A 115,343-nucleotide genomic window follows, 5' to 3' on the forward strand; every position below is an offset into this window, starting at 1 on the left:
CGGGCTACAACGTTTGGTTCGATCATGACGAATTCCAGTTCATGTGGAAGCGCATAAAAGGCGATTTTATCCTTTACACGCGCGCTGCGCTGGTCGGCAAAGGCGTTGATCCCCACCGAAAAGTGGGCTGGATGGTTCGAACGAGTCTCGACAGTAAATCGCCCCATATCAATGCTGTTGAACATGGCGATGGCCTGACCTCGCTGCAATTCAGACGGACGGAAGGAGGGAATACCGAAGAAGTTCGGTCCAGCCTAACCGGGGCCGATGTTATTCAACTGGAACGAAAAGGGAATACCTACACCATGCGTGTTGCCAAGTTTGGACAACCGTTCGTTACCGAGCAGGTCACTGATTTGCCGCTTGGCGATGAGGTGTACGTTGGGCTCTTCATTGGTTCCCATAACAAAGACGTGCTTGAACGGGGCGTTTTCCGGGACGTACGGATCAGTGTACCGGCCTCCGACGGGCTGGTGGCTTACAAAGAATACCTGGGGAGCAACCTCGAAATTCTGGATATCGCTACCGGTGATCGGCAGGTCGTTTTCAACTCGCCCAAGTCGTTGCAGGCACCCAACTGGACGCCCGACGGGAAAAGGTTACTGTACAACAGTGATGGGCTGATGTATACGTTTAACCTGGCCAGCCGCAAACCGGCGGTTCTGAATACCGGGGATGTGAAAAACAATAATAACGACCATGTACTGTCATTCGATGGAAAAATGCTTGGCCTGAGCAGTGGGGTAAAAGAACTGGGCGGTTCCATCATTTACACCGTTCCGGCAACGGGTGGCACGCCCAAACAGATCACGCCCAAAGGGCCATCCTACCTGCACGGTTGGTCGCCCGACAGGAAAACGCTGATCTTTACGGGATCCCGGAACGATGAGTTCGATATCTATAGTGTACCTGCTGCGGGTGGCCCCGAAGTGCGGCTAACCGAAACGAAAGGGCTCGATGATGGCCCGGAGTACACCCCCGACGGAAAGTACATCTATTTTAACTCCGCCCGTAGCGGGACCATGCAGATCTACCGGATGAAGGCCGATGGTACTGATCAGCAGGTGGTTACGAATGGCGAATTCAACGACTGGTTTCCGCATATCTCACCGGACGGTAAATGGCTGCTGTTCATCTCGTTCCTGAAGGAAGAAGTGAAAGCCGACGACCATCCGTTTTACAAACACGTGTATCTGCGCATGCTGCCGATATCGGGGACGGGGCAACCCAAAGTGCTGGCGTACATTTACGGAGGGCAAGGAACAATCAATACGCCATCCTGGTCGCCGGACAGCAAACGAGTCGCCTTCATCAGCAACTCAGCCGAAACAGCGCTCAGCCCGGTTGAGAAGTAAACGGTGTCTGGTTTTCGGTTTAGGGTTTACGGTTGGCTGGCGCGAAAGCAACTGACGCGTCAGCCAACCGTAAACCACAAACCCTAAACCGTCTACCAATTTCTTTCTTACTTTTGCGGGATGGAATTACCGGGTATGGAAATACTGAAAAGCGACAGGCTTACGCACCTTAAATATGACATTCGGGGACCGATCTACGAGAAATCCCTTGAACTGGAGAGCCAGGGATACAAAATTATCAGTCTGAATATTGGCAATCCGGCCACCTTCGGCTTTGATGCGCCCGACGAAATTGTTCACGATATCATTCTGAACATCCGTAACGCGCAGGGCTACTCGGATTCCCGTGGGTTATTTGCGGCCCGCAAAGCGGTAATGCACCACACGCAGAACATCGGTCTGCCAGGAATTGCCATCAATGACATTTACATAGGCAACGGGGTGAGCGAGCTGATCATGCTTTCCATGCAGGCGTTGCTCAATGAAGGCGATGAAGTACTGGTTCCCTCGCCCGATTATCCGCTCTGGACGGCTTCAGTGGCTTTTTGTGGGGGTAAGCCGGTGCATTACGTTTGCGACGAAGCGGCTGACTGGAACCCCGATCTGGCTGACCTGGAGCGCAAAATAACGCCCCGAACCCGGGCCATTGTCGTTATCAATCCAAACAACCCGACCGGTGCGGTGTACGATAAAGCGGTGCTGGAAGGCCTCTCCCGAATCGCCGAACGGCATAAACTCATTGTGTTTGCTGACGAGATTTACGACCGGATTTTATACGACGAACATGTTCATTACCCGATCGCCAAAATGATCAATGACACTCTCTGCATCACGATGGGAGGCTTGTCGAAAAACTACCGGGCGGCTGGTTTCCGGGGTGGGTGGATGATCCTGAGCGGTGCCCGTCAACGCGCCAAATCCTACATAGAAGGGCTGACACTGCTGGCCAGCATGCGGCTTTGTGCCAACGTGCCTACCCAGTACGCCATCCAAACGGCGCTGGGCGGTTACCAGAGTATCAACGATCTGGTAATGCCCATGGGCCGACTCTATAAGCAGATGATGCTGGCGTACGAACGCATGGTCTCTATTCCGGGCATCACCTGCGTGAAGCCAAAAGGGGCGCTGTACATCTTCCCGAAAATTGATCTGACCCAGTTTCGGCTGGCTAATGATGATGACTTTGTTCTGAATCTGCTTATCGAGCAGAAGGTGCTGGTTGTGGCAGGCAATGGGTTCAACTACATCCACAATGACCATTTTCGGATCGTTTGCCTACCGACGATTGATGAATTGACGGTAGCCCTGGACCGGATCGAAAACTTTTTGGAAAGCCGACGGTTATAAAAGGCTGGAAACCAGATTAGCGACTAATGGCCCGGATATTTCGGGCCATTTTTTTTTGACCAATTTCCCGGTGAGTCTAGGTTTTGAGTATATACAGCGTTTCGTAATCGCAAAGCACGTATTCAATAAAATGAAACGTTTCACCTGAACCAGATGTTACTGTATTCCCCCATCCGTAATAAATTCTGTCGGTGTGGCTGTCGACATAGTTTTAATTCAATTAATGACGTTTTATTTACCTGTAAAGTGAGTACGTTTCGCGCCCACTGCCTTTTTTAATACGTAAATGGAAGAAACAAAAGAAAATGTTCATCGCTCTGAAACGCAGAGTACCGAACGGATTACCAATGATTTACCCAAGCGCGACGAGTTACTGCTGACGCCCGACGAACAACGAATCAAAGACGCGTTTCAGGACCATGACTGGAACGAAATAAAAACCGCCGATTCCTGGGTCATCTTCAAGGTAATGGCTGAGTTCGTGGAAGGCTTTGATAAACTGGCGAAGATCGGTCCCTGTGTGTCCATTTTCGGTTCAGCCCGTACCAAGCCGGATAGTCCCTATTATAAAATGACCGAAGAAATAGCCGCCAAATTGGTCCGGCACGGCTACGGTGTCATCACGGGCGGAGGACCGGGTATTATGGAGGCCGGTAACAAAGGGGCTTTCGAACAGGGTGGGAAGTCCGTTGGGCTGAACATCAAATTACCGTTTGAGCAGCACAGTAATATTTACATTGACCCCGATAAGAGCATCAACTTTGATTTCTTCTTCGTCCGGAAAGTAATGTTCGTTAAGTATGCGCAGGGGTTTGTTGTCATGCCCGGTGGTATGGGCACGCTCGATGAGCTGTTCGAAGCCATAACCCTGATCCAAACCCGCAAAATTGCGCGCTTTCCGATTGTGCTGGTGGGAAAGACTTACTGGCAGGGACTAATCGACTGGATAACCGACGTGATGCTGGGCGAACAGCAAAACATCAACCCGGAAGATATGAAGCTCATCAGCATTGTCGATACGCCTACCGAGGCCGTCAGAGTAATCGATGAGTTTTATAATAAGTATCTATTGAAGCCTAACTTCTAGTAGCACTCGGTCGCACGCTGGTTGGATTGTAGGTGTATACGATACGTATAAACGATCAAGCCGTCTGGCCTGGTTCCGATAGATTCGGGGGTGGGAACAGACGGCTTGATCGTTTGTGGCTATGCGGGCAGAATTGGCCCTGCCCGTGCGGTCTGTGTTACTAAAACGGGGTTTCCTGACTCGGATCCGCATTGCCGAAGTTCGACATGGTATTCGCCTTACTTTTAAAGACGCTGCCCGCCGACGGCGGTGTTTCGAAACTGCTTAAGCCGTTAACGTCCGGTGCAAAGCCCTGCGCCTGCACTGGTTCGAAATACGAGTCGAGGTCGCAGAATTTAGTGAATTTGTTAATGAACCGGAGTTGAATCGTGTCGAGCGCACCACTCCGGTTTTTGGCTATAATAACTTCCCCGATACCGGCTGTTGAGTTGCCGTTTTCATCGGCCGTAATGTTATAGTATTCAGGACGATACAGAAAGCAAACCATGTCGGCATCCTGCTCAATAGATCCCGATTCCCGAAGGTCAGACAGTTGTGGTTTCTTGTCGCCACCCCGTGTTTCTACCGCCCGGCTTAGCTGCGAAAGGGCAATGACGGGTACGTACAGTTCTTTCGCCAGGTTTTTCAGCGCCCGCGAGATCGACGCAATTTCCTGTTCGCGGTTACCACCCCGGCCGCCGGACGTATCACCCGACATCAGCTGGAGGTAGTCAATCACGACCATCTGAATATCGTGCTGGGCTTTTAATCGTCGGCACTTCGCCCGGAGTTCGAGAATCGACAGGGCAGGGGTATCGTCGATGAAAATGGGCGCTTCGGTCAGTCGCTGAATTTTGTGGTGCAATTGCGTCCATTCGTGCGGAGCCAGCGTTCCCTTTCTGATTTTCTCGGAATCAATTTCCGCTTCGGCCGAGATAAGACGATTCACCAGCTGTACGGACGACATCTCCAGCGAGAAAATCGCTACGGGTTTACCATGATCGACAGCTGCGTTCCGCAGGGCACTAACAACGAACGCCGTATTGTGCGTGACGGTCATGTCTTCAAGCAAAAACAACCGATTTCCGTCAATTGAAAAGCCGTAATAATCATCGACTTTATCGTACTCGACAGCTATACCGGTAACCCGCCAGTCAGCACGCGCTTTCAATGCTCTTGCTTTCTTTCCGGTCCGCCGGTGCGGTTCGATACGAACCGGAATCGAATCAAGATTACCAAAAATACGAAGTCGGTAAACGGTTGAAACAAACCCTATGCTGGCAATCGTAGCTTTTTTCTCCTTAAGCGAACAACGAAAACCAAGCGTATCGCACAGATATTTTAGTTGCTCGGCCAGTTCTTTATTCTTCTGAGTAATCTCGTAGCAATTAAACTCTTCCTGATAATGCCCGTCACTATCAATCAACCCGGCCAATAGCTTAAGCCGGTTTTCTGTTGAATTGATCAGGTACGTACGAGGAATGTGTTTGCTTTCAATAACGGAGAGTTTTCTCAGTTCAGACTGAATGCTGAATACCGAATTTTGTCCTGACTGATCACCACCACGCCGTCCGGATGTGATTGCATAATTATTGATCCAGCCTGTTTGCTGGTACGTGGTCATGCTGAGCCCAAGATCATCGGCGTAAGATTGCAGATAGTCTATGACCTCGGTATCGGTATTCGTGATTCGGGAACTGTAAGAATGACCGTCGCCAAGCCATAACCCCACAAAATAGGGATCAAGCGAAACGGCTTGCTCAGGGAAATCAACGGCAACTTTATAGCCTTTGTAATTTGTCTTGAACTTCGTTGATTTGGTCAGGTAATCCCGAACGGTAATATTAAGCACATCACCTTTTACATGGCCACCTTCGTTGCGGCTTCGCTTGAGCGAAAGAATATGGCTCTCATTGACCCGGTAGTCAATGCCTTTGTTCTGTCTAATCCAGTACATGCGCTCCTGGCCACGAGCAATGCTCAATACCCGCCGGGGAGTCGAGTCGTCACCCATTAACAAATCGCCTTTGCGTACATCTTCTACTTTGCGGAGCGACCCATCAAACATAACCACTTTGGTGCCTTTGCCAAGGCACTTTCCCATCGCTGGCCTGGCCGCCAGAATGATTAATTCGGTTGGCTGCCAACCTGATGTAACGCGGTCCAGATTGGTGAAGCCCGATGGAACGCCGGTCAAGCCCTCCTGATTTTTTTTGGTTTCCAGCTCATTCAGCGCCATCCTGACAATGGTGCTCATGTCAGCGTAATTCTTCTTGATGTTCGATTCCGAAATCTTGAAGAGCGATTGTTCGGTTCGGTCCAGCAGTTCGAAGACGTCTGTTGTGTCCTCGTAGGCGTCGCGCAAGATCGTTGACGACATGGCAATGAGCGCCCGTTTGAGCGCCTGCTCCGACACAATCCGGGCGTGGTATTCGATGTTGGCAGCCGAGTTGACCCGGAAGGTAAGTTCCGAAACAAACCCACCGCCCCCTACCAGTTCGATTTCACCGGTTTTACGCAGTTGCTGGGTAACGGTGAGAAGGTCAATGGGATCTGAGTTGCCGAATAGGGTCAGAATGGCTTGGTAAATCCGCTGATGGGCCTCTTTGTAAAAGGTTTCTGGCTTCAGAATATCGACAACCGACGACAGCGCGTCTTTTTCGATCATCAGAGCGCCCAGTACGGCTTCTTCGAGGTCAAGTGCCTGGGGGGGAAGTTTGCCAAGGCCCGTATCGAGCCAGTGGTTTCCGGCTTGCTGACGACCCCCGGCAAAGGCCGAAGGCTTACGAAGGTGCTGGTTGGGGCGTGCGTTATTCTCCATCTGTTAATGCAAGTTTACGCAATTCATCGCCCACAAGCCAAGTCCAGCCCGGCCTGCGTATAGGCATGATGAGCGCAAAAACGGCCGTAACATTCTGGTAATGTTGATGCTACCAGGCTGAAAAAAAAATCGATTTTTTAAGCAACGGTCACCGGATGGCTTGGCGTACATAATACTGGAGTAGAGTAGTGATCTGTACCTCAGCAAGATAAAGATTATCCGATATAAAATATCCGTTTTGTGCAAAAAAATATCGGCGGATAAGAAACGGGAGCAGGTGAATAAATTTTCGATAAAACGTGTTGTACACCTAAAGAAATCGCTTACTTTTCGGAATCACACTTTAACACAATTCATCGTTTGGTCGAAAAAGTCATCACCCTCGACAATGTATCGCTCATCGACTTTCTGGGCGTGGAGAACCACAATATTAAAGAAGTGGCTGCTGCGTTCCCCATGAGCAAAATTATCTCGCGTGGCAACGAGATTCGTATTAAGGGCACGACGCCCGAAATTAGCCGTATTAGTGATATTCTGGACTCGCTGATGGAACATTACCAGCGATACGGGAAAATTACCCACGAGAATGTTCAGAGCTATCTTAGCCATAGTGGGTTACCTGTGAGCGGTACCGGAGCCATTCCACCAGTGCCGCCCGATGATGATGAGGTGCTGGTTTACGGAACACGCGGGGTGGTCGTCCGGGCAAAGACAGACAACCAGAAACGGTTGGTCGAAGCGGCCGAGAAATTCGATCTGGTGTTCGCCATCGGGCCGGCCGGAACCGGTAAAACCTACACGGCCGTGGCTATTGCCGTGAGGGCGCTGAAGAATAAAGAAGTTAAGAAAATCATTATAACCCGACCGGCGGTAGAAGCCGGCGAAAATCTGGGATTTCTGCCGGGCGATTTAAAGGAAAAAATTGACCCGTATCTGCGCCCGATCTACGATGCGCTCGATGACATGATTCCGGCCGAAAAGCTGAAGTTTTATACCGAGAATCGAATTATCGAGATTGCGCCCCTGGCTTACATGCGGGGCCGGACGCTGAACAATGCGTTTATTTTGCTCGACGAAGCGCAGAATACGACCCCGATGCAGATGAAAATGTTTCTGACCCGGATGGGGCCAACGTCGAAGGCCATTATTACTGGTGACCGTTCGCAGATTGACCTGCCCAACCGGCAAAAATCCGGGTTAATCGAATCCGTCGATATTTTGAAAAACATCAAGGGAATATCGTTCGTTGAGCTGGATGGCCGGGATGTGGTTCGGCATCGGCTCGTTCGCGAAATTATTACAGCGTATGAAACAGCAGGTCAATAGTAACCTGACCAGAGAAAAACAAACCGGCTGGCGTTGGCTGGCCGGTTTGTTTTTATTGATAGCTACCTCGGCTGGCTGGGCGCAGACAAGCCCGGAAGAACTGACCAACCGCTGCGGGGTGGTTGACCATGAGCGCATTCTTCAGCAACGTGACCCAAATCGACTGGGTCAGCTCAATCAATTAAATCGCCTGATTCAACAGGCTCAGGCAAACAACCAATCGCTGAGGCAGGCCGTCGACGAAACCGTCTATCGCATACCGGTCGTGGTTCACGTCGTGCACAGCAACGCGTCGAATACGGTTGGTGGCGCCAACAATGTTAATATTTCCGACGAGCAGATTCTGTCTCAGATTCAGGTTCTGAATGAGGATTATCGGCGAAAAGAAGGCACAAACGGGTTCAATACCAGTTCGATTGGCGCCGATGCCCGGTTTGAGTTTTACCTGGCTACTACAGATCCCGATGGCAATGCAACGAGTGGTATTACCCGACATTATTACGCGCAGAAATCTTCGTTCAACGTGTTCGATGACGATGTATTACTGTCTCAAATTGCGTATTGGCCCAGCAATCGGTACCTGAATATCTGGGTGACCAAAGTGGATACGTACATTGGCTACACGCAGTTTCCGACGGCCGCCGATACCTTGAAAGGGCTACCGGCTTCGTCAAACGAATTTACCGATGGCACCATTATTGACTACCGTTATTTCGGTAAACGAATCGGTACGGTTAGCACGTCATCGCTTTATGCGCTGGGGCGCACGGCGACGCATGAAATCGGTCATTGGCTGGGTCTGATTCATACCTGGGGGGATGGAAATGGCTGTGCCGAAGATTATGTAGCAGATACGCCACCAACCGAAGATCGCTCGGATGTTTCCAGATTGCTCAATTGTAACCAGACGTATTCGACCTGTTTCAATGGCCAGCAAACCCGTGATTTGATCGAAGATTACATGAATTACTGGCCCGATGCTTGCATGAATCTGTTTACGGCCGGGCAGGTTGCCCGTATGCGGCTGGTCATGACCTTGAGCCCCCGGCGGGCGCAGCTGCTCAAGTCGGTCGCGTCGCCCCTGACAGAAACTGAGTCGCTTACGGTGAGCTTATACCCTAATCCAACCACAACAGACCCCTCTGTTGATGTGCAGGTGAAGGGTTTTCAGACGTTTAGTGTCGATTTATTCGATGCAACCGGGCGTCAGATGCGAACCTATTCGTACACTAATTCGCCCAGCACCCGGGTCAACCTTTCCGTGCAGGGATTAGCGTCGGGCGTATACATTGTTCGGGTCAAAACGGGCAGCGAAATGGCCAGTAAGCGCTTACTGATACACTGATCTCGGTTTGCAGATCGCGGTATTTCGCGGTTTCTGGTAAATGATTGGATGACGCGTGCGTATTGCTGGCGGTCGTCTACGTTGTGCCGTAAACCCTAAACGGATAACCAATCTATTTTATGATTAACGTTTTACCCATCTCCAATTCGGCTGATCTGGAGTCAGCTTTTGCTATTCGCCGTGAGGTATTTGTTGAGGAACAACACGTTGATGCGCGCGAGGAGTACGATGAATTTGAAGAAAGCAGCACCCATTTTCTGGCCCGTGCCGATGGTACACCCTGCGGTACGGCCCGCTGGCGCCGGACATCGAACGGCGTAAAACTGGAACGATTTGCCGTCCTCGCCGATTTTCGGGGGATGGGCGTTGGCAAGGCCCTAGTAAAAACCGTGCTGGACGATGTATTCGGCCAGCAGCCCGAGCCTATTGAGCGGATTTACCTTCACGCCCAGGTAACGGCCATGCCTCTCTATGCTGGTTTTGGTTTTATTCCGGTCGGTCCTCTATTTGAAGAGGCTGGTATACAGCATTATAAAATGGTGTTGCCCGGATCTGCCTACGCCAAAGAATGAAAGGTAACCCCTTTGTTCGGTATGCGCTGGCGCTGATTGCGGGCATACTCCTGTATACCCAGCTACCGGATTACCCGCAACTGGCAGTAGCCGCCCTGTTTCTGGGTAGTTACCTGCTCGGGTGGGGTATGTATCGGCAAGCGGGCAACCAGATCAAACCCATTCAAATTGCCTCCGGCATTGGTGGATTATGGATTCTTCTGGCACTCGGCTGGACCATTACCTATCAGCACACGGCGAGTAATCAGTCGACCAGTATCGTTCACCTCACCGATACGCTCAGGGCGTACGAGGGCGTCATTACGGCGCAGCCCGAAGAGCGGGCCAAAACCTTTCGGGTCGAGGTAGCCATTCGCCGGGGAAACTGGGGAACTGGCTGGCAACCTCTCAGCGGCCGCGTCATTGTGTACGTAGACAAGGCGAATGATGCATTCGTACCGCAACCCATGCCCCGCTATGGCGAAGTGTGGCTGGTATCGGGTGCCCCCCGACCCATTGACCCACCGCTGAACCCCGGCGAGTTTGATTACAAACGGTACCTCAGCTATCGGAACATCTATCACCAGCAATACCTGCGACCGTTCGAACGAACGGTTTTGGGTATGGAGCCACCCAGCCGGATCACGAATCTGGCCACCGTTGTTAACCGCTGGGCCGATAGCGTTTTTACCCACCAGGTGGGCAGCCGGGCCGAATACGGTCTTGTGAACGCTATGATTCTGGGCGTGCGCGACGATCTGGATACGGAGTTGTACCGGGCCTACTCGGCAGCCGGGGCCGTGCACATTTTATCGGTGTCGGGCCTGCACGTCGGGATACTGTTTGCGGTGCTGACCTACCTGCTCAGTTTCCTGATCAAGCGGCCACGGGGAAAACTGCTGATGGCCGCTATTCAACTGGTCATTTTATGGTTTTATGCCCTGGTTACCGGGTTTTCGCCACCCGTGCTTCGATCGGCGGCCATGTTCTCCTTGCTGATTGTTGCCAATGCAACGGGGCGCCAGCAGCAGTTAATGAACACGTTGGGGGCATCCGCTTTTTTTATTCTATGCTTCGACCCATACGCCCTGTTCTCCGCGGGGTTTCAGTTGTCCTACTTGGCCGTGGGTGGCATCAGTGCCTGGCAGTCGTCCCTGTATCAGTCCATTACGTTTCGGTACACGTGGATGAACCGGCTGTGGGAATTAACGGCCGTGGCGCTGGTGGCCCAGCTGATCACGTTTCCGCTGGGTGTTTTCTATTTTCACCAGTTTCCCACGTATTTTCTGCTGGCCAATCCAATTGTGATTGTCATGTCTGAGATTCTGTTGCCCTTGGCCATGGCGGTGCTGGCGTTTGGCTGGGTACCTTACCTGAATGACGGATTAGGATGGTTGCTGCACAAGGTTGCCTGGTTACTCAATTACGCCGTTACGCAAACGGGCCAGCTTCCTGGTGCCGCCTGGGAGGGCCTGTGGCTTTCCCAAACCGCTATGATACTAACGTATGCGGTTATTTTTAGCGGGGTGGCCTTGCTGCTCTCCCGCAACCGGACGTATCTATGGATTACCTGTGTTTGCGCTTTACTTCTGGCGGGGGTAACCACGTGGGGCGATTATCAGCAAGCCCATCAGCAGCGGCTGGCCGTTCATTTTCTGCCTCATCGAACGGCGGTAAGCCTTACGGCCGGGTACCGGAGTCAGTTGCTAACGGATCTTGATCGATCCGATACGCGCTCATTCGACTTTTACCTCAAGAATACTTTTGGCCAGTGGGGTATTTCGGATCTTGCTATTGTTCATACGGGGCGAAAGGGCAATACTCCGGAGGGTGATACGCCGGATACGCTCAACCGCATCCCCGGCTATTATCAGGCCCGCGAATACGGTCTGTGGGTTTGGCGAGGCAAAACGCTGCTGCTGGTTAATAAACTAGATGGCAGAAATCGGTGGCGATTACCAGCCGCTGTAGATTACCTCATCATTCGTCGGAATGCCCTGCACGACTGGAGCCAGCTCGCCGGACGAGTCGTAGCAAAACACATTATTTTCGATGATTCGAACAAAACACCGTTGACGGATAGGCTTTTAGCGGAAGCCAGCACCCGTAATATCACCTGTCATTCCGTGCGGCAGATGGGTGCGTACGTCGCGGAGTTGCGATGAAGACCGAAAACAGATTGAGGAAATAGCCGGTTTAACGAATAAGGCCATCAGTCAACGATATCGTCAACTGACGGCCTCATTTGTTACTACAATCCTTCCTCTCTACCGGGTATACAGGGCTCCTTTGGCAATCGTTGACTCGTATTCAAAATTGATTGTCTCTAAAAATTTACCGGTTACCCAGCCTACATCGGCATTCCGGACAAAAACAAACCGCTTGGGTTCGCCAGTCATAGCCGAGTACGTTTTCATAATGGCATCCAGCCACAGGGCACCGGCAATGATCTGTTTTTCATTGAGCTCATTCTGAATCGTAGCGATGTCGCTCTCAGCCTGCGCTTTAATCTCCGGATTGGCAATCTCGCTCAGGTTAGGTTTCGTCAATTCGCGGTAGTCGTTCAGGGCCAGTCGTTTGAAACGGTCCACATCATCCATCGTGATGGCTACAGCTGTTACGCCCGCTTTCTCCGGATGCAGATACGTGATGAGCGCCCATACGATGTCGCCACCCACGCCTACTGTTTTGCGATTTTGCAACCCCCGATTGCTGGCGTTCAGACGTGGAGTCAGTTCACGATCCATAATGGTTTTGACAACCCGTTGTGCCTCCTTTTTGTAGGCGTCCAGGTTCATGGACCGCTTGCTGTCAATCTGGCCAACGAGCGAGTTGATCCCGATCGGAACGTGGATGCCGTGGAATGTTTTGTTAGCGGGTCCGGCCGCCTGGTCGAAGTAGCCACCCAGTGTGCTGTTGCTACCTATGTCCAGCGCCGATGTTGTCGGCCACACTTTGCGGGGAATGGCACCGGTTGTAAACAGTTCAGCCTCCCGATCGGCGGTGAGCGACGTATCTATTTTCAGGTTGCTGTTAGGCAGCACACGCGCTAGCTGATCATAAATTTTCTTCCTGTTCTGTGGGTTTCTAGCGAGTTCTTCCCGAACATCGTTGCTAAGCACGATAAACACCCGTTCGTTGGGGATATTATAACGTTGAATAGAGTCCAGACACACTTTCAGCGCATCCTGAGTAGGGCGGTAGCTACCGGAAGCATCGGCAAAAAACGTAGCCGACGGGTTGGCTATATCGACCGTCGATTTAATTTCCTTTTCGTAGAAATCGGTCTCGTACTTCGTTTTGAGAATCGCCAGCTTAATGGTCGACGTGCCAATCTGTATGCCCGCGTACAGGTTCTTGTTGGTCAGATTCCGGACAATCTCATTGACGCCCCAGGCGCTGGCTACGTACTTGAGTTTCAGGTACTGCGCGCGGGCTTTTTCCAGATAGCTGATCGCGGTTGTGCTATCCCGCAAATCCATGTACGACAACCCCAGCAGTTCGTTGGCGACGGCTTCCCAGTAAAAATTGTTTTTCTGAACGGCGGGTAGGGCTCGTTTGATCAGGCTGATGGCCTCGTCCGATTTTTCGACCGCCCGAAGGGTATTGGCTAACTTGATGTACCGGATGGCCTGGGTGGTGTTTTGGGCCGGTTGGGCCATCCCGTCCGAACACCAAAAACAGATTAAAAAGAGTAACGTGGATGCGCGTTTCATAAGCTGGATAAATTGATACAAGGTATATCCACACACCTACGAAATAACTTGGTCCTTAGACTTACTATCTGGTTAGGAAATTAAGCTATTTGTCGAAAAACAATTAACTGGTCCAGGAAGTGGGCCGGGCGTTCAGTTGGCAGCCCGGCTTGTAGAGTCTTTTTTCGGGGCCGCGGGCCGCCAGCCACCAATATCCTTCTGCATGGCTTCTTTTTTGGATTGATAGAGTGTCCACTGTTCCGGCGTCAGAATCGGCTTTAGCTTCTCTTCCTTTTCTTCGTTGAACATCAGCATCATATCTTTCACCTGCTTGACGGCTTCCGGCGAAGGTCGTCCGCCACCAGTGCCAAGAATATCTTTGATGGCATCCTGTTGCTGACTGGCGTACTCGTTGTTGAGCTGCTTAACAGATTTAGCCTGCTCTTTTGTCAACTCCAGATTTTCTTTCAGCCATTTGGTTTCCTTCTGGGCCATATCGCCGGCAATGTTCGGCACTGACGCTTTTGGCGGGCTACTGGGCATACTCTGACCCATACCACGACCCCCCATGCCCCCGCCGTAGCCACCCCCATAGCCACCATACTGGCCAAAGCTATACACGCTGATCAGCATCCCCAGACACCAAAACCACATTGTTCGTTTATTCATGACAGTTCCCGAGAATTAGTTAGTTATCACCAGCTTGCCGGGTCGGTTTTTCCGGTAAAGCAGGGCAAAAATACACGAAGTTATTGGGCTTTCGGATGCAGAAAACGACTAAACTTTTTTCGTGAACGGGCCGTTGTCCTTTTGTATGGACATGCTAGAAAAAATCCGCAAAGCGTACACGGAATACGTACTTGAACATGGTAAACAACCTACTTCCGTTTTTCAGTTTGCCAAGAAATTAAAAATAGCCGAGGCTGATTTCTACACGCAGTATACTTCATTCGACGCGATTGAAGCGGACATTTGGCTGGCTTTCTTCAAAGATGCCAAAACAACCGTAGAATCCGACGAAACCTATCAGGGATATTCCGTTCGGGAGAAACTGCTGGCGTTCTATTATACCTGGATTGAGCTGCTCAAAGCGCAACGTAGTTTTGTTGTGTATAGCTTCGGTCGACTTAAAGAGCAGAGCAAGGGAAAAGGCTTTCGCAGCATGACGCCTAAAACGCCTATCCTGACCCCCTTCAAAGACGAGTTTTTCGATTACGCCCGCGATTTGCTGGCCGAAGGGCGGGAGAGTAAGGAAGTGGAGCCGCGCCCGTTTGTGACCGACCGATATCCGGACGCACTTTGGGGACAAACGCTTTATCTCCTCGACTTCTGGATACGCGATGTGAGTAGGAACTTTGAAAAAACCGACTCCGCGATTGAGAAGTCTGTTAACACCGCTTTTGATCTCATCGGCCGTTCGCCGTTAGATACCCTGTTCGATTTTGCCAAGTTCATGTACCAAAACAAATAAGTGAAAGAATGGATGAGCGAAAGAGTGAAAAAACGAGCGCGAGTTAGCATCGGTAATTTTCACTCTATCGCTCATTCATTCTTTCGCTCTTTCCTGAATATGAAAATCCAGACATCCGTTCCGACGAGTAAGGTTGCGCGTGCCAGTCAGTTCATGAAGGCTGGCGTTAAGGTTGGTGGTAACTACATAAAGCATTATAGCAAGAAGCTGCTCGATCCTGGCCTGTCGAAAGAGGAGTTGCACAAGGACAATGCCGCCGACATTTACGACGCGCTGAGTGAATTGAAAGGGTCGGCTCTGAAGATGGCCCAGATGTTGAGCATGGATCGGGGCCTGCTGCCGGTGGCCTACTCTGACAAATTCACGATGGCGCAGTATTCGGCCCCACCGTTGTCGGGGCCGCTGGTTGTCAAAACATTCAAGACGTATTTCGGGAAAACGCCCACGCAGCTGTTCGATAAGTTTAGCACCGAAGCCGTTAATGCTGCCAGCATTGGGCAGGTGCATCAGGCCTGGAAGGATGGAAAAAAGCTGGCTGTCAAAGTTCAGTATCCGGGGGTAGCCGATGCGGTTAGTTCAGACCTGAAAATTGCCAAACCGCTCGCTGTTCGCTTGTTGAACCTGAACGAACGGGATATTGACCGGTACATGGGCGAAGTGGAGTCGAAACTGCTGGAAGAAACCGACTACGAACTTGAGCTGAGACGATCCATCGAGATTTCGGAAGCCTGCGCCCATATTCCGGGTCTGGTATTTCCGACATACTACCCCGAATTCTCGTCGAAGCGTATCCTGACCATGGACTGGCTGGATGGCATGCACCTGAAAGAATTCATGAAAACGAATCCGTCGCAGGAGGTTCGGGACAGGATAGGGCAGGCCCTGTGGGATTTCTATGATTTCCAGATTCACACCCTGCGCCAGGTCCACGCCGATCCCCATCCGGGTAACTTCCTGATGCGGGCGGATGGGCGGATGGGCGTCATCGACTTCGGTTGTGTGAAGGTCATACCTGAGTTTTATTACGACAACTATTTTCTGCTCGTTAATCCGGATACCATTGATAATGAGCAGCTAACGGAAGAGATCTTCGAGAATCTGGAGTTCCTCACTGACGAGGACTCGCCCAAAGACCGGGCTTTCTTCTCTGACTTATTCAAGCAGATGACCCGGATGTTGGCGGAGCCCTTCGCGGTTGACTCGTTCGACTTTGGGGATGATGCCTACTTCAATCGCGTGTATGCTTTTGCTGAAGGGTTAGCCAATGTTGACGAGCTGAAAAACTCGAAAGTTGCCCGTGGCTCGCAGGATGGGTTGTATGTGAACCGGACCTATTACGGCCTCTACGCCATGCTGAATGAGCTGAAAGCCCGCGTCACAACGACCAAACCCGAGTGGCTGCGCTCGACCAAGGTGTTGGCTTAATTGCCAGACGTTGAGTTCGTTAATGACGGATCGAAGCACAAAGAACGGAGCAGTTTTCTCTAATCTTTGTGCTTTTATTGTACTACCGTTGCTCGGCGGACTGGTAAATACGTTCCACAATTTCCTGTAAAATGGCTCCCTGTTCAGCCGTGCACACCGTAGAGGCTTTGCCATCGCAGGCATCCAGAAACGCCATTGTATTGTTGAGTTGTATGTCCGTTTCTTCCAGATACGGAAACTGAATATCCGCCAACTCCCCGGCTATTTCGGTGTGGAGCGAAAAGGGAAACAACTTTACGCCACCCTGGCTGCCGAAAATTTCCAGGTTTCGGTCCTTGTCGGCCTGCGTATTCAGGGCAAACGACGCCGACAACATAATGGATGCGCCGTCTGGAAAGGAGAGGTAAGCCGTGGCGGCATCTTCTACCTCAAACACTTCTGGATTCCACTTGCCCATTAATCCTTTGCCACCCGTTTTCCCGATCAGGTCATACGTGTTGCCCAGTACCTGATCGGGCGTTGGGTAACCCAGCGCATACAAGGCTAAATCAAGAACGTGAACGCCCAGGTCCATCAGCGCACCTCCGCCCTGCACGGCTTTATTGGTAAACGAACCCCAGCCGGGAATACCCCGTCGACGCAGAAAATGGGCTTTGATGTGGTAAATGTCACCGAGAAGGCCATTGGCCCGGCAACGCATCAATAATTCCCATTCACTTGTTTGCCGGAGCTGAAAGTTATAGGCCAGCGTCAGGCCTTTTTGAGCCGCCATATTGGCCATATCGCGGGCCTGCTGAGCCGAAATAGCGGGTGGTTTCTCACAGAAAACGTGGCAGTTATGCGCCAGCGCTTCCATCGCCTGAGGATGGTGCAGGTTATTGGGTGTGCAAATGACGACGAGGTCAGGCGCACACTGAGCGTAGAGCGCAGGGGTGTTATCGAACGCGTGGGGAATGCTGTGTTTATCGGCCAGCGCGCGGGCTTTTCCGAGGTCGCGCCCGCAGAGGGCGACCACCTCTACCCGGTCAGCTACTTGTTGAAGGGCTGGAATATGATTGCTATCGGCGATGTTGCCGCCACCGATGATGGCTGCTTTGAGTAAGGGCATAGAAAAGACATTAAATTGACCGGGCCGAAATTGACCAAAATGACGGACTATTCAGCGGCCGATCCGTATAGAATGAATGATTCACGACCAGTTGGTGAATTATTTCGTAATTTCGATGTTTTTCAGGTAGATAATTACACGAGCTCATGATTGAAAGACCCATTACAGACTGGTTACCTCTCACAATGAAAGAGGTCGAAAAAAGAGGTTGGGACGAAGTGGACATTGTGCTGGTTTCAGGCGATGCCTACGTCGATCACCCTGCTTTCGGAACCGCTGTGATCGGCCGTATCATGGAAAGCGAAGGCTTTCGTGTGGCGGTTGTCGCACAGCCCAACTGGAAAGACGACCTGCGGGACTTCAAGAAATTCGGCAAGCCCAAATACTTCTTTGGCGTTACGGCGGGCTGTATGGACTCCATGGTTAACCACTATACCGCCAACAAACGGTTACGCTCGAATGATTCGTACACCCCCGGCGGTGAAGCGGGTTTCCGGCCCGACTATGCCACGATTGTGTACACCAAAATTCTGAAAGAACTGTACCCCGATGTGCCGGTGCTCCTCGGTGGTATCGAGGCTTCGCTGCGCCGGGTAACGCATTATGATTACTGGCAGGATAAGTTAATGCCGTCCATTCTGGTCGATGCCGGAGCCGACATGCTGGTGTATGGCATGGGCGAGCAACCCCTGCGCGACATCCTGAAACTGGCGCGGCAGGGTGTGCCTTTTTCGTCTATGCGGAACATCAACCAGGTAGCGTTCATGCACGACGGCAGTACCCAGTTGGGCGATTACAACAACTGGAGTACGGTTGAACTGGCGAGTCATGAGACCTGCTTGAAGGATAAGATCAAGTACGCAGCCAACTTCAAAATCGTTGAAGTGGAGTCGAATAAATGGCAGGCCAACCGGATTACCCAGCAGGTGGGCGATCAGGTACTGGTCATCAATCCGCCCTTCAAAACGATGGAGGAGGTTGAGATCGACAAGTCATTCGATTTGCCTTATACGCGGTTGCCCCACCCGAAATACAAAAAACGGGGTCCGATTCCGGCCTACGACATGATCAAGTTTTCGGTGAACATGCACCGGGGCTGTTTCGGCGGTTGTAGCTTCTGTACCATTTCGGCGCACCAGGGCAAGTTTATTGCCTCGCGGAGCGAGAAGTCCGTACTGAAAGAGGTCGAAGAGATCACGAAGCATCCGGAGTTTAAAGGATATATTTCAGACCTGGGTGGCCCGTCGGCGAACATGTACAAAATGAAAGGCAAAGACGAGGCTATCTGTGCCCGTTGCCAAAGCCCGAGCTGTATTCACCCGGTTATCTGTTCCAATCTGGATACGTCGCATAAGCCGATGACCGAGTTATACCGCAAGGTCGACGCGAACCCCGCGATCAAAAAAGCGTTTGTTGGCTCCGGGGTACGTTACGATTTGCTGGTCGATGATTTTAATAAAAATAACAGCGACGGCAACCACGACGAATACATGGAGCAACTGGTTACGCGCCACGTGTCGGGTCGCCTGAAAGTGGCTCCTGAGCACACCGCTGATGACACGTTGCGGATCATGCGGAAGCCATCGTTCAAGTATTTCAAGTTGTTCAAGAAGAAATACGACCAGATTCAGGAAAAGCATAACTTGAAGCAGCCCCTGATTCCCTACTTCATCTCGTCGCACCCCGGTTGCGAAGAACAGGACATGGCCAATCTGGCGGCTGAGACCAAAGACCTTGGTTTTCAGCTGGAGCAGGTGCAGGACTTTACGCCGACTCCCATGACCGTGGCCGAGGTAATCTACTATTCGGGCGTTCACCCGTACACGCTGAAGCCCGTTAAGACGGCTAAAACGCGCGACGAAAAGCAGGCCCAGAATCGGTATTTCTTCTGGTACAAACCGGAGTATAAAGACTGGATTCGGAATCGGCTGAACAAACTCAATCGACCGGATCTGGTGGAACGACTGCTGGGCAGCGCCAAAGGAAACGCGGGCAAAACCACATCCTCGGGCAACTATTCGGGGAGACGAAAGCGGTAGGAGAGTCGCCTTGCCGCACACCAATACCAACTCGTTCATCGTAAAGTTTGACGCTTACTCACGCAAATTTTATGGTGAACGAATTTTTTTAGCCTGATCTTTACCGCATGGTACCTACCACCGACACATCCGATTTTCAGATTCATCCGGATGCCCATCAATCAAGGGCATCTACACCAGGCCGGGAGGGCGGGCCAGCCGCCAAGCCCCGGTTTGATGATATTTTTATGGACCTGGCCGTTAATCTGGCCAAGCGGTCGCACTGCATCAAAGCCCAGGTTGGGGCCGTCCTGACCCGCGACACCCGCATTATTTCGATCGGGTACAATGGCCCCCCCGCCGGGACGCACAACTGCGATGAGGAGTTTCCCGACGTGGGTTGTCCCCGCGATTCGAAAGGATCGTGCTCGCTGGCGCTCCATGCCGAACAAAATGCTATTCTGTATGCGGCAAAAAACGGTTCCGAAATTGAGGGCTCAACGATCTACGTAACCTTATCGCCCTGCATCGCCTGCGCCCGGATTATCTACAGCATGAAAATTGCGCGGGTCGTCTTTCTGCATTCGTACGCGGAATACAAAGGAATCGGGTCCGACGAAGGCGTGGATTTTCTGCGTCGGTTCGGGGTCGCTGTCGAGCGGTATGTGCCGGGCGAGGGCGTTACACTCATGTCGGAGCCGCCCATAGCCAGAAAGACGGTATGAATATACTGGCGCATGGCTATCTGTCGGACCGGAACACGGGCTTGCTTATCGGAAATTTCATCGGCGATTTTATAAAGGGTGACCCCGCCAGTCCTCGCCATCGCCTGTTGCCTGAAGAGGTTATGGGGGTACGGGTACACCGCGCCATCGATTCCTTTACGGATACCCATCCCGACGTGGCGGCTGTGCGCGATCTACTATATCCCCGCTGCCATAAGTATGCCGGGGCGGCTGTCGATATTTTCTTTGATCATTACCTGGCGCTCCACTTCGAGCAGCTGACGGGCGAAGCCCTGCCTGATTTTGTTCGTTATTTTTATCAGACCCTGCTGAATAACCAGGCCCGGTTGTCGTCGGAGGCTTCGCGAATGGCCGACTATATGATTCGGCAGGATTGGCTAACCAGCTACCAGTTTATCGACGGGGTTGATCGGTCGCTCAAAGGTGTTTCCCGACGAACGGCGTTTCCGTCCGGACTGGATACGGCCATTCTTGATCTGGAACGATATTACGATCTGATTGGCCAGCATTTTACGTACTTTTGGCCTACCTTAGTTGACCACGTACAACAGACGCGCACTGCGTTGGCACACTCATGATAACATCGAAAAAAAGTATCTTTCCGCTTGCTCTGGTAGCCATCTTGCTATTCATCCTGTTCGGTCAGACCGGTTGGAAAAAAACCGAGCCCTGGAGCCCCGAACAACTACTGGAACCCGCCGATCTGGCCCAGACGATCAACGACCCATCGGCCAAAAAGCCCCTTATTATCAGCATTGGCCCTGCGGCTACCATTAAAGGTTCCTTGGGCGTTGGACCCGGTAGTGAAGCCGACAACCTGGCCAAACTGGAGAAGCTACTCAGCAAAGAACCAAAAGATCGGGCCATTGTCATTTACTGCGGCTGTTGCCCATTCAAAAACTGCCCGAACGTACGACCCGCGTTCACGAAACTGAATGAGCTAGGTTTCAAGAACCATAAATTGTTGAATCTGGCCAAAAATCTCAAAACAGACTGGCTCGATAAAGGCTATCCGGTTGCCGAGTAGACCGATGATGGTGCCGAATCAACATCTTGTTAACTAGCCCGTCAATGAAGTCCAAATACCGTCTTATTGCCTTTGTCCTGGCGCTTATCATTGTCAACGGACTCGCGTTCAGCATCGCTCTGGTCGATAAGACCAATTACAAAAATGCGTTGTATTATCGGTTTACGCGGCAACGATTTGCGTGGATCGTGTCGAGTCCGCCCCCGCAGCACGCTATTCGCGCGGGATGGGCGAAGGTGAGCATTGACGCTGCCTTTTCTGCGACGAAAGCGGCTCCGGAAGAATCAGATGCTCCCGATTCGAGTTTTGCACGGGCTATCGTATTCGACAATGGAACGACCCGAGCCGTTGTTCTTAGCATCGACCTGCTGATGATGCCGCCATTGGTAGCTGCTGAACTGCAAAAGCGCTTACCCAAACTTGGCTTTGACTGGAAAAACGTGTATTTGGGAGCTACAAACGCGTACCCAAACCGGGGCGGATGGGCTAATGACTACGCGAGTAAGAAGAGCCTGGGCGACTATGATGAAAAGCTGGTCGACAACCTCACACGGGCTACTCTGCAAGCCATTTCGACCGCTCAGAAAAACGGAGCTCCTGTTCAAATTGGCTATGGCAAGCTGGAGGATGCTCACTTTCTGAAAGTACAAAAACAGACCGGTGAATCGGCGATAGTCTGCTCTGCCAATACGCCCCAACCGGTTGCCGATCCGGTAAATCTGCCTTCAGGGCGTATTATGGCCGATGTCATGACAGCCCAACTAGAGAAAGGTACGGGGAGTTTTTCTGTATACATGGCTGGCGGAATAGATCGCCCCGCTGAGAAAACGAATGGGCGCTCAGGCTCCGATACGGCTTCGGATCGAAATGGCCTGCTGGCCCGCGCGGTGCCAATGCTCAAACGTCTGCCGCTTCGTACAGACAGTGTACTGGTAGCCCAAACGGTTCCGTTAATCCAAAGTGATCCACAGGTGCGGATTAGCCAGAACTGGCGAATTAAGCCCTGGCTGGTGAAAGCGATTTACGGGGACTACAGCGCGGACCTGAAGGCGCTACGTATTGGTAAAACCGTTTTTATTGGCAATCCGGGGGCTTTTTCTTCAGAACTGGTGTCGGCACTACAGGCGACGCCTACCGGGGAGCGGAACAACCTTGTGATAACCAGTTACAATGGCGGTACCATTGGTCAGATTGTTCCCGACCGTTATTACTATGACCCGAAAAGTCCGTACGACATTCACGAGATGAATCGTTTCGGGCCGTATACGGGCGCTTTCATAACCGAGATGGTTCAGAACCTCGTCAGCAGTCTCAAGTAATCCATTCGGTGAGCAATGCCGGCTTCGTTAGCCCTCGACCGTCGGGTGCGTCGTTGTCAATAACTGCTGGAACCAACGCCCTGATGCTTTGACAATTCGCTGCTGCGTCCGAAAATCTACGTAGACCAGCCCGAAGCGTGGCCGATACCCCTCGGCCCATTCGAAATTGTCCAGAAACGTCCAAGCAAAATAGCCTTCCACCGGAATGCCATCCTGTTTAGCCCGCAACACTTCCCGTATGTACGTCTGATGGTACGCTACCCGTGCCGTATCATCCACCTGGCCTTTCTCCACGGAGTCGTAGAAAGCAGCTCCGCTTTCGGTAATGTAAATTTTTCTGACGCCCTCGTACTGGCTGAACTGTCTGATAATCCGATACATGCTTTCCGGATACACTTCCCAGCCCATCTCGGTAATGGTCTGGACATTGCGCCGTAAGGGCGACACATCCTTGGCCCACAAGTAGGGCATAAAATACGACTGCTCCACAACGGCCCGGAAATAATGCTGTAAGCCGATGAAGTCAAAATCAAACGCCAGCCGGTCCATATCACCGGGTTTGGCGACTTTCTTGGCAATGCCACCCAGAAAGGGAAGCTCATTGACGGGGTAACCCAGGCCGAGAGCGGGTTCGATGTAAAGCCGGTTCAGGAGGGCGTCTACTCGATTCGCGGCAGCCTGGTCGCGGGGGGTAAAGGGATCAATAGGGGAGCAGGAAAACGTAGTGCCTACCTGAGCATCGGGTACGTTCTGCCGGACAATGCGCCCCCCTTCGGCCTGCGCCAGGGCGGTGTGGTGAATAGCGGGCAGGAGGTTCCGAAAACTCCGCCGTCCGGGGGCATGCTGCCCCGTGAAATAGCCCAGAATGGACGAAGCCAGTGGCTCATTCAAAATAATCCAGTGCTTTACTTTATGCCCGAATGCTTTCGTAACGACATCCACAAAATCGCCGAACCAGTCCACGATCTGGCGGTTGGGCCAGCCGCCCTTATTCTCAAGTGCCTGAGGTAAGTCCCAATGATACAGCGTAATCCAGGGGGTAATGCCCAGCGCGAGGCAATGGTCAATCAGTTGATCGTAGAACGCGATGCCGGCCTGATTGATGCGACCGCCGTGGCGTGGGCCCGTGCCTTCGGGCAGAATCCGCGACCAGGAGAGTGAAAACCGAAAGGCATCGAACCCCAGCTCTTTATGGAGTTTGAGGTCGGAAGCATATCGGTCGTAAAACTCGCAGGCTACATCGCCATGTTCGCCGGTTTTAATTTTACCTTTCTGATGGCTAAATGTATCCCAGATGGATGGCCCTCGCCCGTCACGGTCAACAGCGCCTTCAATCTGATAAGCTGCCGTCGCCGTTCCCCAGATAAAATCGGGGCCAAAATCGTGTTTCATGTACGTTCAAAAGCAAGTGCCTGGGCAAGATCAACCCGTAAACTGGTCTGCGTTGGTTATGTTCCGGACAAAACGCTGTACTGAACTTTAGTGTCAGCCTATCCGGAATGAGCCATTGCCCAGAAATCAGGTCAAGGCAGACCAGTCGGGAAATATACAGCCGTTTTGGGCGCCAGTGTGCAGGAAGGACATTCCTGGGGAGACCCGGCGTCTGGATCTCAGGCGTGCGACGTAGTAAGTCGTTGATTTACAGCGTTATCATGAAGTCTGATTAGCGCTGTAAAGAATTTGTTAAGTTTGGAGAAAAGCTATCCGTTTTTATCGGTAAACCTGTAAATAAGTAAAAATGGCTCCCCGATTGGTTTGCACCAACTCGGGGAGCCACCTGCGTATACTGAATGGACGGGCTATATTTAGCCTCTGCGGCCGTAGGGAGTAGGGCGGTTATACGTACGATTCGGTTGCTGAACGGCAAACAAACGGTCGCGCTGGGCGGAGGTCAGTACCGCCAGAATATCCTGACGTTTGCGGAGTTGAACCTGCCGATAGCCATCGGGCGTCATGCGGCTGCGGGCCATAAGTTGATCGTAGTTGTTTTCGATCTTGCGAAGCTGCTTTTCCTGACGGCGGGTCAAACCAACCAGGGCATCGATGCGGTCGATCTTCAGTTCATCCTGATACTGGTCGTTGTTGTACTGCGCGCCCTGTGCCGGCCGATTGTCGAAAGGTCTGGAATAAACGCCCTGCGCGAAAGTGGCACCAGAAGCAAGAGCGAACAATGTAAGGGCGGCTGCGATTGTCTTTTTCATGATCAGTTGGTTGTTTTATGTGTTACTTGATCGTTAGAGACAAACCGCGGTACAGCGTTTAATGCGGGGATTGGGGCATCTGGTCGAGTGCCTGTTTTAGCGTCCCGAACAGGTCAGATCTACGGCTGAATGGCCTTTTCTTTTTCTGATTGCCGATGCGCCATCGACTGCGCCAGAATACTGGCTACAATAAGCTGAAGCGCATGGTACATCATAATGGGCAATAGGACGACCCCGGCCACCGCCCCCGGAAACAAGACATTGGCCATAACGCTACCCTGCACCAGCGACTTCTTGGAACCACAGAACAAAGCCGTAATCCGGTCTTCACGGTTAAAGGTTAGCAGTCGGCTCAGGAGGTGAATGAAGCCATAAACAAGGAAAAACAAGGCCAGCATCATGCCCGCCAGTTCTACTAGATCGGCTGCCGAGTAGCTGGCAAATAAGTTGAGCGAGAATGACTCGCAAAAGGCCGTGTAGACAATGAGCAGAATGGTAAGTTGATCAAAATAGCGCAGGTAGGCCTTGTAGCGTTCGGCAAACCAGCCCAGTTTACGATTCAGTAAAATGCCTAATACCACCGGCACAATTACCTGTAGCGTTAGTTTGCCAATAACACTGGACAGGTCGTATTGCCCGTTTGAACTGGACAGGAGAAAACTCATCCAGAGTGGCGTAATAAAGACGCCGATCAGGCTGGAGATGCTGGCATTGAAAATAGCCGCCGGTATATTACCGTTCGCGATGGAAACCATCACGACCGACGACGACACCGTAGAGGGCAAAGCCGCCACGTAAAAAATACCTAGCCAAAGTAATTCGGTGTCGGGGGTGAGGAACAGTGAACGCACCCCCAGCACTACCGCCGGAAAAATAACAAACGTGGTTATGTGTATGACCAGGTGCAGCCGGTAATTCCGAAGACCAACCTTCAACTGGTTAAAGTCCAGGCGCAGGCCATACAAAAAGAAGATCAGCGAGACCCCGTAACTAGCCAGTGCCGACAACGAAAACGGGCCTTCCTGAACACCGGGGGCGGGCCATAGCTTGGCCAACCCGATCATAGCCAGCAACGCGAGAATAAACCAGTCGAGCCCGACGCGGGCCAGCAGCGAGCCGAATGAGGATTTTACCATACAAAGAATAACGACCGAGGGCCTGTTCCGTTCAGACTACTTACTTCACTTTAATGATTTCGCCAAAATAATTCATCGTCACCAGGTAATCGGACGCGTTCTTGCTGCCGGGCGCAGCGATCCGCATCGAAACGGTGATGTACCGTTGACCGTTGAACGTGGGCTTGTACGTAACGCTTTGCAGAATGCCCTGTTCGATGGGCTTGTCGTTCTTTGTAAAATAGATCAGGTCATCTTTCAGGAGCGTCCGCTTAAACACCTGACTTCCAGTTTTTTTAGTGGCCCGTATCGTTACCGTATTATTAAAGTAGCATCCGTCGGCCACCTGCATCGAACTGGTATCCTGATCGATCGTTACTGAAACCGTCAGCGCTTTAGCCGACTCCTGATACACATCGGTTTTGCCCAGTTTACCGGCCTTCACGATTGACTGGCAGGTGCTAGTTTTCGGTGACGGGGAGGTAGTGGCTGAATCGGTCGAAGCCTGAACGGTTTGAGCGGTATTTTCCTGTTTCTTTTCCGTTCGTCCACAAGCCTGTAGCAAAGCCATGGCGAACAGTGTAATGAATACGTTTTTCATGCCGCGAATTTCTGACTAATCCGTTGACAAAACAGCATGTAGACGGCATCATTTTAGTCGCCAGCCCAAAAAGACAGCTAAGCGGCTGGCTCAGGGGATAGCCTTCGGCAAAGCCAAAAATAGGTAGGTAACAACGGCAAAAGAATTTCCTGTAAGCCGTTGGGCAGCAGGTAATTTTACGATAAAACAAAATTTATTCATTTAAAATAAATCTAAAGTGACCTGAATTGCGTTTATTGAATAATACTGGTTTAAAATTGCACAGATATGAAACGATTTCTTTCAATTACGCTAGATCCTGTTAACACCATCACCTGGACGGGTATCCTTGTTGTTTCGGTCTTGTTTGCGGTTGGCCTGGCGACGATCATCTTATAGATTCGCTACCCGTTTGCATTAGCAAACGGGTATTCCCGAGTGACCAGCTACTCAATTGCCATTGTCAATTGAGCGAATTCTGTTGTCGAAACACGATTTAGCCAACTCTGAATAGACTCATTTTTTTTGAATTGATAAGGGATTCCAAATCCCCCATTCGTCTGCGCCAGATAGAAGATGAATTTCCTTCTGTAGGCCCATGCTTATTCTTCGGTTTGTGCGACCGTGTTCCAGAACCGTTGCAGACTTCCATAAAAATCGTCTTCCGACTGGGAAAGCAGCACTTGTAACGTCGATGTTGGGATCAGGATTGGCTGGGCAACTTCGGTCGGAGTGAGTGTACGTTCCATGGGTTGTTCTATTCAGTTTATCCGCTGTCTCACGGGTTAAAAGGTAACGTACAGGTTTTCCATCGTACGGATCTAGGTTGCTGGTAAGCACAAATGCTCCCTGTTTTTAAGCTATTTTAACAAAATCTACGGCTGTTGCCGGTAGCTTGCTGACGGTTGCCAACTCAGCCAAAAGCTCAATCAAGCCCCGTAAAGGCATTTTTTGCGTGTTTTGCCGGTACTATTACTTACGCGAAGCAGTGGTCAACCGTTGCGGATGGTTAGTGGGTATATTGCTGGGTTAGGATGAATCTGGCGCGTAATTTCTTGGGAACTAATCAGGCTTTTCAGGATAAAAGCGCAGAAATCTGCTTTCCAGATTAACTAGCCCTATTTTTAGGCTACTTTATATCCGTTCAACATTCATTACCCTGACATGACGCGAAATTGCTGGCTAATTCTGTCGCTGCTTATTCCATCCTCTTTGGTTGCCCAATCACCCCTTAAACTCTGGTATAACCAACCGGCCGCTGCCTGGACGGAAGCGCTTCCGGTTGGTAACGGACGTATAGGGGGGATGGTATTTGGCCACGTCGACAACGAACTCATTCAACTCAACGAGAGCACGCTTTGGTCGGGTGGCCCGGTAAAAGGAAACGTCAATCCGGAATCACCAACGTATCTGCCTAAAGTTCGGGAAGCGCTGGCACGGGAAGACTACACGCAGGCCGTTGATCTGGTGAAACACATGCAGGGCCTGTACACGCAGTCGTATATGCCACTGGGTGATTTGTCGCTGAAGCAGAACGTCAACGGGGCCAAGCCATCCGGCTATTACCGGGATCTGGACATTCAGAAGGCCATAGCGACAACCCGATTTACCGCGAACGGGGTAACCTACAAGCGCGAAGTCTTCGCATCGGCTCCCGATGGTGTGCTGGTTATTCGCCTGACCGCCAGCAAGCCCGGTCAACTCACGTTCGATGCATCGACTAAAAGCCCCTTACGGTTTCAGCACACTGCCAACGCGAAGGGTGAACTGGTAATGAGCGGGAAAGCCCCCGCGCAGGTCGATCCCAATTATTACAATTCAAAAGACCGGCAACCCGTTATTTATGAAGATACCGAGGGCTGCAAGGGCATGCGGTTTCAGCTCCGGCTGAAGGCGATCAATAAGGGGGGAAGTGTACAAACGGACACCGCCGGTATTCACGTGCGGCAGGCAACGGAAGTGCTGCTGCTGGTCGCTGCAACAACCAGTTTCAATGGGTACGACAAGTGCCCGGACAAAGACGGAAAAGATGAGAACAAACTTGCCGAAGACCTGATTCAGCAGGCCAGCCGTCGGGATTACCAGACTTTGCTCGCCCGGCACACGGCTGATTACCAGGCCTATTTTAATCGGTTTACGTTTCAGGTGACAGATACGACGGCCAGAAATGCCAATGCGGCCTTACCGTCGGACCAGCGTTTGCAGAAGTACAGCCAAGGTGCCTATGACCCCGGCGTTGAAACACTGTATGCTCAATACGGACGTTACCTGCTGATTTCCAGCTCCCGCGTAACCGACGTGCCCGCCAATCTTCAGGGAATCTGGAACAAGGAATTACGGGCTCCCTGGAGTTCCAACTACACGATCAACATCAATACCCAGATGAATTACTGGCCCGTTGAGGTCACGAATCTCTCGGAACTGCACCAGCCCCTATTAAGCTTCATCGGCCTGCTGGCCAAAACCGGCGCGGTCACGGCTAAGGAGTTCTATAACATGAAGGGCTGGGTAGCGCACCACAATACCGACATCTGGGCCATTACGAACCCCGTTGGCGACCGGGGACAGGGTGATCCGAAATGGGCAAACTGGAATCAGGGGGCAGGCTGGCTGAGCCAGCATCTCTGGGAGCATTACCGGTTTACGGACGATAAAAAATTCCTTCGCGAAACGGCCTATCCGATCATGAAAGGTGCGGCTCAGTTTTACCTGGACTGGCTTGTTGAGGATAAAGATGGGTATCTGGTTGTGTCACCGTCCGTATCGCCGGAAAATGATTTCATTGACTCGAAAGGTCAGCCAGCCTCCATTTCGGTAGCAACCACAATGGACATGTCGATCATGTGGGATTTGTTTACCAACCTGATCGATGCGGCTGCCGTTCTGAACACCGATGCTGCGTTTAGAACGCTGCTCATGGAGAAACGAAACAAATTTTACCCCCTGCACATTGGGCACAAGGGCAACCTTCAGGAGTGGAATAAGGACTGGGAAGATGTCGATCCTCAACACAGGCACGTATCTCATTTGTTCGGGCTGCATCCTGGCCGGCAAATTTCGCCCATTACGACCCCGGACTTTTCGGCCGCGGCAAAAAAAACGCTTGAACTGCGGGGTGATGCCGGAACGGGCTGGAGCCGGGCCTGGAAAATCAATTTCTGGGCAAGGCTGCTCGACGGAAACCATGCGTATAAACTGCTGCGGGAGTTGTTGCAGTTCACCAGCGAAACCCAAACCCGCTACGCAAGCCAGGGCGGGGGTGGTACGTATCCCAACTTTTTTGATGCTCACCCGCCCTTTCAGATCGACGGTAATTTCGGCGGTACGGCAGGCATGGCCGAGATGCTGATTCAGAGCCACTTAAGCGATATTCATTTGTTGGCTGCCTTACCCGATGCCTGGAAAGATGGCCGCGTAACGGGTCTGAAAGCGCGGGGTGGATTTGAGGTTGGTATGAACTGGAAGAACCATCGATTGGTTACCGCCACCGTTAAGTCGCTGGCTGGCGAACCCTGCAAACTGAGAACCAGCCGCCCAGTGCGCATACAGGGTGTTAAAGCCACGTCTACCAAAACGGACACGGGTTATGTAACGTCGTTTGATACGCAGAAAGGAACGGTGTATACGCTTGCGGGGTTGTAAAATATGGTTTAGTTTGGATCAATACGTGACAAAAGCAGCGTGGGGTCTGATTGGAAAATCAGACCCCACGCTGCTTTTGTCGTATACTAACTTATCTAGGAACCAGATGTCATAAACAATTGCAGTTTCATCTGGTCATTCTGCCGAAGCTGGTCACCAAGTGTTACCCGTTGGATCAGTGTTTTCAACGTGAATATACCGCTGGATGGGGCCGGGATCGTCAGCATGAGCGGTTGAGCCAATGCTTTCTTCTTAAGAATCTGACCAATGTAGTAGGTCAAATCAATGGTGTAGCTATCCGTGATCAACGGCGTGATCGGTTCGGGAACCAGATAATAACCCGCTGAGGCAACATCGGAACCCGTCGATCCGCCGGGTATGGTAGCAATCAGTTCATTCTGGTTATTGGTCTGGTAAAGCTGCAAGCTCGAAGGCGGGGCCATATTGTCACGGGAATTCCGACGAACAGGACTGATCACCAGCAGCGCCCGGTTTAGATCGGCAAAACTTTCTGGACGAAAAAAATCATTCAAATACGGAAACTCCAGGCGGGTTTGAAGACCGGCAGCCAGCGAGACAAACGTAGTATGATCGGTCAGGGTGCTGCTCACCACATCGGATCGACTCTTGAGAGCGCTCAGTGGCGTACCGGTCCGGTCATTCTTAAATGACGTGAAATGCAGCGAACTTACCGGGAACAACAGCGTCGATGCGGTTCGGTTGAGATCCGTATCGTGGTAATAAAGCCGCAGACCACTAACGGAAGCACTGGTTGACATGCCAAGAAACGTATTTGTGGTTGACTTGCCAATCAGCGCGAAGCCAGGCAGAAAATTGTTCAGGGACGTGTTGTCCGTGATCTCACCGCTGATGAGTTTATCGTATAAACCCTGTGCCAGCGCGTCCGGAACTCGAATCTGCAGCAGCCGGTTTCCGCTATTCTGCTGGGGGATAAACGTCCGTTGGACAAGGGGCGTTGCCGCGTAACCAACGGTACTGGTGTTAAAGTAATTACGGGCGAGCATCGGTGCGCTGAGCGGGTAAACGCCCAGACTAAAGGCCGATGTTGTGTCGCCATAGGTAAACGAATAGCCTAATTCCAGCACGAGAGAATCGAGCCGCAAGTTCGTTTGGGAAACCAGCGAATTGGTCGGGTAGTCAATTGCCGCAAAAGCTTGCGTGCTCAACTGCCCGGTTTGCGCGTCTTTCCATTGACCCACAACCATATCGGCATCGCCCGACGTCAGAAACGAGTCCGTTCGCATAACCGTAGCGGTCTTCACCGACATCGAATCAACGGATTGGACCTGCAACTGTTGCGGATTGATTACCGACTGCCCCACATTGAGGTCGCCCGATTGGCAAGCAAACAGCACTATACCGGCTAGCCAAAGCAAACCGGCGTACCAGAGAGTACGCATAAGCAAATAATTCAGGGAATTTTTACGCCCAACTGGCGTAGTTCGTCATTCGTCAGGGTAGGCAGGGCCTTATCCTGTTGTATTTTCTCCACCACCCGCTCACCGACCCGACGGGCCTCCGCTGCGCTGGAAAAGCCTACTGTACCAGGCTGCCCCGGTATAGTAGGCTGATCGATAAATGGCTTTCCGTGGTTCAGAACGGCATATCCCCACCCGCCCGGCGTTGAAAAAACCTCAACCGTGTAGGGGTTTTGCCGCTGATAAATAATATAGGCTGTCAGAATCGCCAGTACCAGCAACACCAGAAGCAACCCTTTCCGAACGAGATTCGTCTGTGCTGGTTGGTTCATGTTTGTTGAGGCATTCTGCCCGTTATAATACCTGCTCTATGGTTGGATCGAAATCCCACAGGTCGTCGAAGCGGCTTGTGCCGTTGCTGCCCGTTGTCACGTATCCTTTGTTCCCAATCGCAAAGCCAACTGCGTTGACCCGGGGAGAACCTTCGAACGAACCCAGTGAGGTCCATAGATCCGTGGCTGGATCGTACTGCCAGACGTTTGTATTCTCGCCTAGGGCAACATAGCCTTTCCCGTTGATGGCAAAGCCGACACCGTTGCTGCGCTGTACGGCCTGGTCGGTCAGGAAGTCAAGCTTCTGCGTCCATACATCTGTTGCGGGGTCATACACGTACCAGTCACGTTGACCTGTTCCGTTGTTATTACCCGTGCCCGCGTAGGCCATGTTGTTGATTACAAAAGCAACCGCACCCACCCGTTTGGCACCACCATAACTAGCTACTTTCGTCCAGGCGTTCGCCGTTGGATCGAACGACCACATGTCTTTCAGGTAGTTACCGTCGTTACCGGTGCCCACGTAGCCTTTGCTGCCAATGGCGAAAGCCATGGTGCCGTACCGGGCCGTACCGCCAAAGTCAGCTACTTTTGTCCAGGTATTAGCGGTTGGGTCGTACGCATAAAAATCTTTCAGCTTGTCGCTGTTGACATTGATGCCGGTACCGATATAGCCTTTGTTACCAACGGCAAAACCGATAGCCGAATAGCGGGCAACCCCACCGTAATTAGCCTTTTGCGACCAGGCATTTTTGGACGGATCGTAGGACCAGAAATCCTGGAGACGCTCGTTGCTGGCATTACGACCAGTGCCCATGTAGGCGATGTTGTTGATCACGAAGCTCGACGCTTCAGAACGGGCAACGCCTTCAAAGGCGGACTTAACGGTCCAGTCGCCCAGTACAGATACCGTAGATGAACTATTACAGCCGGCCAGTAAACCCGCCCAGCCAATGGCGACGACACCCAGTGCCCAGTTGATGCGCTGCTGGTTTTTCGTTTTTCTGGTTGCAGAGGAGATCAAGGTCTCGGAAGCTACGGACTGCGGCTGAGAGTTAATTGCCGAGGATAATCGGAATGGTAAATGAATCATGAAAAAGAGCGTAAACGAACGAACTAAAACGTAAAGTTATACCAATTTGAGTTAAAAACGACGATTTTGCCATCCCCACCGGGATGAGTCAACCCATAAAAAAGTCTTTGGGAATCACCTGTACGATTGGCGTTGCGCTAATCTGGATGATTGATTGGTCAAAGTCGTCACACAAAACTACGTCAAACCAGTCTTACATACCAACGTACTCATCTCATAAAAATTCTTAATTAGTGTCATATTCATGAAAAGATGATGGTTACTAAAAAACGACTACAGCACAAAGACCCCCTTTGTGCTGTAGTCGTTGGAATGCAAAGCAAAAAAACAGGGATTATAAGTGTAGGCTCTTCAAAGCCCGAATCATGGACTGACCAGCCGCCTTTTTCTGTAGCGAAGACCCCATCTGTACCAGTGGATTTCGCACAGCCGCAGCCCGACGCCCGCTGGCCGTATTGCCGGAGATCTGGTACAGGGCTTCGTTGAGCAGCGGTTCGTTTACGTCGCCTAGGGGTAACAGGTTAATTGGTTCCTCAACCTCGACTGTTGGGGTAAAGCCAGTTGAATAATCCGATTGCCCCGCGCTGTTGAACGACTTAAAGACGATAGGTTGCATGCCCCACTTGATCTTGCCGGTTTCGTCGGCGATGGTAATGGATCCTACGTTTTTACCGTAAGTGGTGGTGCCAATGGTTGTTACGGGCATATACGGACGAAGGCCATTGATGATCAGCTCGCTGGCGGAGGCTGTGTGATCGGTTGTCAACACGAACACCCGCGAAAGATTGCCGCCTATGTTCTGCGACTTATCAAGGAAATTCTGGATAAAGAAGCTGCTGCCGTACTGGGGGTCTTCTAGAAGTAGTGGTGTAATCGTTTTGTTCCACTCCTCCCGGAAATAGAGCTGACTGGAACTGATGCCTTTGCCAATCAGGCTGGCCAGGTTCGCCGACGAAGACGTGTAGCCGCCGGGGTTGTAGCGCAGGTCCAGCACGAGTTCATTCACGCCCTGGGCCTTGAAGCTGCTGAAAACAGCATCCATCTGGGCGTCGTATTCATTGGCTTTGCTGCCGTTGGCACCCGGTACAAACTGGTTGTAGACAAAATAACCGACCTTTTTGCTGCCAATCGTATAGACTGAGTCGAGAAACACCGGATTCTCCTGGAAAACGGTGGCGGTTACCGTTCTGGTCTGATCAGAATCGACCAGTGTCGAACCACTAACCGTCGCCAGGCCAAATGTGTATGTTGTCCCCGTCGACAGCAGGTCTGAATAATTCGTTGTGTTGAGCAACTGACTGTTTACTTTAGAGATGATATCGCCCCGTTTCAGTCCTGCTTTCGCGGCCGGGGAGCCGGGCAGTACGTACAATACCTGCGCAATCACACCCGTCGATCCGGTCGCACGCAGATACAGGTTGTAGTCCATTCCCGTTGTTACCGACTGGCCACTCAATTCCGCCGACAGCGTGTTTGCGTCGTTCTCGATCCACGAAAAACGGTCGCCGGTGGGGTTTGTGGTAACATTGTACTTGTTCAGAAGGGAATCGAAGAATAAGTCGGGGGCCAGTGTTGTATCCGGACTGGCCGGAATCTTGTCGTTCCAGTAATACACCTCTCGCATATGACTCAGAATCCAGCTATCGACCGTCGTATTTTCGCTGGTCGTCGTCATTGCTGTCGTTTGCGGGCTGACATCATCCGTCGTTTTCTTGCAGGCGGACAGGGATAAAATAAAGCCTGCCATCAGCAGCCACGGCAACGGCTTTTTTTGAGTAAAAAGCCCGGTTTTTGTGGCCAGTCTGGCCCTGTTCACAACGTGTTGTTTCATAGTTTGCCGGATAAGCGGAGAAAGCTTATCTACATGGATTACGCTCACCGAAACCTAAATGTTGCACAGGAAAACAGGAACGGGATGATTTAATGAGCATTTAATACTCTTTCTCTATCAATATAAAAGACTTTTGCTCAGGCAGCGTTGATTATCCGAAAAGTGAGGGGCCAGGCGAGGGGATCGTATAAATCGTCAGGGTTTATTTTGTATCTTTGACATACTAAACCCTGACGATACCAAGCGTTTGGCCTTTGACGATTGCTCCGGTTCTACCGGTCTGGTAGTCATTCGCTTCGTTCTCGACGTTTCATCAATCAAGTAGCTGATCGTCAGTAGTTATCTTATCAATTCAGTTGTCGTACCTATTCCTGTGGAAAGACGTAACGCGTTAAAGACAATGGCCGGGGCTATTGGCGGGCTGATTAGCTTGCCGGCCTGGGCCAACGGCTGGTCAATCGAAACGGTCCAGTCGACCCAACAAATTCTCTCGGCTGGTCAGGCCAGCCAATTAGCCGAGCTAGTCGAAACTATTATTCCGGTTACGGATACCCCCGGTGCCAAAGCGCTGAACGTGCACCAGTTCGTGCAGAAAATGGTGGCTGACTGTTACGACAAAGCGACCCAGGAAAATCTTCAGAAAGGCCTTGATTCGCTGGATGGTCTGGCTAAAACAGCCTTCAGCAAGCCCTTTGCGGAAGGAGACGCCACACAGCGCACGGCACTGCTTACACAACTGTCAAAATCGACTGATAGCGCGCAGAAAGATTTTTATTCGCTGGTGAAAAACCTGACCATTCGGGGGTATATGACATCGGAGTACGTGATGACCAACCTAACGCACTACCAGTTCATTCCCGGCCATTATTACGGCTGTGTTCCCGTTAAACCTAAAACTGCTTCTCAACCAAAGTAGGTTTTTGGTTTACAGTTTTTGGTTTACGGTTGGCTGACGCGCGAGTGTTGCTTTCGTAGGTACATGGGCGCATCAGCCAACCGTAAACCAAAAATCGTACACCAAAAACCCAAACCGTAAACTAAATGTCATACCTGAATATAGACGCGCAGGCGCTCAATACATACGACGCTATTGTTATTGGATCGGGCATCAGCGGTGGCTGGGCCGCCAAAGAGTTAACGGGTAAAGGACTGCGGACACTCGTGCTGGAACGGGGCCGCGATGTTCGGCACGTAACCGATTATCCGACGACCAACATGCAGCCGTGGGAGTTCGAGCACCGCAACCAGCTTACGCGCGAGGTAAAGGAAGCTAATCCCATCATCAGCAAATGCTACGCCTTTTACGAAGGAACAGAGCAGTTTTTCGTGAAAGATGCCGAGCATCCGTACATTCAGGAGAAACCGTTCGACTGGATTCGCGGCTACCAGGTGGGGGGGAAATCGCTGATGTGGGCGCGCCAAACCCAGCGGTGGAGTGATTTTGATTTCGAAGGGCCCGCCCGCGACGGATTTGCGGTTGACTGGCCGATCCGGTACGCCGACATTGCTCCCTGGTATAGCTACGTAGAAAAGTTCGCGGGTATTTCGGGGAACAAGGATGGGCTGGACACGTTGCCCGACGGTGAGTTTCTGCCCCCGCACGAATGGAACTGTGTCGAAAAACATTTTCAGAAAAAAGTAGCGGGCAAGTATAAGGATCGCCACGTGATTATGGGGCGGGCGGCCCACATTACGCAGGCCCAGCCAATCCATTTCCAGCAGGGCCGGGCGCAGTGCCAGCACCGGACAATCTGCGAGCGGGGTTGCCCGTTTGGGGGCTATTTCAGCAGTAACTCGTCAACCATTCCCTGGGCGGCCAAAACGGGCAAAATGACCCTTCGGCCAAACTCGGTCGTTCATTCCATCATATACGATGAAAAGAAAGGTCGGGCCACGGGCGTGCGGGTAGTCGATGCCAATACCAAGCAAATGACCGAGTACTACGCCCGCATAATCTTCCTGAATGCGGCCGCGCTGAACTCGAATCTGGTTTTGTTGAACTCTACCTCCCATCGCTTCCCGAACGGTTTGGGCAACGATAGCGGAGTGCTGGGTAAATACGCGGCTTTTCACAATTACCGGGCGGGCGTATCGGCCGAGTACGACGGCGATCTCGATTCAACCACCGACGGACGCCGTCCCAACAGCCCGTACATTCCTCGCTTCCGAAACGTACACAAGCAGGAAACGAACTTTTTAAGGGGGTACGCGGCTGGTTTTACGGCCGGGCGTGGATCGCGGTCCGACCAGAGCGGAGTGGGCGCAGACCTGAAAGAAAGCCTCCTTAACCCGAAACTGGGTGGCTGGTACGTGGGCTCGCACATGATGGGCGAAACCATCCCGAAAGAAAGCAATTTCCTGGCGCTCGATGCATCGCAGAAAGATCCGTTTGGCATTCCGCAACTGAAGATTTCCATTGCCTACGACGACAACGACGATAAAATGGTGAAGGATTACCAGGAGCAGCTCACGGAGATGTTTACCGAAGCCGGATTTACCAACATCCGCGTACGGGATAGCCACGCCAGCCCCGGCCTCGATATTCACGAGATGGGTGGCGTTCGGATGGGGAAAGACCCCAAAACGTCCATGCTTAATAAATGGAACCAGCTTCATGCCGTTAAGAACGTATTTGTGACCGATGGTTCCTGCATGACATCAACCTCGACCCAAAACCCCTCCCTGACGTACATGGCCCTGGCCGCCCGTGCCGCCGACTATGCGGTGAAGTCAATGAAAAAAGGTTTGGTATAAAAAAAGTCAATACGTACGTTAGCTGCGAGTCAATGCGTTTTGTATCCGTTCGTACAGGCATTTACCCGCGGCTGATTTACGATCATTCCGTTGCTGGTGTATCTTTAAACACGAAACGCACGGGTACAAGGCCCGTTGCCCTTACTCATTTCCTACGCTCATGAACCCGTCTCCTAAAATTACCCGCCAGCAGTTCCTTAAGTTAGGGGCTTTGGCAACGTCCGCAGCCCTGTTGCCTCAGCTGAATGCGTTCGCGGCATCCCCTAAAAAAGTTGGTCTGCAACTGTATACCCTCCGCGAACTAATGGGGAAAGACCCCGAAGGCACGTTGCGGAAAGTGGCTGAAATTGGCTATAAAGAAGTAGAGCCGTTTGGTTACTCCGATGGTAAATTCTTTGGCAAGACGCCTAACGAATTTGCTGCTTTGATCAAAGAGCTGGGTATGTCGGTGCCAAGCGGGCATTACATGTCGGGCAAAACAATGCCAACCATGAAAGGAACGCTCACAAATGACTGGAAACGGGCGGTTGACGATGCGGCCACCGTTGGGCAGAAATACATGGTCTGCGCCTACCTGTTCCCGAACGAACGGACCAAACTGGATGATTACAAACAGTTTGCTGACCTGTTCAATAAATCGGCGGAGGTGTGCAAATCGGCTGGTATTCAGTTCTGCTACCACAACCACGACTTTGAATTCAAAGAAATGGACGGTAAACTGCCGTATGATGTCTTGCTGAGCGGTACGGATAAGAACCTGGTAAAACTGGAGCTGGATCTGTACTGGGCAACTATGGCAGGCCAGGACCCCGTTGCTCTGTTTAAAAAGCATCCCGGACGTTTCCCGCTGTGGCACGTAAAAGACATGGAGAAAACTGCCGAGAAGGCTTTTGCCCCGGTTGGTACGGGTTCCATTGATTTCCAGCGGATTTTTGATGCCAAGAAGACGGCGGGCATGACTCATTACTTTGTTGAGCAGGACGTTTGCAAATTACCACCGCTGGAGTCGATTGCGATCAGCTACAAGAACATACAAAAGCTAACGGTCTAGTACGCATAAAACGTAGAGACTGGATTGGTCTATTTTGTTAACGAAGAAGCCCGTTGGAAACATACTATGTTTCCAACGGGCTTCTTCGTTAACTGGGGGTGCCTGTTTGGTCAGACAGTTCCAGTTAACGAATATGGTTAGCCAAGTACTCGTTACATAAGCTTAATTACACCATACCAGAAAAGAGCGGATGTCGATAGCAAAATAGACCAGGCTGCTATGTTCTGAAGGTCAGTAGTGGTTAGACTTGTTGTAACGATAATACGAATTTTCATGGCTGTAGAAAGCTTGGTTAGTCTATTTTTCTATTATCGAGCAAACATTGTACCAAAAAGCCAGATACGATTTATACTCCATAACCGGTTATATGATGTCGGATAAATGCCTTGTTAAAGCGACAATTGATGGCTTTACGAAGAGTAAACAATTTATACGATTACGGTACTCTGAAACAGATGGCTAATCCGCTATTTTTGGCTTTACTAACTCTACCTGATTAAAAAAATAGGATGGCGACGTAAATTTTTAGGGAAAGGTTATTTTGCTTGATAATCAGTTGATTAACCCTATAATGGTGCTTATATCAGGGCGCATGTACAAAGCACGATGCCAGCGATTTTAATAATATATTAATAGTATATATAGGTAAAAGGATAGTTTATAGATAAGAATATAAAGTATATAATAATATACTATGTAATGGGTAATGATCAACTGTTTCAATAATCCGGAACTACCATTTAACAAAATGCAAGCTGATGTTACATGAAACAGCAAACGATTAAGGAGTGTGGTAACTATGAGCTGAAAATCAAGCCTGTAGTTTATTGCAAAATCATTGCGTAGACTTGTAGGACTACTTCTTAGTCAAGACGGTTCTAGTTAATAATCACTCTCTTTCCACATAGAATGCTTACTAAAAACTACCTCCACACGGCCACGACTACTCCCAAACCCAGGAAAGTTCGTCGGACCCCGATTCTAGTCGTTGAGAATAACCCCGACCAGTGGCTTGTTATTCGGGCAGCCCTGGCGCAGGCATTCCCTGAAGTTGAACCAATCTGGAAAAACCATCCGCTTCAGGTTCTGTCCTACCTGGACGACTGCACCGCCGACAGCCGGTCTGTACCCCGCCTGATTTTGATGGAACCTTATCTGCCCACCCGAAAGGATGGCTGGGCGCTACTGGAAAAAATTAAAGCTCACCCTCGCCATCAACTGATACCAGTCGTAATCATGAGCCATTCTGGAACGGTTGAAGATATTTCGGAAGCATATGCGCTCAGCGTAGCGTCATACATTACCAAGCCCACAACATACGGGAAGTGGGTAGCCTGTTTTCAGACACTCCGGCGCTATTGGTGGGAGGTTGTCAGCTTTCCCACGTCCGTTTAATACGTTAACTAAAAATCGGGTATTCAACAACCGGCCGTCTCCTACAAACGGGGGACGATATAAAAAACGTCCGCTGATCGAAAACGGATAAACTGGTTTTGATCAGCGGATCTGTGTCTGCCCCATAGGCTGGACAGAACCGCCACTTACGAAATGGTCACGGTCAGTTACTCGTCATGAAAGCCATGGGAATACGTTTCCTGCATATGTCGGTCAATGACAGCCAGCGTTAAGCGCTGTGCTTCGTCACTATCCAGCCCATACTGCCTGGCCAAGGCTTTTTCAACCGAACGGCGTAGTGTAGCGCACGCCTGCATGGTATCATACGCAGCCGTCCAGGCAGGGGCTCTTTCTATCTGTGCGTACGATACAAACTTGACATTCGTGGTCGGCCCAGCGGACGCCGTACTAGTTGAAGCTTGTTGGTAGAGCTGGTACGTATGCCATAATTTCGCCATGGTAACGAACTCGCTCCTAAAGCTGACGTTGGCGTAAATTGCTTCGGCTAACTGCTTGTCCGTATCCAGGATGGCCTGAGCAGTTTCTGGGTTGGAAAAATCACGGTACCACCACTTTGTCGGGTTGTCCTTTTCTGTCGAGTAGCGCCGTTGGTAGTTCGCCTTGAACACATACAACAGTACTTTGTAGGGCTCTACCAGATCGCCCCCGGGGGGCTCTTCCATACAAGGTGTGTAAATGACGCCCTTTGAGCCAATCCTTAAGTAGGAGAGATTCAGGTATTTATTGATTGGATTTTCGGTTGTTAAAAAACAATCCACCATGGCCTGATCGACATCGGAAGCCAATAGCTTCAGGCCAGCCACGTAAAAATACAATCGAACAAACCGTTTTCGCTGTTGCGACGCGTTCAACTGAGCAAAAGAATCCAGAATGCCAGCTTCCGATAGAGCGCCCTGGCCAAATTGGTGGATGGATAGTTCTTCTTCCAGGCTCATAACTCATCAAGTATGTACAACCGAGTTTGCGAACTGGCCACTTACGATGGCTGCTTCTCAAGCCGTTATAATAATATGAAAAAAGTCAGCCCCATCCTACACCAGCGTGAGTTTGTTCGGGAAAACTAGGTAGAGAAAATCGGCTTAGATATCATCCTGGAACTCATCTAACTCTTGTCTATTCGTGAAGAGTAGAAAATATATTGATGAGTATAAATACTGCGCGTAGTTAGTGGCACGTTTCATTTTCTAGCTATAGATACAGGCTCACAAAGGTAGTATCAGAAGCCTAATCGTCTGTTAATTAATAATCTGAAGCGCATTAGAATCTGATTAAAGTTGTAAAGTCGGTTCGGGTAAGTAAGTATTTATTCGCCCTTGATATACGTCGAGTAGCCCGTTAATGAAGAAAGGGAGCTATTAAAACTAGCTCCCTTTCTTCATTAACGGACTATACAGTAAGATGTAGTTAGTTTAGGTCTTGCGAATCCTCCGCCTTGCCATACATATTCCGGCGAAAAGTAGCCGAAGCTTTGTAGGTCGCATTACGTGCCCGCTGAATAACGCCCAGCGGACGATGGGCAGCCAGGCCATGCCAGGGGCTGAAATACATCTTATCTTCGACCAGGGCTGCTTTCTCTTCCGTCCAGGCTTCCTGCGGGGCAAACGTAACTTTGCCGACGGGAAGGTAAGGGCTTTCGTCCTCGGGCCATTCAACGGATGCATCTTCCAGCGGCATTTTCTCGATGTCAGTCGATAGTTGCACGCCAAATTCCCATTCACCCCCATTGGTGGCAAAGAAATCCCGTAACAGATGGCGTAACGCGTCATCGTCACTGTCTATATCGATCGGCTGGTTTTTCAGCGAAGTCAGGTTGGGGGTTACCGGCGTCAGGGAAAACTTGGCCATGTAATCACCATACAAATAAGCCCCCTGCGAATAGTAGGTGTCGCCCATGGGGTGAGTCGCCAGTTGGCCGCCCATGCCAGCCATCACGCCCGTATCCGAACCGCTCACCTTTTCAACAACTTCGCCAACGGCCCGCAGCGCTTTAGAGATTCCTTCTTTAAGCCCCTCCGCCTTGTTGGTCAGGAGATCGAATCGTTTCAGGCCACTCAGAAAATCTTTCAGCGTTTGGGGAAAGACCGGGCTGTTGACCACAATAAAATCCTGCGTTGTTGATTCATCCGCACCGGGCAGGTGCTCGCCCTGTACACCCTGTACTTTGAACGAAATACCACGGGGCGTCGATACGCTGTCGGGCAGTACATCGCCGGGCTGCGTGGAAATACGCGCAACAATGGAGTAGGTGCCGGGTTTGGCGAACAGGCCCTGTGCCAGGTAAGGAGGCAGGTTGTCGTATACCTGTAACTCACCGGTTAAAATAGCATGTCCTTTGGCATGTACACTCCGGATGGCATGGCCCTGCGACTGATACGTTTTGCGCTGGATATCGGCCATTGTGTCAATAATTTCCTGAATAGTCTGGGCTTCGTCGGGCTCTGGTTGCTCGTACGACGGATTGTAAGGTAGGGGTTTAAAATTAGCGGGTGCTTGTGTCATTGGTTACTTGGTTTAGCCTATCAAATAAACCTAATAAACCACCCAATGTTTTTGGTGACGCCCCAAGAAACAAAGAAGGCAAAGATGGATTGTTAAATCAGCTTTTTTCATCAAAAGCGCCAGTTGGCTGGCTGTCTGCCAACGAATGTGGCTTAGTCAGGGTACGTAGCGACGACCGACAACCAGTTTATCGCCCGATAAGTCGGCCTCAAATAGGTGAGGAATGCGGACCGTGCGCCCGTTTACGCTTTTGTGGCTGTGTGCCGACAGGAGTAGCTTCCCATCGAGCGTGTAAAACAGCATGCCGTGGCCAAAATTGGGCGGAGTAACCGGCTCTTTTTCCTGCATCCAGGGGCCATCGAGCGTGCCGCTTTCTGAGTAAGCTACTCCCTGTGTGTAGATGTCATAGATCCAGCTTGTCCAGAGCATACCCAGCCGGCCGGTTTTGGTCCGGAACAGAAACGGGCCGTCGGTAACTTTGTTCGGTCGGTCGCGGCCGGTCGAATCTTTTTCACGGCTCCACGGCGAATCGCTGGCGCGGAACAGCAGTTTACCCGCGCCAAAGCTGCCGCTCAAATCGGGTTTCAGTTCTATTTTTTCAATAGTGCCGTTATTCGTCTGCAACCATTCGTAGCAATACACCATGTACGGTTTTCCGTCCGTATCGACCCAGAATGTACCGTCGAGCGTGGGCTTACCGGCGGGCAGGTAAGTCGCATCGTGCATGGGGACGTAGGGACCATCGGGCTTGTTGCTGACGAGGATGTGACTGGCCCGGCGTTCAATGACGTTCTTCCCGACGGTATCAATCTTGACCGCCCGGTTGGTAAACGTGGCGAAATAGTAGTACATGTTTTTGAACGAATGCAGTTCAGCCGCCCAGATCATCGGTTTGGGACCCATCCAGGAATCGGGGTCGGTTTGGGCGACGGGGTAGGGACCGGACCACATCATCAGATCGGAGCTTTTCCAGAGCATGCCGCCCGTTCCGGTCATGTAGTAGCTGTTTGTTTTCGTGTCAGCCAGAATATAGGGGTCGCTTAATCGAATTGAATCCAGCGGCACGTGTTGCCGTATCTGAACCGTTGCTCCCGGCTGCGCGTTCAGCCTGAGCAGGATGAACAGCCAACCAACTACTAGTAACCCAGCGTTTTTCATGCGTTTTTTGGGCAAATTAATGTTTATCAATAAGCGAGTATTTCGTTCGTATACTCATATTACCGACGTTCATAAACAAGATGTTATATTTTAAGTCATATTGAAAAGTTACGTTTAAGATAAATAGAGTACATCAACGACCGCAAAAAATGAGTAGCTTGCCTACTGGTAACACATCTATAGATCAACTTCTCCAATGATTCAATATCTGTTATTGATTAAACACCGACAGTTCACCCTGATGGGGTGCGTTCTGTTGTTTACCCTGGCTGGCTGCCGGCGCGATTCTACAGAGGACGTTGTCAGTTCTCCGCCCACGCAACGAGCCAGGGCCGTAACCAGCCTGTCGCTGGGGTCGGGTCAGTTACTGCCCGGTCAAATCAGTCTGGAAACGGTTACGGTAGGGGGGACTGCGTATAACGTCGTCAGCATCGACAGTTCCGTTTACGGTTATGATGATCAGCAGCGGCTAACGAGCCACGTGCTCACCCAAACCACGCAGGCGAACGACCAGCGATTTACCCTGCCATCCGTCCGGTACGATTACACGTATCAACCGGGTGTGCTGCTGGAAACGTACACCTCCGGACCGGGACAGGTGCTCAGACGATATCCACTCGAATCGACAAATAACCGGGTTACCGCCTACACCAGAGACTTTTATTCGGTTGTTCTGGTCGATACGTTGCGCAAATATTCGTCGGAGGGCATATTACTCGAAACACTCCAGGCGGCCCTTACTTCACGCGTTGTCAACTCAACGACGCCAACGCTGAGAACCACCGTTCAGGATGGTAATGTTATCAAGCAGGAAGAATACAACACGACAGGGGTGCTTCAGCGCGTCGATCAGAACGTTTATGATCCCAGGCAATATGCGCCCCGCCAAAGCGTAACCTTTCTGGGCGAAACAAGTCGCAACGCTTTGTTGAGCAAAGTATCGACGTACACCGATGCGGGTGTCAGCCGGGCAACGACCTATACCTATCAGAACGAGTACGATAGCCAGGGTCGCTTGCGTCAGCAACTGGAAAAAGCGGTCTCGAATGATTCCCCCACTTACAGCGCCTACCGATTGATCAAATTTTACTATTAATTAGCCCGGTTAAAGTTGGGAAACGTAGTTCTTGAATATGTCATGCCCGTGCAGGGTGCTTAACTACTTCGCTCTTCTTAAAACGATACGCCCCGGACGACGTCGTCCGGGGCGTATCGTTTTAAGAACCTGATTCAGATCAGGTTTGCAATTCGGGTGGCGATTTTCCCTGGCCTACTTGCCGAAGAATAACTGGAATCCGATGCCCAGGGATACCGATTTAAAGTCGGACGTAACCGTGCTGGCTGCACTTTGTGGATCCAGGATTTTGTCTTCGTTCTTCTGAATGGAAAAATTCAGGCCAGCATTGAGGGCAACAGAACGACTGAGGAAATACGCAACGCCGAGGGCAGGCACGATGGCCGACGAAAACCCTTCGGATTTCTGTAAAAGTGCACTGGGAATCGTTGTCTGCGAGTGCGATTTGCTGTAGGTGTACGCTACGCCAAGGTAAGGCTTTAGTTTGGCTGCCCCGATGTAATACCGCACGAAGGGCGACACGCCATACTGAGTAGTGGTCACGTCAAACCGAACAATGTTGGGATCGGGATACCGGATACCGTAGTAGCTGCCCGTGTACAGACTGAGGGGAATCCCCGTTCCGACCAAAAGGTTTTTGGCCACGAAATACCCGACCAGTGGAGTCAGACTCCCCGAAAAAATTTTTCGCCGGTTTTGATCCGAATACTGGAAATCGCCTACCTGGGCGCCAACCATCCACCGTCCTTTTTCGGTTTGTGCTTTCACCAGCGTTGTCAGCATAACCAGCCAAATCATCAGGAGTACTGCCTTTTTCATACAGAGAATTTAGTAGATAGGTTCGTATGGGCCAAACGTACTGAATAACGGTGATCGGTAAAATCGGTTAGCTGTTAAAAATTCCTAACTGGCTACATAGTGGAAAGCGCTAGCTCTTCAAAGTTAGTATGGGTTGCATCGCGCACGGCTTATCTGTATGCTTATCGAGACCAATCTACTTTTGACTTACAACGGAATCAAAAAACAGAGTTGAACCAGTAAGAAATTTTAACTGCCAACGTGCAGCGCGAATAGGGAACAGGAGAAGAGAAATGACGAGTAGTAGATTCATGAAATACGGTAGATTAACCTAAGTAATTACCAGTAAAGTGCTCCTGAAAACGTCTTTTGGTTACGGTACATATCCACTTTAATGTTAAAAAATTACCGCTATGACTTTATTTTATTCTAGTACTCTGAAGCTGAATTATACAATTGCCCTCTGGTTGATAATCTTATTTAGCCCATGGGCCGGTAGTGTTTCCGCTCAGCTAAAAAATACCGAATCGTTTTCTTTAACCGGACAATTACCACGACCCATTAAAGGCAAGGTTTTTTTACTGAATAAAGAAAGGGAGCCGATTTATTCCACGGTTGTAGATGGTAATCGATTTGTGCTGAAGGGGCGTCTGGCCGAACCAGGGTTGTATGAACTCAAGCTAGATACGATGGCTAGGACCTATCCCATCTTTATTGAAGGATCGGCGATGCAGATAAATATCCAGAATGAGCAAGTTTATCAAGTGAAAGGATCAAAACTTCATGATCAATATGAGCAGTACACGTCTGGCTTTATCGATCCAATCAAAAATGAACTGATCAGGCTATTTGAGGAGCGTAGTAGAGCACAGCAAAAAGGGGATACTGCATTATATAACAAGTTATCGCATGCAAGTGACTCGACAGGTATGTACTGGGGTAGGGCTCTCAAGGTATTGTTTACGAAAAAACATCATACTTATTTTAATTTATACCTGGTGAAGGAGGCTGGACTAAACGATTCTACGGTAGTCAGGATTCTTGATGAGCTGAGGCCCACTCTGGCTGGTTTTCCTACATTCAAGCAAATGGAGCAAGACCTCAAAATACGGGCCGTCCAGCGACAGAAGATTGGCGTAGGAAGAGACGCCTACAGTTTTACACTACCCGATAGTTCGGGGTCAAACCATAGTTTAGTTTCGTTACGCAAAAGTAATAAGCTAATCCTGCTGGATTTTTGGGCAAGCTGGTGTGGTCCCTGCATAAAGGAGTTTCCAACCCTAATGGCCTTGCAAAAAAAGTATGCCCACCAGGGTTTACAGGTTGTTGGTATTTCTATAGATAGTAACCCCAGGAGCTGGACCAAAGCGCTCGAAAAACATGCGCCAACTGGTCTTCAGCTTTTAGCGACCAATAAAGGATTGGTGTTTGATAACTATGCTATACAGGCCATTCCGCTAACAGTTTTAATTGATCAGGATGGGAAGATTCTAGGTACGGGATTGCAAGGAGAAGCGTTAGCCGAAAAGGTATCTAACTTAATGCAGGAGAATCGTTGATTGATGGCGACAAATGATAAGGCCTAAGCTAAACTAGCTTTTTTTGCGCAACAGTGAAAACTAATTCTGATACAATATCAGAAGGTTATTATCTCAGTTACAAACTAAATAAAAAAGATATTCAAGTTGTAGATTGTAAGTGCCTTACGTTATTATTTTACAGAGAGAGTTGAACCAGTTAGAAATTTTAAATACCAACGTGCAGAGCGTATTTTTTAGTAACAAAATGCCCTTCAGGTATAACCTGGGGCTTTTTTGTGTCTATCGAAACGGGATTATTATATTGACAGAAACCGCTCGTATAAAAAAGCCCAGTAAATCTTAGACTAGGCTTTTTTTATGTCGTACTAAGTCAGCTAATCGCTGAACATTCTTCTTTCGTCGATCAAAGGCATTGTCTAGCTGAAGCTGCTTGAGTGCAATCAACTTTTCATACCTGCCGATTATGGCTTCAAAATCAAACCACTTGTCAACGTAAGGTGGTAGAAGTTCAGTTATTTTTATTCTTAGCCTAGCAATATCACGCTCCAGATAAGCAAGGTGATGTTCGTTTACATCAATTCGTAATTTCATTATTGCAACCACTTGTTCGATCTGTTTTAATTCACCTTGAGCCATGATAAGCTCCCATTCGACGATCAACTGGTTAGTTGGGATACTCAATGACTGACCATCGATGATATGAATAGGTAGTGGCCTGGCTTTCCCATTCTCGAACAGGCTAATACCAACGATGACATTAATACAGTTAAGCAATCCGTTAGCCATATCTAACACGTTTATCAAATCATTATTGACAAGAGTAAACTTTTGCGTTTCCCCTTTCTTGTTAATTGTATCTAAACAGAGAGTTACCATACATCACCTGCATATATTAATATATGATATAAAGAAGATAAGAGGCACAGGGTGTTTTTAATCAGCAGATATTGTTCTATAGGTTAAAAATAATGAGGTAATGGGACTATTAAATGATCTGTCATCATAATGAGTAATTGGATAGGTAGCGAAAAAGGCCGGTCAACTGACCTCAGTGACCGGCCTACAAACGGAATAATTAAACTGACGTGGTAGTCGTAAAGGGTAATGAGACGGTATTCCACCAGTACCTTTTTAGCGTATAGAATTTTTCCACCAACTTAGTATAGCTCGAAGGCTTGGTAATACACGAAGCTGCGCCCAGGGCATACGCTCGAAATATATCCTCAGGCTCCTCTGAGTGACCTAGTACAATAATGGGTATTTTTCTAAGGTATGAGTCGGATTTAAGCTGTATCATTAACGCCCATCCGTCCTGTTGAGTCGGGGCGAACGGATTTAAAAATATAAGCCGGGGACTAGTACGGTCATCCATTGACGCAGTTTTTAGATACGCCAAGGTCTGGGAAGGATGATTTTTCCAGATCGGCTCCACTTCCGGAAAGCACTTGGCTAGGGCCGAACGAGTTACAAGCCATTGTTGTAAATCATTTTCAACGACCAAAACAGGGTATAGTCGTTCTTTTCGACGTTTTCCCTTAATGACTACATTCATAATTAAGGCATTTACCGTTCGTGGATGTAGCGAACTCATGTTTGCCGACAGGCAGGTGAGGCTATATTCTACAACGCTACGCCAATTAATCAGCATTAGCTAATAAGTTGCTGATTATGAAGATATTAGTAAGGTATTCGTGCGGTATTTTGAAGAGGTTTATTTATGTTCCGTCTTAAATTGGGATAACCATACATCTCCAGTTCACTAGCCGACTTTCGACTAGATTTTGACGATAAATCTTGTGGCGGATTAAGTTTAGCTGCGTTTACGTTTAACCCGGCATTGAACCTGGTCAGGGAGGTAAAACTTTAATCGGCCTATAAGCTGCCCAAACAATTAGACGTGCATTTATTTATGAGCCGAGTAAAATAATGGAAACCTTAAAAGTAGTAATCGAAAAAGATGACACGGCCGAGATCGGCGGTAGCATAGAATCGCCCGGTCATTTTCTGTTGACGACAGTCGGCCATTCAGAGCAGGAGGTAATCGGCAATTTAAAAATGTTGGTTGCTGATTTCATTGCCCACCAAGGGAGTGATTATCCCGAGTGGAATGGCGTCGATGCGTACAAGATCACCTACGAAGTCGAGTACGATCTGATCTCATTCATTTAACGTATTCGGCGAACTCAAGATCAATCGCATTGCCAAGCTGGCAGGCATCAACGAAACGTTGCTGCGCCGGTACGCGTCTGGCTTCAAAACAGCCTCGGCCGACCAGGTTACCAAGGTGCAGAAAGCGGTTCATCATCTGGGCGAGAGGTTGGCAAAAGTATCGTTGATTGCTGCCTAGCCAGATTACAGGTTGATCAACATCAATAATGAAATGCCCGGCTTGTCTCGTCAAGAAACGGGGAAACGTAAAAAAATTGATCAAATCTCAAGAAATCGAAAGAACGCTTCCTCTCATAAAACCACGGACTCAGTTGGGGTAGGGCATTTCATTAGCATCTGGCAAAGACGCTAAAAAGGCCAATTGCCGACTGGCTGTTTACTACTGTATATTCCGGAGGCTTATTAAAATGTCGGCTAATTTAATTTTAAACTAGGTTAGGCCTGAAACAAACCGTACATTCCAACTCTGATTATCAGCCACTATACATGATAGCACTGATAGTTTAGCTCAGCCTCTATGAGCCATTCATTTAACCAGGGACATTAACCCGGTAAATCCCCGCTCAACAACGATTCGTTTAAGCACCTATTTGTTCATCAAGGCGAGCAGGTGAAGTTCGATAGGAATCAAATTAAGCCCTCCAAGAGGCCATCTAAGGTCCAGAAAGAAGCTTTCCCAGTAGCTTGGCTATCGGTTAACTGAATTACGAATTGGTAGATAATTCCCCTCTTTCCCTAAAAACGCTTATGCCAAATGACCTCTTCACTACTCCATATGCGTCTGACAGTCGTATTATTCGGCTAAATCTAGATAATAAGGAATCATCTATTCTGGTCATAGACCGAAAAAATCCCTCGCATATTATGGAAGCTAAAGCTTTCGTCATGGAGGTAAACGGATCAATCAACTGCCTGAATCAAAACCGGGTTGTGTGTACCACATTTGGCAACGAGCGGGAGCAGTACGAATTCGCTATCGATGACATTGCGATTTATCGAAGCTTATAGTCGCAGCACCTGTTTATTGCCTTTCACTTTCCGCTTAATCAGCCTTGGAATAGACACTCGGAGAGTTTTTTAGGGTACCAAGACAAGAATTTTTGGGATGAGCCGTGCCTACATATCAGTGTATTAAGGGGCAACCCTTTTTGTTTGTTTACAGGTCATTTTATAGTTCCTTACTCCTATGACACCTTTCGAAGAGTTTGAAGCAGTGGACCGAATATTTAATGTGATTAAAGCGTATCGCCAGCAGCAGGGAGATAACCTCGATCCGCTAAACAGAGAACAGGTTAAGGATTTCATGGCCAAACATTTACTCAGTCAGGATTTACAACTCTGGCTTCGTTTAGAGCGTCAGGATAGTTTAGTAGAGTTTTTGCGGGGTGCTAGTCTCAACGGGAGCCTTTTGCATCCTTTATGGCAGTTTAAGCGCGCAGCTCGTGGCCTATATAAAGCCTGGCAGCAGTCACATAGTCTAAATTGAAAAGCGTACTGTTGCCGGATGTGTGGCAACAGTCGGTGAGGGTTCAACTAATTCTGCTTAACGTCCACCTACCCTAATGGACAAAATGACGTTCTGGGGAGTGACAACGGGACAGATAGTTCAGAAATCAAAGTCTCATTTTTAGCGATACGCCTGAGTTAGGGAGACTGATTTTCTTAACAAGTAGGCTCTAAATCCATATGAATGGGATTAGTAAGTCCGAAAACTTAATGCTACATACCATCAGTCGATGGGGTTCAATAAGGTGCACCTTATTGAACCCCATCGACCCACCTTCGATCACATCCTTCCTAAGTGCCCCCGACTAAAAGTTGGGGGCTTTTTTTTATGTCCAGCAAAACGGTCGTTAGCACTGTCTACTAGATACATATCGAAAACGGACAACAGGGAAACCGATTCACTACCGCTCTGAAATATACGCCTGATTTTTGCGGCTGTGATTGTCTCTTTTCGTCGAAACAGATTGTTGTAGATCGCCCGGATTTGATCGCGGATGATGTTGATCTGTTCATTTTTGAAAAAGGCTTCGGGGTCTTTGTCTAAAATCCGCTGGCCATCCTAGTAGTCGCGATAGGTGGTAATTCCTGTACTGACAAGTTCAACCCGTTCTCCGGACACCGTGATCCGACAGTAAAGTTGAACCTTGTCTTTCTGCTTGCTCTTGTGTCGCCAAAAGCTAATTTCCATACGCTTTGCAAGTTTCATTGCGCTGTATTGTTTGGTACAGCGCGGTGTGGGGCAATTTTTGGACCGAGATTAAAAAAATGTTGATTAAACGGTACAAACTATAATGTGCGGGAAAACTATTTTTTATGAGATTTTGCCTATCAATTGGGTTAAACAATAGTTGAGGGGGCCACCAGGCATGGGGGTGCGTAACCTGATAGGCTACCTGGTGAGAAAAAGTGGCCTGAATGGGTCAAAAAGGGCAAAAAAAAGCCCGAAACGGGTTGTTTCGGGCACCTAATGACTAACAAATGCTACTTTGCAGAGAGAGAGGGATTCGAACCCCCGGACCTGTTACAGTCAGTGGTTTTCAAGACCACCGCAATCGACCACTCTGCCATCTCTCTTTCTTGGGTGCAAATATACGAGCGTTTTGAGATTTGTCAACCATAAACGCCCCATTTCGGCCAAAAACTGTAATTTTGAGCAATAATTTAAAGGGCGAAAAACGGAATAAGCGAATAAGCCGCTGCAAATTCCTTCATTCTCAGTACGTTCGCTCGTTCACCCTTTTGCTCGTTCGTTTTCGCTAATGGATACCCTCGAATCGCTCCCCTCACTAGAAACCGCCCGCAAACTGGGCCTGCTCCCCGAAGAATTTGACCGCATCGCCGAAATTTTGGGGCGTCGGCCAAATTTTACCGAACTGAGTATCTTCTCGGTTATGTGGTCGGAGCACTGCTCTTATAAGAATTCCATCGTCTGGCTGAAAACGCTGCCCCGCGATTCGGATCGGATGCTGGCGAAGGCTGGCGAAGAAAACGCCGGTCTGGTCGATATTGGGGATGGACTGGCCTGTTCGTTCAAAATCGAGTCGCACAACCACCCGTCGGCGCTGGAGCCTTACCAGGGAGCCGCAACGGGTGTCGGCGGGATCAACCGCGATATTTTTACCATGGGTGCCCGGCCCATTGCGCAGCTGAATTCCCTGCGCTTCGGCGACCTGGACCTGCCCAAAACCAAGCGCCTGCTGCGGGGTGTCGTCAAAGGTATCGGCGATTACGGCAACGCGTTCGGGATTCCAACCGTGGGGGGTGAACTGTTTTTCGATGATTGTTACAATACCAATCCGCTGGTGAATGCTTTCTCTGCCGGTATCGTGGAGGTGGGCAAATCGGCGAAGGCCACCAGTTTCGGGGTAGGTAACCCGGTATTCATCGTTGGTTCGGCAACGGGTAAAGATGGTATTCATGGGGCTACGTTTGCTTCGGAAGACATCTCGGCGGCCTCGACCGACAAGCTACCGGCGGTGCAGGTGGGCGATCCATTCATGGAGAAACTGCTGCTCGAAGCCACGCTCGAAATCATTGCTACCGGCTATGTGATTGGTATTCAGGACATGGGTGCCGCCGGTATCATCTGCTCGACGTCGGAGATGAGTGCCAAAGGGGAACATGGCATGATCATCGACCTCGACAAAGTACCCACCCGTCAGCCAAACATGGCTCCCTTCGAGATTCTGCTGTCCGAATCGCAGGAGCGCATGCTGGTTGTGATCGAGAAAGGCAAAGAGCATATCATTCAGGACATTTTCGACAAGTGGGATCTGAACTGCGCCCAAATTGGCGAAGTAACGGCGCGGGGCGAACATGACCTTGGCCGGCTGCATTTCTACCGGTACGGCGAACTCGTTGCCGACGTGCCTGCCTATGATCTGGTGCTGGGCGGGGGAGCCCCTCAGTACAACCGGGAATACACAGAACCGGCCTATATAAAGGAGTACGCCAAGTTCGATATAACGGACGTTGACGATATTGACAAAGACGACATCCGGGAAATTGCGGAGCACCTGCTGGCGCACCCGAACATCTGCTCCCGGAAATGGGTGTACGAACAGTATGATTCGATGGTGGGTACCGGCAACCGCAGCACCAATGCGCCTTCCGACGCGGCCGTTGTGCGGGTGAAAGGGCCCGGTATTCCGGCTACGGATAAATCCATCGTGATCACCGTCGATTGCAACAGCCGCTACGTAAACGCGAATCCGCGCCAGGGAGCCATGATTGCCGTTGCCGAAGCCTGCCGCAACATCGTTTGCACCGGGGGCGAACCGCTGGCGGTGACCAACAACCTGAACTTCGGGAATCCTTATGTGCCGGAAGTATACTGGCATTTTGTGGAAGCTGTTCAGGGCATGGGCGAAGCCTGCCGCCGGTTCAGCACACCCGTTACGGGCGGTAACGTTAGTTTCTACAACCAAAGCTCCGACGATGGCCCGGTATTTCCGACGCCAACCATCGGTATGCTTGGCCTGATGGAAGACCCCAGCCACCGCATGACGCTGGACTTTAAAAACGAGGGCGATCTGATCTATTTGATTGGCCAGTCAACGAACGACATTGCTTCGTCGGAGTATCTGTACTCGTTCCTGGACATCAAAGCCTCGCCCGCGCCCTATTTCTTATTTGACGATGAGTGGCACGTGCAGGAGGGAATCAAAACCATGATTCGTAAAGGCTGGATTGAGTCGGCGCACGACGTGTCGGATGGTGGTTTGTTCGTTACGCTGGCCGAGTCAGCGATGGCGGGCAACAAAGGGTTTGCGATTGTTTCGGATGATCGTCACCGGCTGGATGCGTTCCTCTTCGGGGAGAGCCAGAGCCGCGTCGTGGTCACGATTGCGCCCGAGCAGCAGAAGCAGTTTGAAGGCTACCTGAACGATACGGTTCTGCCGTTCATGCTGCTGGGCACCGTAACGGAATCGTCGACCGCGTTCGTGATCGATGGAACGTCGATTATAACCCTGGCTGAAGGGAAGAGTCTGTACGACAATGCATTAGGCAAAATAATGGCCTAATATTCAGGTGTTTACCCAGGACAAATAGGGACTCCGGTTACGTAAAACGTGACCTGTCCATTCCCACAACGGCCGATCATGCGCCCGGCAAGTTACTTGTTGGCGCGTTGTCGGCCGTTTTTATTCCAACTCACTCTATGGCACTTGACCTAGCCGCAATTACCCAGGAAATCTGTACCATTGCTACGGATGCCGGCGCTTTTTTACTTCAGGAACGGAGTCGTTTCCAGCGCGAAGCCATCGAATACAAAGGGTTGAACAACCTGGTATCGTACGTAGACAAGGAAACTGAAAAGCAATTGGTCGAGAAGCTGCGCCAGGTGCTGCCCGAGGCCGGTTTCATCACCGAAGAAGGCACCACGGGGCAGGAAGCCGATCCGTCGGCGCTGAACTGGATCATCGATCCCCTCGATGGGACGGCCAATTTCATCCATGATCTCCCCGTCTTTTCGGTGAGCATTGGGCTGGCGCAGGGCAAGACGCCAATTGCCGGTGTTATCTACGATCCAAACCGGAACGAATGTTTTTCGGCCTGGCAGGGTGGCGGAGCGTTTTGCAACGGAAAAAAAATGTCGGTTTCGCCCGCAACCCAACTGGGCGAAAGCCTGATCGCGACTGGTTTTCCGTATTACGCCTTCGACAAAATGCAGGCTTACCTTCGAATTCTGGAGTCGCTGATGCAGCAGACCCACGGATTGCGCCGGATGGGGTCGGCGGCTATTGATCTGGCCTACGTAGCTGCGGGCCGGTTCGAAGCGTTTTATGAATACAATCTTAATTCCTGGGACATGGCTGCTGGTGTCCTGCTCGTTCGGGAAGCCGGTGGCGTTGTCACCGATTTTGGTGGAGGAGATGAATTTTTGTTTCGGGGGGATGTCGTGGCGGCCTGCGGTATACACCCGGAACTGATGAAAGTAATGCAGGAGTTCTGGCGGTAAGCGACTGGCTGGTTTGTGCGGTGGACTAGCTGTTTTTTGAAAACCGGACGGATTTGACCGGCGAGCCAACCAATATATTTGTGGGGTAAGTTTATTTAACTAAGCCACCATTCACAACTGTATCTTGAAATACAACTCGTCCTATGCATGATCTGGAAGCACTAAAATACCCGATTGGCGATTTCGCTTACGGTCAATCGTTTACCACTGATGATACCCGGAAACACATTTCGGCTATCGATGAACTGCCCATCAAACTGACGGAACTGGTTGGTACGTGGGGGGACGAGCGGCTGGATACGCCCTACCGGCCGGAGGGCTGGACCGTTCGGCAATTGGTTCATCATGTGGCCGACAGCCATATCAATGCGTACGTCCGCACGAAACTGGCGCTAACGGAAACCAACCCGACCATCACACCCTACGACGAGGGCGAATGGGCTAAATTACCCGACTCCATCCTCGCTATTGCCCCATCGCTGGCTATTCTGCGCAACCTGCACCAGCGGTGGGTAGCGGTGCTGACGACCCTGACCGATGATGAAGTAAGCCGGACGTATTTTCACCCCGGTAGTCAGCGGACGTTTGTCCTTCGGGAAGTGATCGCTATGTATGCCTGGCATGGCGAGCACCATTATCAGCACGCGTATCGACTAGCCCGGCGGAACGGTTGGGCCTAAAAAAATGTATGATGTATGATGTAGACTATATGGTATATGGCTGCGCGTTGCAACGGAGAACCATACATCGTACACTCTATATCATACATAGTACATCATACATCGCTAATGCAGGAAGTCCTCATTTTTCTGATTTTTGCCGTTGCCCTGGTCTACCTGGGGAATCGGGCCTACCGGAATTTCTCGGCAAAAAAGACGGGTTGCGGTAAAGGGTGCGGCTGTTCTACCGACGCAAACGTATCCGTCCGGTCTGCCGGAAAATGAATATACGTTTGAGACCCATAACATTTTAAAAGGCTCGTAGTTAGTTGTAGCAATGAATGCTCAGCGAATTACCGGATTTATATTTTTACTCGTTTTAATTCTAAGTTTAGACGGGTGCCATCGCGTTCGTCCAGCCGCACCGGTTCAGGAAGCGTTCGAGCCGGCGGTTGATGAGCCGGTTTCTTACATGGCCGGAAATTTGACCTTCGATATCAGTGACTTAGAAGCCAAGATCAACCGCTCGCTCTCCACAACCCTGGTTCCGGAAGAAACCTTCGAAGGGCAGAAAGGTGAAGCCTGGAAACTACGCGTAGAACGTACTGGTCCGGTGCGTATTCGGTATGCCGATCGAAAAGTATATTTTTCGGCCCCGCTGCAAGTCTGGTACACCAACCCCATCGGGCTCCGTAAAGCCGATAAACGCAAAAGCCGTCCGCTCTGCGCGCTTTCAGTAACCTTCAATAGCCCCGTTGGCGTGGGCTCATCCTGGCGGCTGGCCACAAAATCCCGCTTTGAGAATTACCAGTGGACGCAGGAGCCGAAGGTGCGGTTGCTGGGTATAAAGATCAGCGTTAAGAACATCGCCGAAAAAATTCTGGATAAGCGACGGGCCGACATCGAAGCGGCCATCGACAAAGCGGTTCACAACGGACTCCGGCTTGACCGGGAAGTGAGGAAGGTTTGGCGGGATATGCAAAACCCATTGCGGATTGCCAAAGTGCCCGAAAACTTCTGGCTCCTGCCCAAGCCGTTCAGCATTGCGGTAGCGCCCGTTTATGGCAACAGCAAACAAATCTCCGTACCCATTCAGATTGCATTTCGGGTAAAAACGCACCTTGGTCCTAAGCCATTGGTCGATTCGCTGGAGCAGTTGCCTCGTCTGCTGCGCCGGAACAGCCTGCCCGATTCGGCCCGTATTCAGGTGCTGGCTTTTATTCCTTATACCGATGTGAATATGGTGTTGTCGCAACGACTAAGTAAGCAAAAGCTCAATCTCGCCGGGGGTAGTGTAACGGTGAATAAGGCAATGGTATATGGCAGCGGCCGTAAACTTATCCTGAAAGCAGAGGTAGGAGGGCGGGTGAAGGGAACCTTGTTTTTTCACGGAGATCCAAACTACGACACGCTCACCAATACACTGCGAATGCAGGATGTCGATTTTGACGTAGATACGAAAGAGCGCCTGTTTGCAACGGCTGACTGGCTGCTCCACGACCACCTCCGCGATACGATTCAGGCGGCCATGGTTATTCCGCTTCGTCAGCAGATTGCCACCATACCCGAGAAAATAGAAACGGCTTTCGCCAACGCAAAGGTTGGCCAGAAAACGGCCCTTAATCTGGACACGTTTCGGCTAATACCCCAGCGCATCGTTGTCCGACCCGATGGCGTTCAGGTATTGATCAAAGTAAAATCGAAGGTGGGGGTGAAAGTGAAAAGCCTGTAAACAAGTCAGGCAGGTTGCCAGCGCCAGAGATACCGACTGGCCATTGTCCGGTAAGGACGCCAGGGGTCGGCGAGTTCATGCAGAACCTTGTAAAGTGGTTTGCCGGTTAGTCCGTTGGTCTGTTCAGGGTACGCCCGCATCATCCGTTGCCGAATCACCAGATCATCAATCGGGAAAACGTCTGGTCGGTCGAGCACGAACATAAGCAGCATTTCTACCGTCCAGCGGCCCACGCCTTTAATGGGCAACAGGTACTGCACGATTTCTTCGTCGGTCATGGCATCGATATGCGATCGGTCCAGGGCCGGGGTTATGCCCGCCGTTTCGAGCGAAAACGTAGCAACACTTTGCAGGTATTTAATCTTCTGAAACGACAGACCCGCACTGCGCAGTTCTTCCGTTGTTTTTAGCAGCAAAGCACTTGCTTCCGGGTATCGGTCGGGGAAGAGCGCCCGGAAACGATCAAAGATGGCATTGGCTGCTTTTACTGAAATCTGCTGAGACACAATACTTTCCAGTAAAGCCATGTACAGATCGTCGGCGTAGTCGTTGAAAATCTTGGGCGACGGCGTTTCAGCGATGATACGGGCCATGACCGGATCGAGAGCAAGGTGCCTGATGGCTGGCGAGTCGGGGGACATAGCGGTATAGAAAGAAGGATGAGTAAGGTTACGGTCTAGGCCCGGCCGAAGCCCGGCCCAGACCGTATTGGCTGCGTCTTATTTTTCCAAACCCTCAACCAGCGTATTCAGCAGGATACTCTTCTGCTTGAGATCGTAAATGTATTCCCAAAACATAACCCCAGCCAGTTTCTTCGACTTGACGTACTCTATTTTGTACGTAAATGATTCAGGATCAGCGTAGGAGATAAACGTATGCGACGTTGGATTCCAGAGGTAAGGCGCTTTCGCATCGGCATCCCAGTAGCGCGTAAATCCGTTTTTGTTGATGAACTTATCGGCCAGTTCGTCGTAGCTGATAAACGAGTGCTTGCCCGTTGCGGGCTGAAACAGGCCATTATCCTGGTCACGGGTATCGGCCCAGCCACGTCCGTAAAACGGTAAACCCAACACGATTTTACTGGCCGGAACGCCCGCCCGAATGTGGCCGTCGACGGCATCAACACTGCTGTTGCGGGAGTGATCGCCCTTGGCGGACTGGGTTAACGGGCTATGGTGACCCGTTACTTTATCGTTGCCATGGTACAGATCATAGGTCATAATGTTAACGTAATCCAGATACGCCTGCGCTTTCCCGAGTTCCGTATGGCTGACAAAAGCCGTATCGCCCCCGGTAGCGGCTGTGAGCAGATAGTGATTGGTACCCGTGCGCTTGTCCAATTTGCCCTGTTCATCCAGGCCATCCCGCAATGCTTTCAGAAAGAGGGTGAAATTCTGTTTGTCTTCCGGTCGAAAAATATTGCCCGCGCCAACCTGCGCCGGGTATTCCCAGTCGATGTCGATTCCGTCGAGACGGTGTTTCTTGAGTACATCGACCGCACTTCGGGTAAATTTACGGCGTGCTACATCCGTCAGCGCAGCATCGGAAAAGTATTTGCAACCACCCCAGCCACCAATGGATAGCAGTACTTTCAGGTCTTTGTTCGTTGCCTTCAGGGAAGTCAGCGCGGCCAGGTTTTCAACGTCTTTTTTAGACAACGGCGCTATGTTTCCCTGCTGATCGGGAACGCCGAACGCGTAGTTAATATGGGTTAATTTCTGGGCTTCGATCTGGTCCTTCGTCCAGCCATTCCCCGTTACATAGCCAATAATAACGTAGGGCTTGGGCGTTGACTGAGCCAGTACGGATTGGCCAAAAAGAAGAACAAGCGAAGTAACAATCAGGAGAATACGTTTCATGAGAATGAATAAGAGGGTACAATCGGATTGCCGGAACGGCGCGTAGCAAAGTGTCCATTGACCGATCCGCAACGGATGCTGAATGACAAATATACGGACGGAGCGCTGTTGAATAACGGTCTTTAGTAGCTGTGGACCTCATTTTTCCGGGTTGGGTAGCGAAAACGCTGTTTGCGTAAACGGGATGACCTGGGCAGGTTCGCACTCAATTTCTGAACATTCGGTTACGTGCGGTGTAGTTGATTTATCTTTGGCCTAAAATCTGACGCCATCGCTGGCGAATTCAATCTGTACCGTATGTCGAAACACCGACGCAACCGATCCGCTGAGAAATTGCTCGGCATATCTCCCGGAACACTCACATACGTGGGGCAGGAAATCGAACACGCTATTAAAATCAAGCGGATCGACTACAACGCAACTGAATTTCACATTGACGACAGCAGCCGACTAAGCGCATGCAAGCTGCCCAATACAGAATCGCCTTACGTGAGCTGGACGGACGTAGACGGTATTCATGAACCGAAAGTGGTGGCGGCCCTTGGCCAGCAGTACCATCTGCATCCATTGCTGCTGGAAGATGTGCTGAATACGGAACAGAAACCGAAAATCGACCTGTACGAAGATACTGTCGTGTTTGTGACCCTTAAAATGTTACACCACAGTCGGCAAGTGCAGGAGCTTGATGTTGAACATGTTAGCCTGGTACTAGGAAAGAACTACCTCATCTCGTTTCAGGAGGAGCGGACGAAGGATATTTTCGAGCCGGTCATCGACCGCATCAAGGCTTCGTCGGGTAAAACCCGTCGCAATGGAGCTGATTACCTGCTGTATGCGTTGATGGACGTTATCGTTGACCATTATTTCGTGATTACGGAGCGTATTGGGGATAAAATGGACGAGCTGGAAGAGCAGATTGTTCAGGAGCAGGCCACCCAGCAAACCTTGGCAACGCTGTTTAAGCTCAAGCGCGAACTGTCGCTGATTCGTCGGACGGTTAACCCGTTGCGCGACATCATTGGCCTGTTGATGCGTGGCGAATCCGAACTCATTCAGCGCAGCACGATGCCGTTCCTGAGTGACCTGTCCGACCACATAAGTCAGGTAATCGAAACGCTCGAATCGTATCGGGAACTCACGACGGGACTAACGGATGTGTATTATTCTATTGTAAACAACCGGATGAATTCGGTTATGAAAACGCTGACAATCGTATCGGCTATTTTCATTCCTCTAACCTTCATTGCCGGTATCTACGGGATGAATTTCAGCAATATGCCCGAATTGCGTTCGCCAACGGGCTATTTTTGGACGTTGTTTGGTATGACAGTTATTGCGGTAGGCGAAGTAATTTACTTTAAACGACGGGGCTGGATGTAATCCTGTTGCCATGAGTACACCGATATGGTTACGAAAGAGTTTCAATTAATGAACCGGCCGTGGTTTACCGACTCCCGGCAGGTAAGCGGCCCGGTTACCAATAACCGATTGGCCGGGGGCGTTTTTTTTGCCATACAGGGGGAACACCACGATGGTCATGCGTTCATTAGTGACTTGTACCGGAAGGGAATCCGTCAGTTCGTAGTTGAGCGGGGGGCCTTGACCCCGGAGCGCCGGAGCGAACTGGCCGGCTATACGGACGCTCAGTTTATGGAGGTGGATAGCAGCCTGCAAACCCTGCAAACTCTGGCGGCCGAACACCGCCGACAGTTTCGGATTCCGGTTATTGGTATAACCGGCAGCAACGGCAAAACCATTGTAAAAGAATGGCTGGCTCAATTGCTCGACAAAGGTTCGTCGGCCGATGGCTTCGTGGTGGCCAAAAGTCCCAAAAGCTACAATTCGCAACTGGGAGTGCCCTTGTCCGTGCATGCGCTTACCGACAATGACACCCTCGGCATTTTTGAGGCAGGCATTTCCAAAGCGCAGGAGATGCAGGCGCTGGAAGCGGTGATCCGGCCCACGATCGGCATTTTTACGAACATCGGCACGGCTCACGACGAAGGATTTCGAACCCGAAAACAAAAAGTAGCGGAGAAACTTCGGTTGTTCATTCACGCCCAAACGCTGATTTACTCCACCGATTACGCCGATATTGACGAAGAGGTCAATTTGTTGCTGAAAGCCGTCAACCCCGATATGCGGTTCATAACCTGGTCGTTAACGGGTCAACCGGCCACGTATCAGGGAACATGGCAGGGAAGTCAGTTAATGCTGATGGACAAGGAGGGAAAGAACAGGCTGGTTCTGTCACTCCCCTTTACTGACCCGGCTTCGGTGGAAAATCTCATGCACTGCATTGTCACGACGCTGACCCTGTGCAACTGGGAGACTACCGAATTACAACACCGCCTAAACCGGTTGCGGCCGGTTTCCATGCGGCTGGAGCAAAAAGAAGGCATCAACAACTGTGTATTGATCGACGATTCCTACAACAATGATGTCGTCGGTTTGCAACTCGCGCTGCGCTTTCTGAACCAGCAGCGTATCCGAAGTCGACGGGTCGTTATCTTGTCCGATGTGCTGCAATCGGGGCAACCCGAAGCGGAACTGTATCAGCAGGTAGGGGACGCGATACGCGCCAGTGAAATAGAACAGTTCATCGGCATCGGGCCTGTTGCCAGCCGGAATGCCCGGTTTTTTGCGCCAGGCAGTCTTTTCTACACGACGACCGATGACTTTTTGACCCGCTTCCCGTTCAGCGACCTGCGTGACAGCACCGTTCTGGTGAAGGGAGCCAGGCCCTTCTCATTCGAACGGATTGTGCATCGGCTGGAGCGGAAAGTACACGGCACTGTGCTGGAAATCAATCTGGATGCGCTGACCCACAACCTGAATTACTACCGCGAACGACTTGCCCGGAACGAGGATACTGCCCGACCGACGGACACGAAACTCATGGTTATGGTAAAGGCATTTGCCTACGGAAGCGGGAGTGCCGAAGTAGCCCAGCTGCTCCAGTTCCACCGGGTCGATTACCTGGCAGTTGCCTATGCTGACGAGGGGGTTTCACTCCGGCAAAACGGCGTTGATCTGCCAATAATGGTCATGAATCCCTCCCCCGAAACCTTTGCTGTCTTGCTGGAGTACAAGCTTGAGCCTGAACTGTATAGTATGCGTATGCTGCTGGAATGGGGGCAGTATATCAACGAGCACGTAAGGCGGGCAGACGACCAGGCGGCCTCCGAGGAAACGGTGTATCCGCTGCATTTAAAAATTGATACGGGTATGCATCGGCTGGGCTTTCTGGAAAGCGAAATGCCCGCTGTTGCCGATTTCCTGAATCAGAATCCATCATTGCGGGTGGCCACCGTGTTCAGTCATTTGGTTGGGGCCGATGATGCGCAGTTCAACGAATTTACGCAGGAGCAATACGCGAGTTTCATCCGGAGTACGACGGTGCTCGAATCGGCTTTGGGCTACCGACCGACGCGCCATTTGCTTAATTCGGCGGGCATTGTGCGCTTCCCCGATTACAAACTCGACATGGTTCGGCTGGGTATCGGTTTGTATGGCGTGGAAGCGGCCCAGATCGACCAGACCGCTTTGCAGTCGGTTGGCACATTGCGGACCGTAATCAGTCAGATCAAAGCCGTTCGGGCGGGAGAATCGGTCGGATACAGTCGCCGGGGTGTACTCGACCACGACGCCCGAATTGCCACCCTTGCCATTGGATACGCTGATGGCTACGACCGCCGGTTGGGCAATGGAACCGGAGAGGTCTGGGTAAACGGAACCCGCTGCCCAACCGTTGGAAACGTCTGCATGGACATGACCATGATCGATGTCACTGCTGCGTCGGCCAGCGAGGGCGATGAAGTAATTATTTTCGGTCCTGAACTGCCGATCACCGAGTTGGCTCAGCGCATCGGCACCATCCCCTACGAAATTCTGACGGGGGTAAGCGAGCGGGTCAAGCGGGTATTTTTCAAAGAAGGAAACTGAGCGCACGCAACCAATCAAAGGGCAAACGGGTAGTTCGTTTTTTTACGAGATCTGCCGGGTTCGTGCGCTCGCGAACCCGGTGGTTGCTGGGTATATCCTGACACGGTACTCAATGATGAGCTCGATTAATTCCAGATTTCGTTCATCGCCGTCAGCACAATCGGGTTTCCGTCGGTAACAACAATGGTATGTTCGTGCTGGGCCATAAAACCTCCTTTATTGCCAACCATTGTCCAGCCATCATTCAGGGTTGCGGCATAGGTCGATGTGGTCGATATAAACGTTTCAATAGCAACGACGGAGTTTTTCCTGAATCTTGTCAAATTGGAACGATCTCTGAAATTCGCTATTTCACCCGGTTCTTCGTGAAGGCTTCTTCCTATTCCGTGTCCCGTAAGATTTTTGATGACTTTATAACCCCGTTTTTTGGCTTCTGTTTCGATTAGATGCCCAATATCCGATAGGCGAACCCCACCTTTAATGGTGTGGATTGCTTTATGTAAAATTTGCTTTGATGCGTCTATAAGTTTCTGATGCTGGTTAATATCGTTACCAAGGACAAACGAGCCTCCATTGTCTGACCAGAAACCATCAAGCTCCGCAGAAACATCAATATTTATCAAATCGCCTTCTTTCAGTGTTCGTTTATCAGATGGAATGCCGTGGCAAAACTCATTGTTCACGCTAATGCACGTCCAGCCCGGAAAGCGGTAGGTTAAAAACGGGGCCGATTTTGCTCCAAAACCAGCTAGTATTGTCGCCCCGTAGTCATCTAACTGTTTGGTTGTCATACCCGGTTGAGCATACTGTCTCATGGCCTTCAGCGTGTGCGCAACCGCTTCACTTGCTTTTTGCATTCCCGCTAATTCCTCTTCTTTTGTTATCGACATAGTTGTTCAATCAGGTAATTTGTCGGGCTATATAGTCTCTTTTTGGAGCGAATGATTTGTGGATAAAACGGCCGTGTTTTGGCCTACTTTTTTAGTATTCCACGCTCAACACTTTCATTAAGTAAGTTTTCGGCGTAGGCCCAGATAGTAGCCGACCCGTTTTGGATAGCTTTTTTCTTATCGTATACCTTTTGGTAATTCACATCAAATTCGGCCCAGGTCCCCCCATTATTCGACGTGTTTTGCAGCAGGGGTTCAAACCTGTCCATTGCTCTCGCAAATTTGGCTTCGTCGGTTAATCCTTCTTCAAACTCTTCCCAAACAGCAATAAATTCATCGGCTTGTTCTTGTGGCAGCAGGCCAAATATTCGTTTCGCTGCTACTAATTCATCATGGGTATTAGTATGATTTTTTTGCGTGTCATAAATAAACGTATCACCTGCATCAATTTCCACAATGTCATGAATCAAAACCATCTTAAGAACTTTCAGTACATCAATTGGAGCATCTGAATGCTCGGCCAGAACAATCGTCATCATGGCCAAATGCCAGCTGTGTTCCGCATCGTTTTCATGCCGGCTGCTGTTAAATAACCTGGTCTTACGCTGTATGTATTTGAGTTTATCAATCTCCTTGATAAAGGCGACCTGCTTCAATAAATCGTCAGTTTTCATGTCGTTTAGACTAAAATTCACCTGCCTGATGGACAAAACAACGAGAGCTTACGGTCTGTTAGGCGGATAGGGCCAGGCTTTTCCTGTGTTCAGGACGCGTCCCGACCGCACGAAGCAGGAATAGGTTTTGCCCGGTGTGCTGTAATAAAGTCTTCCTGCTGACTCCTGTTGTAAGCTCTTGATAGGCTGGTTTTTACTGGATTTCTCGTTATACACAGTCAAATCATCCTGTCGGATAATATCCTGATCGTTAGGAACAGGCTGGCTTACGGTCTGTTTGCTATTTTTCCGACTATCAACGAAATACCAGAGCAAACTCATAAGGAAGGCAACGATGATCGCTGTCATATGCAGTTGAAGTACAGGTGAAAAATTACGACTCGATTATTTTAAAAGATAGACTTCATAAGCACGCATTATAATCTGTGGCCAGCGCAGAAGACGTATTTAAACTTTCGCTTCAGGGAAGACTTTCTTATGGTTGGCAACCAGGATGGCGTACTGTTCAGCTGTCAGGAGCGGTTTATAGGCAAGTACTTTATCGGTTTCGACGGTAACAGCCAACGCGCGCAGCTTTTTGTTCGTCATGCCGCTCGCCTTCAATTTTTTTACTCCCTCGTTGAAACTAACCGTGGCATTGGTAATAATTTCTTTGGCTTTAGGCAATTGCAGATCAGTTAGCTTCAACCGTTGTTTATCCGCTTTCAGAACTGATTTAACGATCATGCCAATCGTTGCGCCGTTATTGAGAAAAACGAATTTTTCATTTTCTACCGACTTCGTCTGTGCGAAACTAAACGACGATAAGCTAATCAGAAGGACAAGGGCTAGACTGGTGAATTTCATGCTGAGTGATGTTAAGCTAAGTAGGATCTGGTCCACGAGCGAATATACAGATAAAACATATAGCTTGTCGGTTTCCAGAATGCCTGAAAAATGCATCAAAAACAAAAAAGCCTAGCCACAAAGTAGCCAGGCTTTCCGCTTTCTATCCACACCTAGGAGTTAATTAATCATAATTAACGAACTCCTACGAAAGCAGTAAACTGCTTTCTAACTTAGCCCAACGAGCCGTTGAGGCATATTGTTATGAAGCTGAACCATGACACTGTCCGTCCCTTCCGCTTCTCATTTTCTCTTCTTACTGACTATGAATGCTTAAGCTACTAAAATGATAGGATATTAAAAAAGGATTATTTTTAATTAGATGTCACGTTGCTGGGCATATAGCCGGTTGATTTTTTCCCGGCTGCGCTTTAAGCGCATTTTAACGGCACTGGCCTTAAGGCAGTAGAGCCGGGCAATCTGGTCGACGGTCATCCCATCTTCGTATTTTAGCTTCAGCAATGTTTGCTCTTCCGGCGTCAGGCCATTCATCGCGCGTTGGACCAACTGAAGCGACTCCTCGTGTACTCGTGAATCCTGAGATTCAGAAAGTTCAGATTGGGGTGTTTCATCCATGGAAACAGGGTTGAAGCGATTTGCCTGGCGAAGTTGGTCTGAGCAGTAATTAAAGGCAATGGAGTAAAGCCAGGTCGAAAAACTGGACCGCTCCTGAAATGCGTCGAGTTTACCGAAAGCTTTCAAAAAGATGTCGTGTGTAAAGTCTTCGGCTTTCTCGCTGTCTTTAGTCATAGACAAACACCGACGGTAAACTTTGCTCACGTAGCGATTGTAAAGTGTCTCAAAACAATGATTTGGGTGGTTCGACAAAAACTGGCGGATCGTCTCTTCGTTTGATAATGAGGTGTGCATGAATAGTACGTAATTAGTTTGTAGCAGATCAATGGATCTATACGCAGGGTTTTGTCATATACGTATGGTAAACATTTTTTAGATGTTAGATGGCTGGTAAAAAAGCCTAAATGTATTAAACGGTGTACATACATTGAATGTATGTACGCGAAATTTTACCTGCCAGTTGGCTAAATGAAAAATATCAGCAGGATGAAGTATGAAAATTAGTTTAGTCTAAGAATTTGTCTATCAGAGGTTTATCCTTAATTATCGATAGTCGTCCTTACTATTCCTCTGTAGTTCATTTATGTAGGAAGTAGCATGCAGTACCTTTTTGCGCAAGGGACTAGTTTTGAAAAAAAATTAAAAATTGGCTATCCATCCTCCAGACTGGTATGCTTTCACAAGGTTGATTTGTCCGGAAATCAGCTCTAATCTGTTTTCTTTGCTTTTACGGTTTCTACATTTTTCTTGCGGCTGTCCAGTTCCGTCAGGGCCGTTTCCTGGTCGGTTTTATTTTTTGCCTGATCGTTGATCAGCTGTTCCAGTTCTTTCGCATTATCGTCAAGGCGCTTTAGCAGCTTTTCCTTTTCCTTGGCATTCTGATCAATTTCGCGTTGAAGGCGTTCTCCGTTACGAACCATTTTCTGGTGATTCTTCTGTGCATCAGCCAGACTCGATTCGGCCGAACGAACTTCCTGATTGTACAGGGTTTTGGTGGCAAAGTTTTTCAGAATGTCTTCAGCGGCTGCGTAACCGGTGCCGCCTGGTGTGACGAAGGTGCCGCTGCCCATGTCAAATGCCGTGAAAATGGTGGCCGATGTGCGCGATGATTTTACCGTACTTACCAGGTTGATGGGCTCGGATGATACGGCGGCAATACTGGCATTGGGTACGCGATAGGTGCCTCGCGAAGATGTGGCGCGTCCGTACGTTTGAAGCTGGCTTTCCCAATCTTTTTCGATCTGCTTCCCGTCGCCCTGAATGGTCAGATACAGACCGGATAATTTGGCTTTATCGACCGTACTCTCGCCCGCGTAAACGGTTTGGGCAAAGCCAGACGTTGCGGATGCCGTGAGGCCAAAAACCAGAATAAACTGTCGTATCGTTTTCATGGGGGTTGTAAAATTTTCAGATTAAACTAAAGCAATGTGAACGTATTCACGATAGATCTACTTGACTTTTTTTGTAATTATCAGGCGTTTATCGCCGTTGAGAAGGGTCGTTGCCATGATGTAAATATCCCCGCCCTCCCGCAAGGCTACCTTTTTCCGTAAGTCCGCAACTGTTTGTGGGAAGTTCCGAACGGTTACGTTGGCCTTCAGGTCCGGAACGCTCAGTCGAACCAGTTTGGCGTCCGGTTTGATCACCGTCAGCACCGAAAAAATCCGTCCGGGAAAATCCGGACATACCTCATCATTGGTATACAGATGGCTATTCGGGGCAATCTTCGTCAGGCCAAATCGTGCGGCTACCAACCGGAAGGCGCCCGCTTTTAAAACAGCCGCGTTAGGTTCGTAGAGATAGGTGCGCGGGTCGCCCAGCGTAACAGCGGCAGTTCGTTCTTCGTACCAGCGAAAACTCAGCATTTTTGTCTCGTTTACCGATAGGTTAACAGCGTTAACCAGAATATCATTCTGATCAACCAGCTGATTACCAAGGACGAAAAGAATCTCTTTAACTTCGGACGAAACGGCTACGATATGTACCGATTCGACCCGGCCAGCGAACTGTTGGACGGTCGATTTGATGTCTAGTAACGGAGATGCTTTCAGTAAAATTCGATTCCCGCTTTTCAGCAGGGTAGTTAGTAGAGTGGCCTTAGACATATCGGGTTCACAGTCGGCCAGTTGAACAACCTTGCTGCCCGTTGCATCGCGCCGGTGAGGGTCCAGGTATATCCAGTCGGTAGCTTCCAGGCCTGTAACAGACGTTTCCAGAAAAGCCAGACCATCACCCGCCTGAACGGATACGTTGGTCGATCCCAGCAACGGCAGGTTATGTGCCGCCAGTTGTGCCAGGTCTTCGTTTCGTTCGAGGTAGGTAACCTGGTGCATCTGCTGAGCGAACGCCCAGCTGTCGACACCCATGCCACCCGTCAGGTCAAGCAACCGGTTGCCGCTAACCAACGACGCTTTGTACTGGGCTGTCTGTTCGGACGAGGCCTGCTCGACCGAGAGGGCGGGCGGAAAAATGAGCGCATCGTTGGCGTACCAGGTCGGCAGTTTTTCCCGGGCTTTTTGCCGGGCGGCTATTTGCGCGACAAGTTTACGGAGATCCAGCCCGGGTGGTGGCGTTTGCAGCGCCAGCGCCCGAACATCGTCGGTCAGATGGGCCCGTATGAATGCTTGTTCAGGTAAAGAAAGCGTAAGCAATGGGTGCGTGTAGCTAGTGTTTTACAATATCCTGCGGGCCAACCGTTTCGATCTCGGGTGGTCCGTCCGGATACGAACGATAGGTCGTCTTGTTGATCGTGGACGGATAATTCTCGAAGGTGACCCAGCGTAAGGGCCATTTCCGTAGCCATAAAGCGCCGGTTGTTACGGCCGAGAACCAGACCGGAGGTTTTTTATAGCCAAAAGCGAGCCGGAGTTTGTCGTTGATCAGTGCGGCAAATGTGGGTTGCACAAGTGGGTGTAGAAACCGGGGAAACCAGCCCGCCACAATCCGGACGGTGGCATCGGCAATTTTCCGGTTGCTTTCCGTATACCGAAAATGCTTGTCTTCGTACGCTTCGACAAAAGCGCGCATGTCGGCCAGGCTAGTTGGTAAGTCCTGCAGGTTCATCCGTCGACCCACTTCCCGAAAAAAATAAAACAAGGCTACTTCTTCCGAAACGCTCAGCTGTCGCCAGCCATACTGCTTAATCCAGTCGATCGGGTAGAACACAAACGTTGCCAGGACAAACAGGAAATCAGCGTTATCGATGCGGTAATGGCCATGAATCATATTCATGTGGTCGATGGCCCGCTGCCCCTTAGAACTGGTGTAGCCCGACTCCATAAACTCGGCGATCAGGCGGCTCGTGTCGTCATACCGTTTCTGGCCGTGGCGTTCAAACTCACCCGTACGCGCCAGCAGTCCCGAAACCCGTGGACTGGCGTAGGTATGAAACAGAGCTAATTCCAGCGCGCGAGTGATATCGAACGGAAATTCGTAGGCTGTCAGCAGGTGAACCATGCGCTGGTGATCGCGAAGGGGATCCAGTGAGTGTATTTCGAGCCGAACTGCCGGATTGCGCAACAGCCCGAAGCGTTTGTGGTAAGTAGTGGCCATTGAGAGCGTAAAAAAAGCTGTTTACTGGATCAAAAAGGTGAACTGACAAATTACGGAACAACCACCCAATGAAGAAAATCCCAACTGGGCGAAAACTGCCCGTTAATATGGGAATCACCATCGCTGAAGGTGCGGTAGAAGCGGTAACCACGATCACTGAGTGCTTCCGTTTCGGTTACTGCCGTGATGGTGACGAAAAGAACATCCCAACTGCTTTCCGAAAAAAGTGTATCGCCAACGGAAAGCCTTCTTGCACTTTTGTGCGCATGACGTAAACTATTCATTTAGCTTGGGTGGGGTAACGTGTCTTATCTACAAGGTACTACGTTCATGAAGCAAGTAACAAATAATGGCGACATAAAGCGAGGAGAGAAGTTACCCTATACCTAAAACCGGTTCACCTTCCCAGGACGCTGTAGGTGTATGGGCCTGCGCCTGCGTTTAAACTGTTCGCCAACCGTAAAACGCGAAAGAGCCCCAAATTCAGCGAGTCTGGGGCTCTTGGACACCATGTCCCGGTAGGAAGTAGCGGGCTCGAACCGCTGACCTCTGCTCTGTCAAAGCAGCGCTCTGAACCAACTGAGCTAACCTCCTTTGCACGTCGGAAATCGCGTAATGATGCAGCGTAAACAACAGCGGCATCAGCGCCTTCCGGGCTGCAAACTTACAAAACTTCCTCTGTTTCCAAATGGGTCCGGTAAACTTTTTGTGAAGGAATCCGCCATAAAAGTACAAATCCGAGTATAAACAGCAGTAACAGAGCGAGTATGGAGTTACGCATGCTGCCCGTTAATTGTTCAATCAGTCCATAGACAAGCGTACCAAATACGATGGATGTTTTTTCGGTCACGTCGTAAAAACTAAAGTAGGAGGCCGTGTCCTTGGTGACCGGAATCAGTTTGGAATAGGTAGAACGAGACAGGGACTGAATACCTCCCATCACCAGACCCACCACAGCCGCCAGCATGAAGAACTGAGTCTGCGTCTGCACGTAATAGGCTCCGGCACATACCGCAATCCAGATCAGGACCGCCGTCATGAGCGCGTACGTATTGCCCAGCCATTCCGACAGGCGCGAGAAGCCGTAGGCCCCCGGAATAGCCACCAATTGGATCAGCAGCACCGTAATAATCAAACTCTGGCCCGGTAATTTCAGCTCATCACTCCCGAATATCGTGGCCACGTACATGACCGTTTGCACGGCCATGTTATACACGAAAAAAGCGACCAGAAACCGCTTGGCCAGCGGCTGGTTCTGCAACTCGGCCCAGACGTGCTTTAATTCCCTGAAGCCATTGAGCAGGTAGTTACCGGTTTGCTGACCCGGTTTGCGGACACCATCGGGCAGGCGACTGAACGGGATCTGGGCGAAACCAACCCACCAGATACCCACGGTCAGAAAGGCGATCCGGGAGGCCATCGCTTCCGAGATATTCCCGAACCATTCCCGTTTCAGAATCACCAGCAGGTTGATAATCATGAGCAGAACGCTGCCCAGATACCCCATTGAAAACCCGCGGGCACTGACCCGGTCGTACTGATCCTCGGTGGCAATATCGGGGAGATACGAATTATAAAAGACGATGCTGCCGCTCCAGCCGATTAGGCTCAGCCAGAAACAAATAACCGCCAGAGTCGTGGTTTCTCTCGTGAAAAAATACAACAGACTGCAACTGATTGCTCCCGTGTAGCAAAAGGCCTTCATGAAGGTTTTCTTCTGGCCACTATAGTCGGCGATGGCCGAAAAAATAGGCGACAGGAGAGCGGTCAGGAGAAACGCGGCCGAGATGGTGTAGGAAAATAAAACCGAGTTTTTGATGGATATGCCCAGAAAATCAATGACTGGACCACCCTGTTCATTCAGCGCCGTTGCCGAAAAGTAAACCGGGAAAATGCTGGATACAATGACCAGCGAGTGAACCGAGTTGGCCCAGTCGTAAAATGTCCAGGCGGTGAGGATACGGGGGGCGTTTTTCATGCTGAACGCTGTTTACAGCGTTGGGTCAAATACCAGATTGATATCGGCATTTTTCCCATCGACGGGGGCAACCTGACGCAGAATGAGTTTGCTTTTGCTGAGCTGGATGATCGGAAAATTACCTTTAAACCCCGTCACGTCGACGTCCATTGATTGGTTGTCGGTAGCCAGGTACCACGTTCCGGCATTTTTAACGGCATTCGACTGAAGTGGGTCGAGTGCCCGAACGCTGTTATCGTTGCGGAATTGAAACTTGAGCTGGGGCAATAGCTGACTCACCAGATTCAACCGACCGGCGTTGATAAGTTGTCCATCGGGTGTGGTGATGCTGGTGATCTGCCAGTTGGTGGCAACCAGCAACGCCGTTTGGGAGGCCGCGGTGGGGGCAAGGTCGTTGTTGTTGTCCTTTTTACAACTGATCAGCGAACCCAGGAGAACGGATGTAAGAACGAGGATGCGGAATGTATTCATAACCGAATGAGGTTGTTTTTGCGTTTCGTAACTAGGATAAGTAACGAGCAGCGTGACGGTATTCGTTTACCGGGCGGAACGCTATTCGCCCTTAAAATTCCGTAGTTTTACCGAAACTTCAAGCAATGCGTGTTCCTTTTGGCCTATTCTTATTCTGGGTAAGCGGTTTATGGCTGATAAATCAGTCAGCCGCACTAGCGCAACAGCAGTGCGCTGATCGGCTGACGTTTACGCCGGTAAGCCAGCCGAACCAGATCGGGTGGAGCAAGTTTCCGGAGTTTTCGCTGCCCTTCCCCGTCATATACGGTGGCCCCCGCTTCACGGATACGCAGGCCAGCCCCCTTAAACACGGGTTTAGCCAACTGGTTGATATAAAAGATAATGAATATGGTACGCTGGTTCAGCCAACCCAGCGCGCGGTTGTGTATTACGGCATCGCTACGGGCCTGAGCCAGCCCTGGGAAACCATTGAAAGTCCCTGGGCAAACGACCTGACGGCCTACCGCACCAAATGGGACAATTTTCTGGCTGGCATTGCCGGGGGGCAGAAAAACGCTGCTGGATTGTATAAGCTACCCATTGGCCGACTGGCACTGGATTACGAGCGTATTATGGAGACCGATAGCCGTATTTTGACCATCAAGCAGGATAGCCGCGTGCCGGAGATCTACCGAAATCTGTCCAACGCCGACTTTATAGCCGCTTACAAGAAGGCCATACGGAATCTGTATACCGAAGGTGTCCGGTACATTCGCCAACATGCTGACCTGACGGGCATCAGCGTGACCAGTTATGCCGACACGCCTATATTGAACACGTATCTGAACGTGCCTACGTATAGCTGGACTGACTGGATAACGAACCTTAGCCGAACCAATTACCTGGTTCAGGATTCGACCGGGCGGGGTATTGGCGGCCCTTATTATGAGCAACTTGATGCGTTGTCGCCATCGGCGTATTATTATTACGATTACCCAAGTCCGTTGGCAAAAGATTACCTGGCTTACCTGCTGTTTCAGGTGGAGGCAAACCGGGCGTGGAGCAGCAAACCTGTGATTCCCTGGGTCTGGTTACGGTATCACGATAGTTCGAGTAGCTTCCCTAATTTTATTCAGCCTTTCATGGCCGAGGCTACGGCCATCTTTCCGTTTTTCTCCGGAGCCGCCGGTCTATGGCTTTGGGATAATCCGACCCTGGCTCCGGCCCGGACAGACACCTATGCGGCTTACGAATACTTCACCCATGGCCTGTACCGGCTGTCGCGCTTTGCTGATATGTTTCAGGGAAGCTACGAGCTTGTCATCGAAACTCCCGCCCGCGATCTGATGGATAAACAACTGCCTGTCTGGCGGGGCGTGGTTAAGGAAAATAAAATCCTGATCGCTGCCCAGAATCCGTATGCCGCCGACGGACAGAAAACTAGCCTGTCGGTTCGGTACAAATCCTGGCAGCAGGTTATTGAGCTTAGCGGACGGGAGGTATATCTATGCCAGTTCGATATGGGAACCGTGACGGCTACCGACCCTGTGTTAGCTGACCTGACCGTCTACCCGAACCCAGCGCAAACGACGCTCACGGTTACTTTCGGGCGCGTACCACCCCCCGATACGGAACTTGACCTGATAAACACAATCGGCCAATCCGTCGTCAGGAGGCTGGTTAACAGTGTTAAGGAGGTGATCAACGTCGCCAATTTGCCCGCTGGTCATTATGTCCTGCGCCTTAAAAGCGAAACAGGAAGTCAGACGAAAAAAGTAGTTATTCGCTAGACTAGTTATCCTATATAAACGGGGTGGCGTAACGGGCAATGACCTTGTTCGACTGGTCGTTCTCCCCGCTGTTTGCCACGTTGTTATATACCAATTATGCCGAATCAACTTCAATACGAAACGAGTCCTTACCTGCTCCAGCACGCCGAAAATCCCGTAAACTGGTTTCCCTGGGGTGAAGAAGCCCTGAACAAAGCCATTAGCGAAGACAAGCCCATTCTGGTGAGTATTGGCTATTCGGCCTGTCATTGGTGCCACGTGATGGGGCGCGAATCGTTCGAGAAAGAACGGGTTGCCGAGGTGATGAACGAGCATTTTGTGTGCATCAAAGTGGATCGCGAGGAGCGACCGGATGTCGACGCCATTTACATGGATTCGGTGCAGGCGATGGGCGTACAGGGCGGTTGGCCGCTGAACGTGTTTCTGATGCCCGACGCTAAACCTTTTTATGGGGTTACCTATCTGCCACAGCAGAACTGGATACACCTGCTAGACAGCATTCGAACGGCATTTGATGAACATCGAACGGACCTGGTACAGTCGGCAGAAGGGTTTGCCCGCGAACTGAACCTAACCGATGCCGAACGGTATGGTCTGTCGCAGAATGACCCGCTTTTTGCCCCCGAAACCCTGGATGTGTTGTATCGGAAAGTGGCCGTAAAGGCCGACGATGAAAAGGGTGGACTGCGCCGGGCACCCAAGTTTCCAATGCCCAGCGTCTGGCGGTTTTTGCTGCGGTACTACGACGTTACCGTGTCTACTGGTGTCGATAACGAGTCAGTGCTTCACCAGGTTAAGGTAACGCTTGACCGGATGGCTCTCGGGGGTATCTATGATCAGCTGGGCGGTGGATTTGCCCGCTATTCTACGGATGCGGACTGGTTTGCTCCTCACTTCGAGAAGATGCTGTATGACAACGGCCAATTGCTGACGCTTTATGCGGAGGCTTATAGTTTAACTCGAAGTCCACTGTACAAACATGTTATCTATCAAACGGTTGGATTTCTGCAACGGGAGCTGTTAAGTCCGGAAGGAGGCTTTTATTCAGCCCTGGATGCCGACAGTGAAGGGGTCGAAGGTAAGTTTTATACGTTTACGGCACCCGAACTTAAGGAAACGCTCGGTATAGATTATGACTGGTTCGCGGAGCTGTACAGCCTGACGGAAGAAGGAAACTGGGATCCCGGCCACGGGGGGCACCGGACCAATATTCTGCACCGAACCGAGTCCGACGAATCCTTTGCCGAACGCATGGGCTGGTCACTGGCCGACCTCAATGTTCGATTGGATGCCACCCACACCCGTTTGTTGCGGGTACGTCATGAACGCATTCGGCCGGGACTGGACGATAAAATCCTTTGCTCCTGGAATGGCCTGATGTTGAAAGGGCTGGCCACCGCTTACCGCGTTTTCGGTGAACCGGAGTTCCTGACGCTGGCCCTGCGACTGGCCTATTTTCTGCTCAAAAAAATGCGCGACAGCCGGAACGGGCGCTTGTGGCACACTTACAAAAGCCGCGACGGCGGACCGGGTCGGGCCCGACAAACCGGTTTCCTGGATGATTACGCAACCGTCATTGATGGCTTACTGGCTCTGTATCAGGCTACCTTTACGGAAAGCTGGCTCACGGAAGCGGATCAACTGATGCAGTATGTACTGACCAATTTTAGTGATAGTACCGTTACCGACTCAACCGGGCCGGACCCGCTCTTTTTCTTCACGGACAAAAACGGAGAGGAGCTCATCGCCCGACGGAAGGAGTTGTTTGACAACGTTATTCCTTCCTCCAACTCGATGATGGCCGAGAATCTGTATGCATTGAGTTTACTGCTCGACAGGCCCCAGTATGCCGAACGTGCTGACCAGATGCTGGGTTGTGTGCAGCCGCTGGTGCAGCAAAACGCCGACTACCTGACCAACTGGGCCTCCCTGTTTGCGTTACGAGCCCGCCCAACGGCCGAAATCGCCATTGTTGGTCCCGGGGCCGAACAATTTCGGGCGGAGCTGGACGCTGAATTTTATCCGAACAAAGTACTGTGCGGAACAACGGACAAAAGTACGCTGCCGCTGTTGCAGCAACGTAGCTCCATTGATGGACAAACGGCTATCTACGTCTGCTACAATCGGGCTTGCCAGTTGCCTGTTTTAACCGTGGCTGACGTTTGGAAGCTTGTGCGGTGAAAATAAGAACCGATTACTCATTTTTTATAACGTATATACAATTATATGGTGAAAAAATAGGAATATACGTCTTTGGTTAATACATTCATGTTGTGCTGATTAGCTGTAGTGAGCGCCTGCGAGTCAGTCGAGTTGACGAATTGGCAGGTGCTCACTGCGTTGTTAATTAACCAGCCAACCAAACACACTAAAAACATGAATGGATATGAAAATCGCAGGATTACATTCAGGAATTGTTTGTCTGTTGTTTGTGCTCGTCTTTGCTGGCTGCGGAGACCATCGCATTCCGTCGATAACGCCAGGATCAGGCGTAAACCGGTTGCGGGTTAAAAAGATAACCCAAGATATGCCGAATAACACGGCTAAGGTTAGCGTCTTTCAGTACGATGCGCAGGGAAGGCTGGGATCGATAATGGCTTATCAGACGCCTGACAGTACTGCATCCCCGGTGGAGAATAACGTGTATCAGTACGATGCTCAGAATCGGCTTACGCAACTAAATCGCACCGTTGCAGGAAAGGGGTTCGACTATGAAGTGTATAAATATGCCTACAATGCATCTGGTCAGGTGTCGGGTCTTGGCTTTACCAGCAGTAACCCGATTTATGGCTGGTCGATAACGCCGGTCTACGACGCAGACAACAGGCTCGTAGGGTCGTCAAAAAGTTTCTCTGTGCCAGGTGTTTCGACCAGAGAAAGCGGCACGTACACGTACACGGGGAATAACCTGACGTTTGCCTCTATAACAGGCAATGCGGTTCAGAAAGGGGCTCAACTGCCTCAGCAGACCGTCAAAATTACCTACACCTACGATACGGGTATCAATCCATTTTATGGCATTTTCGTTATTCCGGCCCCTTTCGACTATGCTTCTCCGCCCTCAGGTGTTTTCATTGGTTCGTATACCTACTACGGTGGTATTTCCAACCTGCTCAACTTGAGCCAGAACAACCTCGTCTCGGATGGAACGAGTGCGTACGCATATACCTACAACGCGGCCAACCTGCCAACCAGCCGGATCACAACGAGCAATGGTAATGTAACAGAAACGCTGCATTTTGCGTACGAAGCGTATTGAGGGATGTATGATGTAGGGTATATGATGTATATTCTATATCATATACCCTACATCATACATCCCCTCACTCTCCCCAGGCTGTAAGCACGAGCGTTCGGCGACCGCCGTGGTTGCGGTGCTCACCCAGGTAGATACCCTGCCAAGTGCCCAGGTTCAGACGTCCGTTGGTAATGGGAATTGTGACCGAGTTGCCCAGCAGAGCCGCTTTCAAATGGGCGGGCATGTCGTCCGATCCCTCGTAATCATGCTGGTAGTAGGCTTCATTCTCCCGCACGGTTTTGTTGAAGAAACGCTCGAAATCACCCCGGACGGTCGGGTCTGCATTCTCATTGATGGTGAGGCTGGCTGATGTATGCTGAATGAATACCTGGAGTAACCCTACGTTGAGTTGCCGTAGCTCCGTGAACTCCCGCTCAATCAGGCTCGTAATCAAATGAAAACCACGCGCATAGGCGGGGAGGTGAATGGTACGCTGGAAAAAGGGCATTGCCAATAAATCAAGTATGATTTAAAATTACATTAAGAAATAACTATATTCATATTCATTCAGTTGTGAAAATAGCGGGTCAAAGCCTCCCGAATTCGAGTGCATTAAGCGAATTTTAGACCAATACGGTTATGTATGCTCTTTACGTACTACTGCTCGGCATCCTGGTCAGTCAGTCTGTTATCGCACAAACTGATCTGGAACCCGCTAACCACATCGTGCGTCATTCGTTTGCTGACTACGACGAAGAGATTCTGTATTTTGGTAAACACAACCAGTACTATACGGTTCGAACGTATCTGAAAAACGGGTCTTTGTTTCGGCTCGATTCCTACACCGTCGGCCCTAAAATGCTCCCCAACGGGTTTCAGCTGGATAGCCTAAGCCGAATTGCCCGGTATGGCCCCACGAAAATTATGTACCCCAATGGCAAGGTGTACATAAGCTGCGAATACAAGGATAACATGCTGCACGGGCCATTTATGGTTATGTACGAAGACGGGTCCGTTAAACGCCGGGAGTACTATAAGGTAGGCACGCTGAGAAAGAGCGAATGTTACACGGCGGATGGTACAAAGCAACCCTGCACCCCATTTTATCAGGTGGCCCAGTTTCAGGGAAAGCCTACTGATTTGTCGGCGTACCTGAAGCAGAAATTAAGCCCGGTGCTGGATGGCGAACGCATCCGTCGAATTACGGCTACGCTGACAATCAACGAAATCGGTCAGGTAATTGGCGTGAAAGCTACCGTTAATGGAAACCCAGCTGAAAGTGTTCAGATGCCGGATGTGGTCAGTTATACGCAGCAGGTTATTCGGAACATGCCCGAATGGACGCCTGACAAACTAAACTGGAAACCCGCTTTGAATGACGGCGTAGCCACACCATCGACCTGTGTATTGTCGGTGTACCGGATCTATGGCTCGGTTCAGTACAACATTTTTTATCGGATGTAGGTGCTTCATCAGGGTAGGCCTACGGGATGTCAAGAAGCAGAAAAAGGGCATCGTTGGAAAGCGCTTCGAAGTCAATCGGCTGGTTGCCAGTTGTTGGCAAGGCCAGACCATCCCCTGTTTGTAAAAGCCGGTTCTGCACCTCGAACGCCCCCCTCAGCACGAACACGAAAATGCTCGTTGGCTGCTGATCATCGGTCGCTGTCGATTTGTATAGTCCATCCTGGCGACCATCGTATTTGCCAATAAATCCTTTGGTCGTCAGTTTGTTATCACTTTTAGTAGCCAGCGTGAAGAAGGGGAGAAGGGTGTTCTTGTTCGACAGGTCAAACTCAACTGACTGGCAGGCTGGCTTAGCGTGAGTGGATAAGTCGGCAATCCAGATTTGAATAAAATTAATTACTTCCGTAGTATACGGATTGTAGATCGTCAACTCCATACCCGGAGCGAGGGAAAAAATCTGCGCCTGCCCGGATGGAACGAAACCGTGCCCCACGCTACTGTCAAATTCGAGGCCACCTACCACCGGAATCACCACCACATTCATCTGTTGATCGACCTGTCGGTTCAGGCTATAGCCGGCCGCCAGCGTGTCATCGTTCAGGGCCGTTAATGAATTAACTGGTTTTCGGTACTCATCAAAATAATGGCCGAAATTAAGGGTGTGGAAACTTCTGGCGTAGGCCGTCTCCGTACAGCCCCGTTGATCGGACAGATATAGTTGGGCCTGGATCTGGGTGGTCATGGTGGTAAACTCGTTTTATCCCGAAGCCTTAGGGTTGAAAAGACGAAATGCTCAGGTACGGTTGCAGAGCAATCAGGTCGGTAGCCACGTGGCGGCCTTCCCGCAGCGTAGTCCGCTGATCGTCATAGGCAATGAGCAGGTGGTTGTCGATCGTGTCGATCCAGGTTAGCGGATCGCTGAAAAAGTAGATGGCAATCTTATGCGCATCCTTCTGCTGAACGTGCGACTGAATAATCTCGAATCTGAAGTTCGTAAACGGCAGACACAGCTTTCCGGACACATTCGCTATGTCCGGAATCGTTTTAGTCAACTGGCGGATGTAGCCGATGGCGGCCTGGCTGGTCATGTAATGCAGCCGGTCTGCGTTGGGTACGTGATCGATTAACTCCTGGAAGGTAGCGTAGGTACCGGCTTGGTTATAAAACTGGGCCTGCATGAAAAATTCCTGGTAGGTATCGTCGAAAACATACTTGTCCCATAGTTTCTGGGACGTCACGTCAATAATTTTCCGGTAACTCAGTTGAATTAATCCCTTTACCATCAGTCTTCTATACATTGGTTAACCACGTTGGCCGGACTTGTCCGGGCCAGGCCGCACCGGCGCACCGTTCTGACCTGGCCCAGTCGATCCCTAACCACTTACCACAATCGTATGCGTAAGTGTATAACCGGCTGACAGCCCGCCCGAGAGCGTGGCCAATTCCGTGGTGAAACCGTCAGAAAATACATTGTCCCGTTCATTGGTTGTATCCTGCGACCCCTTGGTGTACCCGTATGACTGCCCGGTGGTGTACACGAGGTTGGTTACGTCGTAGGGGAAAGCAATTTGGGTGACCAGCAGTGATTTGCCCGAAGCATTGTAAACGTGGACGTGAATGTGGGGCGCCCGGCCCGAATACCAGCCCGGAAAAATGGACGTGAACGACACCAGGCCATTGGCATCGGTCGTCTGGCGACCTCTTAGAAAATCCACGGACGTATAGTTGACGCTTTGCATACCACTGCCGCCGTACTCCGAATAATAGCCGTCTTTATCGCAGTGCCAGATGTCGACCAGCGCACCGGCCAGGGCCGCGCAGCTGCTGTTGCTGTTTTTAATCGTGATATTAATCGTCAGCGCGACCCCCGTCCGGTCCGAGCGAATATCTTTCATGACGAGGTTGGCTGGTACTTTCGTTGGGAAAGGCCCTTCCGTTTCGCTGGGTGTAACACTGCAATTGCTCGCCGAACTACCATTCGAGGAGCCCGTTGAGGTGCTGGTGCCGCCGGTGGTGGTCGAGACAGGGTCAACCGTGGAGGAAGAGCAGGACCCCGTCAAGGGAGCAATCGCAGCAATACCCAGTAAACTACCAAAACCCCGTTTTAAAAATTCTTTACGTTCCATTCGATTGGAAAACAGATTAAGTGGAAAATAATAGCCAGCAATAGCGTAACACCCGGATGTGTCAGCCCGTGCCTGTTGCTCTTATTATCGCACGTTGGGCCTGTTTCGTTGCACGGAGGGAGTAATTGTAGGTAAACAGGCAGATTTTGTCGGTGAACGCGAGCCGCTACAAACGAAGACGGCTCAGTACGTCGGCTTCGTAACTGGCACCAATTGGTATTTCCCGATTGCCCACGAACAGAGTCTTGTTCCGAACGGCCTCTATCCGGTTCAGGGGTACAATATAGGACCGATGCACCCGGATGAAGTCCAACGCCGGGAGCCGTTCCAGAATGGTTTTCAGGGTCATACGGGCTACCACAGGCCGGGACGTTCCCGTCGGCGTATCGGATCGGAGGTGGATTTTTAGGTAGTCATCCAGGCCTTCGATCAGCAGAATATCGGCCAGCATGATCTTGTGAAGGGTATAGTCGGCCCTAACGTACAGCGAAGCCTCGGCTGCTTTATCCGATTGCTGCTGCCATCGGTGAAAATCGGCGGCTTTGCCCGTGGCCTGGACAAAGCGCTCGAACGTAAACGGTTTCAGCAGATAATCGACGGCATTGAGCGTGAAGCCTTCGACGGCATATTCGGCATAGGCCGTTGTGAAAATAACCATGACGGGCTGCGCCGACCGGTCGGTGATTTCCCGATAAAAATCTACCCCCGACATGGAGGGCATGTTAATATCCAAAAACAGCAGGTCGGTCGGAAACTGGGTCAGGTGTTGCAGGGCCTCGTCGGTGCGGGTAAATGTCTTTTGCAGATCAATAAAATCGACCTGCTGACAGAAGTGCGTGAGTACCCGCAGGGCAGGCGGCTCATCGTCCAGGGCAATAGCTCGGATCATGAGAGAAGAAGGGATAAATCAACGGTGAAGCAGTCGGGCTGATCCTGGATAACAAGCTGGTGGCGATCCGGGTACTGGATGGCCAGCCGGGCTTTCGTGTTGGGCAGACCAATGCCGCTCGCTACCGCCGTTGGCTGAAAAACACGTACTTTTTTGTTAAAAACATGGCAGGATAACTGGTTATCCTGAATAGTAATGGTGATCTGAATGGTGGACGGCTCCTCGGGGCTAACCCCGTACTTAAAGGCATTTTCGATGAAGGAGATCAGGACCAGCGGCACAATCTGTTTGCCAGTAGCCGCTCCATGCACTGCAAAATCGATGTTGGCCGTATCGCCCAGTCGCAGCTTTTGCAGATCGATATATTGCTCAATGTAAGCCAGTTCGTTACGCAGCGAAACCTGTTCTTTCTGCGATTCCTGAATGACATAGCGCAAAAACGACGATAATTTAACCAGCGCGTCCGCCGTCGCGGGCGACTCGATGATGGCCAGGGAGTAGATACTGTTCAGGGTATTGAACAGGAAATGGGGATTGATCTGCGCTTTCAGGTAGGCGAGTTCGGCCACGGTTTTTTCCTGTTCGGTTTCGCGCAGACGGCTATTCGTGCGCAACGCCAGCGCCATCAGGAAACCGGCCAATGTCAGGAAAAACGTTTGGCTGAGTTCAGACGGTAATCCCCGCTGCTCCGGACCCCGCCCCGGACCGTATTCGCCCGGCGGCCTCTGCCGCAGCCCCCGATCCCGAAAAGGAGGTGGCTGTTGGGTTCGCTCATCCGGGGGCGGAACACCGTTCTGCCGGTTGATGCCCACCAGAATACTTTCGATGAACAAAAAACAACCCAGCGCACTGATGCCGTAAAGAACGTATTTCCGTCGAAAGTAGAGGGTTGGAATCAGCCCGTAATAGTTCGTGTAGAAGAACCCAATGGTAAGCAGATAGGATACGACGTTCCGTTGCTCGTGCGGATTGTAGGGGAGTTCAGACAGCTTGTTCAGGCCATTTGATGCAAACAGATAGGGGAGAGCCAGAAAGGTCAGGCAACCCAGCAGGTGAATGGCCAGTTGCGAAAGCCGATTATTCATGGAGGAAATTTACTCCCGAATCAGCTAACCCGGTTCATCGGCCAGCGGAATTGTGGTCAGCGGGTAAAATGTGTCGGTCAATACCTACACTGTTGCGTAAATAAGCCATGATGACCACGTTGGATTTTGGCTGGCCACTACTATATTGTGGGGCAGACAAGCGCTAATCTTCCTGTAACCGTCACGACACCAGCCAACCCCATGCGTCAATACATTATCTGGACTGTTGATCCCGACATTTTTCATATTGGCTCCTGGCCAGTGAAGTGGTATGGTTTGCTGTTTGCGGCCGGGTTTCTGATTGGGGTGCAGGTGATGACCCACGTATTCAGAACGGAGAAGAAACCTTTATCTGATATCGACTCGCTGCTAATAACCCTGGTGTTCTCAACCATCCTGGGGGCCAGACTAGGGCACTTTTTGTTTTATGAGCCAGCCGTGTTTAGCCAAAATCCGTTGCGGATTATAACGCCCCCCTTCAACGGCTTGGCCAGTCACGGAGGCATTATAGGGATTACCATTGGCCTCTGGGTCTACTCACGTCGTCGGTCCAGCCAGGCGAGCGGACAAACGTTTTTGTGGCTTGCCGATCGCATATGCATTACCGCAGCACTGACTGGTGCGTTTATTCGTTTTGGTAATCTGATGAACTCCGAGATAGTTGGCAAGCCAACAGACATTCCCTGGGCTTTCATCTTTTTAAGGAATAATGAGTTTAGCCATGTACCCCGCCACCCGGCTCAACTGTACGAATCCCTGTCGTGTCTGCTTCTTTTCTTTATCCTGTTGTCCTACTGGAAGGTGTACCGGAAGCAATCGGCGCCGGGTACAATGCTGGGTATCTCGTTAGTCTGGGTATTCAGCTTACGGTTTGTGTGGGAATTTTTTAAGGAAAATCAGGTTGCCTTTGAAGACACGATGAACGTCAATATGGGGCAGCTATTGAGCATACCAGCCATTTTACTTGGTCTGATCTTATTGGTAAGAAACTTTATCAGACCTGCTTCTTTAGTTCCGGTAGCCCTGGTTATCCAGTCGGCGAGCCTTTGTGCTCAATGCGATAATCAGTCGATACCCGTTTCCCATGAAGCCGAGTCTGGCAAGTACGAAAAGTTGATTGCTGGTAAACGACAGGGCAAAACAAACTACACGCACGATCGTAAGTTGTTCTCGTCCTGCTGACGCAGCCGGGCTGGCCTACGTCAAGCTAGTGACACTTGAGTACGTATGGAATAAGGATTAGTCTGATAAACAGGTATTTCTAGATGAGCTACAGCACTAAAGCAGGCGCCTTTGCTGGCAGCATCTGGCTGGTTGTACAGCTTGCTTGTTCAGGCACTGGATATGGTCAACCGGACTACACGATTCGTGGTAAAGTCGTTGATGCGGCCACAGGCCAACCCTTACCTTTTGTGACCCTTTCGGTTGGAGAAGGCCAGTTCAGCAATGAAACAAATAGGGATGGATATTTTAAACTGACTGTACCGCAGCAACGTAAGCTGGACACCCTGAACCTTACGGCCGTTAACTACCCGCTAACGCAGGTGCCGTTACGGAAACTATCGTCAACGGATACCATCATCCGGCTTACCGCATTCCCAACGACTGCTTCCGTAACGGATACCTATTTCAGTCTGGAAAAGTCATTTCAGGCCAGAGACACGCTGCTGAAGACTGTAGCGGCTATCGTGAAGAATTACACCAGAAAACCAACCCTGTTGCACGGATTTTATCGGGAGACGATCTACAAGCGGAATCCTGGTATATGCGTCTCTTACGCCGAAGGACTAATTGATATCTATAAACCAGCTTACGCCTTTACGAAAAAGATTGATCAGGTACGGTTTATCAAAGGGCGACGTAAGCCACAGACTACGTTCAACATACCGGTGCTGACGCCAGGGCTCTGGGCCAGCTATATGCTAGATATTGTTAAGTACCAGGAGTTTCTATTTCGTAATGGTAAACTCAATAAAGATTACATTTTTGAATCAACTGGCCAGACCGTGATTGGTGGTCAGGCAGTTTACATCATCAATTTTAAGCCTCGCAGTCGCTATGTGGCCAGTGGTTATTTCATGGGCGAGTTATTCCTTGAAAAAAATAGTTTAGCCATTGTGCGGGCTGAGTACGACCTATCGGAACAAGGCTTGGCCTTATTGAATAAGAGTCCCAATTCTCAGATATACTCCACTCGTTTGGGGAAGCGTAGTTATGTGGTCAATTACACCAAGTTCGGGGATTACTGGTCCTTCCAGAGCGGCAGTATTGAGAATAGCTTTTCACACATTCCATCGGCATCGACTTACCAGGCCCGAATTGATGTTGTTGTGACTCGTCGCCAGGAAGAAAAGGGTGACGTGAAACCCTTTGACGTTAGTCAGCAAGCTGATTACAGCAAGCTGCGCATGGCCTCTTTTGACAAAGACAGCGCCCTCTTCTGGGGTGAGGAGAACTATTTACTGCCGACGTTGCCGCTACCAAAACTAATTGCCGAACCTACCACTCCGTAAAGGATCATTGGCGCATTCTATAAAAAAATTTTGTAAAGGTGCTCTAATGGAAATCGTATACATGACTTTTTGAGTCGTTGACAAGGGCATATTAATTCAACTTCACGAATTAGCTATTTGCATTTGTTTTAGCTTGTTCGTTTGGTGATTTTCTACATGATTTTTTAGTTAGTATGCAACCAGTCTATTTCTAATGGCATCTTCTCGAAAAAACGCCATGAAAAACCATCTGAACCTATCCCGTTTATTTGTTATCTCAGTTATTAGCTTCTTATCATTAATCGGATTGTCAGACGCAAATGGCCAAAGTGGATTGAATGGAGGTAAGCCAATTATTACATTCAATACGACAGGTCCTATAGTCATTAAAACACAAACTCCGCCCTCGTTTCCCGGTGGGGAGGACAAGCTCAATGCTTTTGTGCTTAATCAGATTGAAGAGGCAGAAAATCCTGTAAAATTAGGCCGAAAAGTCTGGTTAACAGCTAGTCTGGATGGAACTGGTAAAATCATCGAATTAGTACCTACCTATGATGCTGACCCTACGCTAAGGAAAGAAATAGCGCGAGTCGGCTCAGTCATGCCTCGCTGGAATCCAGGAACAATTAATGGTCAGGGCGTCGAAACAAACTATCAATTTTTGCTTCGACGCTGAATCGTATTATTGACATGGTTAAAAGGCTAATATCTAACTTGAATAACGTTGTAATGCACTGCATGGGTAGGCAATTCGGTTACTGATAAACGATCTAATGGACCAACAGCATGACTAGTACCCGGCTCATTCTAGGAAGTATGTTGTTGGCACAATTCGGTTGGGCTCAATCAACGATCAGTGCCCGTTTGACAGGTCAGTTTAAAGAGCCAGTGTATCTGGAATACATTGACCGGTTCGACAACGAGCAACTAACGATCTTAGCCAATACCCGTCAGCAAGCGCAGTGGCCTGCCGAACAACCCATTTTTGTGCGCGACGCTGACCACCGGAGTCAAGCCATGTACGTGCTTGCCCCCGGTACATCCTACACGCTGACACGAGGGAGTACATATTATTTAACGGCTCAATCAACCTCTGGTACAGGTGATGCCGTTGCCAACTGTCATCAACAGTACCTGTCTGCTCAGAAATCACTTGAACAAGACGGGTGGAGTTTTGAACGGGAATACCTGATAGGAGCCGCTTACGGTAAACTCACATTTGCACAACGAGCACTTACGTTACGGAAGCGCTATCAAAGCCGCTTGACCTTTATAGACCATTACGCTCAGCAGCACCACCTGCCCATTGATCAGCTGAGTCCCTGGAGAGACTACTTTTTTTATCAGTATCTGCGGGGCTTAATGGCCCATAATCCTGAACAAATCCCAGCTGATTCAATCAAGCAGTACGTTCGTTTTTTTCGGGACGATTCCAAATTATACATTCTCGAGTACCGTTTTGCGGCTGTAAGCCTGTTGCGCACTATGGCGTATCGGCCTTCGGCTGAGCTTGATTTGGAGCGTATGTACCAAACAGCGAATCGTTCGTTTTCGGCGGGTACCCGTGACTATTTATTATTTTATGTCATGAAGAACGCGAGCCAGGCCAAAGAGGACAAACTTCCTAACCCCCATTATAATGTAGTCCTGGCTCGTCAGCTGCTGCCCGCTTTTCAGGCAGACTGTAAACAGCCGTCTTACGTCAATTACGTGACGAAAACGATGAATTATTTCCTGACTACGAGTCGAATGCCCACCGGGAATGAAGTAAAACTACTGGACAGGACAGGCGTAACCACCACCTGGTCTCAATTGCTGGCTACGCATCGCGGCCGAATTCTCTACATGGATTTTTGGGCGAGCTGGTGTGCTCCCTGCCGGGCTGAGTTGCCGGCTTCTCATCAGTTACGAAGCTTGCTGGCGAAGGACAACATTCGCTTCCTCTATATTTCAATGGATGAGGATCCCCAGGCCTGGTCAAACGCGGTGAGGCAAGTTGGTCTGGAGAAAGAGTTCAGTTATCTACTGGTTCATTCGTTTCAATCCGCGTTAGCCAGGCAATATCAATTGAAGGCCATCCCGCGCTATTTAGTATTTGATCAGCAGGGCAAGCTATTATCGGCGAAGGCCAAACGACCCAGCGACAAGTCTCTTCGAACCGACCTGCAGCGTTTAGCCCGGTAAGCGATCAAAAAAGATGTCGTTTTGTTAGATAGTATAACTAATTATACAAACACCAAAATGTAATGATTCTATCGGAAGTTGTTACTCTCCACGGTGTTGACGAGATCCGTCGGCGTGTAATTGAATTTAATTCGCCGGCTGTGTCTACAGAAAGCTCTACGTCTTAGGTCTTACTATTCTTTTACTTTGATTCAGCTGGAAATCTGAAAGGAGCCGATATGATTTTCAAAAAGTACTCTCCAAAACTCCTTGTCTATCTCCTAATGTATACTAGTAGCCTACTCACCAATTACAAGACACGTTCTTTGAGTTTCAGCAGACATCTTGGCTTTTCGATTTTACTGTTTTGGGTTAGCAATACGTATGGCCAGGAAATGGTGAAGAAAAACGTGCTATTTATTGGTAATAGCTTGACGTATTACTCAGGCATGCCTGAATATTTAAAGGCAATGCTACGGTCCACTAATCAACCAATAGAAGTTGACGTAAGTGCTTACCCAGGAATGTCCCTGGAGTCTCACCTGGATCAGATTATCGAATCACGAACCGAGAATAGCATAAACACTCGCAAGAAGAAAAACGGGGAACAGACGGAAACTGAAAAGATAATTCTAAGCAAGAAATGGGATATTGTTATTCTGCAAGAACAACCGGTTCGTGTGTTGATTTCTGAATTCAGAAAGCGTTCAACAGAAATGAGTATCGAGCGATTGAAGAAGTTAATTGGCAATCCAACTTGCAGGCTTATTTTATTTAAAACTTGGGCTTCCACAGAAGCATTTCCCATTCAGTTCTGTTATCCAGCCTTTATGCTTGCTCAACCGGTTAGCAAAGAGAAGTACTGCTCAAAAAAGTTTAACAGCGTAGGCGAAATATTCTCCTCTCTCAGCGTTGATTATGACTCGGTTGCGAGTGCAACTATGATTGGTAAAGTCAGTATAGGGGATGTATATGACGAAGCCCGCCGTAGGTATCCAACCATTGAATTATATGATAAGGATGGTCATCCCACAAAATTTGGGGCTTATCTAAACGCTTACATTTTTTACAAACTACTTCTCGATGGGAAGGCTGCCTTAACGAACTACTACGGTGATTTGGGCAAAGAAGATGCCGTTACCTTACAGCGATTAGCCAACTGAGCGGGCCATCACGGGCTTCCTGAAGGCAAAAACAAGTTACAGAACCCGATTGGCATTTTCGCTGACAAAAGCACCCCAGGCCCCTTTTTTAGTCTTTTTGTTTGACACCGTGGGTAAAGCGTTCTCGTGGAAATGGTGGCAGATGGCAATCGCCAGCGCATCCGTCGAATCAAAGAACTGAGGATCCAGACTCTCTTTCAGCAGGTGACCGACCATCTGTGATACCTGGTCTTTGGAGGCATTGCCGTTGCCTGTAACGGATTGCTTGATCCGGCGGGGTGCGTACTCAACAATGGGAATATTGCGCGATAGTCCGGCCGCCATCACCACGCCCTGCGCCCGGCCCAACTTCAGCATCGACTGAACGTTCTTGCCGAAAAAAGGGTCTTCAATCGCCATCTCGTCGGGGTGAAATTCGTCGATCAGCCGAAGCATGGTTTCGTGAAGCTTCTGGAGCTTCAGCTGGTAGGTCGTATATTTGCTCAACTGAACCACACCATGCTGTATCATGGTCATGACGCCCCCTTTCACCGAAATGATACCGTAGCCGGCAACCTGCGTACCAGGATCTACGCCTAGTATGACTTTCTCGGCTAGTCGGCTATCCGGGGTGGTAGATGAAGTGGGACTAATGATCATAATTGGTGTTGGGTCTATTGCAAAGTAACGTGTTCTCTTCTGTTTTGTCGCTTAAACCGGATAAAAAAATCACTTTTTGGGTTAAAATCGTCGTCTTTGCCGTTCTGCTAACGTACATCGTACACGTTATTCAACAGCAGCCGTTCGATTGGTCCACCGTGCAGACACAACTGCGGGCTGTCAGCCATCCGGAGCAATGGGGTGTCTCGTTGCTTTTGCTTACGCCGGTGAACTGGGGCCTGGAGGCCCTGAAATGGCAGATCCTGCTTCGGCGGGTCGAGTCCGTTCGCTTCTGGGAGGCCTGTAAGGGCGTGCTGGCCGGTGTTTCGCTGGGCTTTGCCATGCCTGCCCAACTGGGCGACACCACAGGTCGGGTGCTCTCCCTGAGAACCAACCGGGCGGGGGGCATCGGAGCGTCGCTGGTATCGGGCGGCATGCAGTTCTACGTGTCCATTGTCTTCGGAGCAGTAGCCTGGGCGTACCACCTGATGCTGGTGCCAGAACGCAGCCATACGGCCGGCAGGTGGCTCCTGGTGTTGCTGGTCAGTTTGTCGCTGGGGGGAATTGGGTTCGGCCTGGCGCGAAAGCAGCTTGTCCGTTATGCATCGGGCCGCCCCGCCCTCCAGCGATTCGCGGACTACTGGGCGGTAGCCGGGCTCTATTCCGATCGGGAAATCGGGCTGGCGCTTGGCGTGGCTGCCCTGCGCTATCTGGTGTTCTCACTACAGTTTTATCTGGCCATGCGGGTAGTTGGCCTGATCCTGCCGCCCACTGTGGCGGCATCGGGGATCGGGCTGGTCTTTCTGGCCAAAACGATCACGCCCGCCTTCAATCTGCTGAGTGACCTGGGCGTTCGGGAGGCCGCTTCCCTCTGGGTATTTTCGCCCTTTGCCGTTAGCGTTCCTGTCTTGCTGACGGTTACGCTGACCCTCTGGGTGGCTAACGTACTGATCCCCGTACTCGTTGGCCTGATCTGGGTCTGGAAACTAAAACTCACCGCTCAATGATACTTTTTCTGATCCTGGTTAGCGGTCTGTACGCGCTTTTTACCGCTGTTCTGGGGGTTACCTGGGGCCGGATGACGCCTTTTCGGCCGGTTGGCAACGCGCTGGCGGGTCCGGCCATTACGGTCATTATTCCCGTTCGAAACGAGGCCGGTAACATCGAAACGCTGCTGAACGATCTTGCCCGGCAATCCTATACTCGTTTTGAGGTGATCGTGGCCGATGATTCTTCCACAGATGATACACTGTCCATTCTGCAGCACTATGCCCGGTCGGCTCCTTATCCGCTGCGGCCGTTACCATTAGCGAACGAGCGTACGGCATCACCCAAAAAACGGGCCATTACCCAAAGCATAGCCCTCGCAACGGGTGAACTGATCGTGACAACCGACGGCGACTGTCGCGTTGGACCCGAGTGGCTGGCAACTCTGGCTTCTTTTTACGACCAAACCGGAGCCCGGCTGATTTCGGGACCAGTTACGTTCACGGCTGAACAAACGGTTTTCGATGCGTTACAAACCGTCGAGTTTGCCAGCCTTATCGGCAGCGGAGCCTGCACCATGGCCCTTGGGGTACCTACTATGTGCAACGGAGCCAACCTTTGCTACGAAAAGCGGGTCTTCACGGATGTTAACGGATTCGCTGGAGTCGATCATCTGGCTTCGGGCGATGATGAGTTGCTGATGCACAAGATCGCGGCCAGGTATCCGGCCGGGGTGCATTTTCTGAAAAGTCCGTTAGCCATTGTCCAGACGAGTGCGCACCAGTCCTGGCGCGGTTTTTACAACCAGCGCAAACGATGGGCGAGTAAATGGCGGGCCTACGAGAGCTATCTGCCGTCACTACTGGCGGTGTTTGTTTTTCTGAGCAATGCCGCTCCGGTCGTGGCTGTTGTTGGCTGGTTACTCGGATTTTTAAACGGAAATGCCACACTGGTCGTTATTGGGTTGAAGGTTCTGCCGGAGTTTTTGTTTTTACGGCAGATTCTTGTTTTTTTACAAAAAAAATCGTCAGTATGGGCCATCCCGCTGACCCAGTTAGTATACCCACTCTATGTGCTTTTTTTTGGGTTAGCCGCTCAGGGAAAAGGATACAGTTGGAAAGGACGAAACCTTCACTGAAGTGTGCTGTAAGCGATGGTTTACTGAAGAAGCGAATCCGCGGTTCAATTAACTCATTGTATACAGCATGCTGCTAAATCGTTTATCATTTTGTCTTTTTTTCTGCACAAGTCTAATTTTTTGCTCCGGACGGTGTATCCCGAGTGCTGGTGGAAGATCGAAGACACCGCTGAACCGACGATCTACCTGACGTTCGATGATGGCCCGATTCCCGACGTGACGGAGTTTGTCCTGGAACAACTGGATAAATATGCCGCTCAGGCCACCTTTTTCTGCATCGGCGACAATGTCAGCAAACACCAGGATGTGCTGTTCAACGTGCTGGAAGCGGGTCATATGGTCGGTAATCACACGTTCAACCACCTCAACGGCTGGAAGACCGATGATCAGGTATATCTGGAAAATATCCAAAAATGTCAGGCGCAGCTGAACGTCGAAACATCGCTGTTTCGGCCGCCTTACGGTCGCATAAAGAAGACGCAGGTAGCCGAGGTGATCGAGCAGTATTCGATTGTAATGTGGGATGTTTTGACCGGTGATTTTGACCGTAGTCTACCCGCTGATGTGTGCCTGCGGAAAACCATTCAATACACCCGCCCCGGCTCCATCGTGGTGTTTCACGATAGTTTGAAAGCCTGGCCGACTATGCGTTACGTGCTGCCCCGGACACTAGCCTATTTTGCCAGTCGAGGGTACTCATTCCGCGCCGTTCCGCAGCCTGTTTATGCCGGGTATTGATGAGCCGACCGGAACTCAATCCGGCCTGGATACTCCGTTTATCAGTGTTCTGATTGCTGCCCGAAACGAGGAAAATGCCATTCTGGATTGCCTGCGGGCCATTACCCGGCTCAATTACCCGCCCGGAAAGGTTGAGGTATTGATTGGCAACGATCAGTCTACCGACCAGACCCGAACACGGGTGACGGAATTCATTACCGACAAACCAGCCTTCCATGTCGTTGACATTACACCGTCCAGTATAGGGTTGCGGGGGAAAGCCAACGTGCTGGCCCAACTGGCCGGGCAGGCGAGGGGTTCCCTGCTTTTTTTTACGGATGCCGACACCCGGGTTCCGCCAGACTGGCTGACCGAAATGAGTCGTCAGTTCAACCCGCCAACGGGTGTCGTTACCGGGGTTACGCTCCCGCATGGGCCGGGCCTGTTCCAGAAATTGCAAACCATCGACTGGCTTTATAACCTGACACTGACCCATCTGATCAGTATCATGGGTATCCCCGTAACGGCCATGGGAAACAACATGGCCGTAAGTCGGGCCGGGTACGAGGCTGTCGGGGGATACGAAGCGCTGCCGTTTTCGGTGGTGGAAGATTACACCTTGTTTCAGGCCATTGTAGCCAACGGGTACGGCTTCCGGAACCTGCTGAACGAACAGGTACTGGCTGAAACAAAGCCGGTTACAAATCTCGGCGCCTTTCTTCAGCAACGTAAACGATGGATGCGGGGCGCCACGGCGTTGCCCGCCTGGATGGTCGGTTCGCTGTATATCCAGTACCTGATTGGGCCGCTGCTGTTGTTGCTAGGGTATTTTTCGCCCGTGCTGGCTGCTGCCCTGTATCTGATCCGGCTGTTTAGCCAACTAACTATACTCTCTTTTGGCTTAAGCCGGCTGAAGCAAACCAACTTGTGGCTGTTCGCGTTGCTTTTTGAACCTTACCAGCTCATCATCGGGCCGCTGTCGGTTGCTTATTATCTGCTGCCAGTACCCATCGAGTGGAAAGGAAGGCGCTATACCTAATCTAAAACAACAGGCCACAACCTGAATACAACCCATGATTCTTATTGATACCCACGCCCATATTTACGATCCGCAGTTCGATGAGGACCGGGGTAAGATGCTGCATCAGGCCGAGAAGCAACAGATCAGCCAGATCTGGATGCCCAACTGCGCCCGTGAGACGATACCGGGAATGATGGCGCTGGCCGAACAGTTTCCTGAGCGTTGCCTGCCCATGATGGGACTGCACCCGGCCTATGTAACGGATACCGTAGCGGACGAACTGGCCGCCGTGGAAGACCACCTCGATCGCCACGCGTTTATGGCCGTCGGCGAAATCGGACTGGATTTTTACTGGGACATGACCTTTGTGGCGCAGCAGTTTGCTGCTTTTGAGACCCAACTCCGGTGGGCTGCTGAACGCAACTTGCCAGTATCCATGCATACCCGGTCGGGTCATGACCGGAATGCATTTATTGAAGCGGCTGATTTGATCGAAAAACTGCGGGTAAGCTCCCCGGAAATGCAGCAGCTGACGGGTATTTTTCATTGTTTCGTGGGTACCCTCGATGAAGCAAACCGAGCCATCGATATGGGGTTCAAGCTGGGCATTGGTGGGGTGTCTACCTTTAAAAATGGCGGGCTGGATACTGTGCTGCCACACATCAGTCTGGAACATCTTGTGCTGGAAACGGACAGCCCGTACCTGGCACCTGTACCGTACCGGGGTAAGCGAAACGAGCCAGCCTATTTACAACGAATTGCGCAACGAATTGCTGACGTAAAGCAAGTTAACATAGATGACGTAGCCCGTCATACCACAGCCAACGCACTGGCACTGCTGCCGTCCTTATACACAAATCTCCTGCCTTAAAACGAGTTAAGCATGCCCTATAAAACGGTCCATATCAATCCAGTTTCCACTCATTCGTCCCGGGCATCCGTGCTGGTTATCTATACCGGAGGCACCTTTGGCATGGTCTACGATCCTGTAGCCAGCCAGCTTGTTCCCTTCGATTTTGATCGGGTAACGGAGCGGTTGCCCGAACTGAACCGTCTGGATTTCGACATTACGCTGATCACCCTGAATGAAATCATTGATTCCTCGAATATGAAGCCCGCCGTGTGGGTCGAACTGGGGCAAATCATTCAAACCAACTACGATCAGTACGATAGCTTTGTGATTCTTCACGGTACGGATACGATGGCCTACACCGCATCGGCGTTGAGCTTTATGCTGGTCGGTCTGGCGAAACCTGTCATTCTGACCGGGGCTCAACTGCCCATTGGGGTGGCCCGCAGCGACGCCCGTGAAAACTTTATTACGGCCCTTGAAATTGCTGCCGGTGTAGACAAGGGGAAGCCGATTGTTCCGGAAGTTTGCGTGTATTTCAACTCCTTTCTGTTGCGGGGCAACCGGTCGACCAAGCAGGAGAGCGTCCAGTTCAATGCCTTTGCCTCCGAAAATTATCCTCATTTGGCTAACGCTGGCGTTAGTATCGACTACAACCGGCCCTATATCCGTCCCTATCAACCGGGTCAAACGCTTCAATTGCGCACCGAAATCGACCCAAATGTGACGATTCTCAAACTTTTTCCCGGTATCACCCAGCCCGTCGTCGAATCCATTGTTAACATCCGCAATTTGCGGGGGCTGGTGCTCGAAACGTTTGGGGCGGGTAATGCCCCAACGGATAGCTGGTTTCTGGATACCCTGAAGGAGGCTATTGACCGGGGCGTCCTGATTTTCAACGTATCACAATGCGAAGGTGGTCGGGTCACGCAGGGACAATACCAAACCAGCCAACAACTTTTGCAGATTGGTGTGGTCAGCGGGGCCGACATTACTACCGAGGCCGCCATCACGAAACTCATGGTGGTGCTTGGCCAGGAGCGCGATCCGGACCAGTTGCGGGTACTGATGAGCCAGCCAATCAGCGGGGAAATGACGGCTTAGCGGGCCATTTGTCCGTATTTTTTTTGTCATTATTATTGCGTTTCTAGCGTCAATCGTGCATCTTTGCACTCCCAAATGACACAGAGAGCTGCCAGAGTGGTCGAATGGGTCTGATTCGAAATCAGAAGTACTCGCAAGGGTACCGGGGGTTCGAATCCCTCGCTCTCTGCCGGAAGTCAGCAAGTTAATTTGCTGACTTCGTTTTTAGAGAGGTGTCCGAGTGGTTTAAGGAGCACGCCTGGAAAGTGTGTATGCGGGAAACTGTATCGAGAGTTCGAATCTCTTCCTCTCTGCATAAAAAAGCCGATCAGCCTGATCGGCTTTTTTGTTGTCAAACGAGCCCACTCATTCAAAGGCCGAAAGACTCAGCAATGAATTCAAGAAGGATAGTCAAGACTATCAGACTCAGTAAGACAACCTCAACGATTGTCCTGGCCGTGGTTTGTTCGCCGTTCATAACTGGTAAGAAGTTTGGTGTGGATTGGATAGCATCCCTAAAAAATAGGATGATATTAGTATTTTGACTACGTTAAGTTCGTAACGTCACCAGCCTGTAGCCAACGGCTTAGGCCATTGGAACGGTTTCCCTAGGGGGAAGGCTGATTTTTTATTGGCTTAGCGTACCCTGGCCGTCGATGCGGTCTGATCGTGGCCATTGCGCCGAACGGTCGCTTGTATGTAGCGGACAAGACACGCTCGTAACTAGTCGGATCGCTGCGCCATAAGCCCGTATCTGAGGCTGGCCCGGCGTAAAATTCGTCGGTGTGAGCCATGAATTAAATTTTTGTCTCTACATAAATTTTTTAAAGATTGCTATAAATTGACCTCCGGTTTTGCTCACGTTAATCGACTCCTGTATGGCTGTATCCGTAGAAATGCCGTCTTTATCCCTGGTAAAAGCTCGCAGAGCCACGCAGTTGATCTTTCTGGTTTGTGGCTTGGGCATGGCCAGCTGGGCACCAATGGTGCCGCTGGCAAAAGATCGGTTAGCCCTGAATGATGCAAATCTGGGACTATTGCTGCTACTGGTAGGCGCGGGGGCCATGCTGATGATGCCTATTTCGGGAATACTGGTGAGCCGTTTTGGGAGCCGCCTTGTTATGGCCTGCTCGGCGCTGGTCCTGGCGCTTGCCCTGCCGTTGCTGCTCGTACTATCATCCACCCCGGCAATGGCCGTTACGCTGTTTCTGTTCGGCTCAGGCGTTGGGACCATCGACGTAGCCATGAATGCCCACGGGATACAAGTGCAGAATCTGTACGGGAAACCTATTATGTCGTCGTTGCATGGTCTATTTAGTTTGGGGGGGCTATTCGGTTCCCTTGGACTGGGGTTTTTGATTAAGCTGGGACTCAATCCGGTCTATGCCATCATCAGCATTGCCCTGCTGATGACGGTCATCACCCTAACCCAGTATACCGATTTATTTCCTTTGATTGTTGAGCGACAGGCGATTGCCCGGTTTTCTGGTGGTGAGAAACCTATGGAGAGTAACCGGCGGTTTAGCTGGTTGCAGGGGAGTGTCCTATTCTTGGGAGTGATGTGCTTTGCCGTTTTTCTGACCGAAGGGGCCATTCTCGATTGGAGTGCTATCTTTCTTAGGGATACGAAAGGAATTGACGCCGAGTTGGCGGGTGCGGGCTATGCCGCCTTTTCCGTTGCCATGGCGACGATGCGATTAGTCGGGGACAACATCGTAGCCCGCCTGACTAGTAAAACGGTTGTGGTATTGGGAAGTTTGATTGCTGCCGCCGGATTGAGTATGGCCGTCCTGAGCCCCTGGGTACTGGGGTCGCTGATCGGCTTTGTGCTGGTAGGGGTAGGAGCGGCCAATATTGTACCCGTGTTTTTCAGTGAAGCAGGCCGGTTGCCGGGCATTGCGCCTACGGTGAGCATTCCCGCCATTACGACCATCGGGTATACGGGTCTACTGGCGGGCCCGGCTCTACTGGGATTTATCGCTCAATATTTCTCGCTGTCCATCGCGCTGGGTATTCTGGCTATATTGTTGCTACTGGTCGCTCTGAGTTATTACGTGAAAGGGCAAACCAGGTAGGGCTCCTTGCTGCTACCAGCGTGGCGAATTTTACACCGGTCTGTTCGTCGATTGGGCGGACCGATTAGAGAAAACTACATCGGTCGACCGGTTTGAATGGTCCAGTTACGCAAATGCCGGACACGATCGCCCGGCATCTGTGTGAACCACCTATAAAACTATACCTTATAATACATACGCAAATCAGAATAGCCTGGTTTTAGGGTACGTCTGAAACGATCAGCTTTTTTTGATGTTAGCTTAGTTCAGCGCCTAAACGCCTGTTGATGCGTGTCTGTTGATCGGCAAGCGCCCCTTTGTCGGGCGCAAACACTTCGTTGTCGCAGGGGTTAACTGGACGTATAACGACTACAATCAATTCGTATGTGGCAGGAGCAGGACAATCAACTTACCCGTGAGTTTCAGTTTGCCGATTTTAGCGAAGCGTTTGCCTTTATGACCCGCGTGGCGCTGGTTGCGGAGAAAATGGATCATCATCCCTGGTGGTCGAACGTGTACAATCAGGTGACAATCAAGTTGTCAACCCACGACGCGGGCAATACCGTAACCCGGAAAGATCATGAACTGGCTGCGGCCATCGATAAAGTAGTGGGTTGAGGATTTCAGTTTATGGTTCGTGGTTTTCGGTTTACCGACGTAGCGATGGATCGCCGTAAACGACAAATCGTAAACTGTCAGCTATCTTGCGGCATGAAATTGTACCTTGTACCGACTCCCATCGGTAATCTTGACGATATAACACTCCGGGCCATTAAAGTCCTGCAAAGCGTCGACGTAATTCTGGCCGAAGATACCCGCACGTCGGGTGTGTTGTTGCGGCATCTGTCCATCAGTAAACCCCTTCACAGTTACCATATTTTTAATGAGCACCAGACTGTACAGCGACTGGTGAATCAGATGAAAGAAGGCAAAACGCTGGCGCTGGTATCGGATGCCGGTACGCCCGGTATTTCCGATCCCGGTTTTCTGCTGGTCCGGGAGTGCATCAAAAATGACATTCCGGTCGAGTGCCTGCCTGGCCCAACGGCGTTTGTACCCGCCCTGGTCAACTCGGGACTGCCCAACGACCGATTTACGTTCGAGGGGTTTCTACCCCACAAAAAAGGGCGGCAGACCCGGCTGGGTGAACTGGCTGCGGAAGAGCGAACGATGGTGTTTTACGAGTCGCCCCATCGGCTGCTCAAAACCCTGCAGCAGTTCACGGAGGTGTTCGGTCCGGAGCGACCCGCCAGCGTTTCGCGGGAGCTGACCAAGCTGTTCGAAGAAAACCAGCGCGGGCCATTGTCCGAACTAATTGCTTATTTTGCGCAAAAAACGATAAAAGGTGAACTTGTCATTTGCGTACAGGGAAAAGAACCAAGTCGCGGGAAGGCCAAGCGAGTGTATGATAACGACGTTGAGGACCGGGAAGACGATGGCGACGACGATTAGACAACCAGTTGCCAACCGGTTGCTGAGCTTCCGGCTCGTCCTGCTCTTACTAGGCATCGGTTATCAGGCCTCATCCGCCCAGACCCTTTCCCCGTCGGCCCGGGTCAGCCTGATCACGTACGGACCGGGAACGGACGACATCTCATCGGCGTTCGGGCACACCGAAATCCGATTCGTTGATCCGGTGCTGGGCATCGATAAAGACTACAGCTACGGCGGCTTCGACTACAACGCCGATTCGTTCATCCTGAAGTTTTTGCGGGGGACGCTGCCTTATTTTCTGTCGGTGCACAACCTGTACCAGGTCATGTACTATTACCAGCAGACGAACCGGAGCATTCGGGAGCAGTACCTGAACCTCTCGCCCACGCAACGGCAACGGTTGTACACCGCCCTGGAAACGAACTACTTACCCGAGAATCGGACGTACCGGTACAAATTCTATTACGATAACTGCGCGACTCGTCCCCGCGATATGATCGTTGAGGCCTGTGGCGATAGCCTGCTGATTCCGTCCCGCTCGCGCATGACGGGAAAATCCTACCGCGACTGGATGAACGATTACCTGAACGAGCAGCCCTGGTATCAGCTGGGCATGAACCTGGCCATTGGTCGTCCGGCGGATGAACAGACGGACGGCTGGAAGGCCATGTACCTGCCCGATCAGGTGCATGATCAACTGGCTCAGGCAACACTGCGGCAAGCTAATGGACAGTCCATTCCGCTGGTTCGGGGTGAACAAACGCTGTTTGCGGGCCAGAAAATATTCCGCCAGCAGGTACCGTTCCTGCTCGATCCAAACGTCGTGTTTGGCCTGCTGGGCGTTGTCATTGCCGCCTTCACCATTCGGCGTTACCTGATTGCCGGGAAAGTGGATCGCTGGCTTGATCGGCTTCTGTTTGGGGTTTCCGGGTTTTTTGGCTGGTTTCTGCTCCTGCTCTGGGTTATGCGGGATGATGGCGTTACGGGCTGGAACCCAACCATGCTCTACCTGATGCCCCTGCATTTACCCCTGATCTACTGGGTAACCCGCTCAACGACTACCGCCCGGCATCGGACGCTGTATTTTAGCCTGACCGCTGTTCTGGCCGTGCTGGGTATGTTTCTGTCGACCATACCGGGGGGATTTGATGTGGTGTTCCCGCTGACGCTGCTCGTTCGGTGCCTGGTTAACCTGCAGCCCGCTCGTCGGGGGCAGCAAACGCCCGCGCGGGTTGTCTGACATCGGTTGGTTATAAACCCAGTTAAATTTGCTTTGTCTGGATTATAGACCCAATTGTTGTGCTACAATCCATAAAAAAACTAGTGCTGCCCGGCCTGCTGCTGATCTGGGCTACCCGCTTGCTGGCTCAACCGGTTGAGCGGCTCGTCAAGGTTACGGTTACCCCCAATCATGCCGACTGGCTGTATAAACCCGGAGAACCGGTCAGGCTTACGATCTCGGTTTACCGGAATAGTGTGCTGCTGAAAGGGGTCAAACTCCGCTACGAGATCGGGCCGGAGAAAATGCCGCCCACCAAAACCGAAACGGTGACGCTGAAGGAGGGTACCCTGGCGTTGGATGCCGGTACATTGACAACGGCGGGTTTTCTGCGTTGTATCGCCACTGCCGAAGTCGATGGGAAAGAGTATCGGGGCCTGACAACGGCGGGATTCGACCCGCAGCGTATTAAGCCGACGGTTACTAACCCGGACGATTTCAAGGCCTTCTGGGATAACGCCAAAGCCGATCTGGCAAAGGTGCCTATGGATGCCCGCCTGACGCTGCTGCCCGAGCGTTGCACCGAGCGGACGAATGTTTATCAGCTTAATCTGCAAAACGTCAATAATTCCCGCTTTTACGGGATTTTGTGCGTACCAAAAAAAGAAGGCAAATTTCCCGCCATTCTTCGGGTGCCCGGTGCGGGGGTGCGTCCCTATTACGGCATGATTGCCGAAGCCGACAAGGGATTCATCACGCTCGAAGTGGGTATTCATGGGGTGCCGGTAACGATGGAGCCGGCCGTTTACGAAAGTCTTAGCCGGGGGCCGCTTAGTGGATACCCGGCGGCTAATCTGGACGATCGGGATCGGTATTATTATAAACGGGTGTATCTGGGGTGCGTCCGGGCGGTGGATTTTCTGGCGAGTATGCCCCAGTACGATGGGCAAAACATGGCCGTTACGGGCGGAAGCCAGGGCGGAGCGCTTAGCATCGTTACGGCGGGGCTGGATAGCCGGATCAAGTGGGTAGGGGCCTATTACCCGGCTCTGTGCGACGTAACCGGCTATCTGCATGGCCGGGCGGGTGGCTGGCCACACCTGTTTGCGGGCAATGATCTGGCGTATAATAACAAACCCGACCGGATTAAAACAACGGGCTATTACGACGTGGTTAACTTTGCGCGGCAGGTGAACGTACCCGGTTATTACTCCTGGGGATTCAATGACGAAACCTGCCCGCCAACGTCCATGTATGCTGCCTACAATGTGATTCCCGGTACCAAAACGCTGGACATTACTTACCTGGATACCGGTCACTGGACTTACCCTGAACAAACCGAAAAAATGACTAACTGGTTACTCGGTCAGTTAAGCGCTAAGTAACGCAGACGGCTGGTCCGCATGGCTATAGCCTGGTTCGCCATAACCATACGTCTGCCGCTACGCAGACCCGCCGTCCGCGTGACAAAGCAACCAAACCGGTTGAAATTTCGTACTCATACCATGCAACTCTTCGTCAACCCCGCGCTCAGCGACACGCTCAGAACTAAATTACAACAAAATCTTCCGACCGATCTAACCGTCGTTTTTCGGCACGATTTACCCGAGGCCGATCAACAGGACGCTTTTCGGTTGTCGGATTACGTACTGGGGAATCCTCCGGTTGCCTGGTTTGGCCATGAAACCCCTAATCTGGCCTTCTGGCAATTGGATTCGGCGGGATTCGATGGGTTCAAAGCCGTTCGTGTGCAGGCGTCCATCGCCAACATGGGCGATTATTTTGCCCGGCCCTGTGCGGAAACAATGCTGGCTGGTATCCTGGCCGTGTACCGCGCTATTCCCGAGCTGGCTCTTTTACAACGTCAGTCGGAGTGGGTGGGAGCCCCCGTTCGCGCCCGAACGAATCTGCTCTGGCAGAAGCAGGTGGTCATCCTGGGAACTGGTACCATTGGCCAGGCCGTTCGGCAGATGATAACGGGTTTCGGCTGCACAACGAAGATGCTGGCCCGCACCGATCCACAGGCCGATCTGCATTCGGTGGAGGAACTCATGGCTACATTGTCTCAAACGGATATTGTGGTGAACTGCCTGCCCGGAACGGCGGCTGGATTTATTTCAGCAGAGGTGATCGCGGCCATGAAACCGGGAAGCTTATACGCCAACGTGGGGCGGGGAACAACGACCGACGAGCCAGCCCTGATCCGGGCGTTGCAGTCGGGTCAGTTGGGGGGTGCCGTACTCGACGTAACCGCCCAGGAGCCGCTGCCGGCGGACAGTCCGCTCTGGCGTTTGCCGAACGTTCTGCTGACCCAGCATACCGGGGGGGGGCAACCCGACGAAGACGGGGGCAAGGTCGATCAGTTTCTCCGTAACCTGGCCCGATTCCGGGCCGGGCAGCCGCTGGAGAACGCGGTTGAGCTGGGGAGAGGGTATTAGAGATCCACAGAATTTGTCTGGTTGAATGGCCTTTTAACGGTCAGAATGCCCGTTTTTCAACTTTTTTTTGTATATTTAAGGAGCCGAACGGGATGACAAAAGTTCGCAAACCTGTGTACTTACTCACTGGAATAGTTCCTGAAGCACGTCAATGATAAACGAAGAAAATGAACAGCCGATCGATGACGACAGCCAGCAGCCTGAAGCAGGGTTACCTGATGATGAAGCCGGGCTGACCAGCGCCCTCGAACCGGACGAAGAACCAACCGACACCACAAAAAAAGAAGTCCTGCACGACCAGACCGTGGTGGCGGGCTTATACGAAAACTATTTTCTGGACTACGCATCGTACGTCATTCTCGAACGGGCGGTGCCCGCAGTTGAGGATGGGCTGAAGCCGGTTCAGCGCCGGATTCTGCACGCGCTGAAGGAAATGGACGACGGTCGCTTCAACAAGGTAGCCAACGTCATTGGGCAAACCATGCAGTTTCACCCGCACGGCGATGCATCCATCGGCGAAGCACTGGTCAACATTGGTCAAAAAGAACTTCTGTTTGATACGCAGGGTAGCTGGGGCGATGTTCGCACGGGTGATGGTGCCGCTGCCCCCCGGTACATTGAGGTGCGGCTGTCCAAATTTGCTCAGGATGCGATTTATAACGACAAAACCACCGAGTGGCAACTGTCGTACGATGGCCGGAAACGGGAACCCATTACGTTACCCGTCAAGTTTCCGCTCTTGCTGGCGCAGGGCGTAGAAGGAATCGCTGTCGGGTTATCGACCAAGATTCTGCCCCACAACTTCAACGAACTGATCGAGGCTTCCATCAATATTCTGAAGGATAAGCCCGTGGCGCTCTTCCCCGACTTTCAGACGGGTGGCCACATCGATGTCAGCAATTACAACGACGGCCACCGGGGGGGCAAAGTTCGGGTTCGGGCCCGGATTGAGGAGGTCGATAAGAAAACCCTCGCCATCCGCGATGTACCGTTCGGCGTAACCACTCCCCAACTGATCGAATCCATCGTGAAGGCGGCTGAGCTGGGGAAAATCCGCATTAAAGCACCCAGCCGGACAACGGCGGCTGTGGTCGACAACACGGCGAAAGATGTCGAAATTCTGGTGCATTTACAGCCGGGGGTTTCGCCGGATGTGTCCATCGATGCCCTGTACGCCTTTACGGACTGCGAAGTGTCGATTTCGCCCAATGCCTGCGTCATCATCGGCGATAAGCCGCATTTCGTGAGCGTCACGGATATTCTGCGGGTGAATACGCACCAAACGGTTCACCTGCTGCAACGCGAACTGGAAATCCGGCGTAGTGAGTTGATGGAGCGGTTGTTGTACAGTTCGCTCGAAAAAATATTCATTGAAAACCGCATTTACCGGAAGATAGAAGAGTGCGAAACATTTGAGGATGTTATTGCGACCATCGATAAAGCACTCAAACCCCACAAAAAGCTGTTTTACCGCGCGATAACTGAAGACGATATTATTCGCCTGACGGAAATAAAAATCAAGCGGATCTCGAAGTACGACGGGTTCAAGGCCGAGGAGTTGATGCGTCGGCTGGAGCAGGAACTAGCTGAAACGGAAGATAACCTGGCCAACATTACCCGGTTTGCCATTGCTTATTACAAGGAGTTACAGAAAAAGTACGGCAAAGGTCGTGAGCGCAAAACGGAGATCCGGGCGTTCAACACGATTGCTGCCAGTGTCGTGGCCGCTGCCAACCAGAAACTGTACGTCGACCGGGAAGGGGGCTTCATTGGCTACGGGCTTAAAAAAGACGAGTACGTCAGCGATTGCTCCGACATCGACGATGTTATCGTTTTTCGACGGGATGGCAAATGCATGGTCGTGAAAGTGGCGGATAAAGTGTTTGTCGGGAAGGATATCGTGTACGTGTCGGTCTTTAAAAAGAACGATGAGCGTAAGATTTATAACCTGGTTTATCTGGATGGAAAGTCGGGTATATCCATGGCCAAGCGGTTTCCCGTTACGGGCGTTACCCGCGATCGGGAGTATGACCTGACCATGGGAAATCCGAAATCGAAGATGACGTATTTCAGCGCCAACGACAACGGTGAAGCCGAAGTGATTACGATAAACCTGACCGCCCAGTGCACGGCAAAAATAAAGCAGTTCGACTATGATTTTGCGTCTGTCGGCATCAAAAACCGGTCGGCGCAGGGGAATATCCTGACCAAATACCCGGTGCGGAAAATCACCCAGAAGTCGGGGGGCGTATCGACCCTTGGTGGGGTCGATATCTGGTACGACGAGCACCTGGGGCGGCTCAACCGGGATGAGCGGGGGCGTTTGCTGGGCAATTTTGACGCCAAAGACAGCATTCTGGTGGTGTACAAAGATGGTCAGTATGAGCTGACCAGTTTTGATCTGACTAATCGGTACGAACCCGGCGACATGATCCTGCTACAGAAGTTCGACCCCGAAACCGTTCTGTCTGCCGTTTATTACGAAGCGAACCAGAAAGCCTGGTACGTGAAGCGGTTTAAAGTCGAGACAACATCGCTGGATAAGAAATTCAGCTTTATCGGTGATGTGAAAGGATCGAAGAGTCTGGTTGTCACCCACGACCGGTACCCGCGCATCGAGATCGTTCATCAGGTAAAAGACCGTGGTCCGTTTGAGTCGATGGTACTGGAGCCGGAAGGATTTATCGATATACGCGGCTGGAAGGCATTGGGTAATAAACTACCCTTTGCCAAGGTGAAAGAGGTGAAGTTGTTGCCGCCGAAGATTGTCAAGGAGCCGGTAAGAACAGCATCCGTGGCGGAACCTGTTGTACTGGTTCCAACCGAAACCGAGGAAAAAGAGTCCGCACAGTTAGGCTTGTTTTCCTGACACAACGATTTTACTTCGTCGGAATACCCGTTCACGAACGAATCCGGCAACGACGAAGCCGACACTGTGCTTGGATTGATGGAGAATTCTCATTATAATCGTTGATTAGATGAACACGACCCTGGCTACCGATTACAGCAATAATCCTCCGCGCGAAGCGGTTGGGATTCGCGTGGTCAAATGGGTCATCAAACTGATAATCATCGTTATTTTTTCCGGCGTAACGATTGTCCTGGTTTGTAATTGGTGGGTGGTGTACAACACCCGGAATCAGATCTATTTCGATATCCACGAGTTACCTGCTAATGATGTCGGGCTGGTACTGGGCACCAGTAAATTTGTGCGAACCGGGAAGGAAAATCTGTTTTTTCGCTACCGGATGGAAGCGACCGCCCGGCTTTGGAAGGAAGGAAAAGTAAAGTACTTCATCTTGAGCGGAAATAACGATTCGGAGTACTATAATGAACCGGTCGATATGCAGCGAGCTCTGGTCAAACTGGGCGTTCCCGCTTCGGTGATGACGCTCGACTATTCGGGTTATCGAACCTTTGATTCGGTTGTCCGGTGCAAGGATGTATTCAACCAGGAAAAGATCACGATTATCTCCCAGAATTTTCACAACGCCCGGGCCCTGTACATTGGCAACCACGAGGGCATGGAGGCCATTGCCTTTGCGGCCCAGGACGTACCGGACGGTTATTCACTCCGCACCCTGATTCGGGAATACCTGGCCCGGCCGTACGCGATGCTCGACGTGTACCTGATCCGACCCCAGCCCGAAAAGGGAAACTGGGAACGCAAGCGTAACCTATAATCCTGTTGCTGACCGACTTAGTCGATTGGGCGTCGAGTACGCCTGGTCGACTTTTTTGCGTATAGGGATGAGGACTAGTCCGGTTTTGCTTAATACGGGTCTAGTTGGTGTCATTTGTTTACGTTTACGTGTATTTGTTACCAAGTATATAATGTACTGATCGTATATTCACAATAAGGCAGAAGGGCATACCGTTTAATCAATAAATCAACCTCCAGATTACCACATGAAACTCACGTACGTAGTAAGCGTAGTCGCTTTGTTGGGAGCCATGGCTTCCTGTCAGTCCGATCGGGAAACTACCCAAACGCCCGCGCCGGTCTCGTCGTCCGTCTACAAGGACGCAGGGGAGGGTGCCGGTTCGGTAACGCCGAACCAGGCAGGAGCACGGGCTGCCCTGGCAACCACTACCCAACAGCAGGAGGTACTTACGTACATTAACCAGGCCCGGTCGAAACCGTGTCAGTGCGGAACTACGACCTACCCGGCCGTGCCCGCCCTAACCCTGGATAGTAAACTCAATGCTGCATCGGACAAATTTGCGGTCGACCTGGCCACGTACAACTACTTCAGCCACACGGGCCGTGATGGGTCAATGCCTTGGGATCGGATGACCCGCGAGGGATATGTATGGCGGGCCGCCGGCGAAAACATTGCGGCTGGCTACACCACCACGCGGGCCGTCGTTGATGGCTGGCTTAAATCGCCCGGCCATTGCGCCAACATCATGAGTGCTAACTTTAAACAGGTAGGTGTCGGGTATGGGTACAGTGCCACCAGTACCTACAAAGCCTACTGGGTAACGGATTTTGGCACGCTGCGGTAGCAAATTCCAGGACAACCTACTACCGTTTCTGGCTTTGGCCTTCCTTGCGGATGCCTACGTAAAAGCCAAGACTGTTGTTGTACAGGTCACCAACGTCGGTGGCAACGGCTGCGTTTGCCGTTAGACCGGTCAGAACCGGCAGTGGCATTGACAGGCTGAAGGCGGACGAAAACTGATGCACGGTTTGGCCGAAGGGAACCTCGTACGTACCCAGGTTTTCACTATACGAGGCTTTCAGCTGAAAGCGGAAAAAATCGTACGCCTGCCCGGCCAGCCCAAGGTGCATGACCGATACCCGGTTGTTGTTGGTAAATCCGTATTTCGGCAGATTGTCCCGACTGTCGGTGGAGGGCGTAATGAAGGGCGTTCCCATGGTCAGGCCAAACCGCGACCAGCCATCCTGGTATTGTGAATGGTTGAAGTAGTTGTCGCGGCCCCGCTGCGATGCGTCATCCAGGAACAAAGCACCGCCCTGGCTCTCGGTGTATAGGTACTCGAAAAGGAGGGATTGCAGCTGAATCCCGTTTGGATTAACCGGCCGTCGGTTCCGGATACGCAAACCATTCAAGCCATCGCTTATGTTGATGAGGTAAAAAAGTGATCCGTCTTCGTAGATGCTTTGCCGGTAAGCGAAGAATGAAAAATGACGACCGGTGTACTCAAATCCCAGATCAACCGTACCCAGGTGGTTGCCAATTCGGTTTTCGCGGTCGAACGAACTCACCCGATTTGTGTCAACATTGGTTCGGTTACCGAGTGAACTGGCCGTGACCACGTCGAGATAATCACTGAACAGGTTGGGTAAATGGTTGTTTTTGATTGTCGATCCCTTCAGCCGTTCCGTATTACCACCCCACATAACCTGGTGATTGATACCTCCGTACAACTTAAGTCGCCAATTGGGTTTACCAAATCGGCCGTACAGGGCTTTCTGGTGCAACAGGGCATTGTTGATGAACCGGTCCTGTTCGAACCAGCCGTGCGCATAAAATCCTTTAATCCCAAACAGCCCGTTTCTGGGTACGTAATCAGGCACGGCAATCTGGACTTTCAGCATCGGCAGCGTGTTGCCCGACCAGGCATAGGAGCCCGAGGTAAGTGTCGAATCGACCAGGCCGACAATTTCCCGCCGACGGCCCGCCCAGACTTCCAGCCCTTTGCCAACCTTTACCTTCACGTACGCTTCCGGAATCAGCAGCTTGTAGGTATAGCCCGCATTCAGAACGGCTTCTGCTCCCCAGCCCCAGTCGACGCGCCGATTGACGGCCCGCAGGCTGTCAAGTTTGGTTTTGGGTTTGTCATGGTAGTCAACCCGCACTGCCTGACGCAGCGTCATTAACGCGGCTTCGCGGGGAACAATGCCGTATTGATTGGCCCGTAGCCAGAAGGGCGTTTCGCCCGACGTCGCCAAATAGCTACCAACGTCTGTACGGTAACGAAACGGCTTAACTGCCTGCCCCAGGCAGTTGGAAACAATGGCTAGGTAGATGACCGTTAGACGGGCAAGGCTGGATGTGGACATAAATTTACGTTATACACTTCCGACCTTATGATTGGTTTTCGGTCACTGCCCGTTTGGTGGATGTATGCATGTATACACAAGCATAAAACATGCCACGTTATTTCTGGGTTTAATGGAATGAACAGGATGGCTGACGGTAGCTGCCGGATAAAAAGTGGTTCCGGGTTTTCGGAAGCCCTAAGATATTACCTTACCTTTGCTGCTTCGTTCAACGATTGCCGCCTGGATGGGTACGTTACCGGTATCCGTCATTTCGGGCCAGATTTGTTGACGATTATAGACAGCTAGTTAACCCGAGAGACGTACGTTGCTAACTTGTATCTGGCGTAATTATTTACGTCCCTTTTGAGTTGAAAACGCTATTACCCAATTACTTATGATCCCTAACGATGAACTCATTCGCATCATTGATTTATTAAACACGACCTACGAGGGCGAAGAAGCCTGGCATGGCCCCTCGGTCGTTGATGTGCTGAGAGATGTAACGCCCGACATGGCCGGACGCCGGATTTCCCCGAATACGCACAGCATTGCGGAACTGGTTTTTCATATGACCAGCTGGCGGATTTTCTGCGTCAAAAAGATGCAGGGTGATGAACTGTTTGACATTTTAACGCCGGACAAAAATTTTGGCGCATTACCCGATAAAATTGATGATTTTGAGTGGGAAGCGCTCGAAATGGAGTTGAGCCTGAGCCAGGAAGAGCTTATCAATGAACTTGACAAGCGCGACGACGATGAATTCCTGGAAGATATTGTGCCCGGTCGTGACTATACGTATTACGATTTGCTGCATGGCATCATTAACCACGATATGTACCACACGGGTCAGATCATGATTATGCAAAAAGCCCTGGCGCAGAAAGGGGGCAGTGCACGCTACAAGGACGATGATGCTGACGAATACGGTTCCCCTTTTGGCAGCCATACCGAACACGACGATTATTATTGATTAAGCGCGAAAGAGCGAATGAGTGCAAGAGCGAACGAATAGGAGTACGCCAGCCACTCAATCACTCTTTCGCTCCTTTACTCTTTCATTGATTGAATTACTGGCTCGTCAAATCAGAACCCGATAAATACGGGTGGATGCACTTTACCGAACAAGGCCGCGCTGTGTGGGACGGGGTCCGCAATTACCAGGCTCGCAATAACCTGAAATCCATGAAACTGGGCGACCAGGTGCTGTTTTACCACAGCGTGACCAAACCGGGTGTGGTTGGGTTGGCAACCGTTGTGCGGGAGCATTATCCTGATCCGACGATACCCGACGATATGCGCTGGGTAGCCATCGAACTGGAGCCGGTTATGCCGCTGGACCGCCCCGTAACCCTCACGCAGATCAAAGCCGAACCGCTGTTGGCCAACATCAGCCTCATCAAACAATCCCGCTTATCCGTTATGCCCATTCGCGCCGACGAATTTGAGTTGATTCTGCAACTGGGTCAGCAACGAAAAATCACATAAAGCGTTGGCAATGATCGCTAGTTCGCTGCCCGAATCAGCAGCCGATTGACGGCGAAAAAAAATAGTATGACTGATATTAAACTGATTACACCCGGACAGTGGGCAGATTACGAATTAATCGATTCGGGTAACTTTCAGAAACTCGAACGCTTTGGTGAGTTCGTACTGTCCCGCCCCGAGCCCCAGGCTATCTGGGATAAATCACTCCCCGACGCGGAGTGGGAACGGCAGGCACATGCTACATTTCGGCGCGACCGCCAGTCACCCGAGCGGGGCGACTGGCAAACGGTGTCCACCATGCGCGATCCGTGGTTTGTTTCGTTTCACCAGGGTGGCCTGCAGCTGAAATTCAAACTGGCCCTGACCACGTTCAAGCACGTGGGGATTTTTCCGGAACAGGCCAATAACTGGCAGTACATTCACGACCGGGTGAAGGCTATTTCGACCGAAGTTCCCCGGCCCAAGGTGCTCAACCTGTTTGCCTACACGGGCGGGGCTTCGCTGGCGGCTCGCCAGTCGGGGGCCGACGTGACGCACGTCGATGCCGTCAAACCCGTTATCAGCTGGGCCCGGGAGAACATGGATTACAGCGAACTGGACAATATTCGCTGGGTGGTTGAAGATGCCGTCAAGTTTGTCCGGCGGGAAGTACGGCGGGGAAACCGGTACAACGGCATCATTCTGGACCCGCCGGCCTACGGTCGCGGCCCCGATGGCGAGAAGTGGGTGCTGGAGGAACAGCTCAACGACCTGCTTAAATCCTGCGCTGATCTGCTGGATGGCACGAACTTCTTTTTTATCATCAACCTCTATTCACTGGGCTTTTCGTCGCTTATTCTAGACAACCTGATGGGCCAGATTTTTGGCACCGTACCCAACCCCGAATGGGGCGAGCTATGCGTGGCCGACAGCCATCAGAAACAACTACCTTTAGGCGTGTTTTACCGGTTTTCGTCGTGAAAAGGCAAAAAATAAACGAGCGAAAGAGTGGAAGAGCGAACGAGCGAATTTCGGATGGGCCAATTCGCTCGTTCTTGCTCTTTCATTTTTTCGCTCTTTCGCTTTTTTTATTTTCCTGCGGGGGAGATGACCGGCAGGCAGCCCATATACCGGATTTTCCTAAACCGGACGACAGTAGCCGGGTGGAGGGGGCGCTACGGGCGCTGACGGTAGCCATCAATCAATCATCACCCGCGTCTGCCTATGCAAAACGAGCCACGATCCTTCTGGCCATGGGGCGGCTGACGGACGCGCTGGCGGATATTGACGAGGCCATAAGCCGAAATGATAACGCGGGCTCGTACTACCTGACGCGGGCTCAGATTTTACGGGGCCTGCAACAACCGGCCAAAGCGCTGCAAAATGCCCAGCGGGCCGAAATTCTGGGTGTCGACACGCCCGAGTTGTACACCTTGCAGGGTGATCTGCTCCAGCAGCAAAATCAGTTTGATAAAGCGAAACTGTACGTAGCCAAAGCCCTGCAAATGGCTCCGTACGATGGTGAAGCGTACTTTTTCAACGGCTTGATGGCCGCCCGGCAGGGTGACACGGCCCAGGCGCTCACCCTGTACCAGCAGTCCCTTCGGCTGAAACCCCGCTACCTGGAAACGTATAACCAGCTAGCATCGGTTTACCGGACCCTTGGCGACCAGAACTCGGCGCTGGCCTACAACCAGCAGGCGTTGCGGTATTTTCCCCACAATGCCCGTCTCTACTACGGTCGGGGGTTAATTTACCATACAATCGGGCAACTCGATAGCGCAATGACGTATTACCGGCAAACGATGAAGATTCAGCCGGGCTATTACCAGGCTTACTTTCAGCTGGGGTTGATCAACCAGACCTATCGGAATTACAACGATGCGCTGCGTAATTACCAGCGCGTACAAGAACTCAGGCCGCAGTTTTCGCGTATTGATACGTACATTGGCTATTGCCATGAGCAGATGGGGCAGTATGACCTGGCCATTGCCGCGTACGACAAAGCCACGAAGCAGAACATCTATGATCGGCAGGCGGCTGCGGGTTTATGGCGTTCGCAACGAAGGCAATACGCGCAAAATTCATATAACTCCTTATTTTTGCCGGATACGGCAGCAAAATCAACGCCCCAGGCCAGAAGCCGGACCGTAATCGACACCACCCGTGTTCGCATCACGACCATTCAGCCGAAAGCCAGAGTAACGACCAATGCTGATGATTCGCTCAAGCGAACCGTAAAACCGATCAATTGATGTAGGACGTGGTATATAGGATGTGTGATTTTCTAGAACCGCCATCCATTATATATACGACATCATACATCAAATTAAGTGGCTTACAGTTGTAGGTAAGCCGCGGGTGCCACTAACTAACTTAGTTAACGTATGATTGCGCAGGACGAACAAATCCGCGTGACGTTGCCAGACGGTAGCGTTCGGGAGTATCCTAAAGGAAGTACCGGGCTGGATATTGCCACAAAAATTAGTGAAGGCTTAGCGCGTAATGTGCTGGCGGCCAAAGTGAATGGAGTGGTGCAGGACGCCACACGACCCATTGACGAAGATGCCCATGTACAACTGCTGACCTGGAACGATCCCGAAGGGAAAGCTACCTTCTGGCACTCGTCGGCTCACTTGCTGGCTGAAGCGCTCGAAGCGCTGTATCCGGGGGTGAAATTTGGCATCGGTCCAGCCATCGAAACGGGTTTTTATTACGACGTTGACCTCGGTGGACAGCCTTTCTCGCAGGAAGACTTTAAAAAGGTGGAAGATAAAATGCTCGAACTGGCCCGTCAGAAACAGCCGTATATCCGCAAGCCCATGAGCAAAGCGGATGCCGTTGCTTATTTTGAGGAGAAAGGCGATCCCTATAAGCTTGACTTGCTCGACGGACTGGCTGACGGGACTATTACCTTCTATAGCCAGGGTGGATTTACCGATCTCTGCCGGGGACCGCATATCCCGAATACCAGTTTTATTAAAGCGACCAAGCTGATGAACGTGGCGGGTGCTTACTGGCGCGGCAACGAAAAAAACAAGCAGCTAACGCGTATCTACGCCGTTACCTACCCGAAACAGAAAGAACTCGACGATTACCTGTTTCTGCTGGAAGAAGCCAAAAAGCGCGATCACCGCAAACTGGGTAAGGAACTGGAGCTATTTGCGTTTTCGGAGAAAGTAGGCGCGGGCTTACCCCTCTGGTTGCCCAAAGGAACCGTGCTGCGCGAACGACTGGAAAATTTTCTCCGCAAAGCCCAGGTTCGGGCGGGTTATTCGCCCGTGGTGACCCCTCACATCGGCAGCAAGCAGTTGTACGTGACTTCGGGCCACTGGGAAAAATACGGCGAAGATTCGTTCCAGCCGATCAAAACCCCCGATCCAAACGAGGAGTTTCTGCTCAAACCCATGAACTGCCCGCACCACTGCGAGATCTATAAAACCAAACCCCGTTCCTACCGGGATCTGCCGTTGCGACTGGCCGAATTCGGAACGGTATACCGGTATGAACAGTCGGGCGAGTTGCACGGGCTGACCCGGGTACGTGGGTTTACGCAGGATGACGCGCATATCTTCTGCCGCCCCGATCAGGTGAAAGAAGAGTTTATGAAGGTGATCGACCTGGTGCTGTACGTATTCAATACGCTCGGCTTCTCGGACTACAGCGCTCAGATTTCGCTGCGCGATCCCGAAAACAAAACAAAGTATATCGGGTCCGATGAGCTGTGGGAAAAAGCCGAGTCGGCCATTATCGAAGCGGCTGCCGAAAAAGGACTCCCGACCGTTACCGAACTGGGCGAAGCGGCCTTCTACGGACCTAAGCTTGACTTCATGGTGCGGGACGCTCTCGGCCGGAAATGGCAGTTGGGTACCATTCAGGTGGATTACAACCTGCCCAATCGCTTTGAACTGGAATACATCGGTGCCGACAACCAGAAGCACCGGCCCGTGATGATTCACCGGGCTCCGTTTGGGTCGATGGAGCGGTTCATTGCCATTCTGATCGAGAATTCGGGGGGGAACTTTCCGCTCTGGTTATCACCCGAGCAGATCGCGATTTTACCTATTTCCGAAAAATACGAAGACTACGCCAATGAACTGTTCTTCACCTTGCAGGAGAACGATATCCGGGGCTTCGTTGATTTGCGCGACGAAAAAATCGGCCGCAAAATACGGGATGCTGAAGTGAATAAAGTGCCTTACATGCTTATTGTCGGTGAGAAGGAAGCCGCTGATGGGGCGGTATCCGTCCGGCGCAAAGGCCAGGGTGACTTGGGCAGCATGCCTGTTGCGGATTTCGTCAAGACATTTCAGGCAGAGGTGAAGGTGTAGGCCGGTTTGTCGTTTACGGTATTTGGTATCCGGTTGGCTGACGCGTCCAGCATGAATGCGTCAGCCAACCGGATACCAAATACCGTGAACCGACTTATGTCGGTATAAACTTGCACCGCATGAGTATTTTCAATAGATTCCCGAACTTTTTGGGCTACAGTACGTTTTCAAAACGAGTAAAATAGCACACTAAACACAATTTATGGCATTACCCCAGCGGAGACCACCCCGTCGCGTGGTTGAAGAACCCTACAAAGTTAATGAGCGCATCCTGGTTCGCGAAGTGCGTGTGGTCGGCGAGAATGTAGAACAGGGCATTTACGATATTAACAAGGCACAGGCTTTAGCGAAAGCGCAGAACCTCGATCTCGTTGAGGTGTCTCCCAATGCGGTGCCGCCCGTCTGTCGTATCGTTGACTATTCCAAGTTCAAATACGAGCAGAAGAAAAAGCAAAAAGAAATCAAGGCGAACGCAACGAAAGTTGTGATCAAAGAAATACGCTTCGGTCCGAACACAGATGACCATGACTTTGAGTTCAAACTGAAGCACGCGATTAATTTTCTTAAGGAAGGGGCCAAGGTGAAAGCCTACGTCCAGTTCGTTGGTCGGGCCATTGTTTTTAAAGACCGTGGCTTCCAGTTGCTGGAACGCTTTTCTAAAGGACTGGAGGATTATGGCAAGGTGGAGGCCGAACCTAAACTCGAGGGCAAGCGGATGAGTATGTTTCTGTCCCCCAAAGTTGTCGTTCCTAAAAAATAACGAATTCGGCCGCGGCTAGTATGCGCAGCTGAACGGATAGTTTTCTACACAAAGACCTGTCTGGTTTGTTCCGGGCAGGTCTTTGTGTAGAAAGCAGGTCGGTATTGCTTTTTTTCGTATCTTTGCGGCCTGTTTACTTAATTTTCCATACAAAGCGGTTTACGATAATGCCAAAAGTAAAAACCAATTCAGCCGCCAAGAAGCGTTTCAAGCTGACCGGCACTGGAAAAATCAAGCGGAAGCACGCCTTCCACAGTCACATCCTGACAAAAAAAACAACCAAGCAAAAGCGTAATCTAGTAC

The 115,343-nt window shown here is 50.9% G+C and carries 103 protein-coding genes and 4 tRNA genes (2 of these 107 cut by a window edge); 64 read left to right on the forward strand and 43 right to left on the reverse strand.

Annotated elements, in window-relative coordinates; translation table 11 throughout:
* From ACYU87_RS00240 to ACYU87_RS00250, 3 genes are all read left to right on the forward strand, one after another.
* Positions 1-1,355: the 3' portion of a TolB family protein gene (locus tag ACYU87_RS00240; protein ID WP_461132016.1), read on the forward strand. It extends 184 nt beyond the left edge of the window; 1,355 of the gene's 1,539 nt are visible here — the last part of the coding sequence; its start codon lies off the left edge, out of view; its stop codon occupies positions 1,353-1,355.
* 135 nt (positions 1,356-1,490) lie between these two features.
* Positions 1,491-2,702: a pyridoxal phosphate-dependent aminotransferase gene (locus ACYU87_RS00245; protein WP_461132017.1), complete on the forward strand. Its 1,212-nt coding sequence runs from the start codon at positions 1,491-1,493 to the stop codon at positions 2,700-2,702.
* A gap of 286 nt (positions 2,703-2,988) precedes the next feature.
* Positions 2,989-3,789, forward strand: a complete 801-nt coding sequence (locus ACYU87_RS00250; RefSeq protein ID WP_461132018.1) for an LOG family protein — start codon at positions 2,989-2,991, stop codon at positions 3,787-3,789.
* A 160-nt stretch (positions 3,790-3,949) separates the two neighbouring features.
* Here ACYU87_RS00250 and dnaB read toward each other — a convergent pair whose 3' ends face one another.
* Positions 3,950-6,589 (reverse strand): replicative DNA helicase, encoded by a 2,640-nt coding sequence (gene dnaB / locus ACYU87_RS00255; RefSeq protein ID WP_461132019.1) that lies wholly within the window; start codon positions 6,587-6,589, stop codon positions 3,950-3,952.
* A gap of 360 nt (positions 6,590-6,949) precedes the next feature.
* On the opposite strand from dnaB, the gene ACYU87_RS00260 reads away from it, so the two are divergent.
* The 4 genes from ACYU87_RS00260 to ACYU87_RS00275 all read left to right on the forward strand — a co-directional run bounded on the left by ACYU87_RS00260 (position 6,950) and on the right by ACYU87_RS00275 (position 11,976).
* A complete protein-coding gene (locus tag ACYU87_RS00260; RefSeq protein ID WP_461132020.1) occupies positions 6,950-7,915 on the forward strand; it encodes a PhoH family protein in 966 nt (321 codons plus the stop codon).
* Positions 7,896-9,260, forward strand: a complete 1,365-nt coding sequence (locus ACYU87_RS00265; RefSeq protein ID WP_461132021.1) for a M43 family zinc metalloprotease — start codon at positions 7,896-7,898, stop codon at positions 9,258-9,260. Before ACYU87_RS00260 ends, ACYU87_RS00265 begins: the two co-directional genes overlap by 20 nt.
* 119 nt (positions 9,261-9,379) lie before the next feature.
* On the forward strand, positions 9,380-9,832 hold the full coding sequence (locus ACYU87_RS00270; RefSeq protein WP_461132022.1) for a GNAT family N-acetyltransferase: 453 nt from the start codon (positions 9,380-9,382) through the stop codon (positions 9,830-9,832).
* Positions 9,829-11,976 carry a ComEC/Rec2 family competence protein gene (locus tag ACYU87_RS00275; RefSeq protein WP_461132023.1) on the forward strand — a complete coding sequence of 716 codons (2,148 nt, stop codon included), beginning with the start codon at positions 9,829-9,831 and terminating at the stop codon, positions 11,974-11,976. Before ACYU87_RS00270 ends, ACYU87_RS00275 begins: the two co-directional genes overlap by 4 nt.
* Before the next feature lie 102 nt (positions 11,977-12,078).
* On the opposite strand, the gene ACYU87_RS00280 is transcribed toward ACYU87_RS00275, so the two are convergent.
* Both ACYU87_RS00280 and ACYU87_RS00285 read right to left on the reverse strand, forming a co-directional pair.
* Entirely contained in the window at positions 12,079-13,527 is a 1,449-nt protein-coding gene (locus ACYU87_RS00280; protein ID WP_461132024.1) for a tetratricopeptide repeat protein, read from the reverse strand.
* Between the two features lie 132 nt (positions 13,528-13,659).
* Positions 13,660-14,175, reverse strand: coding sequence for a hypothetical protein (locus ACYU87_RS00285; protein ID WP_461132025.1), 516 nt, complete (start codon positions 14,173-14,175; stop codon positions 13,660-13,662).
* A gap of 145 nt (positions 14,176-14,320) precedes the next feature.
* Between ACYU87_RS00285 and ACYU87_RS00290 the strand changes: the two genes are divergently transcribed.
* Both ACYU87_RS00290 and ACYU87_RS00295 read left to right on the forward strand, forming a co-directional pair.
* Complete coding sequence (locus ACYU87_RS00290) at positions 14,321-14,977, forward strand: TetR/AcrR family transcriptional regulator (protein ID WP_461132026.1); 657 nt, start codon at positions 14,321-14,323, stop codon at positions 14,975-14,977.
* Positions 14,978-15,076: 99 nt separating this feature from the next.
* On the forward strand, positions 15,077-16,402 hold the full coding sequence (locus ACYU87_RS00295) for an ABC1 kinase family protein (protein ID WP_461132027.1): 1,326 nt from the start codon (positions 15,077-15,079) through the stop codon (positions 16,400-16,402).
* Between the two features lie 82 nt (positions 16,403-16,484).
* Here the strand turns inward: ACYU87_RS00295 and ACYU87_RS00300 are convergent, their stop codons facing one another.
* Positions 16,485-17,510, reverse strand: coding sequence for a Gfo/Idh/MocA family protein (locus tag ACYU87_RS00300; RefSeq protein ID WP_461132028.1), 1,026 nt, complete (start codon positions 17,508-17,510; stop codon positions 16,485-16,487).
* 146 nt (positions 17,511-17,656) lie between these two features.
* Between ACYU87_RS00300 and ACYU87_RS00305 the strand changes: the two genes are divergently transcribed.
* From ACYU87_RS00305 to ACYU87_RS00325, 5 genes are all read left to right on the forward strand, one after another.
* The gene (locus tag ACYU87_RS00305) at positions 17,657-19,549 is read left to right on the forward strand and encodes a YgiQ family radical SAM protein (RefSeq protein WP_461132029.1); all 1,893 of its coding nucleotides are present in this window, start codon (positions 17,657-17,659) and stop codon (positions 19,547-19,549) included.
* Between the two features lie 227 nt (positions 19,550-19,776).
* Positions 19,777-20,253, forward strand: coding sequence for a deoxycytidylate deaminase (locus ACYU87_RS00310; protein WP_461133604.1), 477 nt, complete (start codon positions 19,777-19,779; stop codon positions 20,251-20,253).
* A complete protein-coding gene (locus ACYU87_RS00315; protein ID WP_461132030.1) occupies positions 20,250-20,852 on the forward strand; it encodes an acyl carrier protein phosphodiesterase in 603 nt (200 codons plus the stop codon). Before ACYU87_RS00310 ends, ACYU87_RS00315 begins: the two co-directional genes overlap by 4 nt.
* On the forward strand, positions 20,849-21,301 hold the full coding sequence (locus tag ACYU87_RS00320) for a rhodanese-like domain-containing protein (RefSeq protein WP_461132031.1): 453 nt from the start codon (positions 20,849-20,851) through the stop codon (positions 21,299-21,301). The genes ACYU87_RS00315 and ACYU87_RS00320 overlap by 4 nt, the downstream gene beginning before the upstream one ends.
* Positions 21,302-21,345: 44 nt before the next feature.
* The gene (locus tag ACYU87_RS00325; RefSeq protein ID WP_461132032.1) at positions 21,346-22,620 is read left to right on the forward strand and encodes a hypothetical protein; all 1,275 of its coding nucleotides are present in this window, start codon (positions 21,346-21,348) and stop codon (positions 22,618-22,620) included.
* A gap of 27 nt (positions 22,621-22,647) precedes the next feature.
* Here ACYU87_RS00325 and ACYU87_RS00330 read toward each other — a convergent pair whose 3' ends face one another.
* The 5 genes from ACYU87_RS00330 to ACYU87_RS00350 all read right to left on the reverse strand — a co-directional run bounded on the left by ACYU87_RS00330 (position 22,648) and on the right by ACYU87_RS00350 (position 27,265).
* Positions 22,648-24,012 (reverse strand): GH1 family beta-glucosidase, encoded by a 1,365-nt coding sequence (locus ACYU87_RS00330; RefSeq protein ID WP_461132033.1) that lies wholly within the window; start codon positions 24,010-24,012, stop codon positions 22,648-22,650.
* 413 nt (positions 24,013-24,425) lie between these two features.
* Entirely contained in the window at positions 24,426-24,821 is a 396-nt protein-coding gene (locus ACYU87_RS00335; RefSeq protein WP_461132034.1) for a hypothetical protein, read from the reverse strand.
* A gap of 119 nt (positions 24,822-24,940) precedes the next feature.
* Positions 24,941-25,957, reverse strand: coding sequence for a bile acid:sodium symporter family protein (locus ACYU87_RS00340; protein ID WP_461132035.1), 1,017 nt, complete (start codon positions 25,955-25,957; stop codon positions 24,941-24,943).
* 40 nt (positions 25,958-25,997) lie between these two features.
* Positions 25,998-26,537, reverse strand: a complete 540-nt coding sequence (locus tag ACYU87_RS00345) for a hypothetical protein (protein WP_461132036.1) — start codon at positions 26,535-26,537, stop codon at positions 25,998-26,000.
* 581 nt (positions 26,538-27,118) lie between these two features.
* The gene (locus tag ACYU87_RS00350; RefSeq protein ID WP_461132037.1) at positions 27,119-27,265 is read right to left on the reverse strand and encodes a hypothetical protein; all 147 of its coding nucleotides are present in this window, start codon (positions 27,263-27,265) and stop codon (positions 27,119-27,121) included.
* A gap of 415 nt (positions 27,266-27,680) precedes the next feature.
* Between ACYU87_RS00350 and ACYU87_RS00355 the strand changes: the two genes are divergently transcribed.
* Complete coding sequence (locus ACYU87_RS00355) at positions 27,681-30,158, forward strand: glycoside hydrolase family 95 protein (RefSeq protein WP_461132038.1); 2,478 nt, start codon at positions 27,681-27,683, stop codon at positions 30,156-30,158.
* A 95-nt stretch (positions 30,159-30,253) separates the two neighbouring features.
* On the opposite strand, the gene ACYU87_RS00360 is transcribed toward ACYU87_RS00355, so the two are convergent.
* The 4 genes from ACYU87_RS00360 to ACYU87_RS00375 all read right to left on the reverse strand — a co-directional run bounded on the left by ACYU87_RS00360 (position 30,254) and on the right by ACYU87_RS00375 (position 34,853).
* Complete coding sequence (locus ACYU87_RS00360; RefSeq protein WP_461132039.1) at positions 30,254-31,579, reverse strand: DUF4270 family protein; 1,326 nt, start codon at positions 31,577-31,579, stop codon at positions 30,254-30,256.
* An 11-nt stretch (positions 31,580-31,590) separates the two neighbouring features.
* Positions 31,591-31,929: a DUF4907 domain-containing protein gene (locus ACYU87_RS00365; protein ID WP_461132040.1), complete on the reverse strand. Its 339-nt coding sequence runs from the start codon at positions 31,927-31,929 to the stop codon at positions 31,591-31,593.
* A 22-nt stretch (positions 31,930-31,951) separates the two neighbouring features.
* Positions 31,952-33,022 carry a Kelch repeat-containing protein gene (locus tag ACYU87_RS00370; RefSeq protein ID WP_461132041.1) on the reverse strand — a complete coding sequence of 357 codons (1,071 nt, stop codon included), beginning with the start codon at positions 33,020-33,022 and terminating at the stop codon, positions 31,952-31,954.
* A gap of 334 nt (positions 33,023-33,356) precedes the next feature.
* Entirely contained in the window at positions 33,357-34,853 is a 1,497-nt protein-coding gene (locus ACYU87_RS00375) for a S41 family peptidase (protein WP_461132042.1), read from the reverse strand.
* Between the two features lie 400 nt (positions 34,854-35,253).
* Here ACYU87_RS00375 and ACYU87_RS00380 point away from each other — a divergent pair, with 400 nt between their 5' ends.
* From ACYU87_RS00380 to ACYU87_RS00390, 3 genes are all read left to right on the forward strand, one after another.
* Complete coding sequence (locus tag ACYU87_RS00380) at positions 35,254-35,769, forward strand: gluconate 2-dehydrogenase subunit 3 family protein (protein ID WP_461133605.1); 516 nt, start codon at positions 35,254-35,256, stop codon at positions 35,767-35,769.
* 125 nt (positions 35,770-35,894) lie between these two features.
* Complete coding sequence (locus tag ACYU87_RS00385) at positions 35,895-37,607, forward strand: GMC oxidoreductase (RefSeq protein ID WP_461132043.1); 1,713 nt, start codon at positions 35,895-35,897, stop codon at positions 37,605-37,607.
* Positions 37,608-37,767: 160 nt separating this feature from the next.
* A complete protein-coding gene (locus ACYU87_RS00390) occupies positions 37,768-38,658 on the forward strand; it encodes a sugar phosphate isomerase/epimerase family protein (protein ID WP_461132044.1) in 891 nt (296 codons plus the stop codon).
* Between the two features lie 152 nt (positions 38,659-38,810).
* On the opposite strand, the gene ACYU87_RS00395 is transcribed toward ACYU87_RS00390, so the two are convergent.
* Positions 38,811-38,933 carry a hypothetical protein gene (locus ACYU87_RS00395; protein ID WP_461132045.1) on the reverse strand — a complete coding sequence of 41 codons (123 nt, stop codon included), beginning with the start codon at positions 38,931-38,933 and terminating at the stop codon, positions 38,811-38,813.
* A 634-nt stretch (positions 38,934-39,567) separates the two neighbouring features.
* On the opposite strand from ACYU87_RS00395, the gene ACYU87_RS00400 reads away from it, so the two are divergent.
* Positions 39,568-40,053, forward strand: a complete 486-nt coding sequence (locus tag ACYU87_RS00400; protein ID WP_461132046.1) for a response regulator — start codon at positions 39,568-39,570, stop codon at positions 40,051-40,053.
* A 167-nt stretch (positions 40,054-40,220) separates the two neighbouring features.
* Here ACYU87_RS00400 and ACYU87_RS00405 read toward each other — a convergent pair whose 3' ends face one another.
* The 3 genes from ACYU87_RS00405 to ACYU87_RS00415 form a co-directional block, all read right to left on the reverse strand.
* Entirely contained in the window at positions 40,221-41,009 is a 789-nt protein-coding gene (locus ACYU87_RS00405; protein ID WP_461132047.1) for a DUF5958 family protein, read from the reverse strand.
* A 469-nt stretch (positions 41,010-41,478) separates the two neighbouring features.
* Complete coding sequence (locus tag ACYU87_RS00410) at positions 41,479-42,573, reverse strand: catalase family protein (protein WP_461132048.1); 1,095 nt, start codon at positions 42,571-42,573, stop codon at positions 41,479-41,481.
* A gap of 156 nt (positions 42,574-42,729) precedes the next feature.
* The gene (locus tag ACYU87_RS00415; protein WP_461132049.1) at positions 42,730-43,731 is read right to left on the reverse strand and encodes a glycoside hydrolase family 43 protein; all 1,002 of its coding nucleotides are present in this window, start codon (positions 43,729-43,731) and stop codon (positions 42,730-42,732) included.
* Positions 43,732-43,927: 196 nt separating this feature from the next.
* On the opposite strand from ACYU87_RS00415, the gene ACYU87_RS00420 reads away from it, so the two are divergent.
* On the forward strand, positions 43,928-44,827 hold the full coding sequence (locus ACYU87_RS00420) for a hypothetical protein (protein ID WP_461132050.1): 900 nt from the start codon (positions 43,928-43,930) through the stop codon (positions 44,825-44,827).
* A 174-nt stretch (positions 44,828-45,001) separates the two neighbouring features.
* Here ACYU87_RS00420 and ACYU87_RS00425 read toward each other — a convergent pair whose 3' ends face one another.
* The gene (locus ACYU87_RS00425) at positions 45,002-45,625 is read right to left on the reverse strand and encodes an outer membrane beta-barrel protein (protein ID WP_461132051.1); all 624 of its coding nucleotides are present in this window, start codon (positions 45,623-45,625) and stop codon (positions 45,002-45,004) included.
* Positions 45,626-46,017: 392 nt separating this feature from the next.
* On the opposite strand from ACYU87_RS00425, the gene ACYU87_RS00430 reads away from it, so the two are divergent.
* Positions 46,018-47,163, forward strand: coding sequence for a redoxin domain-containing protein (locus ACYU87_RS00430; protein ID WP_461132052.1), 1,146 nt, complete (start codon positions 46,018-46,020; stop codon positions 47,161-47,163).
* A gap of 321 nt (positions 47,164-47,484) precedes the next feature.
* On the opposite strand, the gene ACYU87_RS00435 is transcribed toward ACYU87_RS00430, so the two are convergent.
* Positions 47,485-48,021, reverse strand: coding sequence for a hypothetical protein (locus tag ACYU87_RS00435; RefSeq protein ID WP_461132053.1), 537 nt, complete (start codon positions 48,019-48,021; stop codon positions 47,485-47,487).
* Between the two features lie 1,050 nt (positions 48,022-49,071).
* Here ACYU87_RS00435 and ACYU87_RS00440 point away from each other — a divergent pair.
* Positions 49,072-49,314, forward strand: a complete 243-nt coding sequence (locus tag ACYU87_RS00440) for a hypothetical protein (protein ID WP_461132054.1) — start codon at positions 49,072-49,074, stop codon at positions 49,312-49,314.
* On the opposite strand, the gene ACYU87_RS00445 is transcribed toward ACYU87_RS00440, so the two are convergent.
* Positions 49,307-49,450, reverse strand: coding sequence for a hypothetical protein (locus tag ACYU87_RS00445; protein WP_461132055.1), 144 nt, complete (start codon positions 49,448-49,450; stop codon positions 49,307-49,309). The genes ACYU87_RS00440 and ACYU87_RS00445 overlap by 8 nt on opposite strands.
* Positions 49,451-50,178: 728 nt before the next feature.
* Between ACYU87_RS00445 and ACYU87_RS00450 the strand changes: the two genes are divergently transcribed.
* Both ACYU87_RS00450 and ACYU87_RS00455 read left to right on the forward strand, forming a co-directional pair.
* Positions 50,179-50,322: a hypothetical protein gene (locus tag ACYU87_RS00450; protein ID WP_461132056.1), complete on the forward strand. Its 144-nt coding sequence runs from the start codon at positions 50,179-50,181 to the stop codon at positions 50,320-50,322.
* Between the two features lie 178 nt (positions 50,323-50,500).
* Complete coding sequence (locus ACYU87_RS00455; RefSeq protein ID WP_461132057.1) at positions 50,501-50,800, forward strand: hypothetical protein; 300 nt, start codon at positions 50,501-50,503, stop codon at positions 50,798-50,800.
* Positions 50,801-51,809: 1,009 nt separating this feature from the next.
* Here the strand turns inward: ACYU87_RS00455 and ACYU87_RS00460 are convergent.
* Positions 51,810-51,894 (reverse strand) — tRNA-Ser (locus tag ACYU87_RS00460).
* A 185-nt stretch (positions 51,895-52,079) separates the two neighbouring features.
* On the opposite strand from ACYU87_RS00460, the gene purL reads away from it, so the two are divergent.
* From purL to ACYU87_RS00485, 5 genes are all read left to right on the forward strand, one after another.
* Positions 52,080-54,344, forward strand: a complete 2,265-nt coding sequence (gene purL, locus ACYU87_RS00465; RefSeq protein WP_461132058.1) for a phosphoribosylformylglycinamidine synthase subunit PurL — start codon at positions 52,080-52,082, stop codon at positions 54,342-54,344.
* Between the two features lie 137 nt (positions 54,345-54,481).
* Positions 54,482-55,282, forward strand: a complete 801-nt coding sequence (locus ACYU87_RS00470; protein ID WP_461132059.1) for an inositol monophosphatase family protein — start codon at positions 54,482-54,484, stop codon at positions 55,280-55,282.
* A 143-nt stretch (positions 55,283-55,425) separates the two neighbouring features.
* The gene (locus ACYU87_RS00475; protein WP_461132060.1) at positions 55,426-55,962 is read left to right on the forward strand and encodes a YfiT family bacillithiol transferase; all 537 of its coding nucleotides are present in this window, start codon (positions 55,426-55,428) and stop codon (positions 55,960-55,962) included.
* A 108-nt stretch (positions 55,963-56,070) separates the two neighbouring features.
* Entirely contained in the window at positions 56,071-56,226 is a 156-nt protein-coding gene (locus ACYU87_RS00480; RefSeq protein ID WP_461132061.1) for a FeoB-associated Cys-rich membrane protein, read from the forward strand.
* Positions 56,227-56,278: 52 nt separating this feature from the next.
* Positions 56,279-57,673 (forward strand): DUF4403 family protein, encoded by a 1,395-nt coding sequence (locus ACYU87_RS00485; protein WP_461132062.1) that lies wholly within the window; start codon positions 56,279-56,281, stop codon positions 57,671-57,673.
* Positions 57,674-57,678: 5 nt separating this feature from the next.
* On the opposite strand, the gene ACYU87_RS00490 is transcribed toward ACYU87_RS00485, so the two are convergent.
* Together ACYU87_RS00490 and ACYU87_RS00495 are read right to left on the reverse strand one after the other, a co-directional pair.
* On the reverse strand, positions 57,679-58,314 hold the full coding sequence (locus tag ACYU87_RS00490; protein WP_461132063.1) for a DNA-3-methyladenine glycosylase family protein: 636 nt from the start codon (positions 58,312-58,314) through the stop codon (positions 57,679-57,681).
* Between the two features lie 78 nt (positions 58,315-58,392).
* A complete protein-coding gene (locus tag ACYU87_RS00495; RefSeq protein WP_461132064.1) occupies positions 58,393-59,532 on the reverse strand; it encodes a glycoside hydrolase family 18 protein in 1,140 nt (379 codons plus the stop codon).
* Positions 59,533-59,829: 297 nt separating this feature from the next.
* Between ACYU87_RS00495 and corA the strand changes: the two genes are divergently transcribed.
* Both corA and ACYU87_RS00505 read left to right on the forward strand, forming a co-directional pair.
* Positions 59,830-60,912, forward strand: coding sequence for a magnesium/cobalt transporter CorA (gene corA, locus ACYU87_RS00500; protein WP_461132065.1), 1,083 nt, complete (start codon positions 59,830-59,832; stop codon positions 60,910-60,912).
* A gap of 24 nt (positions 60,913-60,936) precedes the next feature.
* A complete protein-coding gene (locus tag ACYU87_RS00505) occupies positions 60,937-63,477 on the forward strand; it encodes a bifunctional UDP-N-acetylmuramoyl-tripeptide:D-alanyl-D-alanine ligase/alanine racemase (RefSeq protein ID WP_461132066.1) in 2,541 nt (846 codons plus the stop codon).
* A gap of 125 nt (positions 63,478-63,602) precedes the next feature.
* Here ACYU87_RS00505 and map read toward each other — a convergent pair whose 3' ends face one another.
* The 12 genes from map to ACYU87_RS00565 all read right to left on the reverse strand — a co-directional run bounded on the left by map (position 63,603) and on the right by ACYU87_RS00565 (position 72,503).
* A complete protein-coding gene (gene map, locus ACYU87_RS00510) occupies positions 63,603-64,367 on the reverse strand; it encodes a type I methionyl aminopeptidase (RefSeq protein ID WP_461132067.1) in 765 nt (254 codons plus the stop codon).
* Positions 64,368-64,450: 83 nt separating this feature from the next.
* The gene (locus ACYU87_RS00515; protein ID WP_461132068.1) at positions 64,451-65,041 is read right to left on the reverse strand and encodes an HD domain-containing protein; all 591 of its coding nucleotides are present in this window, start codon (positions 65,039-65,041) and stop codon (positions 64,451-64,453) included.
* A 48-nt stretch (positions 65,042-65,089) separates the two neighbouring features.
* Complete coding sequence (locus ACYU87_RS00520) at positions 65,090-65,389, reverse strand: hypothetical protein (protein WP_461132069.1); 300 nt, start codon at positions 65,387-65,389, stop codon at positions 65,090-65,092.
* Between the two features lie 99 nt (positions 65,390-65,488).
* The gene (locus ACYU87_RS00525; protein WP_461132070.1) at positions 65,489-65,887 is read right to left on the reverse strand and encodes a hypothetical protein; all 399 of its coding nucleotides are present in this window, start codon (positions 65,885-65,887) and stop codon (positions 65,489-65,491) included.
* Positions 65,888-66,244: 357 nt separating this feature from the next.
* Positions 66,245-66,796 (reverse strand): RNA polymerase sigma factor, encoded by a 552-nt coding sequence (locus ACYU87_RS00530; RefSeq protein ID WP_461132071.1) that lies wholly within the window; start codon positions 66,794-66,796, stop codon positions 66,245-66,247.
* Between the two features lie 413 nt (positions 66,797-67,209).
* A complete protein-coding gene (locus tag ACYU87_RS00535) occupies positions 67,210-67,893 on the reverse strand; it encodes a hypothetical protein (RefSeq protein ID WP_461132072.1) in 684 nt (227 codons plus the stop codon).
* Positions 67,894-67,950: 57 nt separating this feature from the next.
* Positions 67,951-69,153 (reverse strand): THUMP-like domain-containing protein, encoded by a 1,203-nt coding sequence (locus ACYU87_RS00540; RefSeq protein WP_461132073.1) that lies wholly within the window; start codon positions 69,151-69,153, stop codon positions 67,951-67,953.
* Between the two features lie 13 nt (positions 69,154-69,166).
* Positions 69,167-70,054, reverse strand: coding sequence for an oxygenase MpaB family protein (locus ACYU87_RS00545; RefSeq protein WP_461132074.1), 888 nt, complete (start codon positions 70,052-70,054; stop codon positions 69,167-69,169).
* A 50-nt stretch (positions 70,055-70,104) separates the two neighbouring features.
* Positions 70,105-70,338, reverse strand: a complete 234-nt coding sequence (locus ACYU87_RS00550) for a hypothetical protein (protein ID WP_461132075.1) — start codon at positions 70,336-70,338, stop codon at positions 70,105-70,107.
* A gap of 235 nt (positions 70,339-70,573) precedes the next feature.
* Positions 70,574-70,648 (reverse strand) — tRNA-Val (locus ACYU87_RS00555).
* Positions 70,649-70,718: 70 nt separating this feature from the next.
* Positions 70,719-72,032, reverse strand: coding sequence for an MFS transporter (locus tag ACYU87_RS00560; RefSeq protein WP_461132076.1), 1,314 nt, complete (start codon positions 72,030-72,032; stop codon positions 70,719-70,721).
* 12 nt (positions 72,033-72,044) lie between these two features.
* On the reverse strand, positions 72,045-72,503 hold the full coding sequence (locus ACYU87_RS00565; protein ID WP_461132077.1) for a hypothetical protein: 459 nt from the start codon (positions 72,501-72,503) through the stop codon (positions 72,045-72,047).
* Positions 72,504-72,628: 125 nt separating this feature from the next.
* Between ACYU87_RS00565 and ACYU87_RS00570 the strand changes: the two genes are divergently transcribed.
* The 3 genes from ACYU87_RS00570 to ACYU87_RS00580 all read left to right on the forward strand — a co-directional run bounded on the left by ACYU87_RS00570 (position 72,629) and on the right by ACYU87_RS00580 (position 77,531).
* Complete coding sequence (locus ACYU87_RS00570) at positions 72,629-74,272, forward strand: T9SS type A sorting domain-containing protein (protein ID WP_461132078.1); 1,644 nt, start codon at positions 72,629-72,631, stop codon at positions 74,270-74,272.
* Positions 74,273-74,368: 96 nt separating this feature from the next.
* Positions 74,369-76,453: a thioredoxin domain-containing protein gene (locus ACYU87_RS00575; protein ID WP_461132079.1), complete on the forward strand. Its 2,085-nt coding sequence runs from the start codon at positions 74,369-74,371 to the stop codon at positions 76,451-76,453.
* 205 nt (positions 76,454-76,658) lie between these two features.
* Positions 76,659-77,531 (forward strand): hypothetical protein, encoded by an 873-nt coding sequence (locus tag ACYU87_RS00580; protein ID WP_461132080.1) that lies wholly within the window; start codon positions 76,659-76,661, stop codon positions 77,529-77,531.
* 64 nt (positions 77,532-77,595) lie between these two features.
* On the opposite strand, the gene ACYU87_RS00585 is transcribed toward ACYU87_RS00580, so the two are convergent.
* Positions 77,596-78,018, reverse strand: coding sequence for a secondary thiamine-phosphate synthase enzyme YjbQ (locus ACYU87_RS00585; protein WP_461132081.1), 423 nt, complete (start codon positions 78,016-78,018; stop codon positions 77,596-77,598).
* Positions 78,019-78,149: 131 nt separating this feature from the next.
* Here ACYU87_RS00585 and ACYU87_RS00590 point away from each other — a divergent pair, with 131 nt between their 5' ends.
* Positions 78,150-78,974, forward strand: coding sequence for a toxin-antitoxin system YwqK family antitoxin (locus ACYU87_RS00590; protein WP_461132082.1), 825 nt, complete (start codon positions 78,150-78,152; stop codon positions 78,972-78,974).
* A 19-nt stretch (positions 78,975-78,993) separates the two neighbouring features.
* Here the strand turns inward: ACYU87_RS00590 and ACYU87_RS00595 are convergent, their stop codons facing one another.
* The 5 genes from ACYU87_RS00595 to ACYU87_RS00615 all read right to left on the reverse strand — a co-directional run bounded on the left by ACYU87_RS00595 (position 78,994) and on the right by ACYU87_RS00615 (position 83,074).
* Positions 78,994-79,716 carry a pirin family protein gene (locus ACYU87_RS00595; protein ID WP_461132083.1) on the reverse strand — a complete coding sequence of 241 codons (723 nt, stop codon included), beginning with the start codon at positions 79,714-79,716 and terminating at the stop codon, positions 78,994-78,996.
* A 28-nt stretch (positions 79,717-79,744) separates the two neighbouring features.
* Positions 79,745-80,272, reverse strand: a complete 528-nt coding sequence (locus ACYU87_RS00600; RefSeq protein ID WP_461132084.1) for a hypothetical protein — start codon at positions 80,270-80,272, stop codon at positions 79,745-79,747.
* A gap of 75 nt (positions 80,273-80,347) precedes the next feature.
* Positions 80,348-81,100, reverse strand: coding sequence for a dioxygenase family protein (locus ACYU87_RS00605; RefSeq protein WP_461132085.1), 753 nt, complete (start codon positions 81,098-81,100; stop codon positions 80,348-80,350).
* A gap of 166 nt (positions 81,101-81,266) precedes the next feature.
* Positions 81,267-81,989, reverse strand: a complete 723-nt coding sequence (locus tag ACYU87_RS00610; protein ID WP_461132086.1) for a LytR/AlgR family response regulator transcription factor — start codon at positions 81,987-81,989, stop codon at positions 81,267-81,269.
* Positions 81,986-83,074: a sensor histidine kinase gene (locus ACYU87_RS00615; RefSeq protein ID WP_461132087.1), complete on the reverse strand. Its 1,089-nt coding sequence runs from the start codon at positions 83,072-83,074 to the stop codon at positions 81,986-81,988. The genes ACYU87_RS00610 and ACYU87_RS00615 overlap by 4 nt, the downstream gene beginning before the upstream one ends.
* Before the next feature lie 201 nt (positions 83,075-83,275).
* Between ACYU87_RS00615 and lgt the strand changes: the two genes are divergently transcribed.
* From lgt to ACYU87_RS00640, 5 genes are all read left to right on the forward strand, one after another.
* The gene (lgt, locus tag ACYU87_RS00620) at positions 83,276-84,256 is read left to right on the forward strand and encodes a prolipoprotein diacylglyceryl transferase (protein ID WP_461132088.1); all 981 of its coding nucleotides are present in this window, start codon (positions 83,276-83,278) and stop codon (positions 84,254-84,256) included.
* Positions 84,257-84,339: 83 nt separating this feature from the next.
* The gene (locus ACYU87_RS00625; RefSeq protein ID WP_461132089.1) at positions 84,340-85,587 is read left to right on the forward strand and encodes a carboxypeptidase-like regulatory domain-containing protein; all 1,248 of its coding nucleotides are present in this window, start codon (positions 84,340-84,342) and stop codon (positions 85,585-85,587) included.
* Between the two features lie 217 nt (positions 85,588-85,804).
* Positions 85,805-86,242, forward strand: a complete 438-nt coding sequence (locus ACYU87_RS00630; RefSeq protein ID WP_461132090.1) for a hypothetical protein — start codon at positions 85,805-85,807, stop codon at positions 86,240-86,242.
* A 110-nt stretch (positions 86,243-86,352) separates the two neighbouring features.
* Positions 86,353-87,750 (forward strand): TlpA family protein disulfide reductase, encoded by a 1,398-nt coding sequence (locus tag ACYU87_RS00635; protein ID WP_461132091.1) that lies wholly within the window; start codon positions 86,353-86,355, stop codon positions 87,748-87,750.
* Positions 87,751-88,124: 374 nt separating this feature from the next.
* The gene (locus ACYU87_RS00640) at positions 88,125-88,892 is read left to right on the forward strand and encodes a DUF4886 domain-containing protein (protein WP_461132092.1); all 768 of its coding nucleotides are present in this window, start codon (positions 88,125-88,127) and stop codon (positions 88,890-88,892) included.
* Positions 88,893-88,928: 36 nt separating this feature from the next.
* On the opposite strand, the gene ruvC is transcribed toward ACYU87_RS00640, so the two are convergent.
* The gene (gene ruvC, locus ACYU87_RS00645; protein WP_461132093.1) at positions 88,929-89,531 is read right to left on the reverse strand and encodes a crossover junction endodeoxyribonuclease RuvC; all 603 of its coding nucleotides are present in this window, start codon (positions 89,529-89,531) and stop codon (positions 88,929-88,931) included.
* 44 nt (positions 89,532-89,575) lie between these two features.
* Here ruvC and ACYU87_RS00650 point away from each other — a divergent pair, with 44 nt between their 5' ends.
* The 17 genes from ACYU87_RS00650 to ACYU87_RS00730 all read left to right on the forward strand — a co-directional run bounded on the left by ACYU87_RS00650 (position 89,576) and on the right by ACYU87_RS00730 (position 106,981).
* Positions 89,576-90,538: a lysylphosphatidylglycerol synthase transmembrane domain-containing protein gene (locus ACYU87_RS00650; RefSeq protein ID WP_461132094.1), complete on the forward strand. Its 963-nt coding sequence runs from the start codon at positions 89,576-89,578 to the stop codon at positions 90,536-90,538.
* Positions 90,535-91,656: a glycosyltransferase gene (locus ACYU87_RS00655; protein WP_461132095.1), complete on the forward strand. Its 1,122-nt coding sequence runs from the start codon at positions 90,535-90,537 to the stop codon at positions 91,654-91,656. The genes ACYU87_RS00650 and ACYU87_RS00655 overlap by 4 nt, the downstream gene beginning before the upstream one ends.
* A 90-nt stretch (positions 91,657-91,746) precedes the next feature.
* The gene (locus tag ACYU87_RS00660) at positions 91,747-92,394 is read left to right on the forward strand and encodes a polysaccharide deacetylase family protein (protein WP_461132096.1); all 648 of its coding nucleotides are present in this window, start codon (positions 91,747-91,749) and stop codon (positions 92,392-92,394) included.
* Positions 92,381-93,412: a glycosyltransferase family 2 protein gene (locus ACYU87_RS00665; RefSeq protein ID WP_461132097.1), complete on the forward strand. Its 1,032-nt coding sequence runs from the start codon at positions 92,381-92,383 to the stop codon at positions 93,410-93,412. The genes ACYU87_RS00660 and ACYU87_RS00665 overlap by 14 nt, the downstream gene beginning before the upstream one ends.
* 34 nt (positions 93,413-93,446) lie before the next feature.
* Positions 93,447-94,265 (forward strand): TatD family hydrolase, encoded by an 819-nt coding sequence (locus ACYU87_RS00670; RefSeq protein ID WP_461132098.1) that lies wholly within the window; start codon positions 93,447-93,449, stop codon positions 94,263-94,265.
* A gap of 12 nt (positions 94,266-94,277) precedes the next feature.
* Complete coding sequence (locus ACYU87_RS00675) at positions 94,278-95,348, forward strand: asparaginase (RefSeq protein WP_461132099.1); 1,071 nt, start codon at positions 94,278-94,280, stop codon at positions 95,346-95,348.
* 82 nt (positions 95,349-95,430) lie between these two features.
* Positions 95,431-95,517 (forward strand) — tRNA-Ser (locus ACYU87_RS00680).
* A 37-nt stretch (positions 95,518-95,554) separates the two neighbouring features.
* A tRNA-Ser gene (locus ACYU87_RS00685) sits at positions 95,555-95,641 on the forward strand.
* 564 nt (positions 95,642-96,205) lie between these two features.
* The gene (locus tag ACYU87_RS00690) at positions 96,206-97,402 is read left to right on the forward strand and encodes an MFS transporter (RefSeq protein ID WP_461132100.1); all 1,197 of its coding nucleotides are present in this window, start codon (positions 96,206-96,208) and stop codon (positions 97,400-97,402) included.
* A gap of 357 nt (positions 97,403-97,759) precedes the next feature.
* A complete protein-coding gene (locus tag ACYU87_RS00695) occupies positions 97,760-97,999 on the forward strand; it encodes a 4a-hydroxytetrahydrobiopterin dehydratase (RefSeq protein WP_461133606.1) in 240 nt (79 codons plus the stop codon).
* A 93-nt stretch (positions 98,000-98,092) separates the two neighbouring features.
* Entirely contained in the window at positions 98,093-98,833 is a 741-nt protein-coding gene (rsmI, locus tag ACYU87_RS00700) for a 16S rRNA (cytidine(1402)-2'-O)-methyltransferase (protein ID WP_461132101.1), read from the forward strand.
* Positions 98,817-100,055: a lipoprotein N-acyltransferase Lnb domain-containing protein gene (locus ACYU87_RS00705; RefSeq protein ID WP_461132102.1), complete on the forward strand. Its 1,239-nt coding sequence runs from the start codon at positions 98,817-98,819 to the stop codon at positions 100,053-100,055. Before rsmI ends, ACYU87_RS00705 begins: the two co-directional genes overlap by 17 nt.
* A gap of 71 nt (positions 100,056-100,126) precedes the next feature.
* Positions 100,127-101,419 carry an acetylxylan esterase gene (locus ACYU87_RS00710; protein ID WP_461133607.1) on the forward strand — a complete coding sequence of 431 codons (1,293 nt, stop codon included), beginning with the start codon at positions 100,127-100,129 and terminating at the stop codon, positions 101,417-101,419.
* Between the two features lie 120 nt (positions 101,420-101,539).
* Entirely contained in the window at positions 101,540-102,472 is a 933-nt protein-coding gene (locus ACYU87_RS00715) for a D-2-hydroxyacid dehydrogenase (RefSeq protein ID WP_461132103.1), read from the forward strand.
* Between the two features lie 151 nt (positions 102,473-102,623).
* Entirely contained in the window at positions 102,624-105,341 is a 2,718-nt protein-coding gene (locus tag ACYU87_RS00720; RefSeq protein ID WP_461132104.1) for a DNA gyrase/topoisomerase IV subunit A, read from the forward strand.
* 109 nt (positions 105,342-105,450) lie between these two features.
* Positions 105,451-106,155 (forward strand): SanA/YdcF family protein, encoded by a 705-nt coding sequence (locus tag ACYU87_RS00725; protein WP_461132105.1) that lies wholly within the window; start codon positions 105,451-105,453, stop codon positions 106,153-106,155.
* A 226-nt stretch (positions 106,156-106,381) separates the two neighbouring features.
* Positions 106,382-106,981: a CAP domain-containing protein gene (locus ACYU87_RS00730; protein ID WP_461132106.1), complete on the forward strand. Its 600-nt coding sequence runs from the start codon at positions 106,382-106,384 to the stop codon at positions 106,979-106,981.
* A gap of 19 nt (positions 106,982-107,000) precedes the next feature.
* Here ACYU87_RS00730 and ACYU87_RS00735 read toward each other — a convergent pair whose 3' ends face one another.
* Positions 107,001-108,503, reverse strand: a complete 1,503-nt coding sequence (locus ACYU87_RS00735) for a capsule assembly Wzi family protein (protein ID WP_461132107.1) — start codon at positions 108,501-108,503, stop codon at positions 107,001-107,003.
* A gap of 376 nt (positions 108,504-108,879) precedes the next feature.
* On the opposite strand from ACYU87_RS00735, the gene ACYU87_RS00740 reads away from it, so the two are divergent.
* From ACYU87_RS00740 to rpmI, 7 genes are all read left to right on the forward strand, one after another.
* A complete protein-coding gene (locus ACYU87_RS00740) occupies positions 108,880-109,455 on the forward strand; it encodes a DinB family protein (protein WP_461132108.1) in 576 nt (191 codons plus the stop codon).
* Between the two features lie 92 nt (positions 109,456-109,547).
* Positions 109,548-109,970, forward strand: coding sequence for an EVE domain-containing protein (locus ACYU87_RS00745; RefSeq protein WP_461132109.1), 423 nt, complete (start codon positions 109,548-109,550; stop codon positions 109,968-109,970).
* A 66-nt stretch (positions 109,971-110,036) separates the two neighbouring features.
* Positions 110,037-110,930: a class I SAM-dependent methyltransferase gene (locus ACYU87_RS00750; RefSeq protein ID WP_461132110.1), complete on the forward strand. Its 894-nt coding sequence runs from the start codon at positions 110,037-110,039 to the stop codon at positions 110,928-110,930.
* Positions 110,927-112,204 (forward strand): tetratricopeptide repeat protein, encoded by a 1,278-nt coding sequence (locus ACYU87_RS00755; RefSeq protein ID WP_461132111.1) that lies wholly within the window; start codon positions 110,927-110,929, stop codon positions 112,202-112,204. Before ACYU87_RS00750 ends, ACYU87_RS00755 begins: the two co-directional genes overlap by 4 nt.
* 132 nt (positions 112,205-112,336) lie before the next feature.
* A complete protein-coding gene (gene thrS / locus ACYU87_RS00760; protein WP_461132112.1) occupies positions 112,337-114,280 on the forward strand; it encodes a threonine--tRNA ligase in 1,944 nt (647 codons plus the stop codon).
* Positions 114,281-114,482: 202 nt separating this feature from the next.
* Positions 114,483-115,040 (forward strand): translation initiation factor IF-3, encoded by a 558-nt coding sequence (infC, locus tag ACYU87_RS00765; protein ID WP_461132113.1) that lies wholly within the window; start codon positions 114,483-114,485, stop codon positions 115,038-115,040.
* A 167-nt stretch (positions 115,041-115,207) separates the two neighbouring features.
* Positions 115,208-115,343: the 5' portion of a 50S ribosomal protein L35 gene (gene rpmI / locus ACYU87_RS00770; protein WP_012926783.1), read on the forward strand. 59 nt of this gene lie beyond the right edge of the window; only the first 136 of its 195 coding nucleotides appear in the window; it begins with the start codon at positions 115,208-115,210; its stop codon lies off the right edge, out of view.

Source organism: Spirosoma lituiforme (assembly GCF_054776635.1).

Bases quoted from the DNA above. Each gene is read 5' to 3' on its own strand.
- ACYU87_RS00600 (WP_461132084.1), bottom strand. From the start codon at position 80,272: ATGTATAGAAGACTGATGGTAAAGGGATTAATTCAACTGAGTTACCGG.
- ACYU87_RS00590 (WP_461132082.1), top strand. From the start codon at position 78,150: ATGTATGCTCTTTACGTACTACTGCTCGGCATCCTGGTCAGTCAGTCT.
- ACYU87_RS00750 (WP_461132110.1), top strand. From the start codon at position 110,037: ATGACTGATATTAAACTGATTACACCCGGACAGTGGGCAGATTACGAA.
- ACYU87_RS00625 (WP_461132089.1), top strand. From the start codon at position 84,340: ATGAGCTACAGCACTAAAGCAGGCGCCTTTGCTGGCAGCATCTGGCTG.
- ACYU87_RS00375 (WP_461132042.1), bottom strand. From the start codon at position 34,853: ATGAAACAACACGTTGTGAACAGGGCCAGACTGGCCACAAAAACCGGG.
- ACYU87_RS00380 (WP_461133605.1), top strand. From the start codon at position 35,254: ATGGCCGGGGCTATTGGCGGGCTGATTAGCTTGCCGGCCTGGGCCAAC.
- ACYU87_RS00420 (WP_461132050.1), top strand. From the start codon at position 43,928: ATGATTCAATATCTGTTATTGATTAAACACCGACAGTTCACCCTGATG.
- purL (WP_461132058.1), top strand. From the start codon at position 52,080: ATGGATACCCTCGAATCGCTCCCCTCACTAGAAACCGCCCGCAAACTG.
- ACYU87_RS00485 (WP_461132062.1), top strand. From the start codon at position 56,279: ATGAATGCTCAGCGAATTACCGGATTTATATTTTTACTCGTTTTAATT.
- ACYU87_RS00300 (WP_461132028.1), bottom strand. From the start codon at position 17,510: ATGCCCTTACTCAAAGCAGCCATCATCGGTGGCGGCAACATCGCCGAT.
- ACYU87_RS00395 (WP_461132045.1), bottom strand. From the start codon at position 38,933: ATGAAAATTCGTATTATCGTTACAACAAGTCTAACCACTACTGACCTT.
- ACYU87_RS00295 (WP_461132027.1), top strand. From the start codon at position 15,077: ATGAAAATCCAGACATCCGTTCCGACGAGTAAGGTTGCGCGTGCCAGT.
- ACYU87_RS00405 (WP_461132047.1), bottom strand. From the start codon at position 41,009: ATGAGCCTGGAAGAAGAACTATCCATCCACCAATTTGGCCAGGGCGCT.
- ACYU87_RS00665 (WP_461132097.1), top strand. From the start codon at position 92,381: ATGCCGGGTATTGATGAGCCGACCGGAACTCAATCCGGCCTGGATACT.
- ACYU87_RS00365 (WP_461132040.1), bottom strand. From the start codon at position 31,929: ATGAACCAACCAGCACAGACGAATCTCGTTCGGAAAGGGTTGCTTCTG.
- ACYU87_RS00370 (WP_461132041.1), bottom strand. From the start codon at position 33,022: ATGATTCATTTACCATTCCGATTATCCTCGGCAATTAACTCTCAGCCG.
- ACYU87_RS00315 (WP_461132030.1), top strand. From the start codon at position 20,250: ATGAATATACTGGCGCATGGCTATCTGTCGGACCGGAACACGGGCTTG.
- ACYU87_RS00280 (WP_461132024.1), bottom strand. From the start codon at position 13,527: ATGAAACGCGCATCCACGTTACTCTTTTTAATCTGTTTTTGGTGTTCG.
- ACYU87_RS00720 (WP_461132104.1), top strand. From the start codon at position 102,624: ATGATAAACGAAGAAAATGAACAGCCGATCGATGACGACAGCCAGCAG.
- ACYU87_RS00310 (WP_461133604.1), top strand. From the start codon at position 19,777: ATGGACCTGGCCGTTAATCTGGCCAAGCGGTCGCACTGCATCAAAGCC.
- ACYU87_RS00400 (WP_461132046.1), top strand. From the start codon at position 39,568: ATGCTTACTAAAAACTACCTCCACACGGCCACGACTACTCCCAAACCC.
- ACYU87_RS00545 (WP_461132074.1), bottom strand. From the start codon at position 70,054: ATGGCCACTACTTACCACAAACGCTTCGGGCTGTTGCGCAATCCGGCA.
- ACYU87_RS00275 (WP_461132023.1), top strand. From the start codon at position 9,829: ATGAAAGGTAACCCCTTTGTTCGGTATGCGCTGGCGCTGATTGCGGGC.
- ACYU87_RS00550 (WP_461132075.1), bottom strand. From the start codon at position 70,338: ATGAATAGTTTACGTCATGCGCACAAAAGTGCAAGAAGGCTTTCCGTT.
- ACYU87_RS00430 (WP_461132052.1), top strand. From the start codon at position 46,018: ATGACTTTATTTTATTCTAGTACTCTGAAGCTGAATTATACAATTGCC.
- map (WP_461132067.1), bottom strand. From the start codon at position 64,367: ATGTCGATAACAAAAGAAGAGGAATTAGCGGGAATGCAAAAAGCAAGT.
- ACYU87_RS00470 (WP_461132059.1), top strand. From the start codon at position 54,482: ATGGCACTTGACCTAGCCGCAATTACCCAGGAAATCTGTACCATTGCT.
- ACYU87_RS00390 (WP_461132044.1), top strand. From the start codon at position 37,768: ATGAACCCGTCTCCTAAAATTACCCGCCAGCAGTTCCTTAAGTTAGGG.
- ACYU87_RS00690 (WP_461132100.1), top strand. From the start codon at position 96,206: ATGGCTGTATCCGTAGAAATGCCGTCTTTATCCCTGGTAAAAGCTCGC.
- ACYU87_RS00520 (WP_461132069.1), bottom strand. From the start codon at position 65,389: ATGACAGCGATCATCGTTGCCTTCCTTATGAGTTTGCTCTGGTATTTC.
- ruvC (WP_461132093.1), bottom strand. From the start codon at position 89,531: ATGATCATTAGTCCCACTTCATCTACCACCCCGGATAGCCGACTAGCC.
- ACYU87_RS00385 (WP_461132043.1), top strand. From the start codon at position 35,895: ATGTCATACCTGAATATAGACGCGCAGGCGCTCAATACATACGACGCT.
- infC (WP_461132113.1), top strand. From the start codon at position 114,483: ATGGCATTACCCCAGCGGAGACCACCCCGTCGCGTGGTTGAAGAACCC.
- ACYU87_RS00325 (WP_461132032.1), top strand. From the start codon at position 21,346: ATGAAGTCCAAATACCGTCTTATTGCCTTTGTCCTGGCGCTTATCATT.
- ACYU87_RS00480 (WP_461132061.1), top strand. From the start codon at position 56,071: ATGCAGGAAGTCCTCATTTTTCTGATTTTTGCCGTTGCCCTGGTCTAC.
- ACYU87_RS00580 (WP_461132080.1), top strand. From the start codon at position 76,659: ATGAAAATCGCAGGATTACATTCAGGAATTGTTTGTCTGTTGTTTGTG.
- thrS (WP_461132112.1), top strand. From the start codon at position 112,337: ATGATTGCGCAGGACGAACAAATCCGCGTGACGTTGCCAGACGGTAGC.
- ACYU87_RS00330 (WP_461132033.1), bottom strand. From the start codon at position 24,012: ATGAAACACGATTTTGGCCCCGATTTTATCTGGGGAACGGCGACGGCA.
- lgt (WP_461132088.1), top strand. From the start codon at position 83,276: ATGCGTCAATACATTATCTGGACTGTTGATCCCGACATTTTTCATATT.
- ACYU87_RS00250 (WP_461132018.1), top strand. From the start codon at position 2,989: ATGGAAGAAACAAAAGAAAATGTTCATCGCTCTGAAACGCAGAGTACC.
- ACYU87_RS00675 (WP_461132099.1), top strand. From the start codon at position 94,278: ATGCCCTATAAAACGGTCCATATCAATCCAGTTTCCACTCATTCGTCC.
- ACYU87_RS00575 (WP_461132079.1), top strand. From the start codon at position 74,369: ATGCCGAATCAACTTCAATACGAAACGAGTCCTTACCTGCTCCAGCAC.
- ACYU87_RS00730 (WP_461132106.1), top strand. From the start codon at position 106,382: ATGAAACTCACGTACGTAGTAAGCGTAGTCGCTTTGTTGGGAGCCATG.
- ACYU87_RS00305 (WP_461132029.1), top strand. From the start codon at position 17,657: ATGATTGAAAGACCCATTACAGACTGGTTACCTCTCACAATGAAAGAG.
- ACYU87_RS00505 (WP_461132066.1), top strand. From the start codon at position 60,937: ATGGTTACGAAAGAGTTTCAATTAATGAACCGGCCGTGGTTTACCGAC.
- corA (WP_461132065.1), top strand. From the start codon at position 59,830: ATGTCGAAACACCGACGCAACCGATCCGCTGAGAAATTGCTCGGCATA.
- ACYU87_RS00525 (WP_461132070.1), bottom strand. From the start codon at position 65,887: ATGAAATTCACCAGTCTAGCCCTTGTCCTTCTGATTAGCTTATCGTCG.
- ACYU87_RS00725 (WP_461132105.1), top strand. From the start codon at position 105,451: ATGAACACGACCCTGGCTACCGATTACAGCAATAATCCTCCGCGCGAA.
- ACYU87_RS00340 (WP_461132035.1), bottom strand. From the start codon at position 25,957: ATGGTAAAATCCTCATTCGGCTCGCTGCTGGCCCGCGTCGGGCTCGAC.
- ACYU87_RS00435 (WP_461132053.1), bottom strand. From the start codon at position 48,021: ATGGTAACTCTCTGTTTAGATACAATTAACAAGAAAGGGGAAACGCAA.
- ACYU87_RS00535 (WP_461132072.1), bottom strand. From the start codon at position 67,893: ATGAAAACGATACGACAGTTTATTCTGGTTTTTGGCCTCACGGCATCC.
- ACYU87_RS00245 (WP_461132017.1), top strand. From the start codon at position 1,491: ATGGAAATACTGAAAAGCGACAGGCTTACGCACCTTAAATATGACATT.
- ACYU87_RS00635 (WP_461132091.1), top strand. From the start codon at position 86,353: ATGACTAGTACCCGGCTCATTCTAGGAAGTATGTTGTTGGCACAATTC.
- ACYU87_RS00715 (WP_461132103.1), top strand. From the start codon at position 101,540: ATGCAACTCTTCGTCAACCCCGCGCTCAGCGACACGCTCAGAACTAAA.
- ACYU87_RS00670 (WP_461132098.1), top strand. From the start codon at position 93,447: ATGATTCTTATTGATACCCACGCCCATATTTACGATCCGCAGTTCGAT.
- ACYU87_RS00495 (WP_461132064.1), bottom strand. From the start codon at position 59,532: ATGAAACGTATTCTCCTGATTGTTACTTCGCTTGTTCTTCTTTTTGGC.
- ACYU87_RS00475 (WP_461132060.1), top strand. From the start codon at position 55,426: ATGCATGATCTGGAAGCACTAAAATACCCGATTGGCGATTTCGCTTAC.
- ACYU87_RS00335 (WP_461132034.1), bottom strand. From the start codon at position 24,821: ATGAAAAAGACAATCGCAGCCGCCCTTACATTGTTCGCTCTTGCTTCT.
- ACYU87_RS00585 (WP_461132081.1), bottom strand. From the start codon at position 78,018: ATGCCCTTTTTCCAGCGTACCATTCACCTCCCCGCCTATGCGCGTGGT.
- ACYU87_RS00345 (WP_461132036.1), bottom strand. From the start codon at position 26,537: ATGAAAAACGTATTCATTACACTGTTCGCCATGGCTTTGCTACAGGCT.
- ACYU87_RS00595 (WP_461132083.1), bottom strand. From the start codon at position 79,716: ATGACCACCCAGATCCAGGCCCAACTATATCTGTCCGATCAACGGGGC.
- ACYU87_RS00735 (WP_461132107.1), bottom strand. From the start codon at position 108,503: ATGTCCACATCCAGCCTTGCCCGTCTAACGGTCATCTACCTAGCCATT.
- ACYU87_RS00515 (WP_461132068.1), bottom strand. From the start codon at position 65,041: ATGAAAACTGACGATTTATTGAAGCAGGTCGCCTTTATCAAGGAGATT.
- ACYU87_RS00605 (WP_461132085.1), bottom strand. From the start codon at position 81,100: ATGGAACGTAAAGAATTTTTAAAACGGGGTTTTGGTAGTTTACTGGGT.
- ACYU87_RS00565 (WP_461132077.1), bottom strand. From the start codon at position 72,503: ATGAATACATTCCGCATCCTCGTTCTTACATCCGTTCTCCTGGGTTCG.
- ACYU87_RS00355 (WP_461132038.1), top strand. From the start codon at position 27,681: ATGACGCGAAATTGCTGGCTAATTCTGTCGCTGCTTATTCCATCCTCT.
- ACYU87_RS00530 (WP_461132071.1), bottom strand. From the start codon at position 66,796: ATGCACACCTCATTATCAAACGAAGAGACGATCCGCCAGTTTTTGTCG.
- ACYU87_RS00285 (WP_461132025.1), bottom strand. From the start codon at position 14,175: ATGAATAAACGAACAATGTGGTTTTGGTGTCTGGGGATGCTGATCAGC.
- ACYU87_RS00610 (WP_461132086.1), bottom strand. From the start codon at position 81,989: ATGATCCGAGCTATTGCCCTGGACGATGAGCCGCCTGCCCTGCGGGTA.
- ACYU87_RS00455 (WP_461132057.1), top strand. From the start codon at position 50,501: ATGACACCTTTCGAAGAGTTTGAAGCAGTGGACCGAATATTTAATGTG.
- ACYU87_RS00265 (WP_461132021.1), top strand. From the start codon at position 7,896: ATGAAACAGCAGGTCAATAGTAACCTGACCAGAGAAAAACAAACCGGC.
- rsmI (WP_461132101.1), top strand. From the start codon at position 98,093: ATGAAATTGTACCTTGTACCGACTCCCATCGGTAATCTTGACGATATA.
- ACYU87_RS00615 (WP_461132087.1), bottom strand. From the start codon at position 83,074: ATGAATAATCGGCTTTCGCAACTGGCCATTCACCTGCTGGGTTGCCTG.
- ACYU87_RS00450 (WP_461132056.1), top strand. From the start codon at position 50,179: ATGGAAGCTAAAGCTTTCGTCATGGAGGTAAACGGATCAATCAACTGC.
- ACYU87_RS00655 (WP_461132095.1), top strand. From the start codon at position 90,535: ATGATACTTTTTCTGATCCTGGTTAGCGGTCTGTACGCGCTTTTTACC.
- ACYU87_RS00350 (WP_461132037.1), bottom strand. From the start codon at position 27,265: ATGGAACGTACACTCACTCCGACCGAAGTTGCCCAGCCAATCCTGATC.
- ACYU87_RS00560 (WP_461132076.1), bottom strand. From the start codon at position 72,032: ATGAAAAACGCCCCCCGTATCCTCACCGCCTGGACATTTTACGACTGG.
- ACYU87_RS00320 (WP_461132031.1), top strand. From the start codon at position 20,849: ATGATAACATCGAAAAAAAGTATCTTTCCGCTTGCTCTGGTAGCCATC.
- ACYU87_RS00410 (WP_461132048.1), bottom strand. From the start codon at position 42,573: ATGACACAAGCACCCGCTAATTTTAAACCCCTACCTTACAATCCGTCG.
- ACYU87_RS00445 (WP_461132055.1), bottom strand. From the start codon at position 49,450: ATGATGAACCGCTTTCTGCACCTTGGTAACCTGGTCGGCCGAGGCTGT.
- ACYU87_RS00570 (WP_461132078.1), top strand. From the start codon at position 72,629: ATGCGTGTTCCTTTTGGCCTATTCTTATTCTGGGTAAGCGGTTTATGG.
- ACYU87_RS00640 (WP_461132092.1), top strand. From the start codon at position 88,125: ATGGTGAAGAAAAACGTGCTATTTATTGGTAATAGCTTGACGTATTAC.
- dnaB (WP_461132019.1), bottom strand. From the start codon at position 6,589: ATGGAGAATAACGCACGCCCCAACCAGCACCTTCGTAAGCCTTCGGCC.
- ACYU87_RS00290 (WP_461132026.1), top strand. From the start codon at position 14,321: ATGGACATGCTAGAAAAAATCCGCAAAGCGTACACGGAATACGTACTT.
- ACYU87_RS00415 (WP_461132049.1), bottom strand. From the start codon at position 43,731: ATGAAAAACGCTGGGTTACTAGTAGTTGGTTGGCTGTTCATCCTGCTC.
- ACYU87_RS00630 (WP_461132090.1), top strand. From the start codon at position 85,805: ATGAAAAACCATCTGAACCTATCCCGTTTATTTGTTATCTCAGTTATT.
- ACYU87_RS00440 (WP_461132054.1), top strand. From the start codon at position 49,072: ATGGAAACCTTAAAAGTAGTAATCGAAAAAGATGACACGGCCGAGATC.
- ACYU87_RS00490 (WP_461132063.1), bottom strand. From the start codon at position 58,314: ATGTCCCCCGACTCGCCAGCCATCAGGCACCTTGCTCTCGATCCGGTC.
- ACYU87_RS00705 (WP_461132102.1), top strand. From the start codon at position 98,817: ATGGCGACGACGATTAGACAACCAGTTGCCAACCGGTTGCTGAGCTTC.
- ACYU87_RS00425 (WP_461132051.1), bottom strand. From the start codon at position 45,625: ATGAAAAAGGCAGTACTCCTGATGATTTGGCTGGTTATGCTGACAACG.
- ACYU87_RS00360 (WP_461132039.1), bottom strand. From the start codon at position 31,579: ATGCGTACTCTCTGGTACGCCGGTTTGCTTTGGCTAGCCGGTATAGTG.
- ACYU87_RS00740 (WP_461132108.1), top strand. From the start codon at position 108,880: ATGATCCCTAACGATGAACTCATTCGCATCATTGATTTATTAAACACG.
- ACYU87_RS00270 (WP_461132022.1), top strand. From the start codon at position 9,380: ATGATTAACGTTTTACCCATCTCCAATTCGGCTGATCTGGAGTCAGCT.